This window comes from Aeribacillus sp. FSL M8-0254, from assembly GCF_038008845.1.
Taxonomy (GTDB): Bacteria; Bacillota; Bacilli; order Bacillales; family Aeribacillaceae; genus Aeribacillus; species Aeribacillus composti.
In genome coordinates this window covers 1,970,588-2,085,930 of sequence record NZ_JBBOZY010000001.1, presented here as the reverse complement: position 1 = coordinate 2,085,930, position 115,343 = coordinate 1,970,588, and the positions used below count along the sequence as shown (strand labels likewise).

The window sequence follows — 115,343 nt, the reverse complement described above, 5'->3', positions numbered from 1 at the left end:
TACGATCAGATTAAAGTTGAAAGTGCTGTCAAATATTTGTATGAACTAGCAAAAGAGTTAAGTACATTTATGAAACAGCCAGAACTCATGCTAGAGGCGATATCTAAGCTAGATTCCGACACGCTTCACTTGCTTAGAGAACAGTACCGAAACACAGAAAAAATAAATCTTATTAACTCAACTTTCGCACACAGAAATATTTAAGCATTGCTTGATATAATTAGGAATAGAAGCCAACCATTTATTCATTTGATTTTTAAAGATGTCCATGTTCAAAGAAACCTTGGATTTCGCCAAAGTTTGGAAAAGGTCAATAAGCGATTGGAGGGCAGTAATAAAATCTATGTCTTTTACATCTTCGCAAAGGATGTAAAAAAGGTTGCCAATCGTCTTAGAATCCTCCTCTTTTCGCATTTGCCAAGCAATGAGAATATATCGTGTAAAAACAATGGTTGTATGGCTAATTAACATGTCGTAGGAACGTCCCTGGAATTCTTTCTCTAAATTTAAAAGGGATTTATTGCATTTGAAGAAGACTTCAATGTCCCAACGCATGCCGTAAATACGAATGATCTCTTCATTTTCTAATGTTGTATCTGTGCTGAGAATGGCAAGCCATTCGCTCCGTTTATTACGGTTTCGTACAAATAGAATTTTTACTGGAATTCCATTGTCTAAAGTAGCATAAACGGATCCGAGAATGTCTTTTTTACCCATGTGAGGTTTTGCCAATTTGTAAAGTTGATTCAGTGTGAAACGTTCACCATTGTAAACGTATCGCTGCTTTAATTGCTTCACCATGCCAATGACAAATAACCCTTTGTTCGTAATCTTCTCAATTAAAGGCGCTTGTGTAAACCAGGAATCCATGAGAACATAGTCAGCTATAATCCCTTTTTCAAGCGCATGATCAAGTAAAGCTGAAGCCACGTCCGGTTTTGATTTCAGAGCTTCCTGGCGACGCTTATAGCCAGATGTTCGTTTATCAATATTGGTATTGATTTCTTGCAGGCGATTTTCCTTTTTCGGTGAACTTAGAAGAGCAAAATCAACGGGAATAAAAGTAAAACTATCGGTCCAGCCAAGGGTAAGCATTTGAAACCCTTTCAAGTACTGATGGGTAGAGTGATCAAAAACCTTAGCCAACAGTTCAACCGACTTACTACGGTTTCTTGAAAAGACAGAATCATCAATCACAAAAGCTGTGACACGATCTTTTGAAGTTAATGGTTGAAGCAGACGGATCATTTCACTGCTTAATGAAAGCAGAAACTTTCTCCAATGATAGGTTGGTGTATTTAAAAAGCGATAGACTGTATCCTTTCCAGGCAGATCCTGAGATCGTTTACTCATAAAAGCACGAAACCAGTTCTTATATTGGAAGACTAAAAGAAAAATCAGTTTGAAAACAGTAAGACAAGAATACCCGGAAAGTTTCGTAATATTCGCTTTTCTTAAATGATATCCAATATTTAATTCGGAAAATCCTTGTTTAATTTCTTGTATGAGTAAAATGTTTGTGGGAGGAAGCTAAATCCTCTTCCATCTGTTTCAAGGGGAGGTTTTCTTGAAAAGAAGGAGGATGAGCAAAATAGAGGCAAAAAGGACTCTCTTCCTGTAAGGTGATAAGTGCGACCATATCACACAGGAGGTCAGAGAGTCCTATGCAACAGTTTATCACAGGTGGGCAAACATTAAAAGAGTTAGAAATGGAATTGTTTTCGATGTTGCAAGAAACTTATGGAGGAATGTTTCAACAGATATTGGAATGGCTCGATGAAGAGATAGCCAAGCAACGAGATAAAAAGCGTTATTACCTAAAAGATAAACGAACGGTACGCATCCAGACGCTCTTTGGGGAGGTGGAGATCCGACGCAATTACTATTTGGATCGAGAAAAAGGCGTGTATACGTGTTTGTTAGATCATTTTCTCGGCTTCGATGGAGCGAAGGGGATGAGTCCGTTATTGGAGGAAACAGCGATCGAATTAGCCGTTACCGGTCCTTCTTATCGCCAAGCCGCAGAAGCGTTAGAGAAGATGGTAGGCTATGCGGTGGATTCGGCAGATGGTAGTACAGGCGACAGTGGATAGGCATCGCCCGATGGAAATGGAGCGACAGGTGTTGTTCGTGGAGGCGGACGGACTATATGTGAAACGGCAGCGAAGTCGCCGAAGAGGGAAGGAAGAAAAAATTTTGGCGGTGCACCAAGGATGGAAGCCACATGGGAAACGGGTATCCTTGGTTGGAAAACGGCACTATGTACACCAAACAAAAGAGCCGGTGTGGGAAGGATTAGAACGGTTTTTGATCGAGGAATACGGCTATGACCCAACGAGGGATTGGGTGGTGATCAATGGAGATGGAGCGGAGTGGATTACGGCTTGTCGGGAGTACTTCGGGAAACGTGTGTTTTTCCAGTTGGATCGGTTTCATGTCGCTCGAGAAATTCGCGAATGTTTCCAACATCATCCGCGGTACCGGACGATACGAAAGAAGCTAGCCACGTTTGATGAGAAAGGGTTATTAACCGAACTGTATAGCGCAGTAGGGACGCTAGGGGACGAGAAGAAAGAAAAACAAGTAGAGAGATTGATCCAACGGATTGAGTCCATGCCGGGCTGTTTGAGTGATTATCGCGAGTGGTTGCGAGAGAAAGGGATAGATACGACAGGAATGCGTCCGATGGGAAGCGCAGAGGGAACGATGCACGTCTTTGCGAAGCGAGTAAAGAGTGGACGGAGTTGGTGTGACGAAGGCATTCGAGCGTTTTTACAGGTGATGGTAGCTGTAAAAGACAGATTAACGATTCAGACATGGAAAGGAGAGATTCTTTCGCAAGAGGAAAAGAGAGAAACGGAACCAACCATGGTGAAAAAGGCAATCAAGCACGTAGGAACACGAGTAGCTGAGTTTGTGCGGGGAAATATCCGCTATTTACATCATTCGTCAGGAACGCCTATTTACCAAGCATTAAAAGCATTGAAAGGGTTTTAAAAAAAGCGAAGAAGGCACACACAAACAGGATGAGAGGATTAGAAAACGCTTACAAAATACTTATAAAAATCAAGTTGTTAAAACCAAATATATCCAACGTATAAAAACATCAAAAAAATCTCCCACAAACTCTTGACTCAATCATCTAACAGACATCTCTTTTTCCTTTACTTAATTTGTGGCATACTATATCTAGGAGGAGGGTAACATCATGGCTAGGGTTGAGGTAAAACCAAATGTCCTACAATGGGCAGTAAAACGTACTGGTAATTTTGACATGCTTAAGAGCAAATTCCCAAAGCTTAATGAATGGATAAATAATGAAAGCCAACCAACCCTTAAGCAGCTAGAAAAATTCGCAAAAGCAACTGCTATACCTCTTGGTTATTTCTTTCTTCCTAATCCACCAGAGGAGAAATTGAATATTCCCCACTATCGCACTACTAAAGATGAATTTGCTACTCAACCCAGCCCCAATCTTTTAGAAACCGTTCAAACTATGGAGAGGCGTCAACAATGGATGCGTGATTATTTAATTCAACTGGGAAACGAACCTTTAAATTATGTAGGTTCTGCAGACTTATCAGACGATCCAAAGTTGGTTGCTCAAGATATCAGAAGAACGTTAGGTTTAAAAGACGGTTGGGCATCAAAGCAAGGAACTTGGCAAGAAGCTTTACGCAACTTAATAAAAAAAATTGAAGACATTGGAATTATTGTAGTGATCAATGGAGTTGTCGGTAATAATACGCATAGGAAATTGGATGTCGATGAATTTCGTGGTTTTGTGCTTATTGATGATTATGCACCTTTAATATTTGTGAATGGAGCAGATGGCAAAGCTGCACAAATGTTTACATTGGCGCACGAACTCGCTCATATTTGGTATGGAGCAAGCGCAGCATTTGATTTAACTAATCTTCAGCCTGCTGACATTAAAATCGAGCATGTATGTAACAAAGCGGCTGCAGAGTTTCTCGTACCCGAAGATGAGTTGCTCGATATGCGGCAACAAGTAAGCAGATATGAAGATTGTTTTAAACAAATTGCTCGCAATTTCAAAGTAAGTGAAATTGTTGCAGCCCGTAGAGCGCTAGATTTGAAACTAATTACTAAAGATGAGTTTTTTAAATTCTATCAAGCCTGTTATATAGAAAGACGTTACCAAGAAAATCAAGATACTAGCGGGGGCAACTTTTACGCAACTCAACATTTACGTATCGGCCGCCGTTTTGCAGAAGCTGTAATAAGGGCTACAAAGGAAGGAACAATTCTCTACCGTGAAGCCTATCAACTGACTGGGCTTTATGGCAAAACTTTTTCTAAGTTCGCAGAATATTTAGATCCTGGGAGAAAGTTATGAGCTCTAACAACAAATTTGTACTGGATGCCAATGTCTTTATTGAGGCCTATAACAGGTATTATTCTTTTGACATAGCTCCTTCCTTTTGGAATGCCCTGTTTGAACATGCCAAAAGCGGTAACATAATAAGTATCGATCGTGTTAAACAAGAAATCAATAATTTTCATAAAGACGATGAATTGTAATAAGTCTTTAGAAAATACTTCAACAATTCGTCAAGAAATCAATAATTTTCATAAAGACGATGAATTGAGCAAGTGGATAAATAATAACTTTGCTCAATGGTTTGAACCGACAGATAAAGAGGAAGTTATTGACACATATCGGAAAATTATTACTTGGGCAGTTAATCAAAACCAATATCTTGACATTGCGAAAAATGACTTCGCCAGTGTAGCGGATAGCTGGCTGGTAGCTTTCGCAAAGACATATAATTTTATAGTAGTTACACATGAACAATTTAATGCCGATATAAAAAAAAGAATCCCTATCCCGAATGTCTGTCGTGCATTTAATGTACAGTACGTGAATACATTTGAAATGTTGCGTAGATTGAATATAAAACTTGGTTAAACTTTCAGAATTCACAAGTTAGTCTAAAAATAAAATTAATTCCCCCTGAGCATGGTGTCTGGTACATCCTGAAGTAGATCGAAGATTATTAGAATATCAGAAAAAGAGAGCCTGTAATATTCTCAAAAATCACCCGGCTCTCTTTCTGTTTTTATCCAGAAAATTCTGTTTCAAATCTTGATTTCTCCTCTTCATTCCGTTTTAATAAAAGCAAATCCTCTATATTTCCTCAAAAAAATTCCTCGAAAGGATGAAAGCCTCCTATGCCAAAAGAATACCTCGACTTGAAAATGGATTTTATGTTCAAGCAGCTGTTCGGCCACCCAAGCTGAAAGCGGATTACGATTGCGTTTTTGAACGGGCTTTTGAACCGAACCGGCCGCGACCGGATTGTTGATGTGCAATATGAAAACACCGAGCTTCCAAAAGAGACGGTATTGATTTGTACATTAATTATAAGGGAAACAAAAAGGGAAAATCATGAATAAGATTGACAACATTGTCGGCATTTATTCGTGTGATGTGCTGTCTTTCGATTCGCTGAATGAGGAAATCTAACGGCAAATTGAGCGCGATGGAATAATGATTTATGAGAAGTCTCTATCTTGAATTATGTCTTTGCTTAAATAACATGCTCGGACGGTGCGCATCTGCACCGCCCGCTTTACTGCTCATAAAAAAGAATCGCTTTCGTGAACTCGGTAAAGTCGGTTAGATGGTGATCAAGTATTTTTTGCAAAATGGTCAAATTAATTTCCTGGTAGTCGTGAACGGCGATGTTTCTAAATCCGACCATCGCTTTCATTTTTTGTGAAAGAAAAGGAGTGATGATGCCGTGCTGTTCTAAAAGAGAAAAAGCGTCTCGACTGTTTTGGGGGAGGCCTAGCTTTTTCTGTGCGACCATGTGCATCGCCAAGTCGATGCTTGCTTCACATGCTCGTTGGAGATTTAAGATAATGGAGTCTTGCTTCGTGTAGTTTTCTAAATTTTTCGGGTTGTTCTCATATTCTTCGTGAATGCGCTTTATGCACCGCTCGATCACGCTAATTTTATTTAAAATGACATCATTTTTCATAAACCGACCCGCTTTCATTAATGTTTCGCAAGATTTCCGTGCGTTCTTCATTCAATTTTGCATACATCTTCAAGGCTCTCCATTCATATTCGGCTTTTTTCTGTTCATTTGTACAATAGATGACTTTGCCGTTACTGACCACTTGCGCCTGAAACACGGTGCTTGCTTGTTTGAGGTCCACAAGATCGACATCCCGGTGCAGCCTGGATGCCAATTCTTGCGCAACCATAAATCGTTCATAATGATCCAATTGTTTTTGGTCGCTGAGAAAAGCGATATCAATGTCGCTGTCTTGATGAACATGTCCTGCAACCGTTGATCCAAACAAATAAATCAAATATGGGGACACCGTTTCTGTCAACACTTCAATAATGATTGGCTCGATCTGTTCAGTCAACACTGCCCCTCCTTTTCTTCGCCGCAATCCGGGCCATTTTCTTTCATTATATTACTTTTTATTTCCTGCCTCAAACTTTGCGTAAAACTACAGTTTAACAGTAGCATTGCATTAAGTTAATTTTAATTTGTCAAGCCCAATTTTATGTTAAATTTCATCTTTTTGGATATAAAAAAACTCCTTATAATTAGGATTGGCAGTCCTATCCAAATCCTAAGAATAAGGAGAAACCATTATGGATAAGAATACCACAGAATCCACAATAAATGAACTATTGAAAGAGATCGATCCAATAACTTTTTCAAAACTAATTAATGTGATTGACGTTGACAAATACATTAAAAAATTAACGGTGTATAAGTTTTTACAACTTTGTATCATCGCTCAGATAAATGAATTGGAAAGCTTAACAAAATTGGCCAAACATTTGAAAGACAAGGAAGAGTTGCAGACATATCTGGAATTTGATGCAATTAGTACTTCGCAACTTTCTCGCAAATTAGGCCAATTATCCCCTCAACTGTTTGAAAAAGTATTTAAATATCTGGTCTTAAAGATCCAAGGGCAAATGAAAAATGCCCCGATCATCCGAAACATTGGTCGTCTTCTGGTCATTGATTCTACCACGATGAGCATGAGTTTGAGCCAATATCCATGGGCAACTTTTCGTAAGACAAAGGCTGGTGTTCGACTCCATTTAAAGGTTGTTGTAACGAAGGATATCACTGTTCCGGATCAAGGGATTATCTTACCCGCGAAACATGCCGATCGCACACAGATGGACGAACTCATTGAAATCGATCCAAATGCGATTTACTTGTTTGATCGAGGGTATGTCGATTACAAACAGTTCGACCGCTTATGCCGAGAAGGGGTGCGATTCATTACCCGGCTTAAAAAGAACGCAGAGATTGAAGTTTTATCGGAACGGATTCCCAATCCCATTCCTTCCACTGGCTATTCTCTTTGATATACACTTTCATATCGGAACGGAGCCGAGAAATATAATACGCTCCTCGGGCGTCGATCTCGGTTAGTGCGGCAACGGAGAAAAAGCCCAAATCCCGAATACATAGGTCATTCGGTAAAATCGTGTGCTGGGCATGATAGGCAAAACGGGCGTCCGAGTCATTGGCCGATTGAACGCATAGTTGAAGACAGGCACTAGACAACAAGTCATATTCAAACTGAATTTTCGCTCCTGATGAGACGGAACCTCGGTAGTCCTCCCCGTAGTCGGCAGGAACCAAAAAACTGGTCGAATCCAAAATCCGCAAGCGAGTAAAACACGTCCGGTAGGTTTGGATGGTGGACCAAAGCAATGGACGTTGTCGTTGGAGGAGAAGGAAAAACACTTCTCGCAAAAACGCCACGGCTCGCTCGGTAAAGCGCTGATTCAATCCTTCGCTGGACAGGGAACAGTCATGGCGGAGCGTGAGAGACGTACATAACCGTTGGAGTGATTGTTGTGCCAGTGAGCCATCTCCCCATGCACAAAGAGTCAAAAATGCTTCTGCCGTTAATGCTCGTTTTCGTTGGATAAATCCTGTTTCTTGAGCAAGATGAGTCAATGTCTCAGGCGAGAAAAGTTGGCGGATGGTTTTCATCCATGCTTGCATTTGATTTTCCATAGAAAAAATCCTTTCTAACGAAGAGTATTCGCTAGAAAGGATACCATGCTTTTAACGGTGTACAAAGGCCCAAATTCTTAACTTGATGGCTATGGGGTTGTCACCCCCTCCTACTCGATTTCATGAAATAAGGTTAAGTATTTCTGTATGAGTAAATTTCAATTAGAGATGCTAGTTTTATTTTAATAACTGTAGATGAGCAAATTCGCTAACATAAATTTACAACCAAACAAAAAAAGAGACATGAACCCGATTCCTTGATTAGAATAGATGTGTCACCAAAATTATTCACAAGGAGGTTCATGTCTCATGAATAGATTAGCACATCATCAAGGAATCCACAAGTTTTTCACGATGTTGGGGTTGGCACTTTATTTTTCAAAACCTGTCATGAAGCATCTCGTTCATATCGTGGATGCGATGATCACGAAAGGCTTTTCTGGAACGTTGACCGATCTTCATCATTGGAGCTTTCACCCCAATCATCGAACGACACTCAGCCATTTTTTCACGAAAAGCCCTTGGGATGAAGAGACGCTGCTTCGCAAACTTCAACAGTGGATGCTTCGTCGTGTCGAACGCATCGCCAAACAGGAGAATCAACCCCTTTTTGTTTCGATCGATGATACGATCTGCCGAAAAACGAAACCTTCGTCACAGGCGAAACACGCTATTGAAGGGTGTAATTGGCATTATTCTCACGCGAACAAAAAGTCGATTTGGGGACACTCTCTCGTCTGGCTCATGGTTCATACGATGACGCAAGCCTTTCCCTTTGCGTTTCTCCTCTACGACAAGGCGGATAGGAAAAGCAAGGGGCAATGGGCCATCGAGATGCTTTCTTCTTTGGATGTGCACGGTTCTGTTTATGTGCTGATGGATTCTTGGTACCCATCGAAAACACTCGTGGAAGCCTGCCTGAAAAAAGGATTTCACGTCATCGCGATGCTCAAAACGAACCGGATTCTCTATCCGAAAGGCATCGCCATCCAAGCCAAACAGTTTGCCCGCTATATCGAACCGAACGACACCCATCTCGTCACGGTGGGAGAAGAGCGTTATCGGGTTTATCGCTACGAAGGCTCTCTCAAAGGTCTCGATGATGCCGTGGTGCTGCTCGCTTGGAAAGCCGATCAGCCGATGACATCGGAACATCTTCACTGCGTCTTGAGCACCGACCGGGATCTAAGCGATGAAGAGATCTTGCGCTACTATGCCCAGCGTTGGTCGATCGAATGTTTTTTCCGTCAAGCGAAAGACCAGCTGAAACTCGATGGATACCGCGTTCGCGGACGTCGGGCGGTGAAACGCTACTGGATCTTGGTGCAGCTTGCTTACGTGTACAGCATGTTCGAGTCGAACAGCGATTTTTCTGATGGGCTCGATCTTCTGCGCAAGAGAAAAGGACATAGCCTCGTGGAGTTCATTTACCGTGCAGCGAAACAAAATATTCCCATTGATACCGTGAAAAAACAGCTCCACGTGGCATAAGGGGTACCCTGTTTGTCTCTTTTACATGGTAATTATTGTAATTAAAATTGCTCAACTACAGTTATATAGAAAGATGAACAGCGAATTAAAAATACATCTCATCATACATATATTCATGACAATGATGGCAATGAGGATACGGAAAATCCCATGGCAATGCTTGATCGCAAATTTTACATTTTTTCATATAGCGTATCAAATGTTTAGATAGTACTTCAAATATTTTTTCAGAAATTTCTTCTTTCAGCACAAAAACCTCTTCTTCGTTAAAAGACAAGGATTGGGAATAAGCAAATGACGTATATAACATGAGCTTTTTATAGCTGTTTTCCAATTCATCAATTGCATCGACTGACGTAAGGATAGGCGGCCTATTTACTTTCCCTTCCGTCAAATATTCTCTAATCATCGTTAACCAACAATCCGTTATCGTCGTTTCTTCGATGGAAAACGGAACGAAACAGAAAGATAATTTTTTCCAAAGAGGAAGCTCGATCTTCATCTCTTTCAATGTTTTTTCTAAAACAGACATTTTTCTTTCCCATTCGCTTACCCCATGAACACGATAAGGCGTTTCTTTTAATTCGTTTTGATAAAAGCCCCATGCCCGTTTGAATAAATCGAATGATTCATAAGGAAACTTTTTCAGTGATTCGATAGATATAGGAAGAAAACTATATTCAATAGGAGCGACTGGTGTCTCTAGCAACGTTTTTATTTTCTTCCTTCCCCTCATAGCACGAACGAATCCTTCTTCATATATCCCTTTTCTTCCTGCCCGTCCTGCGATTTGTTGCACTTCTTCTGCTTTTAACGTACGAACGGCTTTCCCATCAAACTTTTCACTTTCCATAAAGATGACTCTTCGAATAGGAAGATTCATCCCCATTCCGATGGCATCGGTTGCTACTAATATATCGGTTAACCCTTTCCGAAATTGCCCGACTTGTTTTCTCCTTGTTTCTGGCGGCATGCTTCCGTACAAAACAGAAACGCTATATCCTTGTTTTACAAGCAAAGCGGCAACATGGAGAACTTTCTTTTTTGAAAAAACAATAAGTGCATCTCCTTTTTGCAAGTCTTTTGGAAAAGAAAAAGACTCCTCTTCCCAAATGAGTGGGGTGGTACGTTCGTGTTCGATCACTTCAAAGTCAAACTGATGATAAGTTAAAAGCGTTTGAAGAAAGTCAACAGCATACGGTGCAGCAATCAAATGAATTTCTTTCGCGTTCACCCCAACAATTGCTTTAACCCAAGCAGCCCCTCTCGTTTCATCCGCTAATAATTGACATTCATCAATAACAACAACATCGAATTCATCGGTGACATTCACCGACTCGACCGTTGCGCTTATATGGGTACTGCCATGTACATTTTTTCTTTCTTCCCCTGTGATTAACGCACATGCAATGCCATGCGCACGCATCTCTTCAAATTTTTCTAACGCAAGCAATCTCAATGGAGCTAAATACATTCCTGTTTTTGCTTGAAGCAATCGTTGAATCGAGTCGTATGTCTTGCCAGAATTAGTCGGACCGACATGGACGATATATTTTTTGTGCGCGGATGGAGCTGAAAGTGATAATGGATGCGCAAAAATTTGCTTGCTTATCGCTTTTAAGTGGCGGTTAAACTCCTTAGAATGAAGAAACGATCGTTCAAATTCCTCCATTGATGTAAACCACGTGTTCAACCAGCGGTTCATCTTTTGAGGGTTCCATTTGATCGAACATTGATATTTTTCGTTTAACAACTGTACATACGCATATGCAATTTTAGATAAAATCGCTTCGTACTCCTCTTTCGTTCTTCGCTTTTTATCTACTTTTTTAATAAAAGTCGGATAGCGCCGCATTTTATCAAGAACGATTATCATCTCTTTAGAACAACTGTTCTCGAGCAAGCGACAAAGGCTATCCCACTCATTGTACAGAGCTTCCGCTTCTTCTTTTACTTCATGGAGCCATATGCCTACGTGTTGATCAATAATGGATTCACAAGCTTTCCACACAGATGTTTGGCGAAGGGCAAGGAAGGCTTGAAAGCGAGTTTTTATTTCGTTCGTCAATTCCACTTCTACATATTTAACTACTTTTGCCACATGTTCCACATCTATTGTGTCAAAAAATGTTCGTACTAATTTTTCTTTCCAAGTGACCGTTATCTCTGATGAACCGTCTAATAGCACTTCCCCGTTTTCCTCTTGTAGTTGTTTTTTTATTTGTTCTTTTCTCTCAAACAACCAAGAAGATAGAGAGTCGCTCAAAAAATGCAAATCCACTGGTTTTTCTATTTGTTTATATAACTGTTGAAACGGATATTCTTTGCGATAGAGAAATGACAATTCATACTGGCCAAAATGCTCGAGCAAATCCAATGTGATTTCTGCGATTTCCCAGTCTAATAGCTCATTTACCTCGTAAATAAGGTCTTCCATGTCCATTTCTTCTACTTCATCTGGCCACCCTTGGGTTATGAGATACGTACGTACTTCGTCCATTCCTAATTCTTTCACACAATCAGCGAGTAGCTCGTAAAGAAACGCTTGTATTTTCTCTTCGCATCGATTGGACAAATTTTCATCGAAAGAATACAGCTCTATATCGTCCCAAACGTGCCTTACCGTACGAAAAGGTTCGGGCGTAATTTCTAATGACAACAGTTCTTCTCTTATAAGATGAAGGATGTCTTCTTCCAAAGCCGTAAACTGGTGATTCAATCGCTCTTGCAATTTTTCTATCATATTTATTGACTTATTTACGGTCATTGAAGTGAAATTTCCCTCCTTTTTCCATTCGTTTTACGCCCGTCGTCCTCTTTTATTTTCCTAGCCGCTGAAGTGTAGGGCTGTTTTTTATCGATACCCACGGCCGGTTATGTTCCCAACGGACATGCAGACCTATTTGAAATGTTTCTGATAAATAATTGTCGGTGAGTATTTTTTCTTTTTGTCCGGCCGCTACGATTTTTCCATCTTTTAATAATAAAACATGTGTCATTTCTTCGATGATTTCTTCAATGTAATGCGTGACATATAGCACGTGGCATACTTTTTTCGCAATAACGTCTTTAATTAGTGCTAATAGTTCTTCTCGTGTTAACATATCTAATCCTACGGTCGGTTCATCCAATATGAGTAGCTTTGGCTTTGCCATTAGTGCTCGAGCAATCAACACTTTTCTTTTTTCTCCTTGCGATAATGTCCGGTACATTTTTCCTTTTAAGTGACCGATTCGAAACGAATTCATCCATTGTTCGGCTTGTTGGAAGTCTTCGTCTGTGACAGGCTCATACAGCCCAATCGAAGCAAACTTTCCGCTAACAATCACCTCTTCCACCGTTTCGGATTCTAATGTATGTTGAAAGCGTTCAAACGCACTGCTTACAAACCCAATATGTTTGCGAAGTTCTGGCAAATTCGTTTTTCCAAATCGGTACCCTAATACCGAAACTTCTCCTTTTGATGGGTACTCATAGCCTAATACGATATTAAGTAGCGACGTTTTCCCCGAGCCATTTAACCCGAGAATGACCCATTGCTCGTTTTCTTGTACTTTCCAATGAATACGGTCTAAAATGACGCGGTCTTCTCTAATAAAAGAAACATTTTCCATCTCGATAATCATTCCCTCTGCCTCCCCTTCTTTACATGAATTCGCGGTTAAATTCCGATTCCCTTCTAAAATATAAAAACTAGAAACAGAATATTGTTTAGAAAGGGCCGTTTTCTCCCTTTAAACGTTTTATTTCTCTTTCTAGTTCATCTAATCGTTGATGAATTTTTTATAGAATCGGTACGTATGCAATCAGTACAATGACGAGCCATCCCACTTTGCTTCCCCTTTTTCTTTAATCGAATAGGATGTATGCTTTACAATTGCTCCAACAAGCGTTGCCGAAAACAACGGGCGCCCCTTCATATAAAGGCGGCGCTTATTGTTATTTATGAAACTGTTTCATGACAATCCGTTCCCATCGCTTCCATGGCAGCCAGTTTTTCAGCCTTAGCATCAGTTTGACTCCTCTGCCTACGGGGTAGCGCAAACTAGGAGTCGGGGATTGGGCGACTTTTACAATATGTTCAATGACTTCGTCAGGAGGCGGCGCCGTTTTGGCTACTCGTTTCACGTACTGTAAAATGGTTTTCATCTCTTTTGCATATGGCGAATTCGAACGAATGGACACCCCTTGAAGTCCTTTGGACCAAATGTTCGTTTTGTACGAACCTGGCTCGATTAAGACGACATACACCCCATACGGCAACATCTCTAAACGGAGCGATTCGCTAAATCCTTCGACGGCAAACTTGGAGGCAACGTACGGTCCCATCGACGGAAAACCAATCCTACCGCTAATGCTGCTAATGTTGATGATTTTGCCGCTGCGCTGCTTTCGCATCACTGGCAACACCGCTTTGGTGACCGCAACTAACCCAAAAAAGTTCGTCGCAAATTGCCGCTCCCACTCCTCTAGAGAGAGTTCTTCTACAAAGCCACCAACGGCAAAGCCTGCATTGTTGACTAATACATCGATTTGTCCATAGTGGTTTATTACATCGTGCACGACCGATTCCGCCGCGGCGAAATTGGTGACATCGAGAGGCACCACTTCGATCTGCTCCCAAACGCCTGCTTCGCGTGCCGCTGTTTCGAGAGTTTCTTTGTTTTCCATGTTCCGCATCGAAGCGACTACTCGATAACCTCCCCGAGCAAGCGCTACGCTTACTAGCAGCCCAAATCCGCTCGATGCACCTGTCACTAGCGCCACCGACTGAGGACTTAACTTTTGATTCACAACACCACCTCCTCGCTACCATGCAGACATATTATTGGAATTAGATAATAGTGAGCGATATTCCTGCCATTTTGCCAAAAAGACCTCCATCATGCGCTGATGGAGGTCGCTTTTTCCTGTGCGCCCGGCATGGGTGTAATCTATAGGGTGAAAGTCCCGAGCTGCGAAGGCAGAAGTAGCAGTTAGCTTAACGCAAGGGTGTCCGTGGTGACGCGGAATCTGAAGGAAGCGAGCGGCAAACTTTAAGGTCTCTCGGAACACGAACTTCATATGAGGCTAGGTATCACTGGGTGAGTTTGCAAGACAAAACAAAGCCCTTTCTGCCGAAGGTGATACAGAGTAAATGAAGCAGATGGATGGAAGGAAAGATTACACTCTTACCCGGGGAGGTCTGGCTGGCACGCCAAGTAACCTTGGTAACCTATCTAGTGATAGATAGCTGAACAGTCAGAAGTCAGCAGAGGTCATAGTATTAGTTGGTCTAGAACAACTAAGAAGGACCGAACAATTAAGAGAGAATAGCCCTTGGCATTCAGTGAGTCATGATGAACACAGAAAACGTAGTACCTCACTTGAGGGAGGAAGCGGTGAATCCCGTGGGAGACCTCTTGGAGGGTGGAGTGACCACTGGCATAAAGAGAACAGCTATTCACGGAAGTTATAAAGACTTGCGTCAATTATCTTAATGGAACCGCCGTATACGGAACCGTACGTACGGTGGTGTGAGAGGTCGGGGGTTAGTCACCCGTTAGTCACCCCCTCCTACTCGATTCCTTTTTCTTGTCATTTTGTTCCTTTCCCATGGCATTGAGTTATTCTCTTTCCAATTGCTGTTTTTTCAACAAATCGCGGATTTCCATAAGAAGTTCCTCCTGCTTTGTTAAGGATGGCGGAGCTTCCTTTTCTTCTTCCTGTTTTTTAAGGCGATACAATTTGTTTAACACTTTCACGAACAAAAAAATCGAAAACGCAACAATAAGAAAGTCAACGACTGTTTGCATAAACATGCCATATTTCACATCGGCGTCACCGATTTTAAAGGATAAGTCGCTAAAATCGATGCCGCCAAGCAATAGTCCAATCAGCGGCATAATCATGTCATTGACAAGGGAAGATACGATTTTGTTGAATGCCCCGCCAATAATCACCCCGATGGCCAAGTCGACAATATTTCCGCGCATCGCAAACTCTTTAAATTCTTTTAGCATATACAATCACCTCATTTCCTAATTTCGAGTATAGCAAAGTATAACATAAAGTTTTGGAAAGGTTCTAGTGAAACTGGATGTATTTGTCGAAAATAGCGGCTATATGAGTAGTACGCGTTATGTACTATCCAGGGAAAGCGGGTAAGAAACTCCTGCCTCTTATACCTCTTTTTACATTCTTTCGAAAGAAGTTGCTTCATAATAGAAAAAGGTAGATACTCGTTTTTTACGTAATTTAAGACATTGCACCCTGTATTAGTGTTAAAATATACTATGAAAAACAAGAAAGGAGCAGAAGAGGTGAATATTCGAACCATTTTGAAACGCATTCCGCATGACGATCTGCTTGAGCTTATCATGCGCCTCATCCAATCTAACAAAAAAGCCCAAGAAAAAGCACTTCATTTTTTAGAAAACAAAGGCTATTTGAATGATGAAGAATTAGCACAAAAACATTATAACGAGTACCGTGAAAAATTTGCAGAAGCGATAGATATTATTTCTGAGTTTAATATGTACGGCGGCGGTCCGGAAGACGATGAGGATCGTGCATATGAAAATATGGAACAAGTTCTTTCATTGCTTGAAGAGGGGAAGCTGCCAGATGAGTGTAGGGAAGAAATGATTCACGAATTGATGGAACAATATCTTGAGGGAAATTCAGGATTTGACGATGCTATATGGGACTGGATTGAGAGAATCGCCTGCGAAGAAGCACATTGGCGGCTTGTGTTATCATACTTGAAGCAGTCAAACAGCAAATACGATCAATCGCTCATGCTAGACATTTATCGGCACAAGCTCGGCAATGAAGAGACGTATGAACAAATGCGGATACAGCAATTAACATACGGCAGCGACTATTTGGATTATGCCCAATTTTTAGAGCAAAAGGGCGAAAAGAAAAAAGCGCTTGAAATCGCTGAGAAGGGATTAAGAGAAGGAGAAGGATTTTTAGGAGCTTTGTATGAGTACGTGTTCGAGCAATATGAGCAAATGGGGGAAAAAGAAAAAGCGCTGCAATTATTAAAGCAACAATTTCAACACCGCCCTTCTTATGAGCTGTATAAAAAAGCGATCGCTTATGCTGCGCCAAGCGTGAAAGAAGCGGTGAAAGAAGAATTGTATGCATTGTTAACTAGACAATCGTTTTATTCTTATGTAAAAGCAGAAATTGACTACAATGAAGGAAACAGCAAAGAACTGCTTCAATACGTCACAAAAACGGCGTCTTTTCCGTTCTATTCCGATCCATCTAAGTATGAACGTTACTTAAACGAGCATCATCCGTTGGAAATGATCACCTATTATAAACAAAAAGCCGAGCAGCTGATTGGACAACGAAAGCGTTCAGCGTATCGCCAGGCTATTGTGTACATCGAAGAAATCCGCCACGTCTATATCGATATTCTCGGACAGCCGGATAAGTGGAAGGCGTACTTCAACAGTGTCATCGCCCCTTACCAACAACGTCTGCCGGCGTTTTTAGATGAGTGGAAGAAGCGGGGCGGGGAGTGAGGCCGCTTCCCGTCACACTGAGAGAAATAGAAGGGGTTTTATAGAATTTAAATAGGGAGATGCAAACTTGGCGCAGATGTATATGAGGAGGAAGGGAATTATTGAGGCGGCCAAAAACTATTGGAGAACCAAGTTGAATATAAAATTCTGAATGAAAATAAATAGGTGATTTTTTAGATCATGAACAAGATACTACATTAGTTCAAAAAATATTAAATCAGTATGATTACTATGAAAAATATGGTTACAAGATTTTTACTATTGATGCAGATGATTTATCTTATGAAGCCGGAAATAAGTTGTTTGAAGCGTGGTTAAAAACAAATAACATAATATAACTCAGCTTTCGCAGTCCAAAATCTTGTTTAAATGCTTGATGTAAATGGTTTTGGGAAGTACAAAATTATCATTTGACATTTTTTAAAACATAAAGAAAGACACCTATTCTTTTGGTAAAATATTGGTGACGAAACCAAATCCAAAAGAAAGGTGTCACCACTATGATAACGAATAAAGACTACTTTGCGCAATTACCAAAAGAAATTAAACAAGGATTTTCCGAATTAAATATTGGATATCATTTAAGAAAAGCGAATATTACGAAACTTTCCGGGTATTCTTGTCTTACTGTTTTCAAACTGATTTTTCTTTTAGTCTTCCAATATAAGAACTGGTTTCGTGCTTTTATGAGTAAACGATCTCAGGATCTGCCCGGAAAGGATACAGTCTATCGCTTTTTAAATACACCAACCTATCATTGGAGAAAGTTTCTGCTTTCATTAAGCAGTGAAATGATCCGTCTGCTTCAACCATTAACTTCAAAAGATCGTGTCACAGCTTTTGTGATTGATGATTCTGTCTTTTCAAGAAACCGTAGTAAGTCGGTTGAACTGTTGGCTAAGGTTTTTGATCACTCTACCCATCAGTACTTGAAAGGGTTTCAAATGCTTACCCTTGGCTGGACCGATAGTTTTACTTTTATTCCCGTTGATTTTGCTCTTCTAAGTTCACCGAAAAAGGAAAATCGCCTGCAAGAAATCAATACCAATATTGATAAACGAACATCTGGCTATAAGCGTCGCCAGGAAGCTCTGAAATCAAAACCGGACGTGGCTTCAGCTTTACTTGATCATGCGCTTGAAAAAGGGATTATAGCTGACTATGTTCTCATGGATTCCTGGTTTACACAAGCGCCTTTAATTGAGAAGATTACGAACAAAGGGTTATTTGTCATTGGCATGGTGAAGCAATTAAAGCAGCGATACGTTTACAATGGTGAACGTTTCACACTGAATCAACTTTACAAATTGGCAAAACCTCACATGGGTAAAAAAGACATTCTCGGATCCGTTTATGCTACTTTAGACAATGGAATTCCAGTAAAAATTCTATTTGTACGAAACCGTAATAAACGGAGCGAATGGCTTGCCATTCTCAGCACAGATACAACATTAGAAAATGAAGAGATCATTCGTATTTACGGCATGCGTTGGGACATTGAAGTCTTCTTCAAATGCAATAAATCCCTTTTAAATTTAGAGAAAGAATTCCAGGGACGTTCCTACGACATGTTAATTAGCCATACAACCATTGTTTTTACACGATATATTCTCATTGCTTGGCAAATGCGAAAAGAGGAGGATCCTAAGACGATTGGCAACCTTTTTTACATCCTTTGCGAAGATGTAAAAGACATAGATTTTATTACTGCCCTTCAATCACTTATTGACCTTTTCCAAACTTTGGCGGAAGCCGAGGTTTCTTTGAACATGGACATCTTTAAAAATCAAATGAATAAATGGTTGGCCACTATACCTAATTATATCAAGCAATGCTTAAATATTTCTGTGTGCGAAAGTTGAGTAATATAAGAAATAAGTATTTGGGGAACTAGATGTGCAAGTTTCTTTTCTGCATCCAGATTTAAAGGTTTGTCGTCTCAACGGTTATAATAAACGCGGATGATGCTGTACGTATGTTTAGACCGATTGTGGAAACAAACACCCCATCTGTCGGTGATGGGGGTAAGTTCATCGCGCAGGGATACGGAAATTGTGCCAGGAGAGGTTATTGCTGCTGGGCGAGTTTGCGGATTTTTCGGTCATGTTGGGCGATTTTAGAAGAATGGAAATCGACAGTTTCTTGTGTTTCGATAAGTTCAATGCGCAAGCTGTCAATTTTTGTTTCTAATCGGTTAAATCGTTCGTTCATTTCATTTTCCAGCCGATCGATTCTGCTTTCCAACCGGTCGTCCATCTCTTGTATCCGTTTATCCATTTCCGCAAACTTGTTTTTAAACTCATCATTCATTGCTTCGACTTTTTTGTCTATTGCTTCGACTTTTTCGTTTAATGCAGCGATTTGTGTGCGAAAATCAGATGCATGCAGATCGAGTGCCTTTAAAATTTCTTTTAATACTGTTTGTTGTTCCATTTCATTCACCTCCTCATTAGACAGTATAACCGGATCATATAGACAAGAAAAGCATTAAATAACATTGTGTAACGTTATGAATCAGATTGAAAAAATCAACGACCGTTTGCATAAACATGCCATGTTTCACCTCGGCATCGCGCCTTCAGCGTCCACGGCTGGATTTGGTTCGTGTTCGCCTTTCTTGGCAGCCTCATCGGCGTCAAGCTGGGGCTGTATTGTGCGTGAAAAAAATAAATAGAAGTCAAGACGGATTCTCTTTTTTCTGCTATTTCCTCTAGTTTTGCGAATGTAGCCGCATTGGTTTTACAGTGCTTGGTCAAACGCTTTCTGCTTTTCCGCTTCTTTGATCGCTTCCTTTTTTCTTGTTCGAAAATTCGGGCTGTTTTTATCATTTTTAGCTACTCCCTTATCCGTTTTGCATATTCTTCGTCAATCAACTTGTCCATAGCGGTTACCGAGAAGGGATTAAGAGAAGGATTTTTAGGCTCATTGTATGAGTACGTGTTCGAGCGATATGATCAAATGGGAAAAAAAGCGCTTCAATTATTAAAACAGCAATTTCAACACCGCCCTTCGTATGAGCTGTATAAAAAAGCGATCGCTTATGCTGCGCCAAGCGTGAAAGAAGAATTGTATGCATTGTTAGCTAGACAATCGTTTTATTCTTATGTAAAAGCAGAAATTGATTACAATGAAGGAAACAGTAAAGAGCTGCTGCAATATGTTACAAAAACAGCGTCTTTTCCGATTCTATTCCGCTCCGTCTAAGTATGAACGTTACTTAAACGAGCATCATCCGTTGGAAATGATCACCTATTATAAACAAAAAGCCGAGCAGCTGATTGGGCAACGAAAGCGTTCAGCGTATCGCCGGGCCATTGTGTACATCGAAGAAATCCGCCACGTCTATATCGATATTCTCGGACAGCCGGATAAGTGGAAGGCGTACTTCAACAGTGTCATCGCCCCTCACCAACAACGTCTGCCGGCGTTTTTAGATGAATGGAAGAAGCGGGGCGGGGAGTGAACTCACTTCCCGTCACACTGAGAGAAATAGCGGGGATTCTATGAGGCATGAACCTCTCCCACTTACACTTCGCTTAGAGGTGGAAGGATTAAGGCGAGACCTTTCTATTCGTTTTTATTTATGGAAATCTACAGTTAAAATAAAGGGCGTATTTAGGACGTTCATTTGAACAATTACTATTTATCATTTTTAACATAATCATTAATCAATTTTCTAATTTCTTTTTTAGAAATATCTTCTTTATCATTTTTAGAATAAATGGTTAATGGATAAATTTCCCTATCAAATGTTACTAAATAGTAAATGATTCTAAAACCACCCGATTTTCCTTTATTAGAACTTTTATTTTCAACTCTGCATTTAAAGACTTTATTGCTTTTTAGTTTTAATCCTGTTATATCTTCACCGACTAAATGGCCTTTTTCAAGGTTTTCAAATAAATCATTTATATCTTCTTCAAGTGCAGGGAATTTCTTTAAAATAATTTTTCAACTCCTAACATTTTCTTTGCATCTGTTTTAACAAAAAAATGTGCAAAAATGATGGAGACGGTCCATTTTTGATCCTGTAAATTTTTTATGCGAAAATTATTTACTCGCCAAAAAGGTGTGCCCGCATTTGGCATCCGCTCGCTGTTTTAAAGTTCGGACGGGGGAGAACAGATAAGCGTTGGATGAAAATGATATAATGAAAAAATGAGAACAGAACGTTCGGTTAAAGGCGGCGAAGAGCTTTCCTTTTTGAAGAGAAAGCTAGTTGGCTGATAAGGAAGGGACAAAAAGTGAAAAAAATTTCGTTTAAATTAGGGCTGCTATTTTTCGTGTTTGTTTTGGGAGTCGAAATCATTTTATTTGTCTCATTGTACATAACTTTGGTCAATTCAAGAATTGAGGAGGAGTTTGAGCATCTATTGGCGAGAGGGAATAACCATCGCGATGTGCTGGAAAAAAACTTTGACCATTCCACGCTGGAGCATGTGACGATGATGGAATCGGAAGCGGTGACGGATGTAGTGATTACAAATGAGAAAGGCAATATATTGTATTATTCCGATGACATATTGCCTTTTGCCAAAAAAATTGTAAATACAATGGACAGAACGATTCCGCATGACGGAATAATCGTGCAAAGAAATTGGCAAAAAGAGTCGCATATAGCGACAGTAAGCCCGATACGTATTGACGGCAAGATCAAAGGGTATGTCTATATGTTTCAAAATACCGATGCTATTCAAAAAATGATCTATAAGTTAAAGCATCATTTCGTTTTGGTTGGATTTCTTTCGGTATTTTTAACCATTTTGACGATCGCTTTTTTATCAAAAGTGATAACAAATCCCCTTATTCGTATGAAACAGGCAACCGAAAAATTGAGCAAAGGCGATTTTTCTGTTCGCTTGCAAGTGAAAGGGGAGGACGAATTGGCGGAGCTGGGGGAAGCGATTCAAACATTGGCGAGAGATTTGGAATATTTAAAAAAAGAAAGAAAAGAATTTCTTGCCAGCATTTCTCATGAGCTCCGAACCCCTCTTACATATGTAAAAGGGTATGCAGATATCGCAAGAAGGCCGAATCTAAAAGAAGAGGAGAGGAACCGCTATTTGTCCATTATTTATGAAGAAGCGGAGAATATGCAAAAGCTTGTAAAGGAACTGTTTGAATTAGCAAAGATGGATCAACATTCATTTCAAATCCATAAGGAACCGGCCAACCTGTGTGATTTCTTAAAGAAATTACATGACAAAATGCTACCTGCGTTTCATGAGAAAAACATGTCACTTATCTATAAATGTGAAAAAAACATTACCGTCCAAATTGACCAAAAGCGATTTGAGCAGGTGATGATCAATTTGTTGGACAATGCTTTAAAATATTCCGATGAAGGCTCAGTTGTATCGATTGAAGCAAGAGCGGAGAAAAACAGCATAGTGATCATTGTTTCAGACAATGGAATCGGAATTCCAGAGGAAGATTTGCATCATATTTTTGAACGATTTTACCGAGTGGATAAATCAAGATCAAGAACAAGCGGCGGTACTGGTCTCGGATTGGCCATTGTTAAGGAGATCGTCGAAGCGCACGGAGGAACGGTTTACGCCGCCAGTGAATACGGAAAAGGAACAAACGTTGTTATCACGCTGCCGGAGGTATAAGGATGTACACGATTTTGCTCGTTGATGATGAAAGAAAAATGTTGGACTTGCTGGAGCTTTATCTTTCCCCTCAAGGATATCATTGCGTCAAGTGCGAATCAGGATTATCAGCCATCCGATATTTAGAAAACAACAAAGCTGAACTTGTCCTGCTCGATATTATGATGGCGGAAATGGATGGCTGGGAAACCTGCCGGAAAATAAGAGAATTTTCAAACGTTCCTATTATAATGGTAACAGCAAGAGACCAAACATTCGACATTGTTAAAGGCCTCAAACTCGGTGCGGACGACTATATAACAAAACCGTTTGACGAAGCTGAACTGCTTGCTCGCATCGAAGCGGTGCTGCGTCGTTCCGCAGGAAAGCGTTCAATTATTGATGTTCAAGGATTGGTGTGGGATCAAGAAGAACATAAAGTCCATTTTCAAAACGAAGACATATTATTAACGCCGAAAGAATTCGATATTTTAGGGTTGCTTTTAAAGCACCCGAACAGAGCGTTCAGCAGGGAAGAAATCATTGTGTCCTTATGGGGATACGATGCCGAGACCGAAGAGCGAACCATCGACTCTCATGTAAAAAATATTCGCGAAAAACTGAGACAAGCCGGTTTTCCAATCGATCAATTTCTTCACACTGTTTGGGGAGTAGGGTATAAATGGGGGAAATAGCTATATTAGCAGATTGGGTTTTTAATGTCTGCTGAGCGGGATTGTATGCATCTTTTATATTGTTGAAAGGAAGATGAGAGCCAGCTTATGTCCGGCTCTTTTTTTGTTTTTGGAACCAAATAAATTCTGAGGTGACGTCTTTGTATTGGATCATTATACTCACATTAGGTATTGATCAGCTTTTTAAATATTTAGTTAGAAATTTTATGGACTATGGGCAATCCATTCCCGTTATTAATGGTTTTTTCCAATTGACATCTCATAGTAATACAGGCGCTGCTTGGGGGATTTTTTCAGGACAAAAAATATTCTTAATTAGTATTGCAATTATTGTGATAGTCGTTGGTCTTATTTATTCTCGTAAAGTAACTGATAAGCTAACGCGTATAGCCTTTGGCTTATTTATAGGAGGTGCAATGGGAAACGTTTTAGACCGTTTAATTTTTGGTGAAGTAACAGATATGTTCGAAGTTACATTTATCAATTATCCAATTTTTAATACTGCGGATGTATTTTTAGTTAGTGGAGTTATTTTATTCCTTATTAGCACTTATAAAGAGTCAAAATTGGTTTTAACATTGATTTTAACGTAATTATTTTTACTTTTTTCCCTTTTACATTACAAGAAGGACACAACTCATTACTACTACTTTCAGAAACCTGCCCTTTTGTAGAACAACAATCAGACATATTTTACGCTCTCCTTTTTATTGGCGAGGTGCAAATAGCATTACCGAGACACCAATTAAACATATACCTGCACCTACCCAGTCATATATATCTGGTGCTTTTTATCAAGCTTTATCTATAAATTATCAAGCTTTTTTACAAATTATCAGACTTTATTTCAAAGCCACACCTATATACTTAAACAATATTTACGTCTTTTCATTCTAGGTAAGCGTCAAATCTTGCACACCTTCTTGATGTGCTAATTTCATGAGATAATCTCCTCAAGATGAAATTGAAGGGGGTTTTTTTTATGCCTAAGAATCCTGAATTACGAAAGGTTTGGGAACAACGAATCGCTGACTATCGTAAAAGCGGTCAAACTCAAGTAAACTGGTGCAAGGAAAATCAATGGAGTATTCACCAGTTTAAATACTGGTTAAGAAAAATTGAAAATCCAATCAAAAATCAAGGAAAGTCTACAAAATGGGCATCCGTTACCCTAGAAGATCATTCACAAACAGTTGAAAATTCATTACGGATTGAAATTAGTGGGATTTCAATTGAAGTAAAACCTGGTTTCGATCCGGCCTTTCTTTCAGAAGTGGTTAGGACGTTGAAATCAACATGTTAGCTGGTACAAGAGCTGAACGAGTTTACTTGGCAAAAGGAAGTACTGATTTGAGAAAATCCATTGATGGATTAGCTGCTTTGGTGAAAGAGGGATTTGATTTAGATCCCTTTTCATCAAGCTATTTTGTGTTCTGTAATCGAAAGCGAGATAAATTAAAAATTCTTCACTGGGACTATAATGGTTTTTGGCTTTATTATCGTCGATTGGAAAAAGGAAAATTTCAATGGCCAAATGAAAATGACACTGGAACGATACAAATTAGTTATCGGCAATTACGCTGGTTATTGGATGGTCTTGCAATGGAGCAAAAGAAAGCACACCCAGAAGTAAAGGCTAGAACAGTTATATGAATTTTTTACTTTTAACAAAAACCTTGGAGGAAAATAGCTAAAACCGTCGAATTATTACTACATGATGAAAAATTTAAAGAATCCTAACCAAAACCCATTTGAATTAATTGAAAAACTTCAACAGCAAATCGTTGAATTGACGGCGAAATTACGATGGTATGAAGAACAGTATCGTCTTAGTCAAAAACGAAAATTTGGCTCTTCAAGCGAAAAAACAAATCCTAATCAATTAGAACTACCTTTATTCAATGAAGCAGAGGTAGAGTCTAATGTAAAAGCCGAAGAGCCAACTGTTGAAACAATTACATATCGTCGTAAAAAGAAACGTGGTCAACGTCAAGCTACGTTTGAAAACCTGCCTATGGAAACGATTGAATATCGTTTACCCGAAGAAGAGCAGGTCTGTTCGTGTTGCGGTGAAAAAACACACGAAATGAGCACAGAAGTACGACAAGAATTAGTGATTATTCCGGCTCAAGTCAAAGTTTTAAAACACGTTCGATATGTCTATGGATGTCGTCATTGTGAGCGTAATGAAATAGAGACACCAATCGTTACAGCACCTGCCCCAAAATCTGTGTATCCAAAAAGTTTAGCTTCACCGTCAAGCATGGCATATATTATGAATCAAAAATATGTAGAGGGGCTACCTCTATATCGCCAAGAACAACAGTTCAAACGATTAGGTGTGATCTTATCCAGGCAAACCATGGCCAATTGGATGCTTTATGGTGCCGAAAAATGGCTTGCGCCAATTTATCAACGAATGAAAGAGCATCTCCTCTCTAAAGACATTCTACATGCGGATGAAACAACTGTTCAGGTTTTACATGAACCTGGAAGGTCAAGTACATCGAAATCTTACATGTGGCTTTATCGGACTGGAAGAGAGGATCCACCACTTGTCCTTTATGACTATCAGGAAACTAGAGCAGGAGAACATGCCAAAGAATTCCTAAAAGGGTTTAAAGGATACCTGCATGTCGATGGATATGCAGGATACCATAAGGTATCCGGTGTAACATTAGTTGGATGTTGGGCTCATGCCCGCAGAAAGTTCGATGAGGCTTTAAACGTACTTCCTGAATCCAAACGTCATTCAGCAGTCACAGCTCGGGAAGGACTCAATTTCTGTAATCAGCTATTTGCCATCGAGCGTGATTTGAAAGAATGTACACCAGAAGAACGATATAAAAAACGACTTAAACGCAGCCAACCATTGTTGGAGGCTTTTTCAGCATGGCTAAAAACAGAGAAAAGCAATGTTTTACCAAAAAGTCTATTAGGTCAAGCCATTACATACTGCCTCAACCAATGGGAAAAACTCGTGGCATTTTTAGAGGATGGACGTTTAGAAATCGATAATAATCGAAGTGAACGATCCATTAAACCATTTGTGATCGGAAGGAAGAACTGGATTTTTAGCAATACTCCGAAAGGAGCTAAGGCCAGCTCAATCATTTACAGTATTGTGGAGACAGCAAAAGAGAATAAATTAAATCCATTTTATTATCTTCGCTACTTATTTGAAAGGCTTCCCAATATGGATATAAGCAATATGGATGAGCTTGATCAACTACTTCCTTGGTCCAAAACCATTCCTTTGAATTGTCGGGTTTTTAATAACTTATCACAATAATAGTATTTAATCCCTATCATTAAAAGGTGGGGATTATTTTACGCTTACGCCCAAAACATTAGCTAAAGCTGCCGTTATTACATAAAAAATGATTTCCATTAATCGTCACTCCAAAATAAATAATTCGACCTGCACGTATGATTGTGCAGGCCTAGTTAAATTAAATATGCTCTAACTGTTTGAATTATTTTTTATTCAACATATGAATAGCATGTCCCATAACGCCTTCAGCTGCTTCCATGAGTGGTTCAGGTAAAGTTGGGTGTGCATGAATTGTAAGGCTGAGATCTTCTGCCGTTGCCCCTGACTCAATTGCAAAAACGGCTTCAGCAATAAGAGATGATACTTCTGGCCCTACCATCTGTACACCTAAAACCCGATTAGATTCTTTATCCGCCACAACTTGTACAAAACCATCGGCATCCGAAACAGATAAAGCTCTGCCGTTAGCTTGGAATGGAAAACGACTAGAAACCGTTTCATATCCTTTTTCCTTTGCTTCCTTCTCCGTTAAACCTGTATAGGCTACTTCAGGATCGCTAAAAATAACAAAAGGCATGGCCTGAAAATCAATCACACTCTTTAGTCCACATATCACTTCTGCAGCTATTTTACCTTCGTAACTAGCTTTATGAGCAAGGAGGTAACCACCAGCACAGTCCCCGATCGCATAGACATGTTCCACATTGGTTTGACATTTATCATTTATCTTAATAAACCCGCGTTGGTCAAGCTCTACTCCGATATTTTCTAACCCGATATTTCCTGTGTTCGGTTTTCTTCCAATGGAGACTAAGCAATAATCCCCTTTAATTATCTCTTCCTTCCCATTAACCTGAACTTGGACATTTACTTCATCGCCTGTATTTTCTCCTCCTTGGACTAAAGCATTCGTTATAACTGTGATTCCAAGTTCCTTTAAATGACGTTTTACTACATTTGTAAGCATAGGGTCCGTACCTGGAAGAATTGTATCTGATCCTTCAAGGATGGTCACTTTAGCTCCAAATTTAGCATAAGCAGTACCCAATTCCAAACCAATATAACCACCACCTACTACAACTAAATGTTTTGGTACTTCTTGAAGCATCAATGCCTCAGTTGAAGAGATAATTCTTTTTCTATCAAATGGCATACTTTTTAACTCAGTAGGTAATGATCCTATCGCAAGGATTAAGTCTTTGTATGAAAAGAATTTTTCTTCGTTACCAATTTTGATTTTGGCAACATAGGGTTCAGTAAGATAAGCTTCCCCACTAATGACCTCCACTCCATTGCCTTTCAGTAAAGTCCGAACTCCATTCCTTAGTTTATTTACTATACCGTCCTTCCACTTCACTACTTCTAGCATATCTACTTCAACTTCACCAGAAACCTTTATTCCCATTGAGTTGGCATGTTTTATGTGTTTTACTCGTTCAGAAGCACTAATAAGAGCCTTTGAAGGTATACAACCACGGTTAAGGCAAACCCCTCCTAGTTCTGCTTTATCCACCAAAACCACTTTTTTCCCTAACTGAGCAGCACGTATGGCAGCTACATAACCTCCTGATCCTGCACCTATAACTAACAGATCTACATCATTTTTTCCTTCAACAGTCATTTCAGTTTCCTCCTTCGATTTTATAAAGAATGAAAAGAATTATTTTAAATTAAGGATGAAAGCATTTTTGTCCCATGCGGATACCAATATGTAATATATGTTTGTTCAACACATTATAATCAGTTACAGCTGGAACCCCTTTTGTTAAGGTACCTGTTTTATCAAATGCAATAGCCTTTAAGGCACTAATTTCTTCTAAATACACTCCGCCTTTTACAAGGACACCTTTTTTCGCAGCATTCCCTATCGCTGAAACAATAGAAATTGGAGTCGATATGACCAACGCACAAGGACAACCAACAACAAGAACAGCTAATCCTTGATAAACCCATGTTTCCCAACTGCCATCAAAGAATAAAGGGACTATAACAACTAATGCTGCAATGATCATAATGATCGGTGTGTAATATTTTGCAAATTTATCGACAAATGCTTGCGAAGGAGCACGTTCTCCTTGTGCTTCCTCTACAAGATGAATAATTTTAGAAATCGTTGTATCTTCTACAAGTTTCGTTATTTTTACTTCAAGTAATCCTTCTTCATTTAATGTACCTGCAAATACTTCATCATCAACTGTTTTCTCAACAGGGACTGATTCACCGGTAATAGCTGCTTGGTTGACTGCAGAGTAGCCACTTACGACTACACCATCCATCGCAATCTTTTGACCTGGTTTTACAATCATAATATCCCCAACAGCAATATCATCGACATGAATCATTATTTCTTGTCAATTACGTCTAACGAGTGCCTCTTTAGTAGCGATATCCATTAATGAACGAATCGATTGTCTTGCTCTGTCCATAGAGAATCGCTCAAGTGCTTCACTAATCGCAAAGAGAATAACAACAATGGCAACTTCTGCCCATTCTCCAATAATAGCACCACCTATAACAGCTACTGTCATAAGGGTTTTCATGTCAAACTCAAAGCGTAGTAAGTTTTTCAAACCGACTTTAAAAAGTGATAATCCTCCGATTAATATGGACGCTAAAAACAATAAGGTAGTAACAATGTTCTCTTCTCCATTCACAGACGAGGAAAGGTAACCGAAGGCGATCAATAAGGAAGCATAAAGTAGCGTACTATGCTTTTTATAAAACGGCACTTTATCTTCTTTCATATCTTCTTTTCCCTCTTGTGAAACTTGGCGAGCAGATTTTTCAGGAGTCACTTTAAAGTTCTCGAATGCACCGGCTTTTTCTAGTTCTTCAATTGTTGCATTACCGTAAACAGCAATTTTAGATGCACCAAAATTTACTTTTGCATCCTCTACTCCAGGAAGCTGTTTTACATTATTCTCGAATTTTCCTGCACAATTTGCGCATGTAACCCCCTGAACGCGGTAAACATTTTTTTCAGCCTCTAATGCTTTTGCTTCAGACAATTTTTACAACCTCCCTTTTTATTTTCATTCAAACCAACATTTAAATGTTGACATTTTACGTTAATAATTTTAATCTAAAAGCACAATATATTCAAACAAATATTTGAATAATAACTTTCAATATTTTCACCTAAAATACTATTTATTAGTTATAGGATCATGCAAAGTGAAATTCTAAATCATTACATGAAGGGGAAATAATAGAAGGTGTAACAAACTAACATAACTAAATATCTTTTATTCCGATTAGGGAGTATTTTAAAAAGGAGTTTTTTTATGAATTTAATTTTAACAATTCTCTCTGCTTTAGGGTCTTTTATAGTAACCAATATCGATGATATTTTTGTCTTGATGTTGTTGTTCTCTCAGGCAAGTTCACAAGCTAAAGCAAGTAATGGCCGAACGGTTAACATGCAGCCAAAGGGAAATCGTATTTACCCTAGAGATATAGTCATTGGCCAATATCTTGGTTTTGCACTTTTAGTTTTGATTAGTCTTTTAGCTACATTTGGAGTGACACTCATTCCTGATCAGTGGGTAGGTTTATTAGGACTAATCCCGATCTATTTAGGAGTTAAACTGTTTATAAAGGGTGAAGATGAAGATGAAGGTGCTGTTGTTTCCAGTTTAAATAAATTTAATAAGTTCTATTTAAGTGTAGCCTTTATCACATTTGCCAATGGTGGAGACAATATTGGAATTTATGTTCCGTTCTTTTCTACTTTAAATAACAACCAACTGGTCATTACAGTTGTTACTTTCTTTATAATGGTTGCGGTCTGGTGTTTAATCGGATATCGTCTAGCAAGATTCAGATATGTTTCTGAAACACTTGAGAAATACGGCCGATGGGTTATTCCAATTGTGTTTATAGGATTAGGCCTTTATATCATGGAAGAAAATAATATATTTTCTAACCTGTGGTCTCACTTCGTAAATTTAAATTCCTAATTAACCGTAATGATTTACAAAAATATTGTTAAACCCTCTTTCCTTTTAAAGTATTGAGTACAAATCTTTATAGAAAATAAATTATTGAAATTCGGGCAAAAATAAGATGCAATAATGTTAAGCCCAAAGCAATACATTTAAGTGTGACTAGCCGAATTCGGTATAATGTTTATGTGGATTTTTAACTACAAGGAGAAGGCGAAATATATGAAGAACAGTATGCATTTATACTTGAAAGACTTAAAAAACATTTCAACAAACTGGGTAGCCGCGATTTTAATTGGTGGATTAATGATACTTCCGTCATTGTATGCGTGGATGAATATTAAAGCATCTTGGGACCCATATGGACAGACGGATCAAATTAAAGTCGGTGTTGTCAATAATGATACAGGGTCTACAGTGCGTGATGAAGAGATCCATGTAGGAAATGAATTAGTCGAACAACTAAAAGATAATGATTCAATGGACTGGCAGTTTGTCGATGAAGAGACAGCCATGGATAAAGTAAAATATGGAGACTACTATGCCGTCATTGTGATTCCCGATGACTTTTCTGAGAAATTGGGGACTGTGATTAATGATCAACCCACAAAAGCCGAAGTTAATTATTATGTGAATGAAAAAATTAACGCGATTGCTCCGAAGATTACCGATAAAGCAACTACCACAATCGTTGAGGAAATAAGCTCAAGCTTTATCTCAACTGTCAATGGCGTAATTTTTGATATGTTTAATCAACTTGGCCATGAATTACAAAGCTCTCTACCTGATATAAGGCAATTCGAGGATTATGTTTTTACAATTGAAGAAAAGTTACCTGAAATAAAAGAGGTTTTGGACGAATCACTCTCTGATGCTGAAAACGCCGAGGTCATGATCCATGATGCTCTTAACCTTATTCCACGCGTAGAAGAAGCGTCTAATCAAGGGCTTTCGACAGTAAACGAGACCTTGAATTTTATTAATGATGCAGAAGAACGTTTAGATGAGATAGCACCACGAGTGAACGAGGATTTGAACACCATCCAACAGGCCATTCAAGATACGAATGAGTTTTTAGAATCCGTTGAACCATCTTCAATGGATTTACTGGATATGAACGAGCAAATGAACAATTGGAATGAACAAATTAATAGTACGGTTACATCTATTGAAACAGTAGAGGAAATTTTACAACAAATTCAAGAAGAACAGGAATCTGGTGAGGATTCGGGAGAAGATTCAGGTCAATCAGAAGAGAATAATCAAGAACAGATTGAAAATGCATTAAATGAACTGGCAGCAATGAAAGCTACCTTACAAGAATTGCAAAAACAACTTAATCAAATTGATGAGATGATTGCGGAACATAATCAAGAGTTAGAAGATATGATGGCTAACTTACGAGAAACGGCTCAATTCACGAATGAGCGATTGGATGCTTTTATTACCGAATATAAAGAAACGATTGAACCTCGTGTTAGAGAAGAAATTCAACATGCAAAAAGTTCATTAGAATCGGCGAAAAGCATTTTAACCAAGGTTCAAAATACGATTCCAGAAGCACAAAACATATTAAATCGAACCGCAACTAATTTAGCATATGGTAAAGATTTATTAGAGAGTGTTTTAGCGGAATATCCGTATATTAATACGAAAATAAATGAACTGGCTGATGAGATCCGTCAGATCCAAGGAGAAACGGATTTAGAGGAAATTATCGAGCTATTAGAAAACGATCCTGAAGCAAAGGAAAGCTTTTTTGAAGAACCCGTCAAGCTGAATCAAAACAAACTGTTTCCTATTGAAAATTATGGTACAGGCATGACACCGTTTTATACCGTATTGGCGATATGGGTTGGTGGATTATTATTGGTTTCTTTATTGGCAACCGATCCGCATCACATAGAACCGTATACAGAAAGACAGATTTACTTTGGCAGATTATTGACCTTTGTCACGATTGGCATGATTCAAACCATCATTGTGACATTAGGTGATATGTATCTACTGGGTGTAAATGTCCAAGAACCAGTTTGGTTTATATTATTTGGGCTTTTATCGAGCTTTGTGTTTATCACCATTGTTTATACTTTAGTGTCGGTGTTTGGTGATATTGGAAAAGCTTTAGCTATTGTTTTCCTTGTTTTACAAATCGCAGGTGCTGGAGGAACGTATCCAGTGGTTTTATTACCAGAATTCTTTCAATCCATTCATTCTTTCCTTCCTTTCACCTATGCGATTAACTTGATGCGTGAAGCTGTGGGAGGAATTGTTTGGACTAAAGTACAACATGATGCAGCGATCCTTTCGACATTTGGACTAGTGGCATTACTTGTGGGCACCCTATTTAAAGCGCGTTTGAACAAGTATAAACACCAATTAATGAAGAAGTCGAGAGAAACGGGATTGTTTCATTAACTTTAAATGAATTTTTAATAACTGAAAATAATAAGTAAGTTAAAGAATGGGCTACCTTAACAGTTGGTAGCCCATTTTTCTGTGCGACGGGCAGTCGTACTTTGTGTAGGGATTCTACACTGAATGAGTCGTTAAAGGCTGGAGCACGATACCTATGGTAAACACGGCTCTGAATAACCTGGAAGACTCATTTTTTTCTCGAAGGTGAAAGTCCTTCCACTGGAGTGCTGATACAACCAGTGAAGACTAATCTAGGGCATCATCGTGAGGTGGTGTCTGAAGGAGATGCGGAAAGTCGAGAGACCCGTAGTCGGTTAGGCAGACCCAAATGCATAAGCGTGAAGCACAGCGGCAGGGTAAGTTGACGACCATGCGGAAATAATGGGAAGTCCTCTACTGAGAGTAGTGGTCTCTGTTCGATAAATCAGCTGAATAGAGATGGCTTATCAAGTGATGGTGCTGGGTATGCTTATAAGGAAGGTACGATGACCCCGTGAGGTCTCCATTCTACCTTAGGGACATCCATCTATAAGGGCAATCCGAAATGATGAATGTGAATGGAGAAGTCAGACGTTCCCATAGTACGGAAGTAGTATTTGGACCAAACCAAGTATGAACGGAAGGGGAACGACCTTGTGGCTCTACATCTGTAAAGGTGTGTAATGCGAACAGGAAACGATACTGCGGTAAAAACGAACTGAATGTACACAATGAAAGGTGTGGAATATGCAATGAACCGTGCGTTAACTTTAAAATGGCATAGTATTTATGGACAAATTCTCTTTGACAGGAAATTAAAAGCAGCCTGGGATAAGGTAGAAGCGAACGGTGGGTCTGGCGGTATCGATGGTGAAACGATAGACAGCTATCGATATAACTTAGATGAGAATCTAAACTCACTTTTACAAAAGTTAAGAAGAAAAGAATATAAACCTTCCCCAGTAAGAAGACATTACATTCCAAAGAAGAACGGCAAACTTAGACCTTTAGGAATCCCTAACATTGAAGACCGAATTGTCCAACAAGCTCTAGTAGATGTGCTACAACCGAAATTCGAAAATGGCTTTTTCCATAAATGGTCATGTGGTTATAGACCAAATCTAGGCGCGAAGCGCGTCCTACAAATAATCATGGCTAATATCGAACAAGGATATAACTACATTTATGATGCAGATATCAAAGGCTTCTTCGACAATATTCCGCATAAGAACTTAATGAGAGTGTTAAACAAATACATTGCGGATGGAACGGTATTAGACATGATTTGGAAATGGTTAAAAGCTGGATACATGGAGGAAGGAAAATACCATGCAACAGCTTCAGGAACACCCCAAGGGGGTGTCATTTCTCCACTACTTGCCAATATCTATCTAAATGAGCTTGATTGGATGTGGGCTGAGCACAATTTTCGATTTGTCAGATACGCAGACGATTTCCTGGTGTTTGCTAAAACAGAGGAAGACATCAAGAAAGCTGCAGAAGTCACGAAAGAGAAACTAGCGGAACTCGGTCTTGAACTCTCATCGGAGAAAACGAAATTTGTAGATTTCAATAATGACGATTTTGACTTCATAGGGTTTACATTTGAACATTGGCGAAAACGCAAAAAGGATGGTAAACCATACTATATCGCTAAACCAAAAGATGCAACTTGGAAAGATTTTCGTCAGAAAATAAAAGCAAAGACAAGGAAAACACTCACACTCAGCAAAGAGAAATGGCTTGGGCAGGTTAATCCAATCATTCGAGGCAAGGTAAACTATTTTCTGACGATCTATGAAGCAATTAAGGCAAATGCACAATTTGGATTTAAAAGTTCTTGCTTCTTTCAAGCATTTGGAAAAGAGTTATTAGCGATAGATGGTTACATACGAAAAAGGTTAAGAGTTGCCATGATACACAGTCATCCAAATCAAAGAAAAGGACATCTTATGAAAACAAAATGGAATAATGAATTCTTTGCGAGGATAGGTTTAATACCAGCATATTGGTATTACTATCATAAAATTTATGGATTTACTTTAGAAAATTACATTCAACGTATGAAAGAAAAACAACGAAAAGAACTCGAAAGACGTAAACAAAGAGCGAAAGAAGAGGGTCAAGAGTTTTACACTCCTGACCGTGTCCGTAAAATGCAATATGCGCAAAGGTTAGCGACGTATTAATTGTAACACATTGGTAAGCCGTATGCCTTAATAGGGCACGTACGGTTTGATGAGGGGGTAGCCTTGAAAGAGGTTACCCTACTCTATCATGTGCGCCCGGCATGGGTGTAATCTATAGGGTGAAAGTCCCGAGCTGCGAAGGCAGAAGTAGCAGTTAGCTTAACGCAAGGGTGTCCGTGGCGACGCGGAATCTGAAGGAAGCGAGCGGCAAACTTTAAGGTCTCTCGGAACACGAACTTCATATGAGGCTAGGTATCACTGGGTGAGTTTGCAAGACAAAACAAAGCCCTTTCTGCCGAAGGTGATACAGAGTAAATGAAGCAGATGGATGGAAGGAAAGATTACACTCTTACCCGGGGAGGTCTGGCTGGCACGCCAAGTAACCTTGGTAACCTATCTAGTGATAGATAGCTGAACAGTCAGAAGTCAGCAGAGGTCATAGTATTAGTTGGTCTAGAACAACTAAGAAGGACCGAACAATTAAGAGAGAATAGCCCTTGGCATTCAGTGAGTCATGATGAACACAGAAAACGTAGTACCTCACTTGAGGAAGGAAGCGGTGAATCCCGTGGGAGACCTCTTGGAGGGTGGAGTGACCACTGGCAGCATAAAGAGAACAGCTATTCACGGAAGTTATAAAGACTTGCGTCAATCATCTTAATTGAACCTCCGTATACCGAACGGTACGTACGGTGGTGTGAGAGGTCGGGGGTTAGTCACGGGTTAGTCACCCCCTCCTACTCGATTTCCATTATATATGATCGTTTAAAAGTCTATTACTAGGTTTTTCTATGTTTATTTACAGATCATCTGTCATTTGCTTTCCGACCTTTAGCAAGAATAATTTTGTTCGAACTGTAAAAAACTACCCACAAATAAATGAATTAAAAAAGGGGTAAGTTATATGGAGCGCTTTGAGGAATTGAACAAAAATTATATAAATGGTGAATGGGTCGAAGGATTAAGTGAAAGAAAATATGATAATTTGAATCCATATGATGGAACTGTCATTCAAACGATTCGGCTAGCGACCTCACAGCAACTTGAACAAGCTTTTTTAAACGCAAAAGAAGCTCAAAAAGAATGGGGAAAAACGTCTTCTTGTGAGCGAGAAGAAGTGCTGCGGAAAGCAGCGGAATTTTTCAAAAAAAATCGCGACGAAATCATAAAAGTGATCTCTCGTGAAACAGGCGGAAGCTTCATAAAGGCTAACGTTGAACTTGACTTGACGGTAGGGCTTGTGGAAGAAGCTGTGAAAATGGCCAAGAAATTAGATGAAGTGAGGGAAATTGAAGCCGATGTAAAGGGGAAAGTGAATCGTGTTTATCGTCTTCCTTTAGGAGTTATAACATCCATCTCGCCTTTTAATTTTCCGATGAATTTATCCATTCGGACAATTGCTCCTGCTATTGCACTTGGAAACAGTGTCGTTCATAAACCTGATATTCAAACAGCCTTGACAGGAGGATCAATCATTGCGAGGGCATTTGAATATGCAGGACTTCCAAAAGGTGTTTTTCAATGTATTTTAACGGATATTGATGAAATTGGCGATGACATGCTCACTTCTCCGCATTCACAGCTTATTAGCTTTACTGGTTCAACGCCAGTTGGCAAGCATATCGGAAAAATTGCCGGCAGCATGCTGAAAAGGGTTGCCCTTGAACTAGGCGGAAATAACCCGTTCATTGTTCTGGCAGATGCAAATGTAGACCGTGCTGTTGATGCAGCTATTTTTGGAAAGTTTATACATCAAGGTCAAATTTGTATGATTGTAAACAGAATTATTGTCCATAAAAATAAATATGATGAATTTGTACAAAAATTTGTGGAAAAAGCCAAATCGTTGCCTTACGGAGACCCGTCTGACCCGAAAACAATTATTGGACCGCTTATAAACGAAACACAAATTGAAAAAGCTTTAAATATTATAAATGAAGCAAAAAAAGAAGGAGCAAAAATTGCGTTGGAAGGGAAGCGTATCGGAAATATTTTAACTCCGACTGTATTTGTGGATGTTGATAACAACAGCAAGCTTGCTCAAACTGAGTTATTTTCACCAATTGCTACGATCATTAAAGCGGAATCAGACGATCATGCCATTGAAATGGCGAATAATACAGAATATGGTTTAAGCTCTGCGATTTTTACAGAGGATTTAAGTGAAGGTGAACAACTAGGACTTCAAATTGAAAGCGGAATGACTCATATCAATGATCAAACAGTCAACGACAGCCCGACAATTCCGTTTGGCGGAACAAAGTCGAGCGGAATGGGTAGATTTGGAAATCCTTGGGTGGTAGAAGAATTTACGATGACAAAATGGATTTCGATTCAAAAAGAATATCGAAAATATCCTTTTTAACAACATGCCGGATCCACCAAGCAGCGTTGACTTTAAAAGTTAGTGCAGATGAGAAATGTAAATTAATGGATAGATAAAACAATTCATACGTATATCATTTTTTAGCCGGGCAAATTATAATGACGAAATAATAATCATGAAATGAAGATGGAGGAAATAAAATATGAAAGCAGTTACATATCAGGGAAAACAAATGGTTGCGGTAAAAAACGTTGACGATCCCATCATCCAAGATCCCGAGGACGTTATTGTCAAGATCACATCCACAGCCATTTGTGGCTCTGATTTGCATTTATACGAAGGAAATTTTCCACTACCCATAGGGTATGTAATTGGCCATGAACCGATCGGCATTGTGGAAGAAGTCGGACGTGAAGTAACGAAAGTCAAAAAAGGGGATCGAGTTGTAATTCCTTTTACCGTAGCGTGCGGTACTTGTTATTATTGCAAACATCATTTAGAAAGCCAATGTGACAATTCGAACCCTCACTATGATTCGGGAGGTTATTTCGGATATTCAGAAAAATTCGGCAACTACCCTGGAGGACAAGCAGATTTCCTTCGTGTTCCTTTTGGAAATTATACACCATTTGTCATCCCGGAGGATTGTGATTTAGAAGATGAAAAATTGCTGTTTTTGTCCGATGTATTGCCTACAGCCTATTGGAGCGTCGAAAATGCCGGGGTAAAAAAAGGAGACACAGTCATCGTATTAGGATGTGGACCAGTTGGCCTTATGGCGCAAAAATTTGCTTGGATGAAAGGTGCAGAAAGGGTGATTGCGGTTGATTATATCGGCTACAGGCTGAATCATGCAAAAAAAATAAACAAAACAGAGGTGTTTGATTTTACAGCTTACGATGACATGGGCGAGATACTGAAAGAAACAACGAATGGAGGAGCAGATGTTGTTATAGACTGCGTTGGAATGGATGGGAAAAAGTCGCCTCTAGAGTACATTGAACAGAAATTGAAATTGCAAGGAGGTACTATAGGCCCAATACAAATTGCAACGAAAGCGGTCAAAAAAGGAGGGACCGTACAAATAACGGGTGTTTATGGCGGTCTGTATAATTTGTTTCCATTAGGACCATTTTTCAGCAGGAACATTACTTTGAAAATGGGCCAAGCCCCTGCGCGGGGTTATATGCAGGAGCTTTTTGAAAAAATTAAAAATGAAGAGTTTGATCCGACCGACATTATTACACATACCCTCCCATTAGAGGAAGCTGCTCACGGTTATAAAATATTTCATAACAAACAAGATGATTGCATTAAAGTAGTTTTAAAACCTTGAATTTGAAAAGAACTGGGAAAAATGTTTGAATTCCAGCTCATCACATTTGGCTGCAACTTTTTTTGGATCATATTGCCATCTAGCCTCTTCCAAACTGCAGCTGATCGTGAAATTGCATTTAATTGCAGCTAAGCTTTCGATAAATGCAACATGTTTACATTTTGTTGAATTTTCGTTTGAATTCCTTTTGTCAATTGGTCGATATTTTGCAAAATTTGATCGGTGGAACCGTATTTTTGAAGCAGCTTAAGAGCGGTTGTTTCTCCGATTCCTCTTACACCTAAATAATTGCCTGCAGAATCACCCATTAATCCTTTCAGATCAATTATTTGTTTTGGAAGGATTCCTTTTTTTCCATAAAAATTATTGTGATCAAATATTTCATAATTCCCTTTTTTAAAATTGCCACCCGGATTCCATCATCAACGAGCTGCAAAAGATCTCGGTCAACTGTAAAAATGATGATCTCATGTGTAGGGGCATAAAGATGCGCTAAAGTGCCAATGCAATCATCAGCTACGTTTTGGCTAAAATGATTCTTTTGTGGATCCATATGAATGTTTTTTGCAAAATAAAAGTGCAGAGAATTGCAAAATCCTTATGCAGTGATTTGCAATGGGGCTTTACATGGAGGAGGAGCCATGATAACCTTTTTGGTTTTGCCAAAACTGTTGAATCTGGCGCTTGGCTAAAGAATCATGGCTACAGAGGATCCATGTCAAGCCCTTGATGGATAGATCACATATATGTATATTTATTCAAAATTTTGAAAAAGATATATTGCAACACTCTGTATTTTTTTCTTGCAGAAAACACATATGAATCGATATAATGATTCCATATCATGTATTGAACAGGAGAGGGAAAAAATCGTTTATGAAAAGGTACATTCATACGAAAGCAAAATAGGCGAAAAAATAGAAAGAAGGATGAAGGTGCATGAACGTTTTTGAAGCTATACAGAAAAGACGTGAAATGACAAAGTTTCTAGATCAGCCTATACCAAATGAACGGTTGGAGCAAATTTTAGAAGCAGCTTATTTAGCCCCTTCTGGGAACAATCTGCCTTCCAGGGAGTTTATACTTATAACAAATCGTGAAAAGCTTGATGAATTGGCAAACGCCACGCCTTTTGTTTCTTGGTTGAAAGAGGCGAAAGCGGCCATAGCCGTTACAGGCTGCCCGGAAGTGAGCAAATATTGGCTGCAGGACGCCTCGATCGCATGCGGTTTTATATGGCTGACTGCAACTGAATTAGGTTTAGGGGCTGCTTTTGGTGCGATATATCACTCACAGGATCAAGAAGAATCAAAAAAACGGGAAGACTTTGTCCGGACAGCCTTAAACATTCCATCAGACCGCCGCGTAGTTGCAATATTAGGTTTAGGTTATCCTGAAAAGGAACCGCCCGCAAAAGAAATGGTTCGGAAGGAATCTATTATTCATTATGAACGGTTTCAAACGTAATTACGTTTGCGGAAATTTTGAAAAACCTTTTTCCAAGCAACATATGTAAGGAAAAAGGTTATACGAGTGTCATAGCATTTTATGGAATTTTTTGAAAATCGAGCTTTTCCATAAACTCGACAAACGCTTTCACAAATTTCAGTTGGATCGATTCCTTGTGATAAAACATCCAAGTTTTTCTTAAAATGGGCTTCCCATTTTTCGATTTCAGATCGATTTTATAAATATCGTCGGCATCATCTAAAATCAAGCTTGGCAAAATAGCGTAACCTAATCCGTTCAACACCATTTTTTTGCACGTATCTGCTTTATCGACTTCGATGCTGATCAATGGTGGTTGGGAGTAATTCTCAAACCACCAATTGTCCACTGCCGTTTTTAGCAAGGGATCCGTCCGGTAATCAATTCTCGGCAAATTTGGAAGCTCCCGGAGATCTATTTTGTCTTTAGAAGCAATACAAATGGATTCCTTAAATAGTAATCGTTTTTGATCGTTCCAGCTGTAAGCTCCTTTTACGAAAGCGACATGGACTTCGTGGCTGTGGATCAAATGGGCTATCTCGCTGCTCGAGCCTGTCAGGACCTTAAATTCAATGTCGGGATACTCGTTTTTAAAAAGCTTTAAAAGACCGGGGAGTTTATAATCTGTAAAGTAATTGGAAACCCCTAATCTTAATGTGCCGGTTACTCGGTTCTCCATGTTCACAACATTTTCTTTTATTTTTTGTATTCTCAGCAGCATTTGATTCGCACATTTCGCTAAATATTCTCCTTGCGGGGTAAATTCAACTCCCCGCCTTCCTCGATGAACAATCTGTACACCGAATTCCTTTTCAATTTGCTGAAGCCGGTTTGTTAAAGCTGGTTGAGAAATATATAAATTTTTTGCAGCTTTTGTAATGTTTTTTTCGTTGTAGAGAACTTTCAAAATAAGCCAGTCTCGATCATCCATCGTCATCACCTCTCTTTTTCCATCAATAATTTTTATAATCATGCATAGATTATTGATATTTTATTTATATCTAAAAAAAGTATACAATATGTTTGTAGCAAGTTCGAATGCCGCAAGATATTTTGTTTAGAAAGAAGGATTGAAATGATACGAACGAAAGGTTTCTTGCGCAATGTTTCGTTTATTTTATTCAGCAGTATTGGAGGATTGCTTTTATCTCTAACAGGCCTTTCCATCGGCTGGATGCTCGGAACATTGGTGATGGCAGGGGCTTTTTCATTTTGGAGCCATACCAATTCAACATCGTCCGATGACAAGTATGTTTTGCCCCGATTTTGGATGAATGCTGGGCAATTTATTTTGGCGATTGAATTAGGGCAAAAAATCAATTTGACAGTTATAGATATTTTTAGAGATCATTGGATGTCCATCATGACAATGCTTCTCTTGTCCATTGTTTTCTCGCTGCTGTCTGGACTCGTTTTGTGGAAGTTCAGTCATACAGATTTATTGACTAGTTTGTTCGGAACGGTGCCCGGGGGCTTGTCTGTTATACCAGGCATAGCAGAAGAAGTCGGGGGCAACATTGGTGTCGTCAGCATTATACAAACGATGCGGGTATTTTTAGTAGTGCTTGTGATCCCGTTTCTTGTTTCTTCATTTGCGGTCCATTCTGAGAAGCTTGAAGTTTCGAACAACCAATCAGCGTTCATGTTTCCTAGCTTGGAAATGGACGAAATGATTTGGACGGCAGTATTGGCACTAGGGGCATTGGCAGGGTATTACATTGGAAAGCTGCTGAAGTTCCCTGCACCTTGGCTCGTTGGCGGAATGCTTGGTGCTGCTAGTATTCAAGCAGCCGGCTCATCATTTGCAGGCCACAACTTGACTCCATGGTGGCCGAACATTTTGATCATAGCGGCGCAAGTTTTCATCGCTGCAAGCATCGGCTCGAAATTTCATAAAAAGATGTTTACAGGGCTAGGAAAAACAATGGCGGTTGCTTTATTTAGCACGATTGGTTTAATTCTTTCCTTGTTTATTTGCGCTTTTATTGTTTCAAAGCTGACTGGAATAACCTTTGTCACAGCAGTTCTTGCATTTGCGCCGGGCGGTATTACGGAGATGGCTACAACAGCCGCTGTACTTCATGAAGATTCAACATTTGTTGTGGTCGTTCAAGTACTGCGCATTGTGTTAGTATGCATCGCAGTACCTCCATTGATCAAACTGCTCCATCAAAGAAGATTGCGCAATAGAGCACATTCGCATGCAGCAAGAAATATTTGATTGACATTAGGAACTTAAGACATGAAGCTTTTCAAGACTGACAGCTTCAAGTAAAATGGTAAGCGATGAATCTAATAGAAAGAGTGGTTGAGATGAAATATTTTGTCGTATTATTGCCGATGAAAGATGAAGAAAAAAGCAAAGCGTTTCGGAATGATCACTTGAATTATTTAGAGCAGAAAGGAAAAGAAGGAAAAATATTTGCAAAAGGCAGATTTACCGACGGCACAGGCGGTATGGTGATTTATCGCGCCAGCTCTTTTGAAGAGGCCGAAAAGCTTGCGAAAGAAGATCCATATGTTGTGACTGGCGCTAGAGGGTATGAGATTCACGAATGGGAAATGGTCAGCGACGCAGTGCTGCCAAATTAAGATTTTGATAGGAAAGCCGTTGTAGAATGATAGAACATTTGCATCGGTGCTGTCCGTTAGTCTCTAAAATAAAGTCCTTAGAGAAAAAGAGCTGTTTTTCTCTAAGGGCTTTTGTATGTTTACGATTTTTCTCAAAAAAACAGTTCGCAGATGCCGGCTGCTTTCAATATGCTGTGGGCTGAAGGCACAATTCTGATAACATTTATATGCAAAAAACAATCATCAGAATTTTCTTGACTTATATGTTATTATTATCGATAATGATAATAATAACATAAATAAAGGAGAAATTAACATGATTGAACAATTTATCAGCTTTCAAAGCTGCGGATATGAGTTAAAAGGAACATTATCCGTGTTACAGGACAGCCAAAAAAAGCCGGCTATTCTCATTCTTTCCGGTTCTGGTCCGTTGAATCGCGACGGCAATGATGCAAAAGGAAAATTCCAGTTGAATATATATAAGCAATTGGCATCATTTCTTACTTCTTTAGGATTTATCGTGTTGCGATATGATAAAAGGGGAGTTGGTGAAAGCGGCGGCGATTATTTATCTGCAGGAATGTGGGATTTCGTCCGGGATGCAGCTAGCGCTGTACAATTTTTAAAACAACATCCGCTTGTTGATGAAAATCGGATCATTGCCTTGGGGCACAGTGAAGGAACAACATTGGCAGTTGCTTTAAACACCTTGGAGAAAATGGATGGGCTCATTCTTCTCTCAGGGGCAGGGGAGCGGCTGGAAGAAGCTATAACGAGACAGAGAAAGCTTGTGTATGAAGCTTTAAACAATGTAACAGGTTTAAAAGGAAAAATGATCCGCATGTTTAACATCGAGCAAAAAAACGAAAAAAAGGCGAATGCCCTTTTTGAAAAAATCATGCAATCTGATCAAGATGTGATCAAAGTTGGTTTTCAAAAAATAAATGCTAAATGGTTTCGGGAGCATTTGCAATACGATGTGCTCGAAGATTTAAAAAAAATAGAATGCCCTGTTTTGGCCATTACCGGTGACAAGGACGTTCAAGCTGATCCGGAAAAGCTCAACCGCCTTCCCGCTATAGTGAAAGGGGAGTTGGAATATTATATGATTCAAAATATGGATCATTTATTGAAAAAACAAGAAGATGAGATTAATATGTTGAAAATGAAAAAAAATTATATCAAAAATGCGGATCAACCGCTTCACGAAGAGCTTTGCGACCATTTGAAAAATTGGTTGAACAAACGGTACAATGAGGTGTTTTCATGATTGAATCAAAAGCTGCTTTAATCTTGCATCCGGTACGGATTCGGATCATTCAAACATTGATCGGAAAACGCTTGACTGCGCAGGAAATAATGGAGTTTCTGCCGGAAGTTCCGCAAGCATCCTTGTACAGACATTTAAAAAAACTTGAAGAAGCAAAGCTGATTGAAATCGTTGAGAAAAGAAAGATAAGGGGAACAATAGAAAAAATTTATGCCTTGCCGGATGAAACGATTGGGCTCGAAGACAGCGATTTGCAGCATATAAGCAGAGATGAACATTTGAACATATTTATGAGATTTATCGCCAATATTTTAGCGGATTATGAGAGATATTTACGACAAGAACAAATCGATCTCCTAAAAGATGGGGTGGGATTTCGGCAGGTTCGCTTTTATGCAAGCGACGAAGAGTTTTTTCAATTTGCTGAAACTGTCAACCGGGCGATGAAAAAGCTAATGGGAAACCAGCCTGCTCATAACCGAAAAAAAAGAATTTTTACATCTATCATCATGCCGGAAGCAGAAGAAAAATGAAAATAGTGCAGTTTTTTTTATCCGCTTTGATTGGAAATGAAAAGCTAATCAATATGGATCAAAACAGGAGGATTATGTTCTGAACGAGCTATAACTAGAAAAATTGGGGAAGCGATCTGATTGTTGCTTCGGAATTGTCATGGGGCTGTCCAGAAAGTCAAAATCCACTGAAAACGAAACATCATAAGCATTGATATATCAACGGATCAACGTTTCTAAAACATTAAAGGGGCGTCTATAAGCCGGAAAATCGACTTATTAGACTGTCCCATAAAGTTTCAAAATTAATGCATGTGGAGGAATTTATGTGGCGAGCTGGAAGAAAGTTCGGCTTGGTGAGATTGTTCAAATAAATCCTGAATCATTAACGAAACATTTTCCCTTTCAAATGATCGATTACATCGATATTTCGTCTGTTGGAACAGGCGAACTGAGGGAGACATCGCAATATTTGATTCATGAAGCGCCCAGCAGAGCAAAAAGGCTGGTTCGAGCAGGCGATACGATTCTTTCGACCGTCCGTCCGAATCGAAGATCCTTTTTGTTTTTAAAAAATCCGAAAGAAAATCAAGTTGTATCGACCGGTTTTGCGGTTCTTCGGCCTACGGAGCATATTCATCCGAGGTATGTGTATTACCTTATTTCCAATCAATCTTTTACAGATTATTTAGTTTCTCAGGAACAGGGAGCTGCGTATCCGGCTGTCAGCATGGATTCTATTAAAAATGCGCTCGTATTGCTGCCGGACATGCGGACGCAAGAGAAGATTGCGGACATATTAGGAACAATTGATGATAAAATTGAACTGAATATCAAGATAAATAAAACGATCGATGAAACGATCATGACACTTTACAAATACTGGTTCATAGAGTTTGGGCCTTTTCAAGATAGAGGGTTCGAAATTTCTGAATTGGGAATGATTCCGAAAGGATGGAAGGCAGGAACATTAGGTGAAGTTATAGAATTACAAAATGGATATGCTTTTAAAAGCAAGGAATGGAAATGTGAAGGCATACCAGTAATAAAAATAAAAAATATTGTCCCGCCTTTCATCAACAAAGAAGATGTAGCATATGTAGATCCATCTTTATTCCATCGATTAGATCGTTTCAAAATTACACAAGGAGATCTGCTCATTGGGCTAACAGGCGCTGAAATCGGGAAATGCGGCATTTACTATTTTGAAGAACCCGCATTATTAAATCAACGTGTCGGCAAATTTTATTCTAGCGTGCACGAAATGAACACATTGCCATTTGTCTATGCCATAACTAAATTGCCGGATTTCCGCCAAAAAATTTTAGATCGGTCTACTGGATCTGCACAGCCGAATGTCAGCGCGGATGAGATAAAAAAAATGAAAATTGTGCTTCCGCCGGATGATATTTTAAAAAAATTTATACGTTTCACCAGCAATTATTATGCGATGATGATACAAAATGCCAATGAAAACGACCGGCTCAAAAAATTGCAAAACGCTTTGCTGCCCCGGCTTTTATCAGGGGAGATGGATGTATTAGATGCTGAAAAGCATGTTGCTAACATGATGTAAAATGATAAATAAGTTCCAAAAGAGGGGGATTGTCCCCATACCCGTCAAGTTAGCGGTATAAAATTTTTTAGGATGATACGCATGTTCGAAAAATCAATCAAAGGATGAAGAGAAAACCAAATGCTGGGCATGCCAAATAACCCTCAAGAAGAGGGTTATTTGGCATTTATATCCATGACCCACACTACCATATCCCCAATTTCTTTAAAAGATCCGATACCGTTTCCTCTCCTTTCCTTCGGTCTTTCCTCGCGTGTTTCCTTAACAGAGATAGGAGAGATGGAAGGGCGGTTTCCATCGCTTGGGGATGCAAAAGAAACCGATGCCAATACGATTGGAGGATATTAAGCGCTTTCCATTCACTGATCTCGATTCCCTCCCGTTGATGCCAATACCTTCGGGCTTGGAACAGAAGAGTCTGCGTGACTAAAATGGCAATCAATGTCCCATATAAGTGGCATTCGAATCGTTCCTTCTTCATCTTTTTGACACGGTCAAGATCAAATAAGGATTTCCAGCCCTTAAATAACAGCTCCACTTGCCAGCGCAGCGAATACAGCTCATAAACTTGTTGCGCATCAAACGATTCTTGTGGTAAATTGGTCAGTAAGATGTGATATTTCTTTTGTTCAAGGGTTTGGCGTGACAGCGCCTTCCCTTTCTTTTTTTCCTTTTTCCGCACGTACGCCAGCCGTTTTTCCCATTCTTCCGCCGTGAGACGGCGAAAAATCAGACGCGGAACATACAGGCGTTGGTGTCCGATATACACGTGTTCCACTTCCACGGCTTCCCCCTCGCCCAATCGATTTCCTATCGATTCCCAATCCCATTCGTGCCACTCCCCGTCCTGTTTGATATAGACTTTGATATCGGAACGCAACCGGGTAATATAATAAGCACCTCGAGCATCGATCTCCGCCAGCGTGGCGAGTGAAAAAAACCCCAGATCCCGAATGCAAAGGTCATTCGGTAAAATCGTGTGCTGGGTATGATAAGCAAAACGGGCATCGGAATCATTGGCCTGTTGGACGCACAGCTGAAGACAGGTTCCCGATAACAGCTCATACTCAAATTGGATTTTGGCGCCAGATGAAACCGAACCTTGATAGTCCTCACCATAGTCGGCCGGAAGTAAAAAACTGGTAGAGTCTAAGATCCGCAGACGGGTGAAACAAGCGCGATACGTCTCGGTGATGGAAGAGAGTGCCGGACGTTGATGCATCAGGAGAGTAAAAAAGACCTCTTTTAAAAACGCCACGGCACGAGGCGTAAACCGCTGATTCAGTCCTTCATTCGAGAGAGAGCAATCATGCCAGAGCGCCAAATCGGCACACAACCGCTGAAGCGACTGACAGGCGAGCGATCCGTCTCCCCAAGCACATAGCGTCAGAAAGGCTTCCGCTGTTAATGAACGCTGCCGCTGAATGAATCCGACTTTCCGTGCCAGACGGGTCAGTTCTTCAGAGGAGAAGAGTTGACGAATCGTTTTTATCCATGCCTTCATCTTTTTTGCCATCAAAAAATAATCCTTTCCAACGATGATTTTCGTTAGAAAGGATACCATGTTTTTGGCGCTGAAAAAAGATCAAATTCTTAACTTGATGGCTATGGGGATTGTCCCCCCTTTTTGGAATACTGCTACTTATCTTTCCAGTTCAATAGGAGATCAAGCATGTTTAGTATGAATTTTTGATCTTCAACCGGCCTTGCCTGAAGTTTTGTAATAATTTGCGACAAAGTATAATCTGGTTTTTTTGAATTTGGTTGAATAGATTTAAATAATTCCTCTAAAGAAACCTCAAGCGCCGTTGCGATTTTGTTAATGCTTTCCAATGTTGCGTTTTTTTCACCTCTTTCTAATTGTCCAATATAAGTAGCATGTAGATTTGCTATATCTGCTAATTCTTCTTGACTCCACCCTTTCTGCTTGCGAAAATTTCGGATTCTTTCTCCGATTATTTGCTGTATTTTAGTCATGAATCGTCACTCCTTGGGGATAATAGTGATTCCTTTTTACAATCTACTATGAGAGTTAAGTCCCCAAGAGACTATTGATATTAAAAGCATTAAAATATATACTAAAAATATGAAATATAACATTAGACATTATCCGAAATAGGTCTATAGATAGACGTCTAGGAGGTTCTTCCATTGGTTAAATGGGAAATTAGAAGGATAAAAGAAATTATAGATAACAAATCATTTTGTCATTTTTTTCAACCTATTTATGAATTAAAAGAATCAAAAATATATGGATACGAAGCTTTGCTTCGCTGCAAATATTTTTCCGATCCGGAAATTTTGTTTCAAATCGCCCGTGAATGCGGTTTTTTATATGAACTGGATACTTGCTCCATTCACAATGCAATAACATCGATGGGAGACCTGCAGCAAAAGCTGTTTATTAACGTATTTCCATCGACGATTGTTCATCATTCTTTTACCCAATTTATAAAAAAAATAAACCTTTTTTTTCAGTCGACCGAAAAAGTAGTTTTTGAAATAAATGAAAGTGAAAAAATCAAAAATATTGAATTGTTGAAAAAAAATATTCAATTTTTAAAAGATGAAGGGTATAAAGTTGCCGTTGATGATTTCGGAAAAGGTGAAATATCGTTAGAAACCATTGTCGATTTAAACCCGCATTATATTAAAGTCGATCGTTCTTTAGGCCAAAATTTATATAATTCGGGCAAAAATCAAGATGTTATTAAAAAACTTTTATTTCTTTGCGAACGGACCAATATGAAACTTGTTTTAGAAGGAATTGAGAAAAAAGAGGATTTAGACATGGCTAAAGCATTGGGGGTTCATCACGCTCAAGGATATTTATTAGGCGAGCCGAAGCCAAAAAAATAATTGCTGCTTATTCATAGTAAATGAATTAGAAAAATAAATTTTATCGGATCGAACATATAGACTATTTTCAGATTATTTTTGCTTCATTGACGTCAAAGAACCGCACTAAATGAACGATAAAATTAATGAAAACGCTTAAATAAAGGATTATCGGTTCATTATATTTTTGACCATATACGTTCGATGTTAGCTAAAAAAATACATATTTAGCAATAAATGATTAATTAACAAAAAAAAGTATGTTTAGAGGCCGATAATTAAAATGTCAAGCAACCAATTTCGGATTTGGGGAGTGAAAATGGATGGAAATGAGTTCGTAACGCTTTTCTAAGAGGAAAGAACTAAGTCTTTAAAAAAATTATGGCATAACAAAGGGGTAATGATTTTCATGAAAAAGAAATTTCAATTCACGATACGTATGAAGCTAATGACCATTTCATTTCTATTATTAACGATTCCGTTAGTCATTTTAGGCTTGTTAAGCTATCAGAAAACAACTTCCAGTTTAAACAAGCTGGGGGAAAAGAACTTAAAAAATAGCGTCGAAATGACCATTGAGTTAATCGATGCGTTAAATAAAGAGGTTGAAAAGGGAACATTGTCTTTAGAAGAAGCGCAGGAACAGGTAAAAGTTGCGATATTGGGGGAAAAGAATGCTGACGGCAAACGGCCAATTAATAAAAATTTTGATTTAGGTGAAAACGGCTACCTGTATATTATCGATCAAAAAGGAACTCTTATTGCACATCCAGTTGTAGAAGGCAGACAAGGCTGGAATGACGAAGATTCCAAAGGCGTAAAATTCAATCAAAAAATGATTAAAACCGGAAATGAAGGTGGCGGTTTAACTTATTACGAATGGGCTTTGCCTGACAACGAAAATCGAATTGAAAAAAAAGTCGCCTATTCAAAAACTGATCCTCATTGGGGATGGGTTGTATGTGCGGGCACGTATTTAATGGATTTCAATCAGCCGGCTAAAGATCTTCTCGTTTTTTTAATGATTGTCATTGGCGCAACGATTGTGATTGGATTTTTCATCGTATGGCTGTTTTCAAACAGCATTTCCAAACCAATACACGCCGTATCTGAGCGCATGCATTTGCTGGCTAATGGAGATTTAACACAAGGTGAAATAAAAATCCGTTCGAAAGATGAAACACAAAATCTGGCACATGCCATAAATCAGCTGCAAAATAAACTGAAAGAAATGATTACTAACATTTCGAAGGCTTCTGAAGTACTGACAAGCCACAGCGAGGAGATGACCCACTCTGCAAATGAAGTGAAGGCCGGATCAGAGCAGGTTTCAACCACCATGCAGGAATTGGCATCAGGCGCTGAAACGCAAGCAAGCAGCGCGAGCGACATGGCAGCAAAGATGGAGGTATTTGTCGAAAAAGTCCAAGATGCCAGCGAAAAAGGGGAGCATATTGAATCAGTCTCCAGAGAGGTGCTTGAAATTGCCGGCAAAGGAAATAAACTAATGATGTCTTCTACCGAACAAATGTCGAAAATTGACGAAATTTTTCAACAATCTGTTGATAAAGTGCACGGTTTAAACGGACATTTGCAAAAAATTACAAAACTCGTATCAGTCATACAAGGAATTGCGGACCAAACGAATCTTCTGGCATTAAACGCAGCGATTGAAGCGGCAAGAGCAGGCGAAAACGGAAAAGGCTTTGCCGTAGTTGCAGATGAAGTAAGAAAGCTCGCTGAACAAGTTTCCGTCTCAATCTCAGACATAACAAGCATTGTCGACAATATCCAAAATGAATCAAAGAATGTAGTTGATGCTTTAAAGAGCGGCTATCAGGAGGTTGAACAAGGAACAGAGCAAATTAAAAATACAGGTGCAACATTTCAAACGATCAACAAAGCTGTTACGGACATGGTTCATCATATTCAAACAATTGCGAACAACTTGACGGAAATTGCTTCCAACAGCCGGGAAATGAACCGTTCCATCGAGGAAATAGCCTCGATCTCCGAGCAATCAGCAGCAGGTATTGAGCAAACCTCTGCGGCAGCCGAACAAACAAGCAGTTCTATGGAAGAAGTGGCGAACAGCTCCGAACAACTAGCGAAGCTAGCCGAAGAGCTGAATGAATTTGTACGGCAATTTAAGCTTTAGAAAATAGAAGAATGTGTTTGATTTTTTTGATATCAGAAGATGTTTTTGGGTGAGGATAAATGTCCTCACCTTAAACTTTTGAGCGATACATAGACCAACTCCCTGCAAAAAGGGGAATAAATGTTCAGTATTGCTGGCATTTAGAAGGGGAAGACAACTGGCATAAATGTCAGATCAAATGCAGACCTTTCTTTATTAGAAAGGAGGTCAGTCGTAAAAGTATACATTTGATTAGAGATTAGTTCTTAGAGTGCACGAATTGCACAGTCTTTTTGAAAAAAACTTTTGTCTTATTGCTCAAATTCCCAATATTCCACATCACATTTTCTTCATTAAAACCGCCTTTTTGCTGCGTGAACGATAAATCTATTATAATCATATGTAGAAGTGGAAATAAAGAGAGGAGATTCTCCTCATACAAGCTCATGCAAACTTTCAAGCAAGGCAAATCGTTTTATTGAAACATCTTTTGGTTTGACAGCAAAAAAACTTCTAAAAGTTTTGCGCCAGTTTAAGAAATGGTTCATTGAGAAAACGATTGTTTTAACACGAGTTAGTTTTGAGGTACTTTAAATAAGTTCAAATCTTTTCGAGAAAACGATCACTTTAACTTGAATTAGCTTGGTGATGAGGAAGTTTTTTCAATCAGCTTGTTTCATGCGAAAATGGTTCACTAAGGAAGGATGATTTCATGATCATAGATGAATTTGACGTGTTTTTATTTGACCTAGACGGAGTGATTTACATAGGAGAAAATCCGCTTCCTGGGGCAGTTGAATCTTTGCGGCGCTTGCGTCAAGAAAAGAAAATGATTCGGTTTCTTACAAATGATCCTTGTACAACGAGAGAAAAAATTGCCGGACGGCTCAAGCGAATGGGGATTACAGCAAGTCCAGAGGAAATCATTACATCCGCTTGGTTGACAGCTCAATATTTGCGAAAACAAAATATTCGCAGTGCCTACGTGCTGGGGGACGATCATTTACAGCACGAGTGCAGTCAAGCAGGAGTAATGGTTGTAAAGGGTGAAGAGGAGGCAGAAGCCGTTGTTGTCGGCTGGAGCGGCAATGTATCTTTGTACGATATTCAGGAAGCGGTAAAACAAATACATAATGGTGCGAAGTTTATTGCAACGAATGCCGATATGAGTTTCCCTACTTCGAAAGGTCCTTTGCCTGCAACAGGAGCTGTTGCTGAAATGATACGAGCATCAACCGGGAAAAAACCGTACATTGTCGGCAAACCGAATCCATTTATGTTCCAGAAAGCGATTGAATCGATTTCGTCTAAAGCAAAAGTGGTTATGATCGGCGATAACCCGTTAACTGATATATTAGGTGCTCATCAAGCAGGGATTCAAGCGATTTTAATTTCCAACGGGAAGAATGCACCGTTTCCATCTCCTGGGGATTACCGCAATCCGGATGCGGTGATCGGCAATTTGCAGTCTTTATTTGATGATCGTGTCAAAATTAAACAATGGAATACGCGTGATTTTGCATGGCCGGAGCGGATCGAAGCAGGAGTGGCGGGAATTATTTTTAATGAACAGCAGCAAGTTCTCCTATTAAAACGGTCGGATAACGGACTATGGGGCATTCCATCAGGGCATGTAGAGCCGGGAGAAAAGGTGGAAGAAGCAATTATAAGAGAAATTTATGAAGAAACAGGTCTTGAAGTGAAGGTAACCCGGCTGATTGGCATTTACTCAGATCCGGATTCACAAATTTTTTTATACCCAAATGGCGAAATCAGCCACTTTATTACAACTTGCTTTGAGTGCAAAATCATTGGAGGGACGCTGCGTCAAAAAACAGATGAAACGCTTGATGCACGATTTTTCGCTCCAAACGATCTGCCGGAAAACCTTTTAACGATGCATCCGAGATGGCTGCAAGATGCATTGGAAAAAGAGCATGCTCCATATATACGATAAAAGCCGGAATACTGTTGGGGGAAAATTACGTCTTTTTCAAGTTTCGAGCAGAAGAACCTTATATGAATCTCATTTTACACTGCTCCTAAAGCTAGAAACAAAAGGCTTATTAGGAAAGGCTGCTATTTTTCGGCAGCCTAGATAGTCATGCTAGAACTTTTGTTCATCTATTGTTTTTTTAAGAGAAAACTAGTTTTTGGCGGAAAACGAATAGGAGGATTTCTGATTTCTTTTACCGATTTTACCGATTATTTCGATTTCCGCCATCGTTTCGCTTGAGATTTTTGAATTATTTTTAGCCGATTTTATCAAGCGTTAACATGTTTATATTTGCTTTTGTCGACGAATATGCATTCAATTGGGAGATGAATAACATCGCTTTCTATTAGGTTGGGAAAACTAGCAATTTTTTTGTTTTGATTATATGTAAATATATGTAAAATGATACATAAATTTCGAATGAAATTTCCTGTATTTGTGTTTCGGTGAAAAACCAATTCCACTTTCTCTTTTCTTCGCTTATTGCCAATTTTACTTGATTAGCGAATGCTTGAACGCATAAATGACGGCTTGGGTGCGGTCTTGAACGCCCAGTTTGCTTAAAATGTTGCTGACGTGAACTTTGACGGTTTTTAATGAAATGAACAACTCATCTGCAATTTCTTGATTTGATTTCCCTTGAGCCATTAAAAGCAGCACTTCCATTTCTCGGTTTGTTAATTCTTCATGAGGATGGCGGTTTTGTTTTTTATTCATTCTTGCCATCATTTTCGTTGTCACTTCAGGCTCTAAGACAGATTGTCCCTGATATGTTGAACGGATCGCATCGGCGATTTCGTCTGCTTTTGAAGTTTTTAACATATAGCTGACAGCACCGGCTTCAAGGGCAGGGTAGACTTTTTCATCATCGAGAAAGCTTGTGACAATAATGATTTTTGCCTCTGGCCATTGATGAAGTATTTCTTTTGTCGCTTCAATCCCGTCCATTTCCGGCATGACGAGGTCCATTAAAATAATATCAGGCTTTAATTGTAAAGCTAGTTCAATGCATTTTTTGCCATTATCAGCCTCACCGACAATTTCTATGTCAGGCTGGGACGATAAAAAAGCCGAAACGCCGATTCTTACCATTTCATGATCATCAACTAGTAATACTTTAATCATTTTTATCACCTTCATCTGTTAACAACGGTACTTTTATTTCCAATCTAGTTCCTTCATGAGGGACACTGACAATTTGCAATGTTCCGCCGATTTCGGCTGCACGTTCAAACATGTTTTGCAAACCATATGCTCCTGATTTTGCCGATTGAACGTCAAATCCTACACCATCGTCGACAATCCGTAAAATGGCCATATTTTTCCGTTTGATCAGCAATACTTCAAGTGTATTCGCTTTGGCGTGGCGAAGAGTGTTTGACACCGATTCTTGCAAAATGCGGAATAAATGGTCTTCAATCCCTTTATCTAGAGGAAATTGCTCTGTCTTCCATTGGATGTTCATCGGCACCTTTTGCTGCAGCTCTGTGAGCAGTTCTTCAATTCCAGTTTGCAAAGATTTACCTTTTAAAGGGACAGGCCGCAAATGCAAAAGAAGAGCGCGCATTTCAAGCTGGGACTGCTGAATAATTTCTTCAACTAAATGGATTTGTTTACTCGTTCCTTCATCGATTTTTTCCTTGTTTCCTTTAACAGCAGAAATGAGCATCGAGGCTGCAAACAAGTTTTGACTGACAGAGTCATGCAGCTCGCGTGCCAGCCTGTGCCTTTCTTGTGAAATGATTTCTTCCAATCTTTTTTCTTGTTCTTTTACGTTTTCACCTGCAAGTTTTTGCGTTAATTTCGTCTGTTCAATGAGATGATGCTGCACTTGGTCAATTCGAAGGTTGATTTCATCTAATTCTTTAATGTTTATATGTTCATTTTGTTCAACCGTTTCTCCTTTTGTTATTTTTTTTAGTTTATCTTCAATCTTGTGTAGTTTATCTTTAAAAGGAAGTCCGAATAGAATGCCGAAAAGCAAGCCGATGGCGCTGCTGATTACGAACGTGAAGAGGATAAACGGAATATCAAGAATTTTTTGTTTCCATAATAATGTCCAATTAGGAAACAGGAACGTAAGCAAAAGCGAAACAGTGAAAAATAAAAAAGTGACTACTGATGTTACTAAGCAGATAATAATTTGTCTTTGCAATACATTCATGTTCTTTTCACCTCTATTCTGCCAAAGGTTATAGAGGTGATGATTTTCACTTTTTGGGCAGATTCATGATAGTTTTTGGACTCATATCGAATTGTTTCGTTCCATACATTCGGTTCACTATAATCAAAAATGGAGTAGGAGCCGATGAAACCGGAATGGTGGACGGACACTTCCAGCTCGTAAGGAACAATTATTTCGATATTGCCGATAAGCTTTCGGATGACAATCACCGCTTCACCTTTCGGAAGAATCGTATAGTTTAAATCTATTACTGTATCGCCGATGCCTGTTTGAATGTTGACATCGTTCCATTTGTATATTTGTTCTTCGGTTCGCTGCGTTCCGAACAATCTGTTTTGAAAAAGAGGCGTTTTGGAAAATGTCTCTTCTTGCGAGAGGATTGGATCTGCTTCTTCAATTTTAGGAGACTTTTTAGCAGCTACCTGCTTGTTTTGAACATAGTGAAAAATAAAGTAAATGAAAACAGCAAATAGAAGCAGTCGGAATGTAAACATATTGAAAAAAGATAGAACGCCGCCGATTATTCCGATCCAAAATAACAATAATCCTGATTTTTTCGGCATTCTTTTTCTTCCAATATATACGCAAAAAATCATCATCATTAGGAAGAAAAGGGCCTCACCATTGAAAAATAAAAGCTCTGCGATGAATAAGATGATGCCAATGACGAAAATCCATTTTGTAAAATCTATTTTCGATTGATGAAACACGAGGCTCCTCTCCTTCCTATTAGTGTGAACATAAATATGGAAAGGCGTAGAGAATTACGCCCTTATAGCAGAACAATTTACGTTAAGAATTTGAATCCGTTTCTTGATTTTTTAATTCTTTTTCAAGCTTTGCGATTCTTGCATCAAATGTTAATGTATCGTATCTGTTGTTGATTCGATTTTCCAGTTCATCAAGGTAATTCTCTATTTCAGCAAAGCGAACAAAATGGTTCTTTTCGGAATTATGCTGCTCAAGAACTTGGTTGATCCGGGAGTAGGCGCGTGCAATATTTTCTCGTCCCATCAGCTCCATGCGCTTTATATGCATATCTTTTAATTTATGTTTCATTTCTTCATATTTATGTTCTAAGTCAATGAGCTGTTTCGTTGCTTGTTCAAGTGCTTGTTTTAATTTTGATGCACGCTCCTCATACTGCTGCTGCTCGTTGATGGCAAATTGATGCAATTCTTCTTCTTGCGCTTTCAACGCAATTTCGGCTTGATATTTTCTTTTTTCTTTTAAGTGTTCAGCATGGTTGTATTCTCTTAACAGCTCTTGTTTTAATAATCGTTGGCGTTCGATTAGTTTTTGAACCTTTTCAACTTCCTTTTCACATTGGCGCAAATATTCATTTAATAGCGCAATTGGATTCCTTTGTTCCTGTTCATTCAATAAATCATGTAAATCGGCCATAATCACATTTTTTAATCTCGTAAATATGCTCATTTTTTCCCCTCCATTTATTGTCGTTTTAGTGATTCCCATTGTTTTTCAAAATTGGTGAATGGATCGTCTGACACATACGGATCATTCGATTTTTTCCAATTATTAAATATGAGATAAAGCACATATGCGGCGATTAAACCGAGAATAGCTGGGACATTTGCAGCTGAAACAGATAGTGCAATCAGCCCGACAATCCCCCAAAACCATTTTTTTGATTTTTTGTCGGATTTCACAAATTGTTTAAACGAAAAGTATAGAACAAGCAAACTGATAAGAAGTCCGACGATTGAGCCGAGATTGGCGATTAAAACTATTGCGGCTATTGCACCTGCGATGAACAAACCGATTTTTTTCATAATTTGAATGACCTCCTTTCAATTTTCATCTTACCTTTTGTCGTCGCTGCTCATAACGAACCTGAGGCATATTTTGAACTACGACTTGAGGCGTATTTCGATTTCCTTTCAATGATTATGTTCTGCTTCGGAGGAGGACGGGGCATGGGAAACATTGATCAATCTGTATAAAAAGCACGCCATTATTGATTTAATGCGATATTACACCGTGATGAATCTGTTAATGATCTTGTTGTTTTTCTTCCGTAATCTAGCGGATGTGCCTTGGCATTTAATTTTATTCGCCTTGCTGCTCGGGTTGAATTTTTTGCTGATTGGTGCGTTATTGATTTTATTGGTCAAAAATGTAGAAATGGCGTTCGGATTCATTGCCATTTATACGGTTGTCGAATACGTGACAAACGGCGAACTTATACCATGGCCGCACTTTTTTTACAAATTCAACTCGATGGCTGACGGAAATGAAGCGTTTGTTTATGCAGCAAATATTTTGAGCATCGTGATCGCAAGCTTGCTGATAAGAAGAAAATTAACGGAGTAGGAAAATTGTTTTAAAAAGCGGTTTGGGGAAATAACGCTCCAATTTTAAGGATTTTCATTGCTATGCAATTGAAAACATTTGTAAGGCCATTTGTGATTGACGTACACTTTGCTGTCGGCCAAAAAGGGGAGTAAGTATGCAGACAAGTTGTTAACCAGCTTTGAGTAGTAATCGATGAATTTCACACTGAACGTCAAAAGAAAACGGAATATGGAAAAAGACGCATGCAAATCGTCAAAATGATTACAAAATCAAATGAAAAATCCTGCCAAGCTGCTTCGGTTTTTGCAGATGATCGTTTGGCAGGAATGATTTGAACTCTAAAGAGGGGGAAGCCTTCTTCATGGGTTACACAGTTTTCCGCTCAATTAACCGAAAGGGGAGAGTCATCTTCTTATTTGTCTGCTCCCGTTTTTCTTTACAATGAATAATCGATTGCACCGCAAGCTTCCCCATTTTTTTTATTGGGATTTCAATAGTAGTGATTCCCATGATGTCGGCAATAGGCTGATTATCAAAGCTTAAGATGGCAATGTCTTGAGGAATCTTTATTTTATATTGTTCGGCACTTAATAAGATACCTGCTGCCACTTGATCGTTTGTAACAAAAAAGGCAGTCGGTTTTTTCTCTATATGCTGAAGCTTTTCCATAAGCTGTTTGCCATCAGTGATCGATAGGCATTTGTCGAAGATCCACTCGCTTCGAATCGGTTCGCCTAATTCCTTCATTTTTGTTTTATAGGCTTTTCTTCTTTTTTTACTGTTTGGCCCTTCCATTCGTCCTAAAGTAAATGCAATTTTCGTATGACCTTTCGAAATTAAATAGTCCAAACCAAACTGAAATGCCTGTTCATGCGGAATGCTCAAAGAAGGGAAATGGCTTTGGTCTGAATCTTCGCAAAGAACGATCGGTCCAGCATTTTTATATTCTTTCAATACATCAAAGGAAATGGCTCTTGAACAAAAAATGACACCATCCAATAAGGTTCCCCGCAACAATTCCAATGCTTCAAGCTCTTTTGCTGGTTCATAATTCGTTTGAAAGAGAACAAGCTGCAAATGATGCTTGATCGCTTCCTCCGAAATCCCTTCCACAATGCTGCTAAAATAAGGATGATCGATTTTAGGCAGGACGACGCCGATCAAATTTGAAAAGCCTCTAGACAAGTGGACTGCATGAATGTTCCGTTTATAGTTGATTTCTTCTATCACTTTTAAAACCGCTTCTTTTTTTTCGTCACTGACATATGGATGATTATTTAAAACTCTCGAAACCGTTGTAACAGAAACACCTGCAAGCTTTGCAATATCACGAATCGTTGCCATGAAATATCCCTTTCTTTTAAAAATCCTTGACCTGAAACGCGTTTCATACATTATGTTGATGTTGACAAAGAGATGAGTTTGAGGGGGGAGGAATATGATGAAAGGATTACTCATTTTAATTGGCTTATGTCTTCTCGAAATCATCTTAGCAAAATTGGCGTTAAAAGACAAAGATGCTTCGCTGATGGATTTTGCTGAGTTTTTTGAATTAGATGATAAAAAAGAAGATCAGAAATGATACCTGTCCGGTTACGGTATTCAACTTCATTTGTCTACATTTGCTAAAGCCATACGGATTTACTAATATTAAATTGCAACGGTCATTCCGATCAGTCTGCAAAAAGCAATTTGCTTTTGCATGTTTTCGGTTTATCTGAAAGCAGCTGGCGGATGCCGGCTACTTTCAGGATGTTGCGTGTTCATCACCAATCTTAAATTCGACTGTGTTTGCCGAGCCATCACAAAAAAATTTATGGAACGGCCAATTGCCCTTGCTACGGCCAGAACAACAATTTCTGTAACGATTTTGCGCGCAAGAGGAGAGGGAGGTTTCTCTTCGCATTCAAACGCTGCTCTTGCGATTGCTTTCATTTTGGTAAGGATGGTATTTTAGTGAATACGGAACGAAAAGAGATGAAAAATTCAACAGATCAGCATTTTGACAATAAATGAAAGATTTGATAAAATTATTTTGAATTAAAAATAATTTAATTCGAGATATTTTAATTCGAAATAATGACCCGTTAAAATGATTGATTTACAAAAACGAATCGCGTAAAGAAAATACGAGGAGAATCAAAGATGAAAAAGAAAACAGCTGGAATTCATCATATTACTGCTATTGTCGGCCATCCGCAGGAAAATATTGATTTTTATGCTGGAGTTTTAGGGCTGAGGTTAGTTAAAAAAACTGTGAATTTCGATGATCCCGGCACGTACCATTTTTATTTCGGGGATAAAGAAGGAAAGCCAGGGACACTGATTACTTTCTTTCCTTGGCCTGATGCGTATCAAGGAAAAATCGGCAATGGTCAGGTGGGTGTAACTTCTTATGTGATACCAGAAGGTTCCATGAGCTTTTGGCAAGAAAGACTAGATAAATTTAGAATTCCGTTTACAATGACAGAACGGTTTGGTGAGTCACTGCTTGCGTTTCAAGACCCGCACGGTTTGAACATTGAGCTAGTGGAACGAAAAGAAGGAGAATTAAATCAATGGGAATTTGGCCATGTCACCTCTGATGTTGCCATTAAAGGATTTGGCGGCGCCGTATTATATTCATCATTTCCTGAAAAAACGTCAGAGTTGTTGGAGAATATTTTTGGACTTCAACGAATTGGAAGGGAAGGAGATTTTATTCGTTTTCAGTCTCCAAGTGAAATCGGCAATGTCGTTGATGTAAAATTTACTTCTTCCGGACGCGGCATCATGGGGGGTGGAACAGTCCATCATATCGCGCTTCGGGCAAAAGACGACAACGATCAATTAGAATGGAAAACATCTTTAGAATCAAATGGATACAGGGTAACGCCAGTTCAGGATCGAAAGTATTTTCATTCTATTTATTTCAGAGAGCATGGTGAAATTTTGTTCGAAATTGCAACAGATCCTCCGGGTTTTGCAATTGATGAATCTTTAGATGCACTTGGAAAAGAATTAAAGCTTCCGGAGCGTTACGAAAAGTATCGGGAACGGTTGGAAAATAAGTTGATGCCAGTGGAAGTCCGTAACCTTGACGAATAAGAAAAGTAATGCTTAATAAACGCTGAGAAGGAGAAAAAACGATGAAACATATTTTTCAAAAAGGAAGCAATCCGGCAAAACCGACACTCCTATTGCTGCATGGAACCGGCGGAAATGAGTTTGATCTTCTTCCCATTGCAGAAATTATTGATCCAGAAGCATCGATTTTAGCTGTGCGCGGAAATGTAATGGAAAATGGAATGCCGCGTTTTTTTAAAAGACTTGCCGAAGGAGTTTTTGATGAAGAAGATCTTGTTTTCCGTACAAAGGAATTAAACTCGTTTTTAGATGAAGCAGCACAAACATATCGATTTGATCGAAATTCTGTAATCGCAATCGGTTATTCCAACGGAGCAAATATAGCAGCCAGCCTTTTATTCCATTTTCGGGATGCGCTAAATGGAGCCATCTTGCATCACCCGATGGTGCCGAGAAGAGGGATGGATCTGCCGGATCTTTCAGGAAAAAACGTTTTTATTGCAGCTGGAAAGCGTGATCAAATTTGCTCTCCTGAAGAATCAATAGAGCTTAAAACATTTTTAGAAAATAACAACGCAAATGTGCACTTGCATTGGGAAAATGGAGGACATGAGCTGACTTTATCAGAAGTTCAGGCAGCATCCAATTGGTACCGGCAGCTTTATCAAAAATAAGCTGTGAAAGATACCAATAAAAGCAAGTAAATTGGATCAAAATGTTGCCAGCAATCAATTAGCCGTCATTCCAAAATGTTTATAACAAAATGCGGAAGGAAATTGGGCGTGCTCTTTCATTTGTAAATGTTTGTCATTCTCAAGGCTCGTACATCATATATCAAAAGAGCTGCTTAATTCCGCGCAAAGCGGATCAAAAATGATCCGTAATGCAAAAAGTTTCGTCAAAGTGCGGGAGTTCTTATATTTGAAAAAATGTTTATCAACTTTGAACCTTGTGCATCAAATATATTAACAGAGCTGCCGAATTCCACAAGATTTACAATAGAAAATCGTGAGCGTTCGATGGATTTTATGAAATCAAGATAAGTATTCGCAAAATAAATGTTTTGACAGAGGCATTAATTTGCAATTTTTCAGTAATGCTTTATTCTGTTTTAATTAATTGATATAATTGCCGAAAAAAAAGAATATCCTTCTAAATAAAAAGATTGAAAGTAAAGGACGGAATTGCTTTCAAGCAAACAGTGGGGCTGTCCGACGAGTTGCTAAAATGAAAGATTTTGAGAAATACAACTGTGAAGGACAAACATAATGAAATAAAATTTATAAATGTTCTTTATAGAGGCAATGAAGTCCAACAAGAAGCGATTGTATGTGCTGAATGTCCGTCATAAAACTTTTGAAGAACCTAATGAAGAAAGAGAGCAAAAGAAAAGTCCTTCATAAGACTTCTGAAGGATATAAACAAGATTGAAAAAAATTGTCTGTCCGATAAGTCTAAAAAATAATGCTCCCAAAAGTCAGTTAACCCTACTTTTGGGAGCCTCTTTATTTTGTTATTGCAGCAGGCTGCAATCGCTTAAGATATTTTTATGATGCTTTAGACAACCTCAAGAATTTGAACATAATGGAACAAACAATAAACAGTCGAGCAACTGCTGCTTGAAAATGAATAAAAGAATCCTTTCATAATTTCATTTATAAAGCCATTATAATATTTAATAGCTTATTAGTTAAAAACTGATTTTTCTGATAGAATTTGTTATAATGTTAATAAAAGGAGTTGAAATATTGTGACAAAAAAGACTAGATTAGGCAAGACCGATCTATATGTGAACCCAATCGGGCTTGGAACAAATGCTGTTGGCGGGCACAACATTTTTCCAAACCTTGACGATGAAACTGGGAAAGAAATCGTTCGTACAGCTTTGGATCATGGAATAAATTTTTTGGATACGGCATTTTATTACGGTCCTGAGCGTTCGGAAGAAATTATCGGTGAAGTCGTCAAGGAGTTTGGCCGTCGTGATGAAGTAGTCATTGCTACTAAAGGTGCTCACAAATTTGTAGACGGAAAAGTTGTTCTTGATAACTCTCCCGATTTCCTTCGCGAGTCGGTCGAGGGCAGCCTGAAACGCTTAAAAACGGATTACATAGATTTATATTACATTCATTTTCCGGACGAAACGACACCGAAGGATGAAGCTGTCGGTGAATTGAAGAAGCTTAAGGATGAAGGGAAAATTCGTGCGATCGGTGTATCGAACTTCTCGCTCGAACAATTAAAGGAAGCGAACAAAGATGGGTATGTCGATGTAATTCAGTCCGAATATAACTTATTTAAACGACAAGCAGAAAAAGATTTGCTTCCTTACACAGCGGAAAATGGAATATCGTTTATACCATATTTTCCACTTGCCTCAGGTCTATTAAGCGGAAAATATTCGAAAGATGCGAAGTTCAATGATTCACGTGCACAAAATCCTTTGTTTCAAGGGGAAGCATTTGCGCGTAATCTCGAAAAAGTCGATCAATTGCGTCCAATCGCAGAAGCGAAAAATGCTGAAATTGCTCACGTTGTGCTAGCATGGTATTTAACGGTCGATTCCATCGATGCGATCATCCCTGGTGCGAAGAAGCCGGAACAGGTACTTGACAATTTAAAAACGTTAGATGTCCAGTTAACAAAGGAAGAAATAGAGAAAATCAGTCAGATTTTTCAATAATTTTGTAAAAAAGCTGTGATGGAAATATCCCATTCACAGCTTTTAATAGGACTTTCTCATTCGTCAGAACGTTTAGAGAAGAAGCAGGAGTGGTAATATGAGACGTGTTTGTGTTTTTGCAGGATCGAATCCGGGAACAAATCCTAAGTATAAAGAAGCAGCTATCAAACTAGGAGAAGAATTGGTAAAAAACAGGCTTGAGCTCGTATATGGAGGCTCCAGCATTGGTCTGATGGGAGTGATTGCAAACACCGTATTAGAGTTAGGAGGCACCGTATTGGGCGTTATGCCGACGAATTTATTTCAAGGAGAGGTTGTCCACAAGCATCTCACTCAGCTTTATGAAGTCAATGATATGCATGAGCGGAAAGCAAAAATGGGAGAGCTTTCAGATGCGTTCATTGCTCTTCCCGGAGGCTATGGTACTTTTGAGGAAATATTTGAAGCGGTTAGCTGGGGGCAGCTTGGGATTCATGAAAAGCCTGTGGCGTTGTTAAATATCGATGACTATTACACGCCGGTAAAACAGATGATTGAGAATGCGGTAGAGGGAGGCTTCATGCCTGAAACGCATAAACAGTTTATGATTTTTGCAGACAATCCCTCTATATTAATAGATAAACTTCGTGCGTACAAACCGCCTTTGAAGACAAATAAGTGGATCGAACTAGATCGATAAATGAAAATATCAGAACTTTACTTCGCCTTTAGTTTTCTGATCAGTTTGTCTAAAAATGACAAGCTGATCAGAAACGTCAATGTTTAGTCGTTTATGCTTTTTTCAAGAGCTTTCAGCTTATGTTCAAGCTGTTGAAGCGCATCATCAATTTGATTTGCATTTTTCTCTAAATAGATTGGTTCGCCAAATGCAACGACAGCTTTTTTCCCGGCAAAAAAATCTTTTAAACTTTTTGGACCATGATAGGTTGCAGGCAATATGGGAACGCCGGCTTTCATCGCAATTGTAACCGCGCCTCTTTTTAAAGGAACTTCCTCGTCTGTTCTTGTGCCGCTCGGGAAAATTCCAACAACTTTATTTTCTTTTAACAGTTTCAAAGGAATTTTTAGTGCGCTCGGTCCAGGATTTTCACGATTAACTGGAAAAGCATGCATCTTTTTCAAAAACCAACCTATGAGCGTGTTCTGAAACAATTCTTTTTTGGCCATATAATGGACATGAATTGGAAAAAGTGCTGCGGCGAGCAAGACTACATCTACCCAGCTGCGATGAGAGCATGTAACAATAAAACGATGGTCTGCCGGAATATGCTGCTTGCCTTTGACTTCTAGCAAACCAAAAATTTTAATGATCAATATTGCAAGTTTTCCTGCTAAATGATAAATCATTTTGTTCCCCCCGAATGACTTCCAGAAATATGTTTGCGTTGCAAAAGATCTGTATTTTCGGTTAGGGCGCATGTCGATTTTGTCTGCGTTCAGTTTAGCATTTTTACGTGATGCATGTAAAGTCGGTAGTACATCGTCAACGAATCGTCTTATCCAAAGTCAGTCAGTGAAAATACCGCCGTTTCATTGGAGGATGGGCAGCCGTATTCGGTGTTTTTTAGATGAACAAGTATTTGTGCTGAAGGTTATTAGCGCTGGATAGAAGGAGCAACCATATCAATAATAAAATGCTTTAATTGGAAAAATCAATTTTAATAGCAGTTACTTTGTTTCTATAAATTTTATACTTGATGATACAAAATATTGAGAGTAAAGAAGAGAAGAAGCAGATAAACAAACATCAGTGCAATCTGCCTTTTTTATTTAAAAAGCAAAAGATAATCAATCAAGGCATCAGCGTAAAAAAATATGTAAGAAAATCTGACATAAAACTTCAATTCTCTCATTGAATGGGATACACTGATAGGGAAAAATTTGATTGAATCGTGGAAATAAAGAAGAGTGAATTTGGATCGGTGTGATGTCAATTTCTATTCACTCAAGTTAAGATGGGGTATTATAGTGAGCATGATGAATCGCCAAAGCAGGTTAGGTAAAGCTTTAGCGATTATCATATATGTTTACTCACTATAAAGAATAAATGATGGAAATGACCATTTTTCTATCTTTTAAATGACTCCTTGTTCTACCATTGCATCAGCGACTTTTTTAAATCCTGCAATGTTAGCGCCGACGACAAGATTTCCGGAGCAGCCGTATTCATTTGCAGCGTTGACGCAATTTCGGTAAATGTTCTTCATGATATCACGTAATTTTGCGTCGACATCTTCAAAGCTCCAAGATAATCTTGCGCTGTTTTGAGCCATTTCTAATGCTGAAACAGCAACTCCGCCTGCGTTAGCAGCTTTTGCAGGTCCAAAAAGAATATTGTTTGATAAAAACACGTCGATCGCTTCTAATGTAGACGGCATGTTGGCGCCTTCTCCAACAGCTTTGAGTCCGTTGGAAACAAGGAGTTCAGCTGCTTTTTTATCGATTTCATTTTGAGTAGCGCATGGGAGGGCAATATCGCACGGAATGGACCAAATTCCGGAACAGCCTTCATAATATTCTGCATGAGGATGTTCATTTACATATTCTTTAATTCTTTTTCTTTCAACTTCTTTTAACCTTCTAACCGTTTCAAGATTAATTCCATTTTTATCAAAAATGTAGCCATCAGAGTCGCTGCATGCGACAACTTTTGCACCTAATTGTGTTGCTTTTTCAATCGCATATATGGCAACGTTCCCAGAACCAGAGACAACAACTGTGCTTCCTTTGAAGCTTAATCCATGGTCTTTAAGCATTTCTTCAACAAAATAAACAGTTCCATACCCTGTCGCTTCGGTTCTCGCTAAGCTTCCACCGTAACCAATGCCTTTTCCGGTTAACACCCCAGCTTCAAATCCGCCGCGTATTCTTTTATATTGGCCAAACAAGTATCCGATCTCTCTTGCGCCAACTCCAATATCGCCGGCAGGAACGTCAATATCTGGTCCAATATGTTTGTAAAGCTCTGTCATAAAGCTTTGTGTAAATCTCATAATTTCCCCATCTGATTTACCTTTCGGATCAAAATCAGATCCGCCTTTTCCTCCGCCGATCGGCTGCCCAGTCAATGAATTTTTGAAGATTTGTTCAAATCCTAAAAATTTAATAATGCTGGCGTTGACGGTCGGATGAAAGCGCAAGCCTCCTTTATATGGCCCGATTGCACTATTATATTGCACTCTAAATCCGCGGTTTACACGCACTTTTCCTTCGTCATCCACCCATGGAACGCGAAAAATGATCAATCTTTCCGGCTCAACAATTCTTTCAAGTATTCCGTGCTTTATATATGTAGGATGTTGAGCAAATACAGGCACAAGCGAGTCAAATATTTCTTTTACAGCTTGAAGAAACTCAGGCTCATTCGGATTTTTTTCTTGCACGGATTGAAATACTTCATTGACATATTGCTTTGCATTTTTCAGTTCACTTTGTTTCATAAGTAATTGATTCATAGCACCTCTCCTATACCTAAAATTTAAGCAGTTAGCAGTTAGAAGAATTTAAACAATTCAGTCAATCATCCCGGCACTGGCTAAGGAAGCGAAATCTACAATAAAAAATTCTACAACAAAATAAATCAAAAAACAATGACTGTTGAGAATTGTTGCATAATAGCTTTGCATGCAGGCGCGGAAAAGGCGCCTGAAATTTGTTTCATTGAATCTAGCTTGTCTGCATACATATTGATTAGAAAAACTGTTTAAAATTTAACATCGCTAAGAGAGGGAATTTTGAAAATTTTATAAAAAGAAAAAGGATGCCTCACCTGTTTTGAGACATCGAATATTCAGTGTATGGAACGGTATAACCCGATCACTTTTCCGAGTATTGTCACATTTTTTAAAATAATCGGTTCCATTGTTGGGTTTTCTGGCTGAAGCCGTATAAAGTCTTTTTCTTTGAAAAACCTTTTTACGGTCGCTTCATTGTCGTCTGTGAGCACGACAACGATGTCGCCGTTATTGGCTGTTTGCTGCTGTCTGACAATAACTAAATCTCCGTCCAGAATGCCTGCTTCGATCATGCTTTCTCCGACTACTTCAAGCATGAAAAGTTGATCATCACCTGACGCAATATGATTCGGAAGCGGAAAATATTCTTCGATGTTTTCAACGGCAGTGATCGGAATACCAGCCGTCACTTTTCCGATGACCGGCACGTTGATCACATTGTTTGTCAGAAGGTGGCTGCCATCATCGTCCAAAATTTCAATGGCTCTCGGCTTTGTGGGGTCTCTTCTAATCAGTCCTTTGCTCTCAAGCTTTGCTAAATGCCCGTGAACAGTTGAACTGGAGGCAAGACCGACCGCTTCGCCGATTTCTCTTACAGAGGGAGGGTATCCTTTCTTTTTTACTTCCTCCTTAATGAAGTTCAAAATATCTTGTTGTCTCTTAGATAATTTTGTTGACATGTCAAGCACCTCAGTCATATCAATTTGTGTCGATTATAGCATGATTTTTCCAAAAAAGCAAACGTAAGTTCGAATATTTGCTTGACAGAAACATGTGTTCCCTTTTATACTTAAAAACAAAAAACCGAACAAATATTCTGTTCCAGGGGGCGGTTCTTAATGGATAAATTATCATGGTCTTACATCGTTTCTTTTTTCCTTGTCATCATGGCGGCAGTTTTGGCGATTTCGTATACTGGAGAAAGGGAAGAGCTCGATCATTATTTGGAGGTTCAAGTGAAGGAAGGGGACAGTTTGTGGAAAATCGCTGATGAATATAAAGAATATGACAATATGTCTCATTCAGAATTTGTAAAATGGGTTCAGGAGCGAAACAATCTCCAAAGCCTTGTTGTAAAACCGGGGGAAACAATCGTCATTCCGATTGAAAAAAATAAATACTACAATGCTGAATATTTGGCAAACAAAGAATAACCGCAAGGAGCATTTAACATGAGAGCAGTCGTTTATGCAAGAGTCAGCACTGAAAAAGCAGAGCAGGAAACATCTTTGAAAAGACAGAAGGACGAGCTGTTAAAGCTCGCAGCTGAAAACGGTATGGAAGTTGTTGAAGTGATAGAAGAAAAAGCGAGCGGGTATGATGTTGATCGTGAAGGGGTTTTTCAACTGCTGGAATTGATTGAGGAGAAAGATATTGAAGCGGTATTAATACAGGATGAAACAAGAATTGGCAGAGGGAATGCCAAAATCGCCATTGTCCATTCCATTTTGAAACAAGGTGTGAAAATTTTCACCGCTGCCCATCGCGGGGAGATGGAACTGTCTGAATCAGACACGATGGTGCTTGAAATCATAGGAATTGTCGAAGAATATCAACGAAAAATTCATAATTTGAAAATAAAGCGGGGAATGTTGAGAGCTATACAAAATGGGTACAGGCCTGAAAAAAATTTAAAGAATAGAAATTCTTCCTATAAAAGAGAGCGAAAAGAAGTTCCGATCGAGGAGATTGACCGATTGCGGAAAAACGGCCTGACATTTTCAGAAATAGCGGCAACGTTAAGAGGATTCGGCTATGACGTTTCAAAAGCTACTGTCCATCGCAGATATCAACAATTTTTGTCAGAAAAAGGAGAATCATAGCAATAATTGTTGTCATTAGTGGTTGCATTTAGTATGATAAAAGAGCGCGGCAAAAATATACAAGGGGTTCAGCTTATGATTTCAAAAGAAAAACTTAACCGTATTAATGAACTATCTAAAAAGTCTAAGTCAGAAGGATTGACGCAAGAGGAAAAGCTTGAGCAGCAGCAATTAAGGCAGGAATATTTAGAGTCGTTTCGTCGGGATTTTCAAAACACCTTAAAAAATGTTACAGTGATTGATCCGAAAGGTAATGATGTTACACCGGAAAAATTGAAAAAATTAAAAAATAAAAGGCTGCATTAATGGATGGGGTGTTGCCTTATTACAACAATAAAGATAAGATTATAAACTGAAATTACAGATGAGAGGATGATAATGGTGACTCATTCCATTCAAGATTTATCCATCATGACGATTCGAACATTATCCATTGACGCGATTGAAAAGGCGAATTCCGGACATCCTGGAATGCCAATGGGCGCCGCACCAATGGCTTATGCGCTGTGGACGAAATTTATGAACATTAACCCTGAAAACCCTAATTGGTTTAATCGAGATCGCTTTGTTTTATCTGCCGGACATGGGTCGATGCTGCTTTACAGCTTGCTTCATTTATCGGGTTATGATCTTTCCATGGATGATATTAAGTCGTTTCGTCAATGGGGAAGCAAAACACCTGGACATCCTGAATACGGACATACACCTGGCGTTGACGCAACAACTGGACCATTAGGCCAAGGAATAGCAATGGCCGTTGGAATGGCGATGGCAGAACGTCATTTAGCAGCTACATACAATAAAGAAGGATACAATATTGTTGATCATTACACATACGTCATATGCGGTGACGGTGACTTAATGGAAGGGATTTCCTCTGAAGCAGCTTCCTTAGCTGGTCACTTGAAGCTTGGACGATTAATTGTTCTTTATGATTCGAATGATATTTCCCTAGATGGGGATTTAAATAAATCATTCTCAGAAAATGTAGAAGAGCGCTTTAAATCTATGGGCTGGCAAGTGCTGCGCGTTGAGGACGGCAACAACATTGAAGAGATTTCGAAAGCCATTGAAGAAGCCAAATTGGATGAACAACGACCGACATTAATTGAAGTAAAAACAACAATCGGATATGGTTCGCCGAATAAAGCAGGCACTTCTTCCGTTCATGGTTCGCCGTTAGGCCCAGAAGAGACAAAATTGACAAAAGAAGCCTATGCATGGACATTTGAAGAAGATTTCTATGTTCCAGCAGAAGTTTATGAGCATTTTGAGAAAAATGTAAAAGAACGTGGAAAGCAGAAAGAAATTGAATGGAATAATTTGTTTGAAAAGTATGAGAAAGAATATCCTGAACTTGCAAAAGAGTTAAAGGCAGCAATCAATGGTGAATTGCCAGAAAATTGGGATCAATCTTTACCTTTTTATGAAGAAGGAAAAAGCGTTGCAACCCGTTCTTCTTCTGGAGAAGTATTAAATGCAATAGCTGAAAAAGTTCCTTATTTCTTTGGGGGATCTGCAGACTTAGCTGGATCAAACAAAACGACAATAAAAGGTTCAGGAGACTTTTCTGCGGAAGATCACAGCGGACGAAACATTTGGTTTGGTGTCAGAGAGTTTGCCATGGGAGCAGCATTGAACGGTATGGCTCTGCATGGAGGTTTACGTGTTTTTGGCGGAACGTTCTTTGTTTTCTCTGACTATTTGCGGCCAGCGATTCGTTTAGCAGCGTTAATGAATCTCCCTGTAACTTACGTGTTCACTCATGACAGCATAGCGGTTGGAGAAGACGGACCAACACATGAGCCGATTGAACAATTAGCTTCTTTGAGAGCGATGCCGAATCTTTCTGTCATTCGTCCAGCTGATGGAAATGAAACAAGAGCTGCGTGGAAGGTTGCGCTGGAATCTAAATCAACACCGACTGCATTAGTATTAACGCGCCAAAATTTAGAAACTATTAAAGGTACGAAAGAAAATGCTGAAGAAGGTGTTGCAAAAGGCGCTTATGTCATTTCACCGGCGAAATCGGATCAACCGGATGCTCTTCTACTTGCATCAGGTTCAGAAGTAGCACTAGCTATTAAAGCTCAACAAATTCTTGCATCTGATGGAATTGATGTGCAAGTCGTCAGCATGCCGTCATGGGACCGTTTTGAAAAGCAATCAAAAGATTATAAAGAATCAGTTCTTCCTAGCAGCGTAACGAAGCGTCTTGCGATCGAAATGGCATCTTCGCTTGGCTGGGAGCGCTATGTCGGATCTGAAGGTGAAATCTTAGCTATCGACAAGTTTGGAGCATCTGCACCTGGGGAAAAAATTATAAGCGAGTACGGTTTTACTGTTGAAAATGTTGTCGAAAAAGTAAAAGAATTAGTTCGGAAATAATCGCCAAAATTAGTGCCTCTATCCGCCACCATAAGACAAACCTTTTACATTCCTTGCTTTATAATAGCAAAAAAGGAATGTAACAATGAGGTGAGCGCATGAGGCACTTTTATTTGTATTTGATAAAAAAGGAATTTGCTGAGCATTTTTATCATAGGGAATCGAAAATTTTTCAGTTATATCAAGAATTTTTTTGGACAAGGAAAACGCATCCTATTTTTGAACAATTGGAAAGGCAAGTCAATTATATTTCAAGAGCCATTCCCATTTCAGAAATAGATTTGCTGCTTCAGTCATTCTTGTCTCACCGAAACCATTATCAAAAGGTATCATCGATTCACGCCATCCAAATGGAAAATCAAAAAGGACAAGCTACTATGGTTTTAAAGGAACGGTATATTGAAATGATTTGTACCGGCAGCTTTGACGGTGAGTTATTGTTTTTTGATATATTGGGAAAATTCGATCCTTATTTTTTTGCCATGGATTTTACAAATGAACGATACGGGTGGCTGAGTCCAATTAAAGAAAGAAAATTTGTCTAAAGTTGCGGAAATTTGCTAATGAAATATTGTATAATGTCATATGGTTTAGTACACTGTATGATAGACAACATGAAGGAGGAAATAAGATGGAACTTTGGCTGGCGATATTAATCGCTGTTCTGGCATTACTTGCCGGCGTAGCGCTAGGCTTTTTTATCGCTCGAAAGTATATGATGAATTATTTGAAGAAAAATCCACCTATTAACGAACAAATGTTGAAAATGATGATGATGCAAATGGGAATGAAACCATCCCAGAAGAAAATCAATCAAATGATGAAAGCGATGCAAAATCAATTAAAATAATTTCGTTTCAGGCATTATTGAATGATTTTTCATTAAATTAGTTCATGATGACCAATCATATTTTTTGACATCATGTAATTTTTATCTATACTATTTAATATACGCGTTGTTTTATACGGAATTGTGAAGTAAGAATTAGTCTTTCCTTTTTCAAGGTAAGATTAATTCTTTTTTCGTTGTAAGAAGCTGTAAGAATATGTTATTCATGGCAGGAAGGTTCATTGTAATAATGTGCGGAAAATGTCAAACGTTCTTTTAAACATTTATTCAATGATCTGTTAGAATGGATGGAGGTAAATCTTTTGGAAGGAGCAGCAAAATGTCGGAAATTAATGTGTTTTTAGCATTTGGAGCAGGTTTTTTATCGTTTATTTCTCCGTGCAGCTTGCCTTTATATCCTGCTTTTTTATCGTATATAACTGGGGTATCGGCTAATGAGTTGAAAACTGAAAACGCTATGCTGCAAAAAAGAAGCTTATTACATACTTTCTTTTTTTTAGTTGGTTTTTCTGCCATTTTTATCGCAATGGGATTCGGCACATCCTTGATTGGAAACTTTTTCTTGAACTATCAAGATCTGATAAGACAAATAGGAGCGATCCTCATTATCTTTTTTGGACTTGTTATTCTCGGTGTTTTTCAACCTGATGTTTTAATGAAGGAAAGAAGAATTGAATTCAAAAATCGTCCAGCCGGATTTCTTGGATCTGTTCTGATTGGTATGGCGTTTGCAGCTGGATGGACTCCATGTACGGGCCCAATTCTTATGGTAGTAATCGGTTTAGCAGCAACCAATCCTAGTTCTGGAGTTCTGTATATGACAGCATATGTGCTAGGCTTTGCAGTACCGTTCTTTATTTTATCATTCTTCATCGGGTGGATGAATTGGATCAAAAAACATAATGTGAAAATCATGAAAATTGGAGGCATATTCATGATTTTCATGGGAATTCTGCTGTTTTTTGATTGGATGACTAAAATTATTAATTGGATGAACAAAATTCTTATATTTTTACCAACCGGGTTTTAATTTTTAGTCATTTAAGAGAAAAACGAGATTTTTGACAATATTTTAAACCTCTCGGTACTTTTTTGTGACAGAAAGTAGTATAATATCAAAGGATTTAGTTTGCGAGGATAATTGAGGTGGAATTAATTTGAAAGTATTGATCGTTGACGATGCGAAATTTTTAAGGGAAACATTAAAGGACATTTTGAAAAAGCATAGTATTGAGGTTGTTGCAGAAGGGGAAAACGGCATCGAAGCGGTACAATTATACAAACAATTACAACCAGATGTATTAATCACAGATATCACAATGCCGAAAATGAACGGCATTGAGGCTATTACAAAAATTAAACAGGAATTTCCGGATGCGAAAATCATTATATGTTCGGCAATGGGACAGCAAAAAATGGTTATCGAAGCGATAGAAGCAGGAGCACTCGATTTTATTACAAAGCCTTTTGATGAAGATCGTGTGATGGAAGCCATCAAAAGAGTTATGAATTAGCCTTTTCATTTTGTTTTTTTTTCTATAATATTATTAAAGAAAGAAGCTGAAAATAAAAGGATGGTTCTGCATGGTCATTTGGTCTTCTATTACGGCTGTATTAATGGGTATTGTCGTAATTATGATCAGAACAAAGGCTGCTAAAAAGCCGGCGACAGCGAAAAAAATTATTTTGCCTCCGATCTTTATGAGCACTGGAGCCCTTATGTATTTATTTCCGCAATTCCGCATAACGCCGATGGAAATTTTGGAGGCGTTGACAGTCGGGCTGATTTTTTCGATTTTTTTAATAAAAACCTCTACTTTTGAAGTTCGGGGAGAAGAAATCTATTTAAAAAGGTCAAAAGCTTTTGTTTACATTTTGATTGGTCTGTTAGTTGTACGAATTCTGCTAAAATCTTATTTAAGCGCGTCTATCGATGTTGGCGAATTAAGCGGTATGTTCTGGCTGCTGGCTTTTGGAATGATTGTTCCTTGGAGAATTGCGATGTTCATTTCGTATAAAAAACTGAAAAATCAACTGAACGGAACGTAAAAAATACATATAGCTGCCGGCTGTTTAAAGCAGGTTACCGTTTATTCCATATAAATAAGCCTTTCGGGACAAATCCCCGAAAGGCTTATGTTTTTGGTGCGCCCGGCATGTACATGAACTATAGGGTGTAAGTCCCGAACCCCGAAGACAGAAGTAGAGGTTAGCTCAACGAAAGGGTGTCCGTGGTGACGCGGAATCTGAAGGAAGCTGGAGGCAAAACACCGGTCCGAGGAACACGAACCTCATATAAGGCTAGGTATGATTGAGTGAGTTTGCCAAACAAAACAAAGCTCTTTCTGTCGAAGGTCATATCGAGTAAATGAGGCGGATAGATGGTGTGAAAGTGCATGTACTTACCCGGGGAGGTCTGGCGGATAGGTGAAATGCGCTTCATAACCTACTTAGTGATAAGTAGCTGAACCGTCAGAAGTCAGCAGAGGTCATAGTATTAGTTGGTCTAGAACAACTAAGAAGGACCGAACAATTAAGAGAGAATAGCCCTTGGCATTCAGTGAGTCATGATGAACACAGAAAACGTAGTACCTCACTTGAGGAAGGAAGCGGTGAATCCCGTGGGAGACCTCTTGGAGGGTGGAGTGACCACTGGCATAAAGAGAACAGCTATTCACGGAAGTTATAAAGACTTGCGTCAATCATCTTAATTGAACCGCCGTATACGGAACCGTACGTACGGTGGTGTGAGAGGACGGGAGTTAATCGCTCCCTCCTACTCGATTTTAAAAGAGTGCTTCATATTTGGAATAGTCGATATTTTTTTCTTTTAGTCTTTTAATTAAAAATTTATGGTCCCGTTTTGGAGTTGCGATAATATAGCCTCGAATGACTAAATCTTGCGTAATAGATGGAGCTTTTTCTTCTAATGCCAGTTGACCGATTTTTGCTGCGATTTTTTGTCTGGCAACATCGCGGAAAAGCTCTGGAACCGGTGCAACCAATTCTTCTAACAACGCCTTTTGTTCCTCTGACCATAAATGCCGAGTCTGTTGAATATAATACTCTTCCCAATCAAGTTCAGATTTTCCGTCTTCTTTCGGCAGCCGTTTCAAAAATTTGCGAAACATGAAGAAGCCGCCAATCGATAACATAGTTATAAGAAAACCAACCCATATGAGAATAAACCATAAAAACCAGCCTTCAAGCATGTAATCACCCCCATCGCCTTAACATTTCCATTAATTCGTGCACTTCGGCGAAGTTGATGAAAACCGTTAAGGATTAATCGACTCATATGCATCTATCAATTCTTTTACAGCACGTCTTACAGCTTCTAATTTCTTTTTATGACGGCCGACAGAAAAGCAGTCATTAATTTCCGCGAAAACTTGGTATTCAACTGCATCACGGTAAATACTGATTTTAATATCGCCTGATTTGGAAGGATAAATTAACATTTCATATAAACGCCCGTTCATGACAGCCTCCAGACTTAAAAATTTTATATTATCAATATCTGTCATTTGCTGAAAAAAAGCTTCCATTTTCACCTTACTATATTTTATGATAGATTCCACTTTCATTTCAATCATTTGTCATCAACTTTTTATTATTAACAAAAACATTGTTCTAAATGAAAAATAGATATAACTTAAAAATTCGTCGTTAAAGAAAAACCATAAACGAAGGATTTCCGCAAGACATAATATGTAGAAAAGACGTGTATAAATTCAAAACTGCGGCAGTCCAGAAAGTCAAATTCTCATTGAAAACATAAACATCATTTCAACATTTCTATAAGATGAAAGGGGACGTCTATAAGCCGAAGAAAGACTTATGATATGCTTAAAAGCCATAGTATGACAAGAGTTGGACGATGCATTGATAACGGCCTAATGGAATCTTTTTGGGGAACCTTATAATGTGAAAGAGGGATATGAAACGTTTGAAGCGTTACAACAGACCATTAAGGAATATTCAGTTTTATAATAACGAACGTTATCAAAAAAATTAAACGGCTTAAGCCCATTAGAATGTAGAGCTCAAGCCGCTTAAAGCATTTTTATTATTTCCGCTGTCTACTTGGGGACATTTCAATTAAACATCCCCATTTTTTTATAAATCATGCTCCGAGTTATGTTTTTGGCGGCTATGATTTCGATTTTTTATTTTTTTCGATCCAGATAACGGCTCTGGCTGTCCCTTCCGATTTTGAACGTTTTGTTTTTGATCATTTTGTACTTGATCTTTTGCCATATACATCGCTCCTTAATATTTCATAGTAAAGAATAGCATTGTTATCTTTCGTCGTTTAGTTTGAATGTTTTTGAAATCATTCATTCATTTTAGAATAAATTGATTTCTTGAAAAAAACACTATAGAAGATAAAAAAACGAAAGGAGTGCTATATTTGCCGTACCATAAAAATAAAAAACAAGCATTTGATGCAGTGCAACAAGGAATGGTGGAAGTTCATAAAGTACATGTCAATCTAACGAAAAACAGTTCTGATTATGGACATCAGCTAAAGCATCTTCGCCAGGAAATTAATGAGGCGTATGAACAAATTCAAAATGCATTGGAAGTTGCATCGGAAACGCAGAGAAAGCATTTAGAACAGTACAAGCGCGATTTAGATCGAATTGTGCAGGAAGTGAATTTGGATGAGACTTGAAAGCGGCGGAGCTTCTGTCGTTTTTCACTATTTTTTCTCTTATACGAACGTTTTCATTAGCAAGAAAAATTATACTGAAAATATTTAAATTTTTTAGTGAAATAAGCATTTCTTATAATAATTGATAACATCATTGATATTTACTTATCATAAAAAGTATATTAAGATTTAAATGTGTGATGTTTAAAGTGGGGAGATATTCGGCATTTTTGTCGAAATTACGTTTAAAGGGGGATAAAATGACATGTCACAGCAACAGTTAGAGAAAAATGACGTTTTCCGTGCAAGAAAAAGCTTTTCAATTAACGGAAAAACGTACAACTACTATTCATTAAAAGCGCTAGAAGATGCAGGAATTGGTCAAGTTTCCCGTTTGCCTTATTCAATCAAAGTTCTTTTGGAATCAGTCCTGCGCCAAGTGGATGGACGAGTTATTACAAAAGAACATGTTGAAAACCTTGCGAAATGGGGAACAGATGAAATTAAAAATTTGGATGTTCCATTTAAACCATCTCGTGTCATTTTGCAAGACTTCACCGGCGTTCCTGTTGTCGTTGATTTAGCTTCATTAAGAAAAGCGATGGCTGACATGGGCGGAGATCCACAAAAAATCAATCCGGAAAAGCCTGTTGATCTTGTTATCGACCATTCTGTTCAAGTGGATCGTGCCGGAACAGATGATGCGCTGCAATATAACATGAATCTTGAATTCGAACGAAATGCTGAAAGATATAAATTTTTAAATTGGGCTCAAAAAGCATTTGACAACTACCGTGCTGTTCCGCCAGCAACAGGTATTGTCCACCAAGTAAACTTGGAATATTTAGCAAGCGTTGTCCATGCGGTTGAAGGTGAAAATGGAGAATACGAAACATATCCTGATACGTTAGTTGGAACAGACTCCCATACAACCATGATTAACGGACTCGGTGTTTTAGGTTGGGGTGTCGGCGGAATCGAAGCTGAAGCTGGAATGCTTGGACAGCCTTCCTATTTCCCTGTACCTGAAGTCATCGGAGTAAGACTTGTTGGCGAGCTGCCTAACGGAACAACAGCAACAGATTTAGCCCTTAAAGTAACTCAAGTACTGCGTCAAAAAGGCGTGGTAGGAAAATTTGTGGAGTTTTTCGGCCCTGGTGTTGCAAAGCTTCCGCTTGCTGACCGTGCTACTATTGCGAATATGGCGCCTGAATACGGAGCAACATGCGGATTTTTCCCTGTTGATAATGAATCGCTTGAATATTTGCGTTTAACTGGTCGCGATGAAGAGCATGTAAAAGTAGTGGAAACATATTGTAAAGAAAACGGTTTATTCTTCACGCCTGAAGCAGAGGATCCTATTTTTACGGATGTAGTTGAAATCGATCTTTCTCAAATTGAAGCAAATCTTTCCGGTCCGAAGCGTCCTCAAGATTTAATTCCTCTTTCAAAAATGAAAGAAGAATTTCATAGAGCTCTTACAGCTCCGCAAGGAAACCAAGGATTTGGCTTGCAGCCGGAAGAACTTAATAAGGAAGTAACGGTTGAATTTGCGAATGGCGAAAAAACAACAATGAAAACGGGTGCAGTCGTTATTGCGGCGATTACAAGCTGTACGAATACGTCAAACCCATATGTTTTAGTAGGCGCTGGTCTCGTTGCAAAAAAAGCTGTTGAAAAAGGATTGACTGTTCCGAAATATGTAAAAACATCATTAGCACCTGGTTCAAAAGTTGTAACCGGTTATCTTCAAAATTCTGGCTTAATGCCTTATCTTGAAAAATTAGGGTTTAACCTTGTCGGTTACGGATGTACAACTTGTATCGGGAACTCTGGACCGCTTGCAGATGAAATTGAAAAAGCGATCGCTGAAAATGATTTGCTCGTCACATCTGTTCTTTCTGGAAACCGGAACTTTGAAGGCCGTATTCATCCGCTCGTGAAAGGTAACTATTTAGCTTCACCGCCTCTAGTTGTTGCTTATGCATTAGCAGGAACTGTTGACATTGATTTACTGAATGATCCAATCGGAAAGGATCAAAACGGAAGCGATGTTTACTTTAAAGATATTTGGCCTTCAATGGAAGAAATTAATGAAGTTGTGAAACAAACTGTTACACCAGAATTATTCCGTAAAGAATATGAACGTGTATTTGATGATAACGAACGCTGGAATGCCATTGAAACTACAGATGAGCCATTATATCAATGGGATGAAGAGTCTACTTATATCCAAAATCCGCCATTCTTTGAAGGATTGTCTCCTGAGCCTGGTAAAGTAGAACCGTTGAAAGGTCTTCGCGTTGTTGGAAAATTCGGTGATTCTGTCACAACAGACCACATTTCTCCAGCAGGTGCGATTGGCAAAGATACTCCTGCAGGCCAATATTTGTTGTCTAAAGGTGTATCGCCTAGAGATTTCAACTCTTACGGTTCAAGACGCGGAAACCACGAAGTAATGATGCGCGGTACGTTTGCAAACATCCGCATTCGCAACCAAATTGCACCAGGAACTGAAGGCGGATATACAACGTACTGGCCGACAGGCGAAGTAATGTCTATTTATGACGCTTGCATGAAATATAAACAGGACGGAACAGGACTTGTTGTACTGGCAGGAAAAGATTACGGAATGGGAAGCTCTCGCGACTGGGCTGCTAAAGGAACGAACTTATTGGGAATCAAAACGGTTATCGCTGAAAGCTTCGAACGTATTCACCGTTCTAATCTTGTTCTTATGGGTGTTCTTCCGCTTCAGTTTAAAGAAGGCGAAAATGCGGATACACTTGGTTTAACCGGTAAAGAAGTATTGGATGTTCACATTGATGAATCGGTAAAACCGCGCGATTACATCAAAGTAACGGCAACTGATGAGAACGGAAACAAAAAAGAGTTTGAAGTATTAGTTCGCTTTGACAGCGAAGTTGAAATTGATTACTACCGACATGGCGGAATTTTACAAATGGTATTAAGAGAAAAATTAAAAGGATAATAATTGAAAAAAAGCGGGAACTGTTCATAGTTCCCGTTATTTTTTGGCTAAAATTAGACAATTGATATGAAATACTGTTTTTTTCACAAAAATAATATATGATGAAAATGGGCATCTTTTCGCAATGCTATCGTATTGAATCAGAGGTGTTATCGTTTATGAAACAAAAGCTTGCTGTTTTTTTATTAATCGTATTAGCAGCGATTGCAGTATGGCAATGGATCAATTCCCAGAAGGAAACAGTCGGTTTAGAAATAGGAAACAAAGCTCCGAATTTTGAAGTGACGACTTTGGATGGAGAAAAGAAATCGCTTTCCGATTTTTATGGAAAAAAAGTACTTTTAAACTTTTGGGCCACTTGGTGTCCACCATGTAAAAAAGAAATGCCGATCATGCAAAAAATATATGAAAAGCATCAAGATGAAGTAACGATTGTCGCGGTTAACTTTACTGCCAGTGAGAAAAGTTCAAAAGATGTTGAAAATTTTGTTCAACAGGCTGGATTTACGTTTCCGATATTACTTGATCCAAAAAATAAAATGAACAGTGGATATAAAATTCTTACATATCCGACGTCATTTTTTCTTGATGAAAATGGAGTCATACAAGATAAAGTAGTGGGAGAATTAAATGAAAAAACGATAAAAGAAAAACTGAACCTGAAATAAAAAGACGCTGATTTCCTTTCGGGAATCAAAAAGAATCGGCTGACTTTGCCGATTTTTTCTGTGCGACGGGCAGTCGTACTTTGTGTAGGGATTCTACACTGAATGAGTCGTTAAAGGCTGGAGCACGATACCTATGGTAAACACGGCTCTGAATAACCTGGAAGACTCATTTTTTCTCGAAGGTGAAAGTCCTTCCACTGGAGTGCTGATACAACCAGTGAAGACTAATCTAGGGCATCATCGTGAGGTGGTGTCTGAAGGAGATGCGGAAAGTCGAGAGACCCGTAGTCGGTTAGGCAGACCCAAATGCATAAGCGTGAAGCACAGCGGCAGGGTAAGTTGACGACCATGCGGAAATAATGGGAAGTCCTCTACTGAGAGTAGTGGTCTCTGTTCGATAAATCAGCTGAATAGAGATGGCTTATCAAGTGATGGTGCTGGGTATGCTTATAAGGAAGGTACGATGACCCCGTGAGGTCTCCATTCTACCTTAGGGACATCCATCTATAAGGGCAATCCGAAATGATGAATGTGAATGGAGAAGTCAGACGTTCCCATAGTACGGAAGTAGTATTTGGACCAAACCAAGTATGAACGGAAGGGGAACGACCTTGTGGCTCTACATCTGTAAAGGTGTGTAATGCGAACAGGAAACGATACTGCGGTAAAAACGAACTGAATGTACACAATGAAAGGTGTGGAATATGCAATGAACCGTGCGTTAACTTTAAAATGGCATAGTATTTATGGACAAATTCTCTTTGACAGGAAATTAAAAGCAGCCTGGGATAAGGTAGAAGCGAACGGTGGGTCTGGCGGTATCGATGGTGAAACGATAGACAGCTATCGATATAACTTAGATGAGAATCTAAACTCACTTTTACAAAAGTTAAGAAGAAAAGAATATAAACCTTCCCCAGTAAGAAGACATTACATTCCAAAGAAGAACGGCAAACTTAGACCTTTAGGAATCCCTAACATTGAAGACCGAATTGTCCAACAAGCTCTAGTAGATGTGCTACAACCGAAATTCGAAAATGGCTTTTTCCATAAATGGTCATGTGGTTATAGACCAAATCTAGGCGCGAAGCGCGTCCTACAAATAATCATGGCTAATATCGAACAAGGATATAACTACATTTATGATGCAGATATCAAAGGCTTCTTCGACAATATTCCGCATAAGAACTTAATGAGAGTGTTAAACAAATACATTGCGGATGGAACGGTATTAGACATGATTTGGAAATGGTTAAAAGCTGGATACATGGAGGAAGGAAAATACCATGCAACAGCTTCAGGAACACCCCAAGGGGGTGTCATTTCTCCACTACTTGCCAATATCTATCTAAATGAGCTTGATTGGATGTGGGCTGAGCACAATTTTCGATTTGTCAGATACGCAGACGATTTCCTGGTGTTTGCTAAAACAGAGGAAGACATCAAGAAAGCTGCAGAAGTCACGAAAGAGAAACTAGCGGAACTCGGTCTTGAACTCTCATCGGAGAAAACGAAATTTGTAGATTTCAATAATGACGATTTTGACTTCATAGGGTTTACATTTGAACATTGGCGAAAACGCAAAAAGGATGGTAAACCATACTATATCGCTAAACCAAAAGATGCAACTTGGAAAGATTTTCGTCAGAAAATAAAAGCAAAGACAAGGAAAACACTCACACTCAGCAAAGAGAAATGGCTTGGGCAGGTTAATCCAATCATTCGAGGCAAGGTAAACTATTTTCTGACGATCTATGAAGCAATTAAGGCAAATGCACAATTTGGATTTAAAAGTTCTTGCTTCTTTCAAGCATTTGGAAAAGAGTTATTAGCGATAGATGGTTACATACGAAAAAGGTTAAGAGTTGCCATGATACACAGTCATCCAAATCAAAGAAAAGGACATCTTATGAAAACAAAATGGAATAATGAATTCTTTGCGAGGATAGGTTTAATACCAGCATATTGGTATTACTATCATAAAATTTATGGATTTACTTTAGAAAATTACATTCAACGTATGAAAGAAAAACAACGAAAAGAACTCGAAAGACGTAAACAAAGAGCGAAAGAAGAGGGTCAAGAGTTTTACACTCCTGACCGTGTCCGTAAAATGCAATATGCGCAAAGGTTAGCGACGTATTAATTGTAACACATTGGTAAGCCGTATGCCTTAATAGGGCACGTACGGTTTGATGAGGGGGTAGCCTTGAAAGAGGTTACCCTACTCTATTTTTGCAAAAGAAGAGTTTTTTTGAAACGTATGAAATTTTGCATTATTGGTTATATTGTCATTAAACATTCAAATTTTCAACGGGAAAGTGTCGGAATATTTTGTACAATAAAAGTAACAGAGAAAAGAAGTGAGGGATAAAAATGAAAAAAACGAAAATTTCGTTTAAACAGCTTGTGTTGGAAAATAAGCAAAACTTGCTAAAAGACCGTGAAGCATTGAATGAAATTGAAGAAAGACTTGAAAAAAGGCTGGAAAAACGGCAATTGGAAAAATCGAGCTGATAGCAAACAGTCGTGTTTGACAGCATGTTTTCTGCTTTATTGGTAAACAATAAAAGCAGGAGGCGATTGTTTGATGACAAATTCAAATGATATCCAGTCTCATTTTAATCCGAATCATATCGGAACAAAACCGAGAGGATTCGGTGGAAACAAAGGGAAAAAAATGCAAAATAAGACGAATGAGCATCCTCAAGTGATTCAGACAAAAGGCGAGTAGGACATATGTCCACCGCCTTTTAATTTACATAATATAATTATGGTCCCATCATTTTTCTCCTTTTCATTGAGGAAACAGGTTCGTTTCATAATTTAACATCAAATGCACAAACTATATTTGAAATGGCGATAAAACAATTTTTCCCAGAAAGGAGAATATTTGATGCAAAATCGAACAAATCGTGATGACCGTTCCGACAATGTTGAAAAATTGCAGGAAATGGTACAAAATACGATTGAAAACATCGAAAGAGCAGAAGAAACATTAGAGTTTGCCAACGACAGAGAGCGTGAACAGATTGAGGCAAAAAATCGCCGCAGAGAAGAAAGCATTGAGGCGATGCGACAAGAAATTAAAGATGAAGCCCGTGAACGAAACTCCTAGCTTTCAATTTAGGTTGATAATTCCATTTTAGTTTTCGATTGCAAATGGAAATGTTATAATAAAATTGTTCATTGAAAATTTTTGCCTTCTAAATTCATTTGATGAACGGCCAACAATGGGACAAACTTTGTTGGACCGGCTTGAATAAAAAACAGACTCCGCAAAAAAATTTAAGTAAGAAAGTTGAAAAGGCCTAAAATAGAAAGCCTGTATCACAGACGCTGATGCAGGCTTTTTCGATCGATTTCATTTTTTGCAAGGGAGAGAAGCTTATGTTTGTTTCATCAAAAGAAATAGAAGTTCGTTATGCGGAAACCGATCAAATGGGTGTCGTGTACCATGCCAATTATATTATATGGATGGAAGTTGGACGGACGAAGCTGATCCAAGATCTTGGCTTTTCGTATGCAGCGATGGAGAAAGACGGAATAATTTCCCCAGTCGTGGATATTCAAATCGAATATAAAAAACCGATTACATACGGTGAAAAGGCAATAATACATACGTGGATTGAGAAATATAACGGAATTAAAACAGTATATGGATACGAAATTTTCAATTCTCATGGCGAATTGGCAGCAAAAGGTTTTTCCAGCCATGTTTGCGTAAAAAAAGAAACGTTTCGCCCAGTTGTATTTAAGAAATTATATCCTGAATGGCACGAAGCATATGTAAAAGCGATGAAAGAGGAGAGATAAAGATTGGCCTTTGGAATCAAGAAAGAGGAGCTTGCTGAGTGGAAGAAAAAAGTGCGGAAAGGGGAAATCGCCTTTTTAACGCATTATTGGTATGATGAACGGTTTCCGGATTATCATTCTGTAACAAAGGTTGGATGCAGCAATATAAAGCATTTAATAGAATGGGGAAATAAGAACGGTTTGAAAATGGAGTGGATCCATCATCATAAAGATTTTCCGCATTTTGACCTGCTGGGGGAAAAACAAGTAGAAATCCTGCAAAAATATCAGCTAACCGATCATTTAAGAAGATTTAAATTGCTGAAAAATTAAAAGATTTGACGGGCATTTTGTGGAAGTCAGATTTGAGTAAAAATGATGAGATGAAACAAGAAACCCAATCGGCAAATTAAATTTGCGGTTGGGTTTCTTTACTGACTATAGCATGCTTTTAATCGATTTGCTAATTTATAAGACGAACAACAGGTTCATGAATTTTTTCATCCAATTGAATGGTCACGTCATGATTGTCGAAATACCATAAATCATCATGTTCAACATAAAATGTAACCCCTAGTTTTTCGGCTTTTATTCCGATTTGATTTGGAGCTTCTTTTGCAATTCCAAGGGAAAATCCGCTTTGCACATGACCGCATCCGCCATATCGGACAAAGAAGCGGACTGCATCTCCCTCGTTTAACTCCAATTCTTCCTTGTACCATTTTGCTGCATCATCGGTAATATTCAGTTTCATTTTTGTCACTCCTAATATCAGCTTCCTGTTTACATTATATTACATGAAAAGCTTTCTTTCCATGAATAAACTCTACTGGATAGAGTTCGTCACTTCTTTCGTTTCCAACCATTGATGCATATGCTTCATCACTTTTTCATAGGCGTTTTTGTCGATTCGGTCCAGCAATTCAACATAATAATGATGATTTTTATTTTTGGTCACGTAGGTAGGGAGTAAACGCGGATTTTTCAAAGTCAGTGTCGTACCGTTAGCATCAGTCCGCTTAATTACATCAATCGAAAAAATCCCACCGATGTCTTTTCCATCTCCCTTTTGGCCAGACAAGAAGTTGCCTAACGAATACACAACGATACTCTTGTTTCCATTTTTTGCTTCCAGCCATTCGATCGGCTGCAATACATGAGGATGGTGACCGATGATTATGTCCGCTCCATGATCGACTAGCAGCTGTGCCCATTGTTTTTGAGCGTCGCTTGGAAAGGATTGATATTCTTCTCCCCAGTGCATGTTAACAATAGTTACATCAACTTGTCCATTTAGTGTGTCTAAATCCCTTTTCATTTTTTCTTCATCTATAAGGTTTACTAAATAGGGTTTATTTTTCGGAACTGGAATACCGTTTGTCCCATATGTATACGAAAGAAAGCCGATTTTCACCCCGTTGACCTGTTGAATTCTCCATGTATTGGCGTCCGCTTCGTTTTTAAAGCTTCCTACATACGGTAGCCCGATTTGTTCATAATGCTGAATCGCATTTAAAATACCTTTTTCTCCTTTATCTAAACTATGATTGTTTGCTGTTGAGACGAGATCAATGCCAGCATCTTTTAGCGCATCTGCCACTTCGAACGGGCTGTTAAACAACGGATAACTGGAGATTCCAAGTTCTGTTCCCCCAATGATCGATTCTTGGTTGGCGATGGCTAAGTCGCTTTTTGAGAGTAAAGGTTTTACTGTTGCAAACATTGGCTTAAAATTGTATGATTCGCTCCCAGTCCTCGCATCTTTAAAAAGCTGGCTATGTATGAGAACATCGCCTATTGCAGAAACAGTGACGAGCGATTCGGTCGGCTCCACTTTTTTAGGAGCAGCTTGTATAGATTGTGGCGAATCATCCGCATTTTCTTTTTTTACCGCGTTTTGCTCATTTGCCTGACCTTTGCTACCGCATCCTGAAAAAAGCATCAAACAAATAATTGCGAATATTAAGAAAACCTTTCTCATAAAACCCTCCTTAAATACTGTTTTTACTATCATAAACGTTTTGTCGAAAAAAATAAACTATTGTCTAATTTTGTTTATATGTTAGATTTCCTAACATACTTTTTCGAAAAATTATGGAAAATGAATTGACATTAAAATAAAACGGGTGTAAAAATAGAGATATACTTCTTATGTTATTTTTTATAACATAATTAAGAAGAAATAATTACATGGGAGGTTGTGCTATGGACTCATTAACGTTAATGAACAGTTTATGGGTGATGCTGGGAGCTATTTTGGTCATCTTTATGCAAGCAGGATTTATATTGCTCGAAGCGGGTTCTACACGAATGAAAAATGCCGGACATATTGCCGGAAAAACTGTTTTTACATTCGGAATTGCCTCCATTGTTTTCTGGGCAGTCGGCTATGGATTTATTTTTGGGAAGAACGGCAACTTTTTTGTAGGAATGTCTGACTTTTTTTATTCAGGATATGAAATAGATGGATTATCTCTTTCAACATCCGTCTTTTTTGTATTCCAGTTAGCCTTTGCCGGAGTTTCTCTCGCCATTGCCTTTGCTGGATTTGCGGAACGGGCGAAACTTTCAGTTTATTTAATTTTTTCTGTATTGTTTACCGCACTTGTTTATCCAGTTGTTGCTCATTGGATTTGGGGCGGAGGATGGCTGTCAGAACATGGAAAACAAGATTTTGCAGGTTCTACCGTTGTTCATTTGACAGGTGCAATGGCAGCTTTGGCTGCAACGATCTTGTTGAAGCCTCGGATCGGTAAATATAACAAGGATGGTTCTGTTAATAATATTTATGGACATAACCAAGTTTATACAGCTCTAGGCGTACTTATTTTATGGATTGGCTGGTTCGGTTTCAATGCAGGAAGCACGATTACAGTTGAGGATGGATTTTTTGGATTTGTTGCTTTGAACACGAATTTAGCTGCCGGAGCAGGAGCCGTAAGCGCCTTGATCATTTCATGGATCGCTGGCGGAAAAGCTGATATACCGACAATGTTAAACGGAGCGCTTGCAGGATTGGTCGCCATTACCGCATCTTGTGCATTTGTCGACACATGGGCTGCTGTCGTAATCGGACTAATAGCTGGAATTCTTGTATATTTTAGTATGAAGTTTTTTGATAAAGTTAAAATTGATGATCCGATTTATTGTTTGTCTGTTCACGGAGTAGCTGGTGTTTGGGGCACTTTATCAACTGGATTTTTTGCAACCCCTGAATTAGCAACTATTGGTAACCCTGGATTGTTTTACGGCGGAGGCTTTACGCAGCTCGGCATTCAAGCATTGGGAGTGTTTACTTCAGGTTTATACGCCTTTGTTGTTTCATTCGTCATCTTAGCTGTGATGAAAAAATTGCTCAATGGTTTGCGGGTGACAGAAGAAGAAGAAATGATCGGTTTGGACTTAAGCGAGCACGGAGTTTATGGGTATCCGGAAGCATTTGAATCCAAAGAACAAAAGCTTGGAAGCTAACCGCAAGAGCGTATGGATGATGTATCATCTGTACGCTTATTTATAAAAAAGGGGATTTTTATACACATGGGGAATCCTTACAAACAATTGAAGGAATGGCGCAACAGCCATTTGCAAAAAGCGAAAACAGTGACGGAATTAAACAGTATACACGATCAGGTTATGAAACAATCCTTCCATCTTTCTTTCGAGATTGTAAAAAAGAAATACGGCCCTGCGCCTTGTGAATTTACTTGGTTTTTAGTCGGAAGCGGCGGAAGAGGCGAGCAGGCGAAAATAAGCGATCAAGACCACGGACTCATTTTTCATTCCAATGAAAAAGAAGCTCTCGACTACTTTTTGTTGCTTGGAAAAGAAGTTTCATTCGGCTTGAACGTCATCGGTTATCCTTACTGCGAAGGAAATGTCATGTGTTCAACTTCTTTATGGTGCCGATCGGAACAAAGCTGGAGCAAGCAGATCAATAAATGGCTCCAGGATGAAACATTTGATTCTATCCGCTATTTATTAATCTTTTTTGATGCGCGTATGATCATCGGACAATCCGAATCGATTCATCGACTGAAAAACCAGATTTTCCAATATATTCAATATAATCCTGATTTTCTCAGTCGATTGTTAAACAACACAATGCATGTCAAAAAAGGGGTGGGTATTTTTCATCAGCTGCTTCCTGAAACATACGGCCCTCATTCAGGCGCTATTGATTTAAAACAGGCCGGGTTATTGCCTTACATTAATTCTGTCCGCTTATTGGCGATCAAAGAACGATTGTTGGATACGTCTACGCTGTCGAGGTTTCAGCTTCTGATGAAGCAGGAGTATTTTCGTCATGTATTATCTCCATATCACACATATTTTCAAGAATTAGTAACGATTCATTTTAAAAATTCATTAAAAGCGAACACATATGATGAAGTTCATTACCTCTCTTTAAAGGATTTATCAAAAGAAGAAAAAGGAAGGCTAAAAAAAATCATTTTAGGCGGAAAAAAATTGATGAATGAAACGAAATCCATCATTGAAAAGGGCGTTAATCCATGAAACTTCCATCTTTTTTTCACTTGATGAAGCAATTTCAGGGGAAAATGCAATCTTCAGCATTTACAGGTCTTGAAACGAATCTTCAGCATGCAGCGTTTTTGCGGAAAATGGAACAAGACTTAAAGCGGGAGGAAAGCTTGTCAACTCCTCTTCAGGAGCTGGACGTTGTTGTGCTTGATTTGGAAACAACAGGTTTTTTTCCGGAAAAAGGGGATCAAATTCTTTCGATTGGAGCAGTTAAAGTTCACGGCATGCAGATTGAAGAAAAGCATACATTTTACTCTTTTGTTCAGTATGAAGGGGAAATTCCCGTTGACGTAAAGAAATTGACAGGAATTGTTGAAGAAGACGTAAGAGCTGCTCCCCCTATATCGGAAGTATTGATTCGTTTTTATCAATTTGCAGAAAATCGGACGCTTGTCGCCCATCATGCCAATCATGAAAAAAATTTTCTTACAGAAGCTAATAAGGAGCATTTCCGCATTCCATTTAAACATCGGATTGTGGATACAGCCATGCTGTTCCAGCTCGTTCAGCGAGAACAAATTACCGTAAGTTTAGATGAATGCTGCCGGTTTTTTTCCATCCCGGTCCAAAAGCGTCATCACGCCTTAGAAGATGCAAAAATGACAGCCGCGATCTGGTGTGAATATGTAAAAATGTTTGTTGAATCAGGCTATAAAACGTTGATGGATGTGTTTATCAAACTATCACAATTAAAACAAGGAGCGAGAAGATGAGTTCCCGCTCCTTTCTATTTTACAGCCATTTCACTTTTGGCTCTGTTTTATTTATGATCCTTTTAATATTGGCTCTGTGCCGATAGAAAACAAAGGTTGCGAGGATCGCGACAATGATCATTAAAGCCGCATCACCGGTAAAAATGGTATAAACTAACGTATACAGTGCTGTAACCATAGAGGATAAAGAAACATATTTTGATACATATAAAACAAGAAAAAATACAGCAAGCATGGATAAAAAGAGTAATGGGCTATAAAAAAGCAGCACCCCTCCGCTTGTCGCCACGGCTTTTCCGCCCCGAAAGCCTGCGAAAATTGGATACATATGTCCTACAGCAGCCACCATTCCTGCAATGAGCGTCCATGCTTGGTGAAGGTCGCCACTAAGCAATACGGGGAGGCTAGCTGCGAGAGTTCCTTTTAAAATGTCTGCAACCGTAACAAACAGCCCGGCTTTTTTTCCAAGCACTCGAAAAGTGTTGGTTGCACCTAAATTTCCGCTTCCATGTTCGCGAATATCAATGCCGTATCCAATTTTGCCAACGATAAGTCCAAAGGGGATGGAACCAATTAAATAAGCTAAGATAAGGACTAAGATTAATAGAAAAGACATAATGAAACTCCTTTATACTCATGATTCTATTATTATTGTACACAATTGATTCGATCAGGACTATATTTTGTTGATAAAAGCCGTTTTAAAACTTTGGTGTTCGACGCTTTTACAGTTATAATAAAAGAAACATTGGAAGGAGTGAACAAATTTTCATGCAAAATCCAAGTCTGGACGAAATCCGTGATATTTTAAAAAAAAGTAAACGAATCGCTGTTGTCGGCTTGTCCAACAATCCTGAAAGAGAATCTTACCAAGTTTCACAAGCGATGCAAAATGCGGGGTATGAGATTATTCCTGTCAATCCAATGATCGATGAAGCCTTGGGTGTCAAAGCGGTCTCATCCTTAAAAGAAATTGAAGGCCATGTGGATATTGTAAACGTTTTTAGACGTTCCGAGCATTTATTAGATGTTGCGAAAGAATTTTTAGAAATTGATGCCGATGTTTTTTGGGCTCAACTAGGCTGCGTTAACGAGGAAGCATATCAATTATTAAAAGAAAAAGGTTATCCCGTTATCATGGATATGTGTATAAAAGTAGCGCATGCGTTAACAAAATAACAAATGTTTCCCCCATCAACTTGATGGGTTCTTTTTTTGAAGAAAGGTTTGAAACATACAACATTTGAGTAATACAATAATATACGTTGCCGTGTAAGATTGCCAAACGCAGGGAAACCATGTAAAATACAGTTTACAAACATCTGTTCTTGTTTTTTGAAAGGAGTTATTTGTTTGTGGGAAAAGCAAAGATAATGGAATACAATGACGATGCGATTCAAGTATTGGAAGGATTGGAAGCAGTAAGGAAACGGCCGGGGATGTATATCGGCAGCACGGATGCTAGAGGATTGCATCATCTTGTATATGAAATTGTTGACAATTCTGTAGATGAAGCATTAGCAGGCTTCGGAGACCATATCATTGTCAAAATACATAAAGATGAAAGCATTTCTGTTGCTGATAAAGGAAGAGGAATGCCGACTGGCATGCATAAGCTTGGTAAGCCGACTCCGGAAGTAATTTTAACCGTGCTTCATGCAGGAGGAAAATTCGGGCAAGGCGGTTACAAAACAAGCGGCGGCTTGCACGGAGTAGGCGCTTCAGTCGTCAATGCTTTATCTGAGTGGCTTGAAGTGACGATTAAACGGGACGGATTTATTTACAAGCAAAGGTTCGAAAAGGGCGGGAAACCCGTTACGACATTAGAAAAGATAGGAGAAACAAAAGAAACCGGTACGACAGTCCATTTTAAACCAGATCCTCTCATCTTCAGCACTACGACTTTTCAATTTGACATATTGAGTGAACGATTGCGGGAGTCTGCATTCCTCCTAAAAGGATTAACAATTGATTTGATTGATGAACGGAACAATGTTCAAGAATCTTATTGTTATGAAAATGGGATCGAATCATTTGTCGCATATTTAAATGAAGGAAAAGAAACTCTTCATCCTGTTGTCTTTTTCGAAGGTGAGCAGCAAGGGATTGAAGTCGAATTTTCTTTCCAATTTAATGACGGCTACAGCGAAAACATTTTGTCGTTTGTCAACCATGTGAGAACAAAAGACGGCGGCACACATGAAGCAGGCGCCAAAACTGCCATGACAAGAGTGTTTAATGAATACGCACGAAAGACCGGTTTATTAAAAGAGAAAGACAAAAACTTAGAAGGAACAGATATTCGTGAAGGGCTATCGGCAATTATCTCCGTCCGAATCCCTGAAGGACTTTTGCAGTTTGAAGGGCAAACGAAAGGAAAACTCGGTACAACAGAGGCGAGATCTGCTGTTGACACAGTCATTTCGGAAAAATTATCTTATTTTTTAGAAGAGAATGCGGAGATCAGCACCCTCCTGATTAAAAAGGCGATAAAAGCGCAAGAAGCAAGAGAGGCGGCAAGAAAAGCGCGCGAAGAAGCAAGATCAGGAAAAAAACGAAAAAAATCTGAAATGTCTTTAAGCGGAAAGCTTACGCCTGCTCAATCACGGAATCCAAAGAAAAATGAATTGTTTCTTGTGGAGGGGGATTCTGCGGGAGGATCAGCGAAACAAGGTCGGGATAGAAGATTTCAGGCTGTTCTGCCTCTGCGCGGAAAAGTGATCAATACGGAGAAGGCGAAGCTGCAGGATATTTTTAAAAACGAAGAAATCAATACAATTATTCATGCAATCGGAGCTGGCGTCGGTGCTGATTTTAACATTGAAGATTGCAACTACGACAAAGTGATCATTATGACGGATGCTGATACGGATGGCGCCCACATCCAAGTGCTTTTATTGACTTTCTTCTATCGATATATGAAGCCGCTCATTCAGGCAGGGAAAGTCTATATTGCGCTTCCGCCTTTATATAAAGTAAGCAAAGGCAGCGGCAAATCCGAAGTCATCGAATACGCATGGAATGAGAAGGAGCTGTCCGCTGCCATTAAGAAGGTCGGCAAAGGCTACACAATCCAACGATACAAAGGGCTTGGAGAAATGAATGCGCCGCAGCTATGGGAGACGACGATGAATCCTGAAACACGCACTCTCATCCGCGTCCGGATTGATGATGCAGCAAGAGCGGAAAGAAGAGTGACAACCTTAATGGGTGACAAGGTTGAACCGCGTCGACAATGGATCGAAAAAAATGTGTCTTTTGGTATTGACGAAAATGACAACATGTTCGAAATTTAAAACAATGTGCTAGAGGAGGAGCAGCATGGAAGCTCAACAACGTTATGTCGATTTACCCCTTGAAGATGTGCTGGGCGACCGTTTTGGACGGTACAGCAAATACATTATTCAAGATCGCGCGCTTCCGGATGTTCGCGACGGACTGAAGCCGGTGCAGCGGAGAATTTTATACGCGATGCTGATGGACGGAAATACGCATGATAAAGGATTTCGAAAAGCGGCCAAAACAGTCGGGAATGTTATCGGGAACTTCCATCCGCATGGAGATTCTTCTGTATATGAAGCGATGGTTCGGATGAGCCAGGAGTGGAAGGTTCGCAATGTTTTAGTGGAAATGCACGGAAACAACGGAAGCCTTGACGGCGATCCTCCTGCCGCCATGCGTTATACGGAAGCACGGCTGTCCAAACTTGCTTCCGAGCTTTTAAAAGATATTGAGAAAAATACAGTCGAGTTTGTACCGAATTTTGATGATACAACGAAAGAACCCGTCGTTCTCCCCGCGATGTTCCCAAACTTGCTTGTCAATGGTTCAACAGGGATTTCAGCCGGCTATGCAACTGATATTCCTCCGCATAATCTCGGCGAAGTCATTGATGCTGTGATTATGCGAATGAATCATCCGGATTGCACAGTTGAGGAATTAATGGAAGTGTTAAAAGGCCCTGATTTCCCGACTGGAGGAATCATTCAAGGAATCGACGAGATTAAAAAAGCATATAAAACAGGAAAAGGAAAAATTGTTGTTCGCGGCAAAGCGGAAATTGAAAAAATCCGAGGCGGAAAAGAGCAAATTGTCATTACAGAAATTCCGTATGAGGTCAATAAAGCAAACTTAGTAAAAAAAATAGATGACCTTAAGTACGAAAGAAAAGTGGACGGAATCGCCGAGGTGCGCGATGAAACGGACCGGACAGGTCTTCGCATCGTCATCGAACTGAAAAAAGATGCCGATGCTGAAGGAGTTTTAAATTACTTATATAAAAACACAGATTTGCAAGTTCCATATAACTTTAATATGGTTGCAATTCACCGTCGGCATCCGAAATTATTAAGTCTGCCTGAATTGTTGGATGCTTACATCGAACACCGAAAGGAAGTCGTGATTAACCGATCGACTTTTGAGCTCCAAAAAGCTCAAGAAAGGGAGCATGTCGTAAAGGGATTAATCAAAGCTCTATCCATCTTGGATGAAGTGATCGCTGTTATTCGTGCTTCAAAAGATAAACGGGATGCGAAAGATAATTTAATTAGTGAATTTGCATTTACTGAACCGCAGGCAGAGGCGATTGTCTCGTTGCAGCTGTACCGTCTGACAAACACTGATATTACAGCGTTGAAAGCGGAAGAAGAAGAGCTTGAGAAAAAAATCAAGGGGTTAACAAGCATTTTGGAGGATGAAAAAAAGCTTTCCAAAGTCATTCAATCCGAATTAAAACAATTGAAAAAAACATTTGCCGATGAGCGGCGGACGAAGATTGAGGCGGAAATTGAATCCATTACTATCAATATGGAATCCCTCATCGCAAGCGAGGATACAATTGTTACTGTGACAAAAGACGGCTATGTGAAACGTACGAGCTTGCGGTCGTATACCGCATCAAACGGAAAAGATTTCGGCATGAAGGATTCGGATCGACTGTTATGCCAGTATGAAATGAACACAACAGATGTTCTTCTCTTATTCACAAACAAAGGAAATTATTTATATTGTCCTGTTCACGAGCTTCCGGATATTCGCTGGAAGGATATTGGACAGCATATTTCAAGGACCATTCCGATTGATCAAGATGAACGGATTGTACAAGGCATTCCTTTAAAAAGTTTTGACGAGGAGAAATTTTTCTTGTTTGTTACGAAAAAAGGCATGGTGAAGAAAACGGAAATTCGCCAATATAAAGCTCAGCGATACTCCAAGCCGCTTGTTGCGATCAATTTAAAAGACGACGATGAAGTGGTTGCGGTTCATATAACTGATGGAACAGGATTGATTTTGTTATCCACCCGTTTTGGATACGGTCTTTTATTTCACGAAGAAGAAGTGAATATTGTCGGCTCCCGTGCAGCAGGAGTCAAAGGCATCCAATTAAAGGAAGGCGATGCAGTCGTTTCTGGACTTGTGTTTGCTGAGAAACATGTTAACGATCAAAAGCTCGCCATTGTCACGCACAGAGGCGCTGTGAAAATGATCAATATCGGGGAAATCGAACGAACACAACGAGCCAGAAGAGGATCAATGCTGTACAGAGAGCTGAAAACAAACCCGCATCGGACAGCGGCCATCTTACTCGTCAACGGAAATGAGAATTTGGTATTGGAAACGGAGAAAGGTATCAGGGAAATAGTACCTCTTTCCAATGTGAAGGTGACTGATCGATACAGCAACGGTTCCTTTTACATAGATAAAGAGGAGGCAGGAGAAGTCGCTGATAGCTGGCTGGAAACGGAAGCATAAAAGATGATCACCCCTATCCGGATTTAGTGAGGATAGGGGTTTTTCACTCGAATACAGTGATATTTTGCTTCATTGGCGGTTTAGGAACAGGTTCTGAAAGAAGACCGCTTGGTCTCGATCAGACATATTATTCGGACACATTTCTAAACGTTGTTTGAAATTGCATTTCATTTTGTTTTTTGAAAACGATTGCCAGAGATCTCTCATCTTTGTACAGAATCTAGATGGCGGATCGTTCAAGAGAGGATCAAGGAGAACTGGCACACTATGATTTGAAAGCGAGTGAGATGCTTTGGCCATTTCCCCAATGTCAAAAAAGGCTTTATGAAGAAAATAAACAGACTTGTTGGTACACTCTAGGCTTCGCAATCTAAATGGCATTTGTTTGCGCTTTCAATGGGATTGGTGAGAAAAATCCGAATTTTCATTCTCTTCTAAGCATGAAAAACAAAACAACGACCCATTTTTTTCGTCAATAGCCCCATTCAAAAAACCGTTTAGACAATGAATAGGTTTGCTGCACCTTATACAAAATCCTACAAATTCCTCCAATTTCCCTTCACTTCCTTTGTGATCGTAGTGGTGTAGTTGAAAAAAGTTGGATATAACTTATTATACTTATTATATCAGAAGAAAGATGTTTAAGTTATTCTTCTTTTGTGCCAAACAACCAGAATATCAAAACAAGAAAAAGAGCGCTTTCAAAAAAGAAAGAAACCATATCGAAAGCCGCTTATTCAGCAACATCAGCGAAAATGACGTCACACACCGAGGCGCTTTTCGTTTTTAGCTTTCTATTCTCTGAAAAAAACTCTATTACGACGGCATGCCATGAAACTTTGCTTGTCAATAGCCTTTAGCTTCGTCCTTGATAAAACGTTTTAAGTTTTAATGGTTAGATCAAGGTCTGAACAGTCCGTTTCCGTGATGTTGAAATGGTGAAGAAAGAGGCGGGGGATCGCCGCCTCTTCCACCCGAAATTATTGAAGAATGCGTGGAAATAATACGTTATTTTCCAAATGAATATGTTCAAATAAGTCTGATTCCAAAGCTTCTAAACGATTGTAAACGAGTTGATATGTTCGGCAAGCCCCGTTCGGAAGGGTATAGTCATTTGTGATCCGCCTAATTTCTTTTATGATATCCCCTGTTTTATCATGTTCATTCGTAAGATCGGCAATCATTTTTTTCATTTTTTGTTCGTTTTCACTTGTCGGCTGCTTCTCGAACTGGCTAATAAGCGGAAATACTTCAGACTCTTCTTTCCATAAATGTTGTTCTAGTTCCGTTTTTAATTCATTAAATAATTTATGAACCTTTATTAGATGTGGATGATTTCCGCCGTGGACTCGCATAACTTTTGTCACATAGGGACTAAGGTTTGGCAGTTCTTCCAACAAATAACGATGATGTTTATTTATGATATGGTCAATAAGTTCTGAGTATGTTGCTGTCAACCAATTTTTCTCTGTTTTTTCATCAGTTGTAGCATACAGATCCTGCAATTGACTCATTAATTCCTCAATCGCCACTCCCCGTTTATCGGCTGCTTCTTTTAAAGAGCGATCACCGCCGCAACAAAAATCAATTTTATTTTTTTTAAAAACATCGCTCGCTTTCGGAAGCATTGCGACAATTTCTCCAACTGTCGTATTTTCCGTAAATATTGTTTTCATTATTTTTCCCTCCCAATTTCATTGTTAAAAAGATAATACCGCAACTCGTTCTTTTCAATAGTGACAGGTGTCACTTTCCCGTTTAGTGTTGTGGCTATTTTGTGACAAAACAAAGAGGTATGCAACAAATCACAACGTAGCTAGTTTTTTTCACTATAATGGAATTTAGAAGAAATTGTTGATGAAAGGTGGATACATGATGGCAACCGTCAAGAAATTAGTGATTCCAAAACAGCATGGAGCCTGGGCAATGCTTGTTATACCATTTCTATTGGGGGCTTATATAGGAGGGTTCTCTTGGATTCATATTCCATTATTTATCGGCTGGTTATGTTTATATTTAGCAACATATCCGTTACTGATGGCTATGAAAAATAAGCGCAAGCCATTTTATATAAAGTGGTTTGCTCTTTATTTTGCCGCTGCTACCGTTATACTGCTCTTTCCATTAATGTATAGATGGGAAATAATATATTTCGGAATGGCGATGACACCGTTTTTTTTAATAAATATTTATTATGGGAAAAAGAAAAAAGATCGTGCTTTTTTCAATGATCTAGCAGCAATCGCTGTTTTTTGCATTGGAGGTCTTGCCAGTTCTTTTATTGTAAGCGGAGAAATAACAAAAGAAGCCTTCATCACCATAATGCTTTGTTTTTTATTTTTTGTGGGCAGCACTTTTTATGTCAAAACAATGATTCGGGAAAAAAACAATCCGAACTATAAATGGTTGTCATGGGGTTTTCATGTTTTCTTAATGATCGGCTTGGTCGCTACCGAGTATGCCGTTTTTATAATAGCTTATATTCCGAGTGTTATTCGAGCTGTTTATTTTTACGGGAAAAAAATGCCGATTTTAAAAATCGGTTTAATTGAAGTGGGCAATGCCGTATATTTTTGTTTTGCAATGTTTATGATCATCAATCTGTTCATGCTGCCGTAAGCGCATTTTCCCTTTGCAGAAGGTTGATTGCCCAATGATCATTCGATTTTTTTGGGGAAGTAATGCCGATATATTTTTTTAAACGCTGTCAAGACAAAATTGGCCATGAAATTGGGGGTGTCGAATAAGCCGTTTTTACGGCTTATTGACGCCCCCATTAATGTGTTAGAAACGTTGATATATCGGTGTTTATGATTTTGGACAGCCCCATACAGGCATTTCACTTTGAATATCAGGAAAAAAACATTATCATTCTTTTTCAGTCTTCAACGGGATGTTGTTGCTGTCAACATCCTCCATCATCCCATCAATTGTGCCCTCCGTATATGTATCTCTTATTTGTTCCTGCGTTATGGCCAAACCTTGTTTTAGATCGGATTCGCTGCCGCTCTTAAAAGGTTCATCATATGCTCCGAAGGTTGGGTTATTTTTCATTTTCTTGTCTTGACGTTTTGTGGACATTTCGTTTCCTCCATGAAAATTCGTTTTCCTTTATTATGATTCTTAAACGCTTCAAACATTCATCAAAAAACAGTTTTCTTTTTGGCGGCCGCTACATAAAGATTTCTTTCTCCAATTGTTCAGCATCAACCAAATAATATCCGTCGTCATCAACAAGAATAAGACCCTTCCGCTTCATCTGGTTAAGCGTTCTGCTAACGGTTTCACGGGAAGTTCCGATCATATTTGCCAATTCCCGATTCGTTAAATGGGTTGTCAAACGATAAAGTTTTCCTTGCGGCAGTGCATTCGTTTTTGTAAGCCGCAACAGCAACAATACGATTTGTTCATATGTATTATGAAGAATTTGCTCTTCTAACCGATTTTGCAAATCTATGATTTTTTCACTCATCACACGAAACAATTTGATGGACAATACCGGAAAGAGCATAAGCGTTTCCTCAAAATCTTTGATGGGAATGACAATTAATGTAGATTCTTCCATAACTTCTGCATGAGCAGGGTAAGATCCTTTGCAAAAAAATCCGGTATGTGGAAACATTTCTCCATTCTGCAAGATGGAAACGATTTGTTCTTTTCCATTTCTGTCCGTTTTATATATTTTAATCGTTCCTGAATGGATGAAATATACGTTTTCCAGCATGTCGCCTTGCATGAATACATACGATTTTGGTTGATAGGTACGTACTTGAGAGATAGCAACTATGGAAGTCAATTCTTCATCAGACAGTTCACGGAAAAGGGGAACGCTTCTTAATCTTTCAAACACCCAGCTATTTGTCATGGTATCACACCTTTTTTTCAACTTTGATTTTCGTTTCATATTATAGCGTTTCTTTACAAATGAGTCGTGTGATGTAAATCATAGTTCCTAATAAAAATAAGGTGTCTAACATACTTAAGGTTTGGGGCAGACCACCTCATCCATTTGCGAATTACCGAAGCAATCGCGGGGAAGATCCGCAGCAGCTGAACATTTGTCAAAAGAATGACTTTTTCGTAAAAATCATTTCTTCCCTTTTACCGGAAAGTGTGATGGCTTTCACTTCGAAAATTTCACCTTTTTATATGATGAGAAGAAGCAGAGATATTTTTCATTTTAAAGAAAGAGTTTGTATGTGATGATGGATTATGACCAAAACCCTTTTATTGTCATTTGGGAGTTGACGAGAGCATGTCAATTAAATTGTTTGCATTGCCGAGCCGAGGCGCAATATCATCGTGATCCCCGTGAGTTGACTTTTCAGGAAGGAAAAAATTAATTGATGATATTTTTGCGATGAACCAGCCGCTATTAGTATTTACCGGCGGTGATCCATTAATGCGGCCGGATTTATTCGCTCTTGCCGAATATGCTATTGAAAAGGGAGCTGGAAGAAGAGCCAAAAACACCAAAATAATTGGGACTTCTTTCATAAAAAAGCTGTCCCTTTCAGGAAAGGAACAGTCTTTGAAAAACGTTTAGGAAAGGAACCCTAGCTGCCTTAATGCTTTTTCGCTCATTCTATCAGGGGACCAAGGCGGATTCCAAGTGATTTGGACATTTACGTCTTGAATGCCTTCAATATCACGCAATGCGCGTTTCACACCGCCTGCTATTGAGTCGTGCAACGGACAGCCGGGTGTAGTCAATGTCATTAAAATGAATGCAGTTCCGTCTTTTACTTCAATCTTATAGATCAGTCCTAAATCAACAACATTAATTCCCAATTCAGGATCTAAAACGTTTTGCAGTTTTTCCAAGATCTTTGCTTTTATTTCCATTGTAACATCACCCTTTATATTTCAGTAAATCGTTCCCTCATTTTTTTATTTCAGCAATACAGAGCCAATCGTACAGGCAAATAATCCAGAAAACAGCACCATTCCTCCTTGAGCAAGATAAAATAGACCAGTACTTGAGGAGGCAAGAGCAGCGATCATGCCGATAAGACTCGCAACAAATAAACAGCATTCCATCACAATCCATTTTTCATTTATCATTTGTTTCAAAGTCGGCACCGCTTCTTTGCCGATTTTTTTGCTATACCGGTGTGTCCACCATAGAAAAGGAACAATTTTATATAAGTAGCCAATGATGCTTAATACAATCCAGCCGAACAGATAACAGTAGATGATGATGGAAAAGATGCGGGAATGGATTTCACTTTCAAAAGAAAAACCGGCCGCCGCTATATGCAGGATGACTCCAAAAACAATGGCCAAAAGAGCAAACAGAAAAGGTTTATCCAGTTTTTTCTTCATCCTTTTCTTTAAAATGGCAAACATATGGTATGCAAACAACCCATATCCGACAGCCATCAATTGAAGCCCTGCTGATAACAACCGGTCATTTGCCGTTATAAAACTGATGAAAGTTAACACAAGACCGCTTATATAAAAAATGTAGACATATCGGGCCGTGTTCATTGAAAAATGATGCGCCAATGAAAACATCGGAACCATTTTGTAAGAAAATCCGAAGATAAGAAGTGTAAACCAGCCGGAAAATCCCAGCAATATATGTGCTTTGAAAATCAAATCATGATCGATTAATTGTCTCACGCTCCAAAAATGATAGGCAAGCGTCAATCCGAGCGCGATCGTTAAGAGCAAACAAATGAGGGCAGTACCAACAAATAAAGTGATGACCGTTCTTTTCTTCTGTTTTTTTAATGTCATGAACATCTGCCATAAAAACATTACAATCCCGCAAGTAAGAAGCAAGCCTGAAAATATAGCCATTTGAATATTAAAGGCCAGGCTGATGCTAAAAGATAGTATTCCTAATGACGTGACGACCATTTGGATAAAAGCAAATGATTCATTCCATATCGGGGTTAAAAACACGACTGGAACAAGCTGATACATGGCCCCCATGGCTGTCATTAAAGCAAAGCCAATCACTAATAAATGGACAGCTGACAATACGACAGGAAGGCGCATTTCTCCGGTTGAAAGCTGACGAGTTGACAGAAATAAAAGAATTTGAGAAAGGAAAAACGCCAGCAAGCCAAAAATAATAAACGAAAAAGGGATTCGAATATTCGTTTCATAAGTATGATTAGCCGTCATCATCGTCATCCTTCTTTTCAATCGTTATTTCATAGCTTCCATCACTGCGCTTTTGCGTTTGATAGGTATAACCGAGATCGTCAAGCTGTTCAAATAAAAACATCGGGCGGCGGTCATTAATAATTTTCAACGCTTCTCCTTTTTTTAATTTTGCTAATGCCGTTAAAGTCCGCATCATCGGTTGTGGGGGCTCTAAGCCGCGATTATCCAGTATCATTTTTTCATTCCTCCGTTTTAACAAAGGTAATTTTCCAATGTTTATCCTCTATTTTTTCCGCTTGATAAGAAAACCCTTTTTTCTTCATGATAGGAAAAAGCGGAACAGGTTTAAACGGAGCGTGTAAAATAAATACATCTCCTTGTGCAAGAGGCTGAATGGCCGCCATGATTTTTTGAAACGGCTCTAATTTCTTCTTTAAATCTTCGCGAACATCTAATTCAACAGTTTTTCCCATCCATATTCTCCTTTCCATCTTTTTTATCAATGTTCATCATAGTAAAAACAATTCCCGCAATTTGTGATTTGCTTCACTTCATCGGCATCACTTTTGAAAAGTTTATGAATAATTGATTCGTGATGCCGTATTGGCATATATCCTTCCAATTGAGGGAAGGGAAGATGTTGCAACATCATTAGAAAATGTTTCAGTTTTCAATGAAAGATCGGTACCATTTCGCTAAGGATATTGTTTTGCTTGAAATAGAAAGGAGAGTGTGTGTTTTTAAAGCGGAAACAGCTGATGGCATGTAGGGAAATTTATTTCTTTGTTAATATGGTCAGCGGCCATTGTGCGAAAAATACGTCTAACCCGGACAAAGCGCTATTGCAAAAAGATCATTCTAACATTGAAAGTATGTCATTGACATCAAAAAGATGGTTGCCTGAAAAGTGTGCTAGAAGAAAAAAGCGGGGCGTAAACCAAGTTAATGCCATTCTCGAAAACGATTGAGAAGTTGTTCATCTATTTAGGTAGCTGGTATTTTTTCATCTTATTGTAAAGTGTAACTTGTGAAATCTCTAATTCTCAGGAAACTTCGGATTTGTTGCCGGCGGTTTTCTTTAATGATTTTTCTATCAGTTGTTTTTCGATAGTATCTTTTTTTCAATCAACTTTGAGTTTTTTCGAGTCTGGACGGATTCTCGACAGGTGACCCGAAATGGAAAAAGCTAAGAAGATCCTGTTGATGGATGAACGGTTTTCTAATATAATAACCATTCTTTCCATCAAGTCGCCAAGCATTGGTACATTGTCCATAATGAAAACTGCTGATTCTATTATGAAAGCCTCCGTTTGCCGAAATCGTAAAATATTTTTTGTGTATCTATTTTGCTTTCTCAATTCATTATATAGAGCCCCATCATGTTAGCCATAAAAAAAATGATAAATTGGCAAAATGTATTCCAAATAGGTTTCTTTTTCAGAAAATTTTTTTTACAATTAATTTAACCTTTTATGATCATTCGAATTGATGTGACAGAGATCTCATTCTATTGTTTATCTTGTCTGTAACATATGAAGAATGAATGTATAAGGAGAGGAAGATGTTGCGAGATCAATGAACCGCCCTTTATTGAATTTGCGCATTTCGGTGACAGACCGATGTAATTTTCGTTGTGTATACTGTATGCTGAAATGGAAGGAAGACAGTATTCTTTTATAAAACGGGAATAACTAATGACGTTTCAAGAAATATATCGTTTGGCCAGCCTCTTTACGTTTAGGCATTCGAAAAATTCGTCTGACCGGGGGGAAACCGCTCCTCCGAAAGGACATTGATGTACTAATATCGATGTTAAAAAATATTCAAGATCTTCAAGACGTTTCATTGACCATTAACGGATATTTTTAATATCATATGCCAAGCGTTTAAAAAAAGCGGGCATGAACCGGATCAATGTCAGTTTAGATGCTTTAAATAACGAAATTTTTTCTAAAATGAACGGAGGTAAAGCAAAGTCTGAGGAAATTGTTAGAGGAATTGAAGAAGCGGTTTCACAAGGTCTGGCCGTAAAGGTGAACATGGTTGTAAAAGGAATAAATGAGAGCGAAATTTTACCGATGGCTCGTTTTTTTGAAGAAAAAGGAATGACGATCCGCTTCATCTAATATATGGATGTCGAAACCTTAAACGGTTGGAAAATGGACGAAGTTTTGACGAGCAAAGAAGTTCATGATATGATTCACCAAGAAATACCTCTTAAACCAGTTCAGTCAACGTTTTTGGCGAGGTTCCTAAAAGGTATCGATACCGAGGTACGGATGTGGAAGGCGGTTTTATTTCTTCCTTATCAGGAGCTTTTTGTTATGATTGCACGCGAATGCGCCTATCAGCTGACGGTAAAAAGTATACATGCTATTTGCCTCAAACGACGTTGATTTATTAGTTAAAATGCGAAAGGGAGCAAGCGGTGAAGAAATATTGGATGAGATCACCCGTGTTTGGCAGGCTCGGGATGATCGTTATTCCGAAGAAAGAGGAAGAATCAATGCTCTTTCTGCAAACAGACGTGTGGAAATGTCTTATATTGGCGGGTGAGGTGTGATTGATGAGTGTATCTGAACATCGCAGCAAGGCAAATGACCCTGTTCGCTGCAAAGTGATCACCGTTTCTGATACGAGAACGAAGGATACGGATAAAAGCGGTGCATTAATCATCGAATTATTAACGAGAGAACAAATGGAAATAATAGATTACGAGATTGTGAAAGATGAACGGGAAGCCATTCAATCTGCTGTGAAAGAGGCTTCTGACGAAATTGATGTTTTTTTATTAAACGGCGGGACTGGTTTTACAAAACGGGATGTGACGGTAGAAGCGGTAAAAGAATTGCTTGACAAAGAAATGGTTGGTTTTGGGGAATTGTTTCGTTATTTAAGCTATAAAGAAATTGGAAGCGCATCCATGCTTAGTCGAGCACTTGCCGGTTCAATTGGACAAAAAGTCATTTTTTGCATGCCGGGATCTACAAATGCGGTTCGTCTTGCCATGGAAAAGCTGATTTTGCCGGAACTTCGCCATCTTGTTTGGGAGATGAATCGTCAGTGAACAAGATGATCGGGATTGTGCTGGCAGGAGGACAGTCGAAACGGTTTGGGCAACCGAAAGCATTTGCGAAAAGAAATGGAAAGGAATTTATTTTATATAGTATCGAAGCGCTGCAATGTATCACAAAAGACGTGGTTGTTGTCATACATCCTGAAATAGATACGAAATGGCTGCAAAGGAACCAGCTGACATATATTCAAGATCTCGAATTGTATCAAGGAAAAGGACCTCTTGCCGGCATTTATTCCGTTATGTCCCAATTCAAATCCGAATGGTATATCGTTTTACCTTGTGATACTCCTTTTATCAATGCGCATTTGTTGAAAAAATTAGAATTATACAGAAATGACGGTTGTGAAGCGATTGTTCCTAGTGTTCACGGAAATATTCAGCCATTGATCGCCATGTACCATCATCGAGTGAAGGAAAAAATACGATGGCACCTTGAACAAAATAAGTTAAGCATGAAGCATTTTCTTCCAAGTATTCATACTAGATATGTTGAGATCAATGATGACGATGCTTTCATCAATATTAATACAAAGGATGAATATGACCAGTATATTGTTCATAATAACCTTTTTCCTCAAGCCTCCTTTTCCAAAACAAAATAAATGTTCCTTGGTAGTATCGGGTGGGGGCAAGAAGGGTGGAAAGGAATGGGAGCGTTGCGAAAGCCAATTCAAGTAGAGGAAGCAATCGACCGGGTGTTGGAAAAAAGCTATGAAGGTGAAATAGAGTATGTATCAATCGAAAACAGCTTTCATCGTGTGCTTGGTCAAGATATAACTGCTACAACGGATGTACCTGGATTTGATCGATCCCCTTATGACGGCTATGCTGTTTGGGCAGCATCGACCAAGGCCGCTTCAGCTTCCAATCCAGTAGTTTTGGAAGTCGTCGGGACTCAAGGAGCAGATTCTGTTTGGAAAGAATCTTTAAAACCTTGTCAAGCCGTTAAAATCATGACTGGCGCTGCCATTCCAGAAGGTGCAAATGCCGTCATCATGAAGGAATTAACACAGGAATTCAGAAAAGACGGAAAAACATATGTGCAAATAAAAAGAAAAGTTGAGGCAGGAGAAAACATCTCACGCATCGGAGAAGATATGAAAAAGGGCAGTTTGCTTATCGAAAAAGGAACCGTGATCACTCCGGGAATATCCGCTGTTCTGGCAACGTTCGGGTATCATTACGTTCCGGTTATGAAGAGCCCAAAGGTTGTCGTCATAGCAACCGGGAGCGAATTGCTTGAAGTGTATAAACCGCTGGAAAAAGGAAAAATTCACAATAGCAATACTTATATGCTGCAGGCACAAATTTTCAGAGCTCACGGTGAACCGATTTTATACGGAATTGTGAAAGACACATTTCAAAATGTATTTCAAGCTGTTACAAAAGCAATGCAAATGGCCGACATTATCATCACAACAGGCGGAGTGTCAGTGGGCGATTTTGATTATATCCCAAAGGTGTACGAGCATCTTCAAGCCCAAGTTTTATTCAATAAAATCGGCATGCGTCCAGGGAGTGTTACCTCTGCAGCAGTTGTCGGCAACAAAATTTTGTTCGGCCTCTCAGGCAACCCTTCCGCTTGTTATGTCGGTTTTGAGCTGTTTGTCCGTCCGTATATAAGGGCGATGCTCGGACAAAAAAATTGTTATTTAAAACGAGCCCGGGCGATTTTAACGAAAGATTTTTTAAAGCCGAATCCGTTCACGCGCTTTGTGAGAGCAAAACTGTCCTATCATGATGGAAAGCTAGTAGCTGATCCGATTGGAAGGGACAAATCAAATATTGTTTCATCCTTAATTCATACTAATAGTTTAATTGTTTTGCCTGGCGGAAGCAGAGGATTTCAAACAGGCAGTGAAGTTAACGTGCTGTTAATCGAAGATGAAGAAGGAGCCTCCAGTTGGCTATGATGATTTTACAAGTGGTAGGGCATCAAAACAGCGGAAAAACTACGCTAATTGAAAAATGCATCAAAGAGCTGACCAATCATGGGATAAAAGTCGGTACTTTTAAACATCACGGTCATGGTGGAAAACCGGATATTCCAAAAAAAGATACGTATCGGCATTGGGAAGCTGGTGCTGTTGTTTCAGCGGTTCTAGGGGAAGAAACTTTGCTGTTGCAAGCTGAAATAAAAGCGAATGAACATTTTTCGAACATTATGGAACTTTACCGGCATTTTTCAATTGATGTATTGATTATCGAAGGATTGAAAAAAGCTCCATACCCGAAAATTGTCTGTATCCGTGATGAGAAAGATCTTCATCTGCTTGATTTATCAAATGTGATCGCATCGATTAGCTCGATCCCTTTGAAAGAAAAACATTCATTTTTTATGAAAGATGAAGATTTGTATATCAGCTGGATCGTGAACTATGTAAAGGAGAAGCTGTTGGAAATGAGACAATAATGCCATTTTATATTATATTTGGAGGGATAATTATGTTTCAAATTGTGAAAGAACCGATAGATGTTTCACGTGTCATCGAAGCTGTTGTGGATCGAAATGCCGGAGCTATCGTTACATTTATCGGAACTGTAAGAGAATTGACAAAAGGAAAAAAAACATTGTATTTAGAATATGAAGCATATGAATCGATGGCTCAAAAAAAACTGGAACAAATCGGAGCTGAAATTAAACAGCAGTTCCCGAATGCTAAGGTCGCCATTGTCCATCGTATCGGACGATTAGAAATTACGGATGCCGCGGTCGTTATCGCCGTATCTACTCCTCACCGCGCTGATGCTTATGAAGCAAACCGTTATGCAATCGAGCGGATTAAAGAAATGGTACCGATATGGAAGAAAGAGCATTGGGAGGATGGCTCATTGTGGATCGGCAATCAGCAAGAAACGATTTCTTATGAAAAAGGCATTCCAAAGGAGATGAAGTCATGATCCGAATTTTATTTTTCGCCCAACTAAAAGAGCAGCTGAATAAAAAGGAGATGACATTGCCATATCAAGAAATAACTGTTAAACAACTCCGCGAACGGTTGGAAAAAGAATATTCACTGCCCGCCCTATCCTCCGTCCTTTTTGCCATCAATGAAGAATTTGCTGCAGAAGATGACATCATTCGGGATGGGGATGTTGTCGCCCTTATTCCGCCGATGAGTGGAGGTTAAAGTCTGAAATAAATACTTTGGGTTCCAAGTAATAAAAATAGGCATAGCAAAACAAGCCATCCATCGATGACTTTATTGGAAATATTTGGTTGATTGATCATCAAGTTGTAACTGCCGTCACTCGAAAACCTTGACTTTTAGCTAATAAAATCGCTTGTTCTACCGTGATCTCACGGTTTACTGGAAGAACGTCTGATTTTTTATATAATTCTGGATTATACGGCTCTTTCTTTTTGAGAATGTTGTATATAGCTGTTAACAGCATACGTGCAATGGCAATAATTGCTCGTTTGTGACCACGACGTTTTTTAAGTTTTAAGTAGCGGTTTCGAATTTCGGGATGCTTTTCACTTTTGACCACAGCAGTTGCACACTGTACCAAAAGAGGCTTGATGTAGCAGCCTGCTCTCGAAATTCTTACTGACTTTTTCTTGCCGGCACTCTCGTTATTTGTGGGTGTAAGTCCTGCCCAGGAACATAAATGCTTAGCTGTCGGAAACACGTCCATATTGACACCTATTTCTGAAACCACGGCAATGGCGGAAAAGATGTTCTTAAAGGACGGAACAGTTAAGATCAAGTTCATTTCCTCTGTGTAGGACGCGGCAAGGGAAAGAATGATTTTTTCAAGGTCAGCTTTACGAGATTGAAGGTCTTCATAGTGCTGTTTCATCACCTTTAATTTTTCAGCCTGCTCCGGTGTAATAAATCCGTCAATGGCTAACTCCAATTCAGGCAGTTTACTCTTCATGGAGCCGTGGATTAAAGGTTCAATATCAAAAGAAGTGTCTAAAGGGTTCTTAAGGAGCTTTTCAATGATGTTCATAGAGCTTTTGCCGAAGGTATCTGAAACAACATTTCCAAGCTGGATGTTAGACACAGTTAAACTGTTTTGAAGACGGTTCTTCTCACTTGACATAAAATTAGTCAGTTTAAAACGATAGCGCATAAGGTCACGCAGCTGTCTAATCTCAAGTGGTGGCATAAAGCTTCCAGCCACAAGGTCATGCTTAAATAAATCAGCAATCCATTTGGCGTCTTTTTTATCTGTTTTCTTGCCACGGATCGCCTTGACGTACTTAGGGTGTGCAAGAGTGATGTTGCAGGAAGCTTCAAGTACATTAAACACAGGAATCCAGTATTTCCCGGTAGATTCCATACAGACATCCTTACAGTTATTTTCACAAAGCCATTGTGACAGCTCATTCAATCCTTTTGTATAGGTAGAAAAGCGATGGCGTTTGTAAGTTGTAACTCCTTTGATTGTTGAGGCAATACAGGCAACAACAAAGGTTTTGTGGACATCGATTCCACAACAGATAGGGTATACAATTTTTAAGGCCATAGGGAATGATCCTTTCAGAGAATTATAGGGATAGACAGCATTGACTGATTGCCCAGCAATAAACGAGTAGTTGTTTATACAAAGATAAGTCTGCGTGCTCGAAGTCACACTTATTTGTGCTTGGAAAGGCAATCTACACATATAAACATGCGGTCACCCTGCAACCAGAGTGGCCCACTCACCTCCGCGTGATTTGTAGTTGACTGTTATCCCTATGACTTTAGAATAATAAAAATAACGCCGGTGGCACAATTGTTTCATTACGTTTTGTGCCTTGAGCGAAGCGAAAGGAATGGGTATAAACATGAAGAAGCTGACTCACTTAAATGAGCAAGGAAGGGCAAAAATGGTAGATATTTCAGAGAAACAGGAAACAGTCCGTACTGCACATGCCATCTCAAGTATTCTTGTTTCAAAAGAAGTGTATGAAAAAATCACAAGCTCACAGGTCAAAAAAGGAGATGTTCTGTCAGTAGCGCAAGTAGCTGGAATTATGGCCGCCAAACGCACGGCTGACATCATTCCAATGTGCCATCCGATTGCTTTAAAAGCGGTGGATATTCAATTTGAATGGAAATGCGACGAAAACAAATATGAATTAATGATCCATTCATTTGTGAAAACAAAAGGAAGCACAGGGGTTGAAATGGAAGCATTAACTGCTGCGAGCGTCTGCGCCTTAACCGTGTATGATATGTGCAAAGCAATCGATAAAGGAATGGTCATCGGCCAAACATATTTAATGGAGAAAACAGGCGGCAAAAGCGGTGACTTCCGCCGTGAACTATAACTTTTATAGGTAATTGATCATTATAGAAAAGAATTTTTAGCTGTAGAAAGAAACTAGTTACCATGAAACCAATCAACTTACTCTGTCTTTAAATAAAAGGACGCCAAGCTGAAAACTACAAGGAAAGAGACACTTTTGAAAAAAGCATGATCATATCAAATGTTTCGCAATCCGGGCTCTTGGAACTGGAAAAATTTCTAAGGAGCCCTGTACATATTTTTCATTCGGCATATAAGAGCTTCTTCATTATCGATGAAGGGCTGCTTAAGCGTTGTGGACAACGAGCTTGTCGGGGTGTTCTCGACCGTCCTATAACCGCCTCGTTGCCGTCTGTTTTGATTTATGTCATTCTTTCTGAACGATTCAATCAGCTCTATTTCACAAGTTATTCTATTGTTTTAATTAGTCGATTTTGATACCGTGTGAACTCTTGCTTCCTTTTTCACAAGTTATTCTATTGTTTTAAGGAAAAAATTTTATCATATCGAGTTGAATGCTTTTGCATCCCGTTTTGCAAAAAAGGCCAAGGGCTTATGAAGTGTCTAGAGCCCCAAAATTGTTGGATTGCTGAGGCAGATGGATAAAACGAAAGGTTAAGGACAAATTTTTTTTAAGCTCCTCTGATCATTTCTCCAAAGCAGGGAAGAAAACTGCTTCAAGACGCAAAATGTCGATCTTCATTAAGCCCTCATGATCAAAAGGCGTTTTCCTTTCAATAACATTGATTTTCCGCTTCGCAAAAAATTTTACAAAATGCTCCAAATACGTTAAAATTTCATTCAAAAAGCTTTTTTTATTTAAAACAAGAGGTATAAAATTCAAATTTTTTATCTTTTTTCCATTCCTTTGTTCCGACATTAAATGAAATAAAAAATTTTCAGTGGTTTGCTGCACGAAATAAAATAAATAAGAGTGCCAAGCTTTTTATAAAGAGAGAAGTGTTTAATAAGTATAATGGTTTGAATCATTTGCAACTTTATTCATAATCAAAACTGGGGATTTCGCTTTTTATGAAGAAAGGGCTGTTTTACATGTTTCACATCAAAAATTTACGATACAAAGATATTCTATACATTGACGAGTTGAAAATTGAAGAAAAACAAGTAACGTGCATCATTGGTCAAAGCGGGGGAGGAAAGACAACACTTTTAAAAATGCTCAATCACATGCTGTCGCCAGATCAAGGAGAAATTGTTTATAAAGGCCGGTCATTGTTTGAATGGAATCCAATCGCTTTAAGACGGGAAGTTGTGATGCTTTCACAGCAGCCAGTAATGTTTGAAGGAAATATTCGAGAGAATTTGAATTTCGGCAGAATTTTATCTGAAAAAGAGCCTCTTGACGATGAAAAGTTGAAAGAAGCACTAAAATTTGTGTGCTTGCAAAAAAAATTAGAGGATGACGTAGAACAATTGTCCGGCGGAGAAAAACAAAGACTTGCACTAGCCAGAATTTTTCTAATGGATCCAGAAGTTTTTTTATTAGACGAGCCAACCTCTGCGCTAGATAAAGGAACTGAAGAGAAAATCATGGATGCATTCATTCGTTATTCAAAGGAAAAAGAAAAAACGGTTATTATGGTAACACACTCAGATACAATACCAAAAACATATGCAGATAAAGTTATTACGATAAATAAACCAACAGGTGATAATCAATGAAGCAAGAAGTTATCAACATCGAATTTTGGAGGCTCTCGGCAGCATATTTATTTGTTCTTATTTTAATATTGCTTGTAAAAAAACGAGAAATTAAACGTGAAAAATTAATTGTCCTTTCAACTGCCAGGATGACGATTCAACTTGTGCTAGTCGGATACATATTGATGTATATTTTTAAAAATCCTTCACCTTGGATTGTTTTATTGGTGCTTTGTTTCATGGAATCGTTTGCCGTTTATAATATATTTAAACAGCTTCATAAGCCTTTATCGAAAAAATTGAAGCTGGTCATTGTGCTGTCAATGGTTATCGGCTCTCTCGTCAGCCTGTTGTATTTTAATCTAATCGTCATTCATTTTAAGCCTTGGTATGAACCTCAATACTTTATCCCGATTGCCGGAATGTTTATTGGAAATTCAATGATCGGTATAACGCTAGGCATGAAAGAAATGATCGAAAATTTTGCTACCCAAAAGAATCTGATTGAAGGGGCGCTCATGTTAGGTGCTAAACCCGATGCAGCAACAAAACCAATCGTAAACTCTGCATTTGATTCAGCTATTTTGCCGACTATCAATAACATGGTCGGTATGGGGATAGTGTTTTTGCCGGGAATGATGACAGGTCAAATCCTCGCAGGTACAAGCCCTTTAGTTGCAGTCGAATATCAAATTGTGATTTTGATCGGCATTGCCGGAAGTGTAGGGATTTCATCTTTTTTATCACTGCAATTCGGCTACAAAACATTTTTTAATGATCGCTTCCAATTTATACCACAAAATAGAAAAGAGAAGTAAAAGAGCGGCAAAGAGCGGCAATAATTCATTGATTTTGTCGCTCAAATCATGAGGATGAGGGTATGAGTGGAGTTTTTTTAAAACATAAATATATTATGTAAACTTAGAAGGAGATGAATGAACAGACTTCGGGATATATAACAAACAAAAATGAAGCGTTAATAAAAATAAATAAATCATAATCCAAAATTAATCATGGAATGAATTTTAAACACGCAGCAAATCATAACGAATTTTTAAGATCAATTTTTAAAGATCAATTAATTAATGTAAATTTACAATTTAAAAAGAAATTCATTAAATGCAATTAAAATACAATTTGTTTTATTTTTTTATTTCGTCTCATCACAACAAGTAATCTCTTTAGTGAAACAAGATCCATTTATAACTTCCTATAATATATATTATGTCTACTAGCTAATTTCCGCACAAATGGAGGGTTTCTTCCCTCAAGTACCCATAAAATCAATTATCCGGAACTTGTTAACCTAAGTTCCTCATAATTTTTTGTGTCTACGAATTATCATTTTTTAAACGAATTATCATTATTTTTTTATCGATTATCATCGGTCGTTGATTATCAACTGGAGGTGTTTTTTATGTTGTTTAGACAAGCCATTGATGAATTTGTGTTGTACTTGCAAATTGAAAAAAACTATTCACTTAACACCGTTGATGGTTATGCTTATGATTTGAGATGTTTCGAGAACTTCTTAATTCAACACGGTTATTCTGTACAACTTAATGACATTACAAAAACGCATGTTCGTCGCTTCATCCAGCATCAGATTACAAAAGAAAATGTTAAACCTAGAACGGTCTATCGGAGAATTTCTTGCTTGAAATCGTTCAGTAAATACTGTGTCAAAGAAAATCTAATCGACAACGATTTTATGATTGGAATTGATACTCCTAAAACGGATAGCAAATTACCGACTTATATGTCTTTGTCTGAACTACGAAAACTGTTTCATTTTTTAGAGCAAGACAATAGCCGAATGGCGATGAGAAACCATCTTCTATTTAAACTGTTAGCCACTACGGGTATGCGAAGATCTGAAATTGTTGAACTAACTTGGGAACAAATTGATTTATCGAACAACACGATACGCATATATGGGAAAGGAAAAAAAGAGCGCTTACTCCCCCTTCATCCTATGGTTGTTCCTTTAATTAAAAGTTATATGGGAAGTTTAGAGGAATATCAGCTCCATCCTTCCCAACCGGTATTTTTAAATAAAAACGGCAAAAAACTAAATCCGCGTGGTTTACATAAGATATTTAAAGAAATCTTACAAAAAGCAGGTCTGCCACCTCAACGGTTCTCACTCCATCATTTGCGGCATACGTTTGCTACCTTGTTGATACAAGAAAATAAAGAAAATGTTGATTTGCGTACCGTACAAGAACTACTCGGCCATGAAAGCTTAGTCACGACGCAAGTATACACGCATGTTGATTTTGAGCAAAAGAAAAAAGCGATTGAAACATTTAACATATTTTGAGACCTGCCTAGTACGGAAATAACTACCCTAGCCGGGTAGTTATTTCATGTGAATATGAGTTGGCGGATACAAAGGCACTGGATGCGTGAGGTCGTATGACATTGAGTGCATTCCATGAGTTTGCTGATAAGGCATTGGAGCATGTGGAAAATACCCTTGCTGCGCCATAGTAATCTGATTATAAAGTTCTGGTGCTTGAAATGTAAAATAATCAGAATGATTATTCCCTGATTCTTTAAGTATTTTTTGCTGTAATGCCGCAAATGCATACTTTATAAGATGTTCTTTAAACAGATTGATGTAATTTTTGTTTTTCAATTGATTCGAGTAAACTTTAGGAACTTCATCAAAAATTTCTTCTAAATCTAGCGTGATATTATAATTAGATTCAAGTTCCATAGCGGTTTCAAAAAGAGTTTCGATTATTACTTGGGCCGCTCGAATTTCTTTAATATACTTTGCATCACTTAAAATATAATGCTGCAGAGCGCCAAGCTCATATTTAGAGTGTCCAAGCAAAAAGCGTATAGCATCATCTGAGACCCCCATTTCATGAAACAAGGTAGAAAGAGTGTATCGTAATCCGTGCGGTGTGAAATACTTCTCTGTTTTACGGATTATTTTGTTTCTTCTTCCCTTCTCTTTTGCATTATTATGATTTTCATTATTCTCTGGTTGTTCATATTCTACTTTCACCCATCCCAAATGTTCACATACTTTATCGATTATATAATTCATCTGCTTGTTAATGAGCGGCTTTCCTCTCAAGCCGTATAACAATGCATCATTTGGTTCCATGTGTTCAATATATTGGGTGAGTAATTTCATGAGCTTAGGTGGTAATGGAATAAAGAAGTCTTTGTTTTTGCTGTTTGGCGAATTGTCAGTGTGTTTATCCCCTTCCTCTAGATATTGGTCAAGAAGTTTATCTTCTTTTACTCGATCTTTTTTGGGATCGAACTCATAAACTAGACCGTTCATAGTAGTAGAGACTGAACGAACGGTTAGTTTTTCGAGCGATGTGACTCTGAGAGCAGTAAACATATCTATTAGGGTTGGAACTAATACATTAACACCTCTTTCTTGCAACTCAAACGCAGCTTTGTAAACTTGGTATAATTCGGTGATATTTAATGCTCTCGAATGATGTTTTTGTTTATTAGAATCTGTGATTTTTAATGCTGCGAATGGATTTCCGTTAATAACTCCGAGTCGGTTATAATGCGTAAACATAGATTGCATCGTTGCCTGATGTTGTTTTATCGTTCTCGGACTATAGCCTTGTTTTCGTTGATCATTTTCCCATATCTTCACAAATTCATAATCGATATTCTCAAGCACTGGATTTAACCCTTGGTTTAACATATATTCTGACATGTAAATTACATTTTTACGGTAGGTACGTCTAGTGTTTTTTGACCAAAACTGGCTTTTTTCATATTCATTAAAAGCCTCAATTAAAGTAGATTTAGCTGAAATATTTGTCTTGCTCATGATCTATTACCTCCGTATAAAAATAATTGAGCTTAAAATACAAAAAACCCCAAGCCAAACACCGCTAC

Annotated in this window: 115 protein-coding genes and 8 pseudogenes (1 of these 123 cut by a window edge); 78 read left to right on the top strand and 45 right to left on the bottom strand. The window is 38.8% G+C overall.

Translation table 11 applies throughout. The annotated features are described in order from the left end of the window. A protein-coding gene (locus NSQ44_RS10070; protein ID WP_094245929.1) for a hypothetical protein crosses the window boundary here: on the top strand, positions 1 to 204 show its 3' portion. Its footprint begins 135 nt before the window's first position; the window shows 204 of its 339 coding nt (coding positions 136-339); its start codon lies off the left edge, out of view; it ends in the stop codon at positions 202 to 204. Here the strand turns inward: NSQ44_RS10070 and NSQ44_RS10065 are convergent. Further along, positions 178 to 1,515 (bottom strand): IS4 family transposase, encoded by a 1,338-nt coding sequence (locus NSQ44_RS10065; RefSeq protein WP_445659531.1) that lies wholly within the window; start codon positions 1,513 to 1,515, stop codon positions 178 to 180. The genes NSQ44_RS10070 and NSQ44_RS10065 overlap by 27 nt on opposite strands. A gap of 149 nt (positions 1,516 to 1,664) precedes the next feature. On the opposite strand from NSQ44_RS10065, the pseudogene NSQ44_RS10060 reads away from it, so the two are divergent. From NSQ44_RS10060 to NSQ44_RS10035, 6 genes and pseudogenes are all read left to right on the top strand, one after another. Then, a pseudogene (locus NSQ44_RS10060) lies at positions 1,665 to 2,997 on the top strand (ISLre2 family transposase). A gap of 211 nt (positions 2,998 to 3,208) precedes the next feature. After that, a complete protein-coding gene (locus NSQ44_RS10055; RefSeq protein WP_340856972.1) occupies positions 3,209 to 4,360 on the top strand; it encodes an ImmA/IrrE family metallo-endopeptidase in 1,152 nt (383 codons plus the stop codon). Then, positions 4,357 to 4,545, top strand: a complete 189-nt coding sequence (locus NSQ44_RS10050) for a DUF4411 family protein (RefSeq protein WP_340856971.1) — start codon at positions 4,357 to 4,359, stop codon at positions 4,543 to 4,545. The genes NSQ44_RS10055 and NSQ44_RS10050 overlap by 4 nt, the downstream gene beginning before the upstream one ends. After that, positions 4,499 to 4,933 (top strand): DUF4411 family protein, encoded by a 435-nt coding sequence (locus NSQ44_RS10045; protein ID WP_340856970.1) that lies wholly within the window; start codon positions 4,499 to 4,501, stop codon positions 4,931 to 4,933. Before NSQ44_RS10050 ends, NSQ44_RS10045 begins: the two co-directional genes overlap by 47 nt. Positions 4,934 to 5,196: 263 nt before the next feature. Continuing rightward, positions 5,197 to 5,361, top strand: a pseudogene (locus NSQ44_RS10040) (PD-(D/E)XK nuclease family transposase); the annotation flags it as partial. 8 nt (positions 5,362 to 5,369) lie between these two features. Beyond that, positions 5,370 to 5,491: pseudogene (locus NSQ44_RS10035) on the top strand (nucleotidyltransferase domain-containing protein); the annotation flags it as partial. Between the two features lie 106 nt (positions 5,492 to 5,597). Here NSQ44_RS10035 and hepT read toward each other — a convergent pair. Further along, positions 5,598 to 6,008: a type VII toxin-antitoxin system HepT family RNase toxin gene (hepT, locus tag NSQ44_RS10030; protein ID WP_111646591.1), complete on the bottom strand. Its 411-nt coding sequence runs from the start codon at positions 6,006 to 6,008 to the stop codon at positions 5,598 to 5,600. Beyond that, positions 5,998 to 6,405, bottom strand: coding sequence for a type VII toxin-antitoxin system MntA family adenylyltransferase antitoxin (gene mntA / locus NSQ44_RS10025; protein WP_111646590.1), 408 nt, complete (start codon positions 6,403 to 6,405; stop codon positions 5,998 to 6,000). The genes hepT and mntA overlap by 11 nt, the downstream gene beginning before the upstream one ends. A gap of 235 nt (positions 6,406 to 6,640) precedes the next feature. Between mntA and NSQ44_RS10020 the strand changes: the two genes are divergently transcribed. Beyond that, on the top strand, positions 6,641 to 7,375 hold the full coding sequence (locus NSQ44_RS10020) for an IS4 family transposase (protein ID WP_340856969.1): 735 nt from the start codon (positions 6,641 to 6,643) through the stop codon (positions 7,373 to 7,375). Here NSQ44_RS10020 and NSQ44_RS10015 read toward each other — a convergent pair. Beyond that, positions 7,299 to 8,036: an IS4 family transposase gene (locus NSQ44_RS10015; RefSeq protein ID WP_340856968.1), complete on the bottom strand. Its 738-nt coding sequence runs from the start codon at positions 8,034 to 8,036 to the stop codon at positions 7,299 to 7,301. The genes NSQ44_RS10020 and NSQ44_RS10015 overlap by 77 nt on opposite strands. A 309-nt stretch (positions 8,037 to 8,345) precedes the next feature. On the opposite strand from NSQ44_RS10015, the gene NSQ44_RS10010 reads away from it, so the two are divergent. Then, complete coding sequence (locus tag NSQ44_RS10010; protein WP_340856967.1) at positions 8,346 to 9,527, top strand: IS701 family transposase; 1,182 nt, start codon at positions 8,346 to 8,348, stop codon at positions 9,525 to 9,527. A gap of 85 nt (positions 9,528 to 9,612) precedes the next feature. On the opposite strand, the gene NSQ44_RS10005 is transcribed toward NSQ44_RS10010, so the two are convergent. From NSQ44_RS10005 to mscL, 4 genes are all read right to left on the bottom strand, one after another. After that, positions 9,613 to 12,294, bottom strand: a complete 2,682-nt coding sequence (locus NSQ44_RS10005) for a helicase-related protein (protein ID WP_340856966.1) — start codon at positions 12,292 to 12,294, stop codon at positions 9,613 to 9,615. A gap of 52 nt (positions 12,295 to 12,346) precedes the next feature. Continuing rightward, a complete protein-coding gene (locus tag NSQ44_RS10000) occupies positions 12,347 to 13,153 on the bottom strand; it encodes an ABC transporter ATP-binding protein (protein WP_268852900.1) in 807 nt (268 codons plus the stop codon). Positions 13,154 to 13,466: 313 nt separating this feature from the next. Further along, complete coding sequence (locus NSQ44_RS09995; RefSeq protein ID WP_340856963.1) at positions 13,467 to 14,321, bottom strand: oxidoreductase; 855 nt, start codon at positions 14,319 to 14,321, stop codon at positions 13,467 to 13,469. Between the two features lie 812 nt (positions 14,322 to 15,133). Next, on the bottom strand, positions 15,134 to 15,529 hold the full coding sequence (mscL, locus tag NSQ44_RS09990; protein ID WP_340787366.1) for a large conductance mechanosensitive channel protein MscL: 396 nt from the start codon (positions 15,527 to 15,529) through the stop codon (positions 15,134 to 15,136). 300 nt (positions 15,530 to 15,829) lie between these two features. Here mscL and NSQ44_RS09985 point away from each other — a divergent pair, with 300 nt between their 5' ends. The 3 genes from NSQ44_RS09985 (at position 15,830) to NSQ44_RS09975 (ending at position 18,909) form a co-directional block, all read left to right on the top strand. Then, positions 15,830 to 17,047 (top strand): hypothetical protein, encoded by a 1,218-nt coding sequence (locus NSQ44_RS09985; protein WP_340856961.1) that lies wholly within the window; start codon positions 15,830 to 15,832, stop codon positions 17,045 to 17,047. Positions 17,048 to 17,208: 161 nt separating this feature from the next. After that, positions 17,209 to 17,385: a DUF3986 family protein gene (locus NSQ44_RS09980; protein WP_340858214.1), complete on the top strand. Its 177-nt coding sequence runs from the start codon at positions 17,209 to 17,211 to the stop codon at positions 17,383 to 17,385. Between the two features lie 162 nt (positions 17,386 to 17,547). Next, positions 17,548 to 18,909 (top strand): IS4 family transposase, encoded by a 1,362-nt coding sequence (locus tag NSQ44_RS09975; RefSeq protein WP_328101957.1) that lies wholly within the window; start codon positions 17,548 to 17,550, stop codon positions 18,907 to 18,909. Positions 18,910 to 19,114: 205 nt separating this feature from the next. On the opposite strand, the gene NSQ44_RS09970 is transcribed toward NSQ44_RS09975, so the two are convergent. Both NSQ44_RS09970 and NSQ44_RS09965 read right to left on the bottom strand, forming a co-directional pair. Then, positions 19,115 to 19,480 (bottom strand): hypothetical protein, encoded by a 366-nt coding sequence (locus NSQ44_RS09970; RefSeq protein ID WP_094245907.1) that lies wholly within the window; start codon positions 19,478 to 19,480, stop codon positions 19,115 to 19,117. A gap of 95 nt (positions 19,481 to 19,575) precedes the next feature. Beyond that, positions 19,576 to 19,875, bottom strand: a complete 300-nt coding sequence (locus NSQ44_RS09965; protein ID WP_340856958.1) for a hypothetical protein — start codon at positions 19,873 to 19,875, stop codon at positions 19,576 to 19,578. A gap of 97 nt (positions 19,876 to 19,972) precedes the next feature. Here NSQ44_RS09965 and NSQ44_RS09960 point away from each other — a divergent pair, with 97 nt between their 5' ends. From NSQ44_RS09960 to lspA, 5 genes are all read left to right on the top strand, one after another. Next, positions 19,973 to 20,251 carry a hypothetical protein gene (locus NSQ44_RS09960; RefSeq protein ID WP_340856956.1) on the top strand — a complete coding sequence of 93 codons (279 nt, stop codon included), beginning with the start codon at positions 19,973 to 19,975 and terminating at the stop codon, positions 20,249 to 20,251. Then, positions 20,205 to 20,510: a hypothetical protein gene (locus NSQ44_RS09955; protein WP_157727975.1), complete on the top strand. Its 306-nt coding sequence runs from the start codon at positions 20,205 to 20,207 to the stop codon at positions 20,508 to 20,510. The genes NSQ44_RS09960 and NSQ44_RS09955 overlap by 47 nt, the downstream gene beginning before the upstream one ends. A gap of 781 nt (positions 20,511 to 21,291) precedes the next feature. Beyond that, positions 21,292 to 22,662 carry a sensor histidine kinase gene (locus NSQ44_RS09950; RefSeq protein WP_063387788.1) on the top strand — a complete coding sequence of 457 codons (1,371 nt, stop codon included), beginning with the start codon at positions 21,292 to 21,294 and terminating at the stop codon, positions 22,660 to 22,662. 2 nt (positions 22,663 to 22,664) lie between these two features. Further along, positions 22,665 to 23,336: a response regulator transcription factor gene (locus tag NSQ44_RS09945; RefSeq protein ID WP_340856953.1), complete on the top strand. Its 672-nt coding sequence runs from the start codon at positions 22,665 to 22,667 to the stop codon at positions 23,334 to 23,336. A 140-nt stretch (positions 23,337 to 23,476) separates the two neighbouring features. Next, positions 23,477 to 23,929 (top strand): signal peptidase II, encoded by a 453-nt coding sequence (lspA, locus tag NSQ44_RS09940; protein ID WP_340856950.1) that lies wholly within the window; start codon positions 23,477 to 23,479, stop codon positions 23,927 to 23,929. Here the strand turns inward: lspA and NSQ44_RS09935 are convergent. Both NSQ44_RS09935 and NSQ44_RS09930 read right to left on the bottom strand, forming a co-directional pair. Continuing rightward, a pseudogene (locus tag NSQ44_RS09935) lies at positions 23,898 to 24,026 on the bottom strand (putative iron-sulfur cluster-binding metallochaperone); the annotation flags it as partial. The gene lspA and the pseudogene NSQ44_RS09935 sit on opposite strands and share 32 nt — an antisense overlap. 17 nt (positions 24,027 to 24,043) lie before the next feature. Further along, positions 24,044 to 24,127, bottom strand: a pseudogene (locus NSQ44_RS09930) (YnfA family protein); the annotation flags it as partial. Positions 24,128 to 24,318: 191 nt separating this feature from the next. On the opposite strand from NSQ44_RS09930, the gene tnpA reads away from it, so the two are divergent. The 3 genes from tnpA (at position 24,319) to tnpC (ending at position 26,628) form a co-directional block, all read left to right on the top strand. Further along, positions 24,319 to 24,639 carry an IS66 family insertion sequence element accessory protein TnpA gene (gene tnpA / locus NSQ44_RS09925; protein WP_003352856.1) on the top strand — a complete coding sequence of 107 codons (321 nt, stop codon included), beginning with the start codon at positions 24,319 to 24,321 and terminating at the stop codon, positions 24,637 to 24,639. Further along, positions 24,633 to 24,989: an IS66 family insertion sequence element accessory protein TnpB gene (gene tnpB / locus NSQ44_RS09920; RefSeq protein ID WP_157727923.1), complete on the top strand. Its 357-nt coding sequence runs from the start codon at positions 24,633 to 24,635 to the stop codon at positions 24,987 to 24,989. Before tnpA ends, tnpB begins: the two co-directional genes overlap by 7 nt. A gap of 61 nt (positions 24,990 to 25,050) precedes the next feature. After that, complete coding sequence (gene tnpC / locus NSQ44_RS09915) at positions 25,051 to 26,628, top strand: IS66 family transposase (RefSeq protein WP_340856947.1); 1,578 nt, start codon at positions 25,051 to 25,053, stop codon at positions 26,626 to 26,628. 184 nt (positions 26,629 to 26,812) lie between these two features. Here tnpC and lpdA read toward each other — a convergent pair whose 3' ends face one another. Both lpdA and NSQ44_RS09905 read right to left on the bottom strand, forming a co-directional pair. Then, complete coding sequence (gene lpdA / locus NSQ44_RS09910) at positions 26,813 to 28,231, bottom strand: dihydrolipoyl dehydrogenase (protein ID WP_340856946.1); 1,419 nt, start codon at positions 28,229 to 28,231, stop codon at positions 26,813 to 26,815. Between the two features lie 94 nt (positions 28,232 to 28,325). Further along, positions 28,326 to 29,618: pseudogene (locus tag NSQ44_RS09905) on the bottom strand (heavy metal translocating P-type ATPase); the annotation flags it as partial. Positions 29,619 to 29,894: 276 nt separating this feature from the next. On the opposite strand from NSQ44_RS09905, the gene NSQ44_RS09900 reads away from it, so the two are divergent. The 5 genes from NSQ44_RS09900 (at position 29,895) to NSQ44_RS09880 (ending at position 38,802) form a co-directional block, all read left to right on the top strand. Continuing rightward, positions 29,895 to 30,569 carry a CadD family cadmium resistance transporter gene (locus NSQ44_RS09900; RefSeq protein WP_340856943.1) on the top strand — a complete coding sequence of 225 codons (675 nt, stop codon included), beginning with the start codon at positions 29,895 to 29,897 and terminating at the stop codon, positions 30,567 to 30,569. Between the two features lie 207 nt (positions 30,570 to 30,776). After that, positions 30,777 to 32,972, top strand: coding sequence for a YhgE/Pip domain-containing protein (locus tag NSQ44_RS09895; protein ID WP_340856940.1), 2,196 nt, complete (start codon positions 30,777 to 30,779; stop codon positions 32,970 to 32,972). A gap of 710 nt (positions 32,973 to 33,682) precedes the next feature. Then, on the top strand, positions 33,683 to 35,140 hold the full coding sequence (gene ltrA, locus NSQ44_RS09890) for a group II intron reverse transcriptase/maturase (RefSeq protein WP_232515578.1): 1,458 nt from the start codon (positions 33,683 to 33,685) through the stop codon (positions 35,138 to 35,140). A gap of 904 nt (positions 35,141 to 36,044) precedes the next feature. Next, positions 36,045 to 37,505 carry an aldehyde dehydrogenase family protein gene (locus NSQ44_RS09885; protein ID WP_340856938.1) on the top strand — a complete coding sequence of 487 codons (1,461 nt, stop codon included), beginning with the start codon at positions 36,045 to 36,047 and terminating at the stop codon, positions 37,503 to 37,505. Positions 37,506 to 37,668: 163 nt separating this feature from the next. Next, positions 37,669 to 38,802 (top strand): zinc-dependent alcohol dehydrogenase, encoded by a 1,134-nt coding sequence (locus tag NSQ44_RS09880; protein WP_063387791.1) that lies wholly within the window; start codon positions 37,669 to 37,671, stop codon positions 38,800 to 38,802. 128 nt (positions 38,803 to 38,930) lie between these two features. Here NSQ44_RS09880 and NSQ44_RS09875 read toward each other — a convergent pair whose 3' ends face one another. Both NSQ44_RS09875 and NSQ44_RS09870 read right to left on the bottom strand, forming a co-directional pair. Next, the gene (locus NSQ44_RS09875) at positions 38,931 to 39,110 is read right to left on the bottom strand and encodes a 5'-3' exonuclease H3TH domain-containing protein (RefSeq protein WP_063387792.1); all 180 of its coding nucleotides are present in this window, start codon (positions 39,108 to 39,110) and stop codon (positions 38,931 to 38,933) included. A gap of 17 nt (positions 39,111 to 39,127) precedes the next feature. Then, positions 39,128 to 39,355 carry a hypothetical protein gene (locus NSQ44_RS09870; protein WP_340856934.1) on the bottom strand — a complete coding sequence of 76 codons (228 nt, stop codon included), beginning with the start codon at positions 39,353 to 39,355 and terminating at the stop codon, positions 39,128 to 39,130. 386 nt (positions 39,356 to 39,741) lie between these two features. Between NSQ44_RS09870 and NSQ44_RS09865 the strand changes: the two genes are divergently transcribed. Next, entirely contained in the window at positions 39,742 to 40,269 is a 528-nt protein-coding gene (locus NSQ44_RS09865) for a nitroreductase family protein (RefSeq protein ID WP_063387794.1), read from the top strand. 79 nt (positions 40,270 to 40,348) lie between these two features. Here the strand turns inward: NSQ44_RS09865 and NSQ44_RS09860 are convergent, their stop codons facing one another. Beyond that, positions 40,349 to 41,221, bottom strand: a complete 873-nt coding sequence (locus tag NSQ44_RS09860) for a LysR family transcriptional regulator (RefSeq protein WP_340856932.1) — start codon at positions 41,219 to 41,221, stop codon at positions 40,349 to 40,351. Positions 41,222 to 41,365: 144 nt separating this feature from the next. Between NSQ44_RS09860 and NSQ44_RS09855 the strand changes: the two genes are divergently transcribed. The 5 genes from NSQ44_RS09855 to NSQ44_RS09835 all read left to right on the top strand — a co-directional run bounded on the left by NSQ44_RS09855 (position 41,366) and on the right by NSQ44_RS09835 (position 46,222). Further along, positions 41,366 to 42,511 carry an AbrB family transcriptional regulator gene (locus NSQ44_RS09855; RefSeq protein WP_340856929.1) on the top strand — a complete coding sequence of 382 codons (1,146 nt, stop codon included), beginning with the start codon at positions 41,366 to 41,368 and terminating at the stop codon, positions 42,509 to 42,511. Between the two features lie 92 nt (positions 42,512 to 42,603). Further along, positions 42,604 to 42,882, top strand: a complete 279-nt coding sequence (locus tag NSQ44_RS09850) for a YciI family protein (protein ID WP_063387797.1) — start codon at positions 42,604 to 42,606, stop codon at positions 42,880 to 42,882. A 295-nt stretch (positions 42,883 to 43,177) separates the two neighbouring features. Then, a complete protein-coding gene (locus tag NSQ44_RS09845; RefSeq protein WP_340856924.1) occupies positions 43,178 to 44,134 on the top strand; it encodes an alpha/beta hydrolase family protein in 957 nt (318 codons plus the stop codon). Further along, positions 44,131 to 44,667: a helix-turn-helix domain-containing protein gene (locus tag NSQ44_RS09840; RefSeq protein ID WP_340856923.1), complete on the top strand. Its 537-nt coding sequence runs from the start codon at positions 44,131 to 44,133 to the stop codon at positions 44,665 to 44,667. Before NSQ44_RS09845 ends, NSQ44_RS09840 begins: the two co-directional genes overlap by 4 nt. A gap of 307 nt (positions 44,668 to 44,974) precedes the next feature. Further along, a complete protein-coding gene (locus NSQ44_RS09835) occupies positions 44,975 to 46,222 on the top strand; it encodes a restriction endonuclease subunit S (protein WP_340856921.1) in 1,248 nt (415 codons plus the stop codon). 184 nt (positions 46,223 to 46,406) lie between these two features. Here the strand turns inward: NSQ44_RS09835 and NSQ44_RS09830 are convergent, their stop codons facing one another. After that, positions 46,407 to 47,738, bottom strand: coding sequence for an IS4 family transposase (locus tag NSQ44_RS09830; RefSeq protein WP_094245035.1), 1,332 nt, complete (start codon positions 47,736 to 47,738; stop codon positions 46,407 to 46,409). A gap of 122 nt (positions 47,739 to 47,860) precedes the next feature. Then, positions 47,861 to 48,199 carry a helix-turn-helix domain-containing protein gene (locus tag NSQ44_RS09825; RefSeq protein WP_063387802.1) on the bottom strand — a complete coding sequence of 113 codons (339 nt, stop codon included), beginning with the start codon at positions 48,197 to 48,199 and terminating at the stop codon, positions 47,861 to 47,863. A 174-nt stretch (positions 48,200 to 48,373) separates the two neighbouring features. On the opposite strand from NSQ44_RS09825, the gene NSQ44_RS09820 reads away from it, so the two are divergent. From NSQ44_RS09820 to NSQ44_RS09810, 3 genes are all read left to right on the top strand, one after another. Continuing rightward, positions 48,374 to 49,081, top strand: coding sequence for an EAL domain-containing protein (locus NSQ44_RS09820; RefSeq protein ID WP_340856918.1), 708 nt, complete (start codon positions 48,374 to 48,376; stop codon positions 49,079 to 49,081). A 388-nt stretch (positions 49,082 to 49,469) separates the two neighbouring features. Next, complete coding sequence (locus tag NSQ44_RS09815) at positions 49,470 to 51,218, top strand: methyl-accepting chemotaxis protein (RefSeq protein WP_340856916.1); 1,749 nt, start codon at positions 49,470 to 49,472, stop codon at positions 51,216 to 51,218. Positions 51,219 to 51,909: 691 nt separating this feature from the next. Continuing rightward, entirely contained in the window at positions 51,910 to 53,154 is a 1,245-nt protein-coding gene (locus NSQ44_RS09810) for a TIGR01459 family HAD-type hydrolase (RefSeq protein WP_340856915.1), read from the top strand. 531 nt (positions 53,155 to 53,685) lie between these two features. Here the strand turns inward: NSQ44_RS09810 and NSQ44_RS09805 are convergent. From NSQ44_RS09805 to NSQ44_RS09785, 5 genes are all read right to left on the bottom strand, one after another. Continuing rightward, positions 53,686 to 54,318 carry a response regulator transcription factor gene (locus NSQ44_RS09805; RefSeq protein WP_063387805.1) on the bottom strand — a complete coding sequence of 211 codons (633 nt, stop codon included), beginning with the start codon at positions 54,316 to 54,318 and terminating at the stop codon, positions 53,686 to 53,688. Continuing rightward, on the bottom strand, positions 54,311 to 55,357 hold the full coding sequence (locus NSQ44_RS09800) for a sensor histidine kinase (protein ID WP_340856912.1): 1,047 nt from the start codon (positions 55,355 to 55,357) through the stop codon (positions 54,311 to 54,313). Before NSQ44_RS09800 ends, NSQ44_RS09805 begins: the two co-directional genes overlap by 8 nt. Further along, positions 55,354 to 56,088, bottom strand: coding sequence for a cell wall-active antibiotics response protein LiaF (gene liaF, locus NSQ44_RS09795; RefSeq protein ID WP_063387807.1), 735 nt, complete (start codon positions 56,086 to 56,088; stop codon positions 55,354 to 55,356). Before liaF ends, NSQ44_RS09800 begins: the two co-directional genes overlap by 4 nt. Positions 56,089 to 56,170: 82 nt before the next feature. Then, positions 56,171 to 56,815, bottom strand: a complete 645-nt coding sequence (locus NSQ44_RS09790) for a PspA/IM30 family protein (RefSeq protein WP_063387808.1) — start codon at positions 56,813 to 56,815, stop codon at positions 56,171 to 56,173. 14 nt (positions 56,816 to 56,829) lie between these two features. Continuing rightward, complete coding sequence (locus NSQ44_RS09785; protein ID WP_063387809.1) at positions 56,830 to 57,171, bottom strand: lmo0954 family membrane protein; 342 nt, start codon at positions 57,169 to 57,171, stop codon at positions 56,830 to 56,832. A 154-nt stretch (positions 57,172 to 57,325) separates the two neighbouring features. On the opposite strand from NSQ44_RS09785, the gene NSQ44_RS09780 reads away from it, so the two are divergent. Next, the gene (locus tag NSQ44_RS09780) at positions 57,326 to 57,712 is read left to right on the top strand and encodes a hypothetical protein (RefSeq protein ID WP_066251242.1); all 387 of its coding nucleotides are present in this window, start codon (positions 57,326 to 57,328) and stop codon (positions 57,710 to 57,712) included. Positions 57,713 to 58,060: 348 nt separating this feature from the next. On the opposite strand, the gene NSQ44_RS09775 is transcribed toward NSQ44_RS09780, so the two are convergent. Beyond that, positions 58,061 to 59,038: a LacI family DNA-binding transcriptional regulator gene (locus NSQ44_RS09775; protein WP_340856909.1), complete on the bottom strand. Its 978-nt coding sequence runs from the start codon at positions 59,036 to 59,038 to the stop codon at positions 58,061 to 58,063. A gap of 94 nt (positions 59,039 to 59,132) precedes the next feature. On the opposite strand from NSQ44_RS09775, the gene NSQ44_RS09770 reads away from it, so the two are divergent. From NSQ44_RS09770 to NSQ44_RS09750, 5 genes are all read left to right on the top strand, one after another. After that, positions 59,133 to 59,276 (top strand): hypothetical protein, encoded by a 144-nt coding sequence (locus NSQ44_RS09770; protein WP_161939811.1) that lies wholly within the window; start codon positions 59,133 to 59,135, stop codon positions 59,274 to 59,276. A 563-nt stretch (positions 59,277 to 59,839) separates the two neighbouring features. Further along, positions 59,840 to 60,781 carry a ring-cleaving dioxygenase gene (locus NSQ44_RS09765; protein WP_340856907.1) on the top strand — a complete coding sequence of 314 codons (942 nt, stop codon included), beginning with the start codon at positions 59,840 to 59,842 and terminating at the stop codon, positions 60,779 to 60,781. 41 nt (positions 60,782 to 60,822) lie between these two features. After that, the gene (locus NSQ44_RS09760) at positions 60,823 to 61,434 is read left to right on the top strand and encodes an alpha/beta hydrolase (protein WP_339209818.1); all 612 of its coding nucleotides are present in this window, start codon (positions 60,823 to 60,825) and stop codon (positions 61,432 to 61,434) included. 1,076 nt (positions 61,435 to 62,510) lie between these two features. Further along, entirely contained in the window at positions 62,511 to 63,443 is a 933-nt protein-coding gene (locus NSQ44_RS09755) for an aldo/keto reductase (protein WP_340856905.1), read from the top strand. 97 nt (positions 63,444 to 63,540) lie between these two features. Beyond that, entirely contained in the window at positions 63,541 to 64,122 is a 582-nt protein-coding gene (locus NSQ44_RS09750; RefSeq protein WP_066251226.1) for an LOG family protein, read from the top strand. 83 nt (positions 64,123 to 64,205) lie between these two features. On the opposite strand, the gene NSQ44_RS09745 is transcribed toward NSQ44_RS09750, so the two are convergent. From NSQ44_RS09745 to lexA, 3 genes are all read right to left on the bottom strand, one after another. Next, positions 64,206 to 64,790: a lysophospholipid acyltransferase family protein gene (locus NSQ44_RS09745; protein ID WP_340856902.1), complete on the bottom strand. Its 585-nt coding sequence runs from the start codon at positions 64,788 to 64,790 to the stop codon at positions 64,206 to 64,208. A gap of 728 nt (positions 64,791 to 65,518) precedes the next feature. Then, entirely contained in the window at positions 65,519 to 66,898 is a 1,380-nt protein-coding gene (gene gdhA, locus NSQ44_RS09740) for an NADP-specific glutamate dehydrogenase (protein WP_340856899.1), read from the bottom strand. A 335-nt stretch (positions 66,899 to 67,233) separates the two neighbouring features. After that, positions 67,234 to 67,857 carry a transcriptional repressor LexA gene (gene lexA, locus NSQ44_RS09735; protein ID WP_340856898.1) on the bottom strand — a complete coding sequence of 208 codons (624 nt, stop codon included), beginning with the start codon at positions 67,855 to 67,857 and terminating at the stop codon, positions 67,234 to 67,236. A 159-nt stretch (positions 67,858 to 68,016) separates the two neighbouring features. Here lexA and yneA point away from each other — a divergent pair, with 159 nt between their 5' ends. The 9 genes from yneA to NSQ44_RS09690 all read left to right on the top strand — a co-directional run bounded on the left by yneA (position 68,017) and on the right by NSQ44_RS09690 (position 74,287). Further along, a complete protein-coding gene (gene yneA, locus NSQ44_RS09730; RefSeq protein ID WP_063388298.1) occupies positions 68,017 to 68,331 on the top strand; it encodes a cell division suppressor protein YneA in 315 nt (104 codons plus the stop codon). Positions 68,332 to 68,349: 18 nt separating this feature from the next. Beyond that, positions 68,350 to 69,000 (top strand): YneB family resolvase-like protein, encoded by a 651-nt coding sequence (locus NSQ44_RS09725; RefSeq protein ID WP_340856897.1) that lies wholly within the window; start codon positions 68,350 to 68,352, stop codon positions 68,998 to 69,000. A 75-nt stretch (positions 69,001 to 69,075) separates the two neighbouring features. After that, positions 69,076 to 69,306 carry a DUF896 domain-containing protein gene (locus tag NSQ44_RS09720; RefSeq protein ID WP_063388306.1) on the top strand — a complete coding sequence of 77 codons (231 nt, stop codon included), beginning with the start codon at positions 69,076 to 69,078 and terminating at the stop codon, positions 69,304 to 69,306. Between the two features lie 105 nt (positions 69,307 to 69,411). Next, entirely contained in the window at positions 69,412 to 71,388 is a 1,977-nt protein-coding gene (tkt, locus tag NSQ44_RS09715) for a transketolase (protein ID WP_445659530.1), read from the top strand. Positions 71,389 to 71,501: 113 nt separating this feature from the next. Next, positions 71,502 to 71,933 carry a sporulation inhibitor of replication protein SirA gene (sirA, locus tag NSQ44_RS09710; protein ID WP_157727967.1) on the top strand — a complete coding sequence of 144 codons (432 nt, stop codon included), beginning with the start codon at positions 71,502 to 71,504 and terminating at the stop codon, positions 71,931 to 71,933. A gap of 86 nt (positions 71,934 to 72,019) precedes the next feature. Then, positions 72,020 to 72,238 (top strand): YneF family protein, encoded by a 219-nt coding sequence (locus tag NSQ44_RS09705; RefSeq protein WP_063388294.1) that lies wholly within the window; start codon positions 72,020 to 72,022, stop codon positions 72,236 to 72,238. Positions 72,239 to 72,557: 319 nt separating this feature from the next. Then, positions 72,558 to 73,268, top strand: coding sequence for a cytochrome c biogenesis CcdA family protein (locus NSQ44_RS09700; protein ID WP_340856894.1), 711 nt, complete (start codon positions 72,558 to 72,560; stop codon positions 73,266 to 73,268). Positions 73,269 to 73,395: 127 nt separating this feature from the next. Beyond that, positions 73,396 to 73,752 carry a response regulator gene (locus NSQ44_RS09695; RefSeq protein WP_340856891.1) on the top strand — a complete coding sequence of 119 codons (357 nt, stop codon included), beginning with the start codon at positions 73,396 to 73,398 and terminating at the stop codon, positions 73,750 to 73,752. Between the two features lie 70 nt (positions 73,753 to 73,822). After that, complete coding sequence (locus NSQ44_RS09690) at positions 73,823 to 74,287, top strand: CcdC family protein (RefSeq protein WP_063387697.1); 465 nt, start codon at positions 73,823 to 73,825, stop codon at positions 74,285 to 74,287. A gap of 737 nt (positions 74,288 to 75,024) precedes the next feature. Here the strand turns inward: NSQ44_RS09690 and NSQ44_RS09685 are convergent. From NSQ44_RS09685 to NSQ44_RS09675, 3 genes are all read right to left on the bottom strand, one after another. Continuing rightward, positions 75,025 to 75,450, bottom strand: a complete 426-nt coding sequence (locus tag NSQ44_RS09685; RefSeq protein WP_340856888.1) for a DUF2621 domain-containing protein — start codon at positions 75,448 to 75,450, stop codon at positions 75,025 to 75,027. A gap of 66 nt (positions 75,451 to 75,516) precedes the next feature. After that, entirely contained in the window at positions 75,517 to 75,834 is a 318-nt protein-coding gene (locus NSQ44_RS09680; protein WP_063387695.1) for a hypothetical protein, read from the bottom strand. A gap of 523 nt (positions 75,835 to 76,357) precedes the next feature. Then, positions 76,358 to 76,498, bottom strand: coding sequence for a small acid-soluble spore protein P (locus NSQ44_RS09675; protein ID WP_063387694.1), 141 nt, complete (start codon positions 76,496 to 76,498; stop codon positions 76,358 to 76,360). Positions 76,499 to 76,652: 154 nt separating this feature from the next. Here NSQ44_RS09675 and NSQ44_RS09670 point away from each other — a divergent pair, with 154 nt between their 5' ends. From NSQ44_RS09670 to NSQ44_RS09630, 9 genes are all read left to right on the top strand, one after another. Beyond that, positions 76,653 to 76,916, top strand: coding sequence for a hypothetical protein (locus tag NSQ44_RS09670; RefSeq protein ID WP_063387693.1), 264 nt, complete (start codon positions 76,653 to 76,655; stop codon positions 76,914 to 76,916). Positions 76,917 to 77,160: 244 nt separating this feature from the next. Next, entirely contained in the window at positions 77,161 to 79,887 is a 2,727-nt protein-coding gene (gene acnA / locus NSQ44_RS09665; RefSeq protein ID WP_340856885.1) for an aconitate hydratase AcnA, read from the top strand. Positions 79,888 to 80,045: 158 nt separating this feature from the next. Beyond that, positions 80,046 to 80,555 (top strand): redoxin domain-containing protein, encoded by a 510-nt coding sequence (locus NSQ44_RS09660; RefSeq protein WP_340856882.1) that lies wholly within the window; start codon positions 80,046 to 80,048, stop codon positions 80,553 to 80,555. A 688-nt stretch (positions 80,556 to 81,243) separates the two neighbouring features. Beyond that, a complete protein-coding gene (ltrA, locus tag NSQ44_RS09655) occupies positions 81,244 to 82,701 on the top strand; it encodes a group II intron reverse transcriptase/maturase (protein ID WP_232515578.1) in 1,458 nt (485 codons plus the stop codon). A 230-nt stretch (positions 82,702 to 82,931) separates the two neighbouring features. After that, a complete protein-coding gene (locus NSQ44_RS09650; protein WP_082829475.1) occupies positions 82,932 to 83,072 on the top strand; it encodes an FbpB family small basic protein in 141 nt (46 codons plus the stop codon). Between the two features lie 73 nt (positions 83,073 to 83,145). Then, complete coding sequence (locus NSQ44_RS09645; RefSeq protein WP_063387690.1) at positions 83,146 to 83,289, top strand: acid-soluble spore protein N; 144 nt, start codon at positions 83,146 to 83,148, stop codon at positions 83,287 to 83,289. Positions 83,290 to 83,451: 162 nt separating this feature from the next. Then, a complete protein-coding gene (gene tlp / locus NSQ44_RS09640; RefSeq protein ID WP_063387689.1) occupies positions 83,452 to 83,673 on the top strand; it encodes a small acid-soluble spore protein Tlp in 222 nt (73 codons plus the stop codon). A 272-nt stretch (positions 83,674 to 83,945) separates the two neighbouring features. Next, entirely contained in the window at positions 83,946 to 84,371 is a 426-nt protein-coding gene (locus NSQ44_RS09635; protein WP_063387688.1) for an acyl-CoA thioesterase, read from the top strand. Between the two features lie 3 nt (positions 84,372 to 84,374). After that, on the top strand, positions 84,375 to 84,683 hold the full coding sequence (locus NSQ44_RS09630) for a hypothetical protein (RefSeq protein WP_340856880.1): 309 nt from the start codon (positions 84,375 to 84,377) through the stop codon (positions 84,681 to 84,683). A 130-nt stretch (positions 84,684 to 84,813) separates the two neighbouring features. Here NSQ44_RS09630 and NSQ44_RS09625 read toward each other — a convergent pair whose 3' ends face one another. Together NSQ44_RS09625 and NSQ44_RS09620 are read right to left on the bottom strand one after the other, a co-directional pair. After that, entirely contained in the window at positions 84,814 to 85,104 is a 291-nt protein-coding gene (locus NSQ44_RS09625; RefSeq protein WP_063387686.1) for a HesB/YadR/YfhF family protein, read from the bottom strand. A gap of 72 nt (positions 85,105 to 85,176) precedes the next feature. Beyond that, positions 85,177 to 86,331 (bottom strand): CapA family protein, encoded by a 1,155-nt coding sequence (locus NSQ44_RS09620; RefSeq protein ID WP_340856876.1) that lies wholly within the window; start codon positions 86,329 to 86,331, stop codon positions 85,177 to 85,179. Positions 86,332 to 86,555: 224 nt separating this feature from the next. Between NSQ44_RS09620 and NSQ44_RS09615 the strand changes: the two genes are divergently transcribed. From NSQ44_RS09615 to NSQ44_RS09605, 3 genes are all read left to right on the top strand, one after another. Then, positions 86,556 to 87,821, top strand: a complete 1,266-nt coding sequence (locus tag NSQ44_RS09615; protein WP_340856872.1) for an ammonium transporter — start codon at positions 86,556 to 86,558, stop codon at positions 87,819 to 87,821. A gap of 66 nt (positions 87,822 to 87,887) precedes the next feature. After that, the gene (locus NSQ44_RS09610) at positions 87,888 to 88,865 is read left to right on the top strand and encodes a DUF294 nucleotidyltransferase-like domain-containing protein (RefSeq protein ID WP_340856870.1); all 978 of its coding nucleotides are present in this window, start codon (positions 87,888 to 87,890) and stop codon (positions 88,863 to 88,865) included. Next, positions 88,862 to 89,605: an exonuclease domain-containing protein gene (locus tag NSQ44_RS09605; RefSeq protein WP_340856865.1), complete on the top strand. Its 744-nt coding sequence runs from the start codon at positions 88,862 to 88,864 to the stop codon at positions 89,603 to 89,605. Before NSQ44_RS09610 ends, NSQ44_RS09605 begins: the two co-directional genes overlap by 4 nt. A gap of 19 nt (positions 89,606 to 89,624) precedes the next feature. On the opposite strand, the gene plsY is transcribed toward NSQ44_RS09605, so the two are convergent. After that, positions 89,625 to 90,221 (bottom strand): glycerol-3-phosphate 1-O-acyltransferase PlsY, encoded by a 597-nt coding sequence (plsY, locus tag NSQ44_RS09600; protein ID WP_063387681.1) that lies wholly within the window; start codon positions 90,219 to 90,221, stop codon positions 89,625 to 89,627. A 155-nt stretch (positions 90,222 to 90,376) separates the two neighbouring features. Here plsY and NSQ44_RS09595 point away from each other — a divergent pair, with 155 nt between their 5' ends. From NSQ44_RS09595 to parC, 3 genes are all read left to right on the top strand, one after another. Continuing rightward, a complete protein-coding gene (locus NSQ44_RS09595) occupies positions 90,377 to 90,784 on the top strand; it encodes a CoA-binding protein (RefSeq protein WP_063387680.1) in 408 nt (135 codons plus the stop codon). Between the two features lie 194 nt (positions 90,785 to 90,978). Then, a complete protein-coding gene (gene parE, locus NSQ44_RS09590) occupies positions 90,979 to 92,901 on the top strand; it encodes a DNA topoisomerase IV subunit B (protein WP_094246508.1) in 1,923 nt (640 codons plus the stop codon). Positions 92,902 to 92,926: 25 nt separating this feature from the next. Continuing rightward, positions 92,927 to 95,356 (top strand): DNA topoisomerase IV subunit A, encoded by a 2,430-nt coding sequence (gene parC / locus NSQ44_RS09585; RefSeq protein WP_340856861.1) that lies wholly within the window; start codon positions 92,927 to 92,929, stop codon positions 95,354 to 95,356. Between the two features lie 980 nt (positions 95,357 to 96,336). Here parC and ric read toward each other — a convergent pair. Continuing rightward, complete coding sequence (ric, locus tag NSQ44_RS09580) at positions 96,337 to 97,032, bottom strand: iron-sulfur cluster repair di-iron protein (RefSeq protein WP_340856857.1); 696 nt, start codon at positions 97,030 to 97,032, stop codon at positions 96,337 to 96,339. 199 nt (positions 97,033 to 97,231) lie between these two features. Here ric and NSQ44_RS09575 point away from each other — a divergent pair, with 199 nt between their 5' ends. Beyond that, complete coding sequence (locus NSQ44_RS09575; RefSeq protein WP_340856853.1) at positions 97,232 to 97,975, top strand: YwiC-like family protein; 744 nt, start codon at positions 97,232 to 97,234, stop codon at positions 97,973 to 97,975. A 249-nt stretch (positions 97,976 to 98,224) separates the two neighbouring features. Here the strand turns inward: NSQ44_RS09575 and NSQ44_RS09570 are convergent, their stop codons facing one another. Next, positions 98,225 to 98,437, bottom strand: a complete 213-nt coding sequence (locus NSQ44_RS09570; RefSeq protein ID WP_340856848.1) for a YozQ family protein — start codon at positions 98,435 to 98,437, stop codon at positions 98,225 to 98,227. A 91-nt stretch (positions 98,438 to 98,528) separates the two neighbouring features. Continuing rightward, on the bottom strand, positions 98,529 to 99,221 hold the full coding sequence (locus tag NSQ44_RS09565) for a Crp/Fnr family transcriptional regulator (protein ID WP_130156977.1): 693 nt from the start codon (positions 99,219 to 99,221) through the stop codon (positions 98,529 to 98,531). A 337-nt stretch (positions 99,222 to 99,558) separates the two neighbouring features. Between NSQ44_RS09565 and NSQ44_RS09560 the strand changes: the two are divergent. Next, positions 99,559 to 99,806 (top strand): annotated as a pseudogene (locus tag NSQ44_RS09560) (radical SAM protein); the annotation flags it as partial. A 92-nt stretch (positions 99,807 to 99,898) separates the two neighbouring features. On the opposite strand, the gene NSQ44_RS09555 reads toward NSQ44_RS09560, so the two are convergent. The 4 genes from NSQ44_RS09555 to NSQ44_RS09540 are packed head-to-tail and all read right to left on the bottom strand — an operon-like array spanning position 99,899 to position 101,946. Then, a complete protein-coding gene (locus tag NSQ44_RS09555) occupies positions 99,899 to 100,201 on the bottom strand; it encodes a metal-sulfur cluster assembly factor (protein WP_063387670.1) in 303 nt (100 codons plus the stop codon). Between the two features lie 45 nt (positions 100,202 to 100,246). Beyond that, a complete protein-coding gene (locus NSQ44_RS09550; RefSeq protein WP_340856847.1) occupies positions 100,247 to 101,494 on the bottom strand; it encodes a hypothetical protein in 1,248 nt (415 codons plus the stop codon). Beyond that, entirely contained in the window at positions 101,481 to 101,708 is a 228-nt protein-coding gene (locus tag NSQ44_RS09545) for a DUF2249 domain-containing protein (protein ID WP_063387668.1), read from the bottom strand. The genes NSQ44_RS09550 and NSQ44_RS09545 overlap by 14 nt, the downstream gene beginning before the upstream one ends. A gap of 4 nt (positions 101,709 to 101,712) precedes the next feature. Next, positions 101,713 to 101,946 (bottom strand): DUF2249 domain-containing protein, encoded by a 234-nt coding sequence (locus tag NSQ44_RS09540; protein WP_063387667.1) that lies wholly within the window; start codon positions 101,944 to 101,946, stop codon positions 101,713 to 101,715. A gap of 285 nt (positions 101,947 to 102,231) precedes the next feature. Between NSQ44_RS09540 and NSQ44_RS09535 the strand changes: the two genes are divergently transcribed. Then, the gene (locus NSQ44_RS09535) at positions 102,232 to 102,441 is read left to right on the top strand and encodes a hypothetical protein (RefSeq protein ID WP_340856845.1); all 210 of its coding nucleotides are present in this window, start codon (positions 102,232 to 102,234) and stop codon (positions 102,439 to 102,441) included. Between the two features lie 75 nt (positions 102,442 to 102,516). Here NSQ44_RS09535 and NSQ44_RS19050 read toward each other — a convergent pair whose 3' ends face one another. Then, the gene (locus tag NSQ44_RS19050; protein WP_445659529.1) at positions 102,517 to 102,582 is read right to left on the bottom strand and encodes a hypothetical protein; all 66 of its coding nucleotides are present in this window, start codon (positions 102,580 to 102,582) and stop codon (positions 102,517 to 102,519) included. Positions 102,583 to 103,048: 466 nt separating this feature from the next. On the opposite strand from NSQ44_RS19050, the pseudogene moaA reads away from it, so the two are divergent. The 7 genes and pseudogenes from moaA (at position 103,049) to moaD (ending at position 107,683) form a co-directional block, all read left to right on the top strand. Continuing rightward, positions 103,049 to 104,029: pseudogene (gene moaA / locus NSQ44_RS09530) on the top strand (GTP 3',8-cyclase MoaA). A 10-nt stretch (positions 104,030 to 104,039) separates the two neighbouring features. Beyond that, positions 104,040 to 104,540 carry a MogA/MoaB family molybdenum cofactor biosynthesis protein gene (locus NSQ44_RS09525; RefSeq protein ID WP_094245859.1) on the top strand — a complete coding sequence of 167 codons (501 nt, stop codon included), beginning with the start codon at positions 104,040 to 104,042 and terminating at the stop codon, positions 104,538 to 104,540. A 5-nt stretch (positions 104,541 to 104,545) separates the two neighbouring features. Next, positions 104,546 to 105,154: a molybdenum cofactor guanylyltransferase gene (locus tag NSQ44_RS09520; RefSeq protein WP_340858209.1), complete on the top strand. Its 609-nt coding sequence runs from the start codon at positions 104,546 to 104,548 to the stop codon at positions 105,152 to 105,154. 45 nt (positions 105,155 to 105,199) lie between these two features. Beyond that, a complete protein-coding gene (locus tag NSQ44_RS09515; protein WP_340856841.1) occupies positions 105,200 to 106,465 on the top strand; it encodes a molybdopterin molybdotransferase MoeA in 1,266 nt (421 codons plus the stop codon). Further along, positions 106,462 to 106,965 carry a molybdopterin-guanine dinucleotide biosynthesis protein B gene (mobB, locus tag NSQ44_RS09510; protein ID WP_340858205.1) on the top strand — a complete coding sequence of 168 codons (504 nt, stop codon included), beginning with the start codon at positions 106,462 to 106,464 and terminating at the stop codon, positions 106,963 to 106,965. Before NSQ44_RS09515 ends, mobB begins: the two co-directional genes overlap by 4 nt. A gap of 32 nt (positions 106,966 to 106,997) precedes the next feature. Beyond that, positions 106,998 to 107,453: a molybdenum cofactor biosynthesis protein MoaE gene (locus NSQ44_RS09505; RefSeq protein WP_130156967.1), complete on the top strand. Its 456-nt coding sequence runs from the start codon at positions 106,998 to 107,000 to the stop codon at positions 107,451 to 107,453. Further along, entirely contained in the window at positions 107,450 to 107,683 is a 234-nt protein-coding gene (gene moaD / locus NSQ44_RS09500) for a molybdopterin converting factor subunit 1 (RefSeq protein WP_063387661.1), read from the top strand. The genes NSQ44_RS09505 and moaD overlap by 4 nt, the downstream gene beginning before the upstream one ends. Before the next feature lie 100 nt (positions 107,684 to 107,783). Here the strand turns inward: moaD and NSQ44_RS09495 are convergent, their stop codons facing one another. Next, on the bottom strand, positions 107,784 to 109,028 hold the full coding sequence (locus tag NSQ44_RS09495; protein WP_445659528.1) for an IS110 family transposase: 1,245 nt from the start codon (positions 109,026 to 109,028) through the stop codon (positions 107,784 to 107,786). A 304-nt stretch (positions 109,029 to 109,332) separates the two neighbouring features. On the opposite strand from NSQ44_RS09495, the gene moaC reads away from it, so the two are divergent. Beyond that, positions 109,333 to 109,818, top strand: a complete 486-nt coding sequence (moaC, locus tag NSQ44_RS09490; protein ID WP_063387660.1) for a cyclic pyranopterin monophosphate synthase MoaC — start codon at positions 109,333 to 109,335, stop codon at positions 109,816 to 109,818. Between the two features lie 624 nt (positions 109,819 to 110,442). Here the strand turns inward: moaC and NSQ44_RS09485 are convergent. Next, positions 110,443 to 110,640: a hypothetical protein gene (locus NSQ44_RS09485; RefSeq protein WP_340856834.1), complete on the bottom strand. Its 198-nt coding sequence runs from the start codon at positions 110,638 to 110,640 to the stop codon at positions 110,443 to 110,445. A gap of 209 nt (positions 110,641 to 110,849) precedes the next feature. Here NSQ44_RS09485 and NSQ44_RS09480 point away from each other — a divergent pair, with 209 nt between their 5' ends. The 3 genes from NSQ44_RS09480 (at position 110,850) to NSQ44_RS09470 (ending at position 113,781) form a co-directional block, all read left to right on the top strand. Further along, positions 110,850 to 111,479 carry an ABC transporter ATP-binding protein gene (locus tag NSQ44_RS09480; protein WP_063387700.1) on the top strand — a complete coding sequence of 210 codons (630 nt, stop codon included), beginning with the start codon at positions 110,850 to 110,852 and terminating at the stop codon, positions 111,477 to 111,479. Continuing rightward, the gene (locus tag NSQ44_RS09475; RefSeq protein WP_340856832.1) at positions 111,476 to 112,276 is read left to right on the top strand and encodes an ABC transporter permease; all 801 of its coding nucleotides are present in this window, start codon (positions 111,476 to 111,478) and stop codon (positions 112,274 to 112,276) included. The genes NSQ44_RS09480 and NSQ44_RS09475 overlap by 4 nt, the downstream gene beginning before the upstream one ends. Before the next feature lie 599 nt (positions 112,277 to 112,875). Next, complete coding sequence (locus tag NSQ44_RS09470; protein WP_309218084.1) at positions 112,876 to 113,781, top strand: tyrosine-type recombinase/integrase; 906 nt, start codon at positions 112,876 to 112,878, stop codon at positions 113,779 to 113,781. Positions 113,782 to 113,820: 39 nt separating this feature from the next. Here NSQ44_RS09470 and NSQ44_RS09465 read toward each other — a convergent pair whose 3' ends face one another. Continuing rightward, entirely contained in the window at positions 113,821 to 115,275 is a 1,455-nt protein-coding gene (locus tag NSQ44_RS09465) for a tyrosine-type recombinase/integrase (RefSeq protein ID WP_340856825.1), read from the bottom strand. Positions 115,276 to 115,343 lie beyond the last annotated feature (68 nt).

Excerpts from the sequence above, each read along its gene's own strand:
- parE (WP_094246508.1), top strand. The coding sequence starts at position 90,979 with ATGGAATACAATGACGATGCGATTCAAGTATTGGAAGGATTGGAAGCA.
- NSQ44_RS09805 (WP_063387805.1), bottom strand. The coding sequence starts at position 54,318 with ATGATTAAAGTATTACTAGTTGATGATCATGAAATGGTAAGAATCGGC.
- NSQ44_RS09860 (WP_340856932.1), bottom strand. The coding sequence starts at position 41,221 with ATGGATGATCGAGACTGGCTTATTTTGAAAGTTCTCTACAACGAAAAA.
- NSQ44_RS09505 (WP_130156967.1), top strand. The coding sequence starts at position 106,998 with ATGTTTCAAATTGTGAAAGAACCGATAGATGTTTCACGTGTCATCGAA.
- NSQ44_RS09790 (WP_063387808.1), bottom strand. The coding sequence starts at position 56,815 with ATGAGCATATTTACGAGATTAAAAAATGTGATTATGGCCGATTTACAT.
- NSQ44_RS09895 (WP_340856940.1), top strand. The coding sequence starts at position 30,777 with ATGAAGAACAGTATGCATTTATACTTGAAAGACTTAAAAAACATTTCA.
- NSQ44_RS10020 (WP_340856969.1), top strand. The coding sequence starts at position 6,641 with ATGGATAAGAATACCACAGAATCCACAATAAATGAACTATTGAAAGAG.
- NSQ44_RS09865 (WP_063387794.1), top strand. The coding sequence starts at position 39,742 with ATGAACGTTTTTGAAGCTATACAGAAAAGACGTGAAATGACAAAGTTT.
- mobB (WP_340858205.1), top strand. The coding sequence starts at position 106,462 with ATGATGATTTTACAAGTGGTAGGGCATCAAAACAGCGGAAAAACTACG.
- gdhA (WP_340856899.1), bottom strand. The coding sequence starts at position 66,898 with ATGAATCAATTACTTATGAAACAAAGTGAACTGAAAAATGCAAAGCAA.
- NSQ44_RS09480 (WP_063387700.1), top strand. The coding sequence starts at position 110,850 with ATGTTTCACATCAAAAATTTACGATACAAAGATATTCTATACATTGAC.
- NSQ44_RS09875 (WP_063387792.1), bottom strand. The coding sequence starts at position 39,110 with ATGGGTGATTCTGCAGGCAATTATTTAGGTGTAAGAGGAATCGGAGAA.
- NSQ44_RS09975 (WP_328101957.1), top strand. The coding sequence starts at position 17,548 with ATGATAACGAATAAAGACTACTTTGCGCAATTACCAAAAGAAATTAAA.
- NSQ44_RS09555 (WP_063387670.1), bottom strand. The coding sequence starts at position 100,201 with ATGGAAATAAAAGCAAAGATCTTGGAAAAACTGCAAAACGTTTTAGAT.
- NSQ44_RS09605 (WP_340856865.1), top strand. The coding sequence starts at position 88,862 with ATGAAACTTCCATCTTTTTTTCACTTGATGAAGCAATTTCAGGGGAAA.
- NSQ44_RS09705 (WP_063388294.1), top strand. The coding sequence starts at position 72,020 with ATGGAACTTTGGCTGGCGATATTAATCGCTGTTCTGGCATTACTTGCC.
- NSQ44_RS09830 (WP_094245035.1), bottom strand. The coding sequence starts at position 47,738 with ATGGCAAAAAAGATGAAGGCATGGATAAAAACGATTCGTCAACTCTTC.
- ltrA (WP_232515578.1), top strand. The coding sequence starts at position 81,244 with ATGAAAGGTGTGGAATATGCAATGAACCGTGCGTTAACTTTAAAATGG.
- NSQ44_RS10010 (WP_340856967.1), top strand. The coding sequence starts at position 8,346 with ATGAATAGATTAGCACATCATCAAGGAATCCACAAGTTTTTCACGATG.
- tnpB (WP_157727923.1), top strand. The coding sequence starts at position 24,633 with ATGTTAGCTGGTACAAGAGCTGAACGAGTTTACTTGGCAAAAGGAAGT.
- NSQ44_RS10000 (WP_268852900.1), bottom strand. The coding sequence starts at position 13,153 with ATGATTATCGAGATGGAAAATGTTTCTTTTATTAGAGAAGACCGCGTC.
- NSQ44_RS09880 (WP_063387791.1), top strand. The coding sequence starts at position 37,669 with ATGAAAGCAGTTACATATCAGGGAAAACAAATGGTTGCGGTAAAAAAC.
- NSQ44_RS09765 (WP_340856907.1), top strand. The coding sequence starts at position 59,840 with ATGAAAAAGAAAACAGCTGGAATTCATCATATTACTGCTATTGTCGGC.
- NSQ44_RS09660 (WP_340856882.1), top strand. The coding sequence starts at position 80,046 with ATGAAACAAAAGCTTGCTGTTTTTTTATTAATCGTATTAGCAGCGATT.
- NSQ44_RS09855 (WP_340856929.1), top strand. The coding sequence starts at position 41,366 with ATGATACGAACGAAAGGTTTCTTGCGCAATGTTTCGTTTATTTTATTC.
- NSQ44_RS10055 (WP_340856972.1), top strand. The coding sequence starts at position 3,209 with ATGGCTAGGGTTGAGGTAAAACCAAATGTCCTACAATGGGCAGTAAAA.
- NSQ44_RS09575 (WP_340856853.1), top strand. The coding sequence starts at position 97,232 with ATGGCAACCGTCAAGAAATTAGTGATTCCAAAACAGCATGGAGCCTGG.
- moaC (WP_063387660.1), top strand. The coding sequence starts at position 109,333 with ATGAAGAAGCTGACTCACTTAAATGAGCAAGGAAGGGCAAAAATGGTA.
- NSQ44_RS09760 (WP_339209818.1), top strand. The coding sequence starts at position 60,823 with ATGAAACATATTTTTCAAAAAGGAAGCAATCCGGCAAAACCGACACTC.
- tkt (WP_445659530.1), top strand. The coding sequence starts at position 69,412 with ATGACGATTCGAACATTATCCATTGACGCGATTGAAAAGGCGAATTCC.
- NSQ44_RS09680 (WP_063387695.1), bottom strand. The coding sequence starts at position 75,834 with ATGATTGAAATGAAAGTGGAATCTATCATAAAATATAGTAAGGTGAAA.
- NSQ44_RS09955 (WP_157727975.1), top strand. The coding sequence starts at position 20,205 with ATGTTACAAAAACAGCGTCTTTTCCGATTCTATTCCGCTCCGTCTAAG.
- NSQ44_RS09645 (WP_063387690.1), top strand. The coding sequence starts at position 83,146 with ATGACAAATTCAAATGATATCCAGTCTCATTTTAATCCGAATCATATC.
- NSQ44_RS09595 (WP_063387680.1), top strand. The coding sequence starts at position 90,377 with ATGCAAAATCCAAGTCTGGACGAAATCCGTGATATTTTAAAAAAAAGT.
- NSQ44_RS09625 (WP_063387686.1), bottom strand. The coding sequence starts at position 85,104 with ATGAAACTGAATATTACCGATGATGCAGCAAAATGGTACAAGGAAGAA.
- NSQ44_RS09800 (WP_340856912.1), bottom strand. The coding sequence starts at position 55,357 with ATGAATGTATTGCAAAGACAAATTATTATCTGCTTAGTAACATCAGTA.
- NSQ44_RS09825 (WP_063387802.1), bottom strand. The coding sequence starts at position 48,199 with ATGACTAAAATACAGCAAATAATCGGAGAAAGAATCCGAAATTTTCGC.
- NSQ44_RS09540 (WP_063387667.1), bottom strand. The coding sequence starts at position 101,946 with ATGGGAAAAACTGTTGAATTAGATGTTCGCGAAGATTTAAAGAAGAAA.
- NSQ44_RS09770 (WP_161939811.1), top strand. The coding sequence starts at position 59,133 with ATGATGAAAGGATTACTCATTTTAATTGGCTTATGTCTTCTCGAAATC.
- NSQ44_RS09550 (WP_340856847.1), bottom strand. The coding sequence starts at position 101,494 with ATGATGACGGCTAATCATACTTATGAAACGAATATTCGAATCCCTTTT.
- NSQ44_RS09840 (WP_340856923.1), top strand. The coding sequence starts at position 44,131 with ATGATTGAATCAAAAGCTGCTTTAATCTTGCATCCGGTACGGATTCGG.
- NSQ44_RS10005 (WP_340856966.1), bottom strand. The coding sequence starts at position 12,294 with ATGACCGTAAATAAGTCAATAAATATGATAGAAAAATTGCAAGAGCGA.
- NSQ44_RS09470 (WP_309218084.1), top strand. The coding sequence starts at position 112,876 with ATGTTGTTTAGACAAGCCATTGATGAATTTGTGTTGTACTTGCAAATT.
- NSQ44_RS09685 (WP_340856888.1), bottom strand. The coding sequence starts at position 75,450 with ATGCTTGAAGGCTGGTTTTTATGGTTTATTCTCATATGGGTTGGTTTT.
- NSQ44_RS09495 (WP_445659528.1), bottom strand. The coding sequence starts at position 109,028 with ATGGCCTTAAAAATTGTATACCCTATCTGTTGTGGAATCGATGTCCAC.
- NSQ44_RS09725 (WP_340856897.1), top strand. The coding sequence starts at position 68,350 with ATGAGAGCAGTCGTTTATGCAAGAGTCAGCACTGAAAAAGCAGAGCAG.
- NSQ44_RS09535 (WP_340856845.1), top strand. The coding sequence starts at position 102,232 with ATGGCATGTAGGGAAATTTATTTCTTTGTTAATATGGTCAGCGGCCAT.
- NSQ44_RS09565 (WP_130156977.1), bottom strand. The coding sequence starts at position 99,221 with ATGACAAATAGCTGGGTGTTTGAAAGATTAAGAAGCGTTCCCCTTTTC.
- NSQ44_RS09815 (WP_340856916.1), top strand. The coding sequence starts at position 49,470 with ATGAAAAAGAAATTTCAATTCACGATACGTATGAAGCTAATGACCATT.
- NSQ44_RS09965 (WP_340856958.1), bottom strand. The coding sequence starts at position 19,875 with ATGATAAAAACAGCCCGAATTTTCGAACAAGAAAAAAGGAAGCGATCA.
- NSQ44_RS09775 (WP_340856909.1), bottom strand. The coding sequence starts at position 59,038 with ATGGCAACGATTCGTGATATTGCAAAGCTTGCAGGTGTTTCTGTTACA.
- parC (WP_340856861.1), top strand. The coding sequence starts at position 92,927 with ATGGAAGCTCAACAACGTTATGTCGATTTACCCCTTGAAGATGTGCTG.
- NSQ44_RS09750 (WP_066251226.1), top strand. The coding sequence starts at position 63,541 with ATGAGACGTGTTTGTGTTTTTGCAGGATCGAATCCGGGAACAAATCCT.
- plsY (WP_063387681.1), bottom strand. The coding sequence starts at position 90,221 with ATGTCTTTTCTATTAATCTTAGTCCTTATCTTAGCTTATTTAATTGGT.
- acnA (WP_340856885.1), top strand. The coding sequence starts at position 77,161 with ATGTCACAGCAACAGTTAGAGAAAAATGACGTTTTCCGTGCAAGAAAA.
- NSQ44_RS09785 (WP_063387809.1), bottom strand. The coding sequence starts at position 57,171 with ATGAAAAAAATCGGTTTGTTCATCGCAGGTGCAATAGCCGCAATAGTT.
- NSQ44_RS09845 (WP_340856924.1), top strand. The coding sequence starts at position 43,178 with ATGATTGAACAATTTATCAGCTTTCAAAGCTGCGGATATGAGTTAAAA.
- tnpC (WP_340856947.1), top strand. The coding sequence starts at position 25,051 with ATGATGAAAAATTTAAAGAATCCTAACCAAAACCCATTTGAATTAATT.
- ric (WP_340856857.1), bottom strand. The coding sequence starts at position 97,032 with ATGAAAACAATATTTACGGAAAATACGACAGTTGGAGAAATTGTCGCA.
- NSQ44_RS09850 (WP_063387797.1), top strand. The coding sequence starts at position 42,604 with ATGAAATATTTTGTCGTATTATTGCCGATGAAAGATGAAGAAAAAAGC.
- NSQ44_RS09690 (WP_063387697.1), top strand. The coding sequence starts at position 73,823 with ATGGTCATTTGGTCTTCTATTACGGCTGTATTAATGGGTATTGTCGTA.
- NSQ44_RS09720 (WP_063388306.1), top strand. The coding sequence starts at position 69,076 with ATGATTTCAAAAGAAAAACTTAACCGTATTAATGAACTATCTAAAAAG.
- NSQ44_RS09615 (WP_340856872.1), top strand. The coding sequence starts at position 86,556 with ATGGACTCATTAACGTTAATGAACAGTTTATGGGTGATGCTGGGAGCT.
- NSQ44_RS09810 (WP_340856915.1), top strand. The coding sequence starts at position 51,910 with ATGATCATAGATGAATTTGACGTGTTTTTATTTGACCTAGACGGAGTG.
- NSQ44_RS09885 (WP_340856938.1), top strand. The coding sequence starts at position 36,045 with ATGGAGCGCTTTGAGGAATTGAACAAAAATTATATAAATGGTGAATGG.
- NSQ44_RS10050 (WP_340856971.1), top strand. The coding sequence starts at position 4,357 with ATGAGCTCTAACAACAAATTTGTACTGGATGCCAATGTCTTTATTGAG.
- yneA (WP_063388298.1), top strand. The coding sequence starts at position 68,017 with ATGGATAAATTATCATGGTCTTACATCGTTTCTTTTTTCCTTGTCATC.
- tnpA (WP_003352856.1), top strand. The coding sequence starts at position 24,319 with ATGCCTAAGAATCCTGAATTACGAAAGGTTTGGGAACAACGAATCGCT.
- NSQ44_RS09945 (WP_340856953.1), top strand. The coding sequence starts at position 22,665 with ATGTACACGATTTTGCTCGTTGATGATGAAAGAAAAATGTTGGACTTG.
- tlp (WP_063387689.1), top strand. The coding sequence starts at position 83,452 with ATGCAAAATCGAACAAATCGTGATGACCGTTCCGACAATGTTGAAAAA.
- NSQ44_RS09525 (WP_094245859.1), top strand. The coding sequence starts at position 104,040 with ATGAGTGTATCTGAACATCGCAGCAAGGCAAATGACCCTGTTCGCTGC.
- NSQ44_RS09520 (WP_340858209.1), top strand. The coding sequence starts at position 104,546 with ATGATCGGGATTGTGCTGGCAGGAGGACAGTCGAAACGGTTTGGGCAA.
- NSQ44_RS09515 (WP_340856841.1), top strand. The coding sequence starts at position 105,200 with ATGGGAGCGTTGCGAAAGCCAATTCAAGTAGAGGAAGCAATCGACCGG.
- NSQ44_RS09650 (WP_082829475.1), top strand. The coding sequence starts at position 82,932 with ATGAAAAAAACGAAAATTTCGTTTAAACAGCTTGTGTTGGAAAATAAG.
- NSQ44_RS09570 (WP_340856848.1), bottom strand. The coding sequence starts at position 98,437 with ATGTCCACAAAACGTCAAGACAAGAAAATGAAAAATAACCCAACCTTC.
- lexA (WP_340856898.1), bottom strand. The coding sequence starts at position 67,857 with ATGTCAACAAAATTATCTAAGAGACAACAAGATATTTTGAACTTCATT.
- NSQ44_RS09545 (WP_063387668.1), bottom strand. The coding sequence starts at position 101,708 with ATGATACTGGATAATCGCGGCTTAGAGCCCCCACAACCGATGATGCGG.
- mscL (WP_340787366.1), bottom strand. The coding sequence starts at position 15,529 with ATGCTAAAAGAATTTAAAGAGTTTGCGATGCGCGGAAATATTGTCGAC.
- NSQ44_RS09745 (WP_340856902.1), bottom strand. The coding sequence starts at position 64,790 with ATGATTTATCATTTAGCAGGAAAACTTGCAATATTGATCATTAAAATT.
- NSQ44_RS09620 (WP_340856876.1), bottom strand. The coding sequence starts at position 86,331 with ATGAGAAAGGTTTTCTTAATATTCGCAATTATTTGTTTGATGCTTTTT.
- NSQ44_RS09465 (WP_340856825.1), bottom strand. The coding sequence starts at position 115,275 with ATGAGCAAGACAAATATTTCAGCTAAATCTACTTTAATTGAGGCTTTT.
- NSQ44_RS09970 (WP_094245907.1), bottom strand. The coding sequence starts at position 19,480 with ATGGAACAACAAACAGTATTAAAAGAAATTTTAAAGGCACTCGATCTG.
- NSQ44_RS09610 (WP_340856870.1), top strand. The coding sequence starts at position 87,888 with ATGGGGAATCCTTACAAACAATTGAAGGAATGGCGCAACAGCCATTTG.
- NSQ44_RS09700 (WP_340856894.1), top strand. The coding sequence starts at position 72,558 with ATGTCGGAAATTAATGTGTTTTTAGCATTTGGAGCAGGTTTTTTATCG.
- hepT (WP_111646591.1), bottom strand. The coding sequence starts at position 6,008 with ATGAAAAATGATGTCATTTTAAATAAAATTAGCGTGATCGAGCGGTGC.
- moaD (WP_063387661.1), top strand. The coding sequence starts at position 107,450 with ATGATCCGAATTTTATTTTTCGCCCAACTAAAAGAGCAGCTGAATAAA.
- NSQ44_RS10015 (WP_340856968.1), bottom strand. The coding sequence starts at position 8,036 with ATGGAAAATCAAATGCAAGCATGGATGAAAACCATCCGCCAACTTTTC.
- lpdA (WP_340856946.1), bottom strand. The coding sequence starts at position 28,231 with ATGACTGTTGAAGGAAAAAATGATGTAGATCTGTTAGTTATAGGTGCA.
- NSQ44_RS09635 (WP_063387688.1), top strand. The coding sequence starts at position 83,946 with ATGTTTGTTTCATCAAAAGAAATAGAAGTTCGTTATGCGGAAACCGAT.
- NSQ44_RS09475 (WP_340856832.1), top strand. The coding sequence starts at position 111,476 with ATGAAGCAAGAAGTTATCAACATCGAATTTTGGAGGCTCTCGGCAGCA.
- ltrA (WP_232515578.1), top strand. The coding sequence starts at position 33,683 with ATGAAAGGTGTGGAATATGCAATGAACCGTGCGTTAACTTTAAAATGG.
- NSQ44_RS09870 (WP_340856934.1), bottom strand. The coding sequence starts at position 39,355 with ATGGATCCACAAAAGAATCATTTTAGCCAAAACGTAGCTGATGATTGC.
- NSQ44_RS09900 (WP_340856943.1), top strand. The coding sequence starts at position 29,895 with ATGAATTTAATTTTAACAATTCTCTCTGCTTTAGGGTCTTTTATAGTA.
- NSQ44_RS09675 (WP_063387694.1), bottom strand. The coding sequence starts at position 76,498 with ATGGCAAAAGATCAAGTACAAAATGATCAAAAACAAAACGTTCAAAAT.